Annotated in this window: 126 protein-coding genes, 3 pseudogenes and 1 riboswitch (2 of these 130 running past the window's edge); of the genes and pseudogenes, 61 read left to right on the forward strand and 68 right to left on the reverse strand. The window is 63.4% G+C overall.

Going from position 1 to position 106,665, the window contains the following annotated elements; translation table 11 throughout:
- Nucleotides 1-2,004 carry the 5' portion of a putative monovalent cation/H+ antiporter subunit A gene (locus tag G6N78_RS00350; protein WP_165214368.1) on the reverse strand. 348 nt of this gene lie to the left of the window's left edge, so 2,004 of the gene's 2,352 nt are visible here — the first part of the coding sequence; it begins with the start codon at nt 2,002-2,004; its stop codon lies off the left edge, out of view.
- Between the two features lie 203 nt (nt 2,005-2,207).
- On the opposite strand from G6N78_RS00350, the gene msrB reads away from it, so the two are divergent.
- On the forward strand, nt 2,208-2,615 hold the full coding sequence (gene msrB, locus G6N78_RS00355) for a peptide-methionine (R)-S-oxide reductase MsrB (RefSeq protein WP_165214370.1): 408 nt from the start codon (nt 2,208-2,210) through the stop codon (nt 2,613-2,615).
- A gap of 60 nt (nt 2,616-2,675) precedes the next feature.
- Here the strand turns inward: msrB and G6N78_RS00360 are convergent, their stop codons facing one another.
- From G6N78_RS00360 to G6N78_RS00385, 6 genes are all read right to left on the reverse strand, one after another.
- Nucleotides 2,676-3,752 carry an ISAs1 family transposase gene (locus G6N78_RS00360; RefSeq protein WP_165214372.1) on the reverse strand — a complete coding sequence of 359 codons (1,077 nt, stop codon included), beginning with the start codon at nt 3,750-3,752 and terminating at the stop codon, nt 2,676-2,678.
- A gap of 107 nt (nt 3,753-3,859) precedes the next feature.
- Entirely contained in the window at nt 3,860-5,566 is a 1,707-nt protein-coding gene (locus G6N78_RS00365; protein WP_165214374.1) for a vanadium-dependent haloperoxidase, read from the reverse strand.
- Nucleotides 5,567-5,783: 217 nt separating this feature from the next.
- Nucleotides 5,784-6,284 carry a GNAT family N-acetyltransferase gene (locus G6N78_RS00370; protein WP_165214376.1) on the reverse strand — a complete coding sequence of 167 codons (501 nt, stop codon included), beginning with the start codon at nt 6,282-6,284 and terminating at the stop codon, nt 5,784-5,786.
- Nucleotides 6,285-6,379: 95 nt separating this feature from the next.
- The gene (locus G6N78_RS25680; RefSeq protein WP_206531586.1) at nt 6,380-6,667 is read right to left on the reverse strand and encodes a helix-hairpin-helix domain-containing protein; all 288 of its coding nucleotides are present in this window, start codon (nt 6,665-6,667) and stop codon (nt 6,380-6,382) included.
- A gap of 146 nt (nt 6,668-6,813) precedes the next feature.
- Nucleotides 6,814-7,263 carry a nuclear transport factor 2 family protein gene (locus G6N78_RS00380; protein WP_165214378.1) on the reverse strand — a complete coding sequence of 150 codons (450 nt, stop codon included), beginning with the start codon at nt 7,261-7,263 and terminating at the stop codon, nt 6,814-6,816.
- A gap of 120 nt (nt 7,264-7,383) precedes the next feature.
- Nucleotides 7,384-10,332 carry a class I SAM-dependent methyltransferase gene (locus G6N78_RS00385; protein WP_165214380.1) on the reverse strand — a complete coding sequence of 983 codons (2,949 nt, stop codon included), beginning with the start codon at nt 10,330-10,332 and terminating at the stop codon, nt 7,384-7,386.
- Between the two features lie 114 nt (nt 10,333-10,446).
- Between G6N78_RS00385 and G6N78_RS00390 the strand changes: the two genes are divergently transcribed.
- Nucleotides 10,447-10,725, forward strand: coding sequence for a hypothetical protein (locus tag G6N78_RS00390; RefSeq protein WP_165214382.1), 279 nt, complete (start codon nt 10,447-10,449; stop codon nt 10,723-10,725).
- 18 nt (nt 10,726-10,743) lie between these two features.
- Here the strand turns inward: G6N78_RS00390 and trhA are convergent, their stop codons facing one another.
- The 3 genes from trhA to G6N78_RS00405 all read right to left on the reverse strand — a co-directional run bounded on the left by trhA (nt 10,744) and on the right by G6N78_RS00405 (nt 12,382).
- A complete protein-coding gene (trhA, locus tag G6N78_RS00395) occupies nt 10,744-11,409 on the reverse strand; it encodes a PAQR family membrane homeostasis protein TrhA (RefSeq protein ID WP_165214384.1) in 666 nt (221 codons plus the stop codon).
- 209 nt (nt 11,410-11,618) lie between these two features.
- On the reverse strand, nt 11,619-11,948 hold the full coding sequence (locus G6N78_RS00400) for a TraR/DksA family transcriptional regulator (protein ID WP_165214386.1): 330 nt from the start codon (nt 11,946-11,948) through the stop codon (nt 11,619-11,621).
- Nucleotides 11,949-11,971: 23 nt separating this feature from the next.
- Nucleotides 11,972-12,382: a universal stress protein gene (locus G6N78_RS00405; RefSeq protein WP_165214388.1), complete on the reverse strand. Its 411-nt coding sequence runs from the start codon at nt 12,380-12,382 to the stop codon at nt 11,972-11,974.
- 203 nt (nt 12,383-12,585) lie between these two features.
- On the opposite strand from G6N78_RS00405, the gene G6N78_RS00410 reads away from it, so the two are divergent.
- Together G6N78_RS00410 and G6N78_RS00415 are read left to right on the forward strand one after the other, a co-directional pair.
- The gene (locus tag G6N78_RS00410) at nt 12,586-13,452 is read left to right on the forward strand and encodes a VOC family protein (protein WP_165214390.1); all 867 of its coding nucleotides are present in this window, start codon (nt 12,586-12,588) and stop codon (nt 13,450-13,452) included.
- Nucleotides 13,453-13,523: 71 nt separating this feature from the next.
- On the forward strand, nt 13,524-14,675 hold the full coding sequence (locus tag G6N78_RS00415) for an AI-2E family transporter (protein WP_165214392.1): 1,152 nt from the start codon (nt 13,524-13,526) through the stop codon (nt 14,673-14,675).
- A gap of 33 nt (nt 14,676-14,708) precedes the next feature.
- On the opposite strand, the gene G6N78_RS00420 is transcribed toward G6N78_RS00415, so the two are convergent.
- The gene (locus G6N78_RS00420) at nt 14,709-15,104 is read right to left on the reverse strand and encodes a DUF930 domain-containing protein (RefSeq protein ID WP_165214394.1); all 396 of its coding nucleotides are present in this window, start codon (nt 15,102-15,104) and stop codon (nt 14,709-14,711) included.
- Between the two features lie 133 nt (nt 15,105-15,237).
- On the opposite strand from G6N78_RS00420, the gene G6N78_RS00425 reads away from it, so the two are divergent.
- The 3 genes from G6N78_RS00425 (at nt 15,238) to G6N78_RS00430 (ending at nt 17,823) form a co-directional block, all read left to right on the forward strand.
- The gene (locus G6N78_RS00425; RefSeq protein WP_165214403.1) at nt 15,238-15,510 is read left to right on the forward strand and encodes a hypothetical protein; all 273 of its coding nucleotides are present in this window, start codon (nt 15,238-15,240) and stop codon (nt 15,508-15,510) included.
- The gene (locus G6N78_RS25910; protein ID WP_272955619.1) at nt 15,507-15,629 is read left to right on the forward strand and encodes a hypothetical protein; all 123 of its coding nucleotides are present in this window, start codon (nt 15,507-15,509) and stop codon (nt 15,627-15,629) included. The genes G6N78_RS00425 and G6N78_RS25910 overlap by 4 nt, the downstream gene beginning before the upstream one ends.
- 88 nt (nt 15,630-15,717) lie before the next feature.
- Entirely contained in the window at nt 15,718-17,823 is a 2,106-nt protein-coding gene (locus tag G6N78_RS00430) for a S9 family peptidase (RefSeq protein ID WP_165214405.1), read from the forward strand.
- Between the two features lie 105 nt (nt 17,824-17,928).
- On the opposite strand, the gene G6N78_RS00435 is transcribed toward G6N78_RS00430, so the two are convergent.
- Nucleotides 17,929-18,375: a hypothetical protein gene (locus tag G6N78_RS00435; protein WP_165214231.1), complete on the reverse strand. Its 447-nt coding sequence runs from the start codon at nt 18,373-18,375 to the stop codon at nt 17,929-17,931.
- A gap of 134 nt (nt 18,376-18,509) precedes the next feature.
- Complete coding sequence (locus G6N78_RS25685) at nt 18,510-18,722, reverse strand: hypothetical protein (RefSeq protein WP_206531587.1); 213 nt, start codon at nt 18,720-18,722, stop codon at nt 18,510-18,512.
- Between the two features lie 20 nt (nt 18,723-18,742).
- Here G6N78_RS25685 and G6N78_RS00445 point away from each other — a divergent pair, with 20 nt between their 5' ends.
- A complete protein-coding gene (locus G6N78_RS00445) occupies nt 18,743-19,033 on the forward strand; it encodes a type II toxin-antitoxin system RelE/ParE family toxin (RefSeq protein ID WP_165221076.1) in 291 nt (96 codons plus the stop codon).
- Entirely contained in the window at nt 19,030-19,329 is a 300-nt protein-coding gene (locus G6N78_RS00450; RefSeq protein WP_165214407.1) for an addiction module antidote protein, read from the forward strand. Before G6N78_RS00445 ends, G6N78_RS00450 begins: the two co-directional genes overlap by 4 nt.
- Before the next feature lie 129 nt (nt 19,330-19,458).
- On the opposite strand, the gene G6N78_RS00455 is transcribed toward G6N78_RS00450, so the two are convergent.
- Together G6N78_RS00455 and G6N78_RS00460 are read right to left on the reverse strand one after the other, a co-directional pair.
- Entirely contained in the window at nt 19,459-20,883 is a 1,425-nt protein-coding gene (locus G6N78_RS00455) for a PepSY-associated TM helix domain-containing protein (RefSeq protein ID WP_206531588.1), read from the reverse strand.
- Between the two features lie 164 nt (nt 20,884-21,047).
- Nucleotides 21,048-21,461, reverse strand: a complete 414-nt coding sequence (locus tag G6N78_RS00460; protein ID WP_165214409.1) for a DUF2946 family protein — start codon at nt 21,459-21,461, stop codon at nt 21,048-21,050.
- Nucleotides 21,462-21,617: 156 nt separating this feature from the next.
- Here G6N78_RS00460 and G6N78_RS00465 point away from each other — a divergent pair, with 156 nt between their 5' ends.
- Together G6N78_RS00465 and G6N78_RS00470 are read left to right on the forward strand one after the other, a co-directional pair.
- Complete coding sequence (locus G6N78_RS00465; RefSeq protein ID WP_165214411.1) at nt 21,618-22,877, forward strand: DUF2254 domain-containing protein; 1,260 nt, start codon at nt 21,618-21,620, stop codon at nt 22,875-22,877.
- Between the two features lie 206 nt (nt 22,878-23,083).
- A complete protein-coding gene (locus tag G6N78_RS00470; RefSeq protein ID WP_165214413.1) occupies nt 23,084-23,338 on the forward strand; it encodes a hypothetical protein in 255 nt (84 codons plus the stop codon).
- Between the two features lie 41 nt (nt 23,339-23,379).
- Here the strand turns inward: G6N78_RS00470 and dmeF are convergent, their stop codons facing one another.
- From dmeF to G6N78_RS00485, 3 genes are all read right to left on the reverse strand, one after another.
- On the reverse strand, nt 23,380-24,414 hold the full coding sequence (gene dmeF / locus G6N78_RS00475) for a CDF family Co(II)/Ni(II) efflux transporter DmeF (RefSeq protein ID WP_206531589.1): 1,035 nt from the start codon (nt 24,412-24,414) through the stop codon (nt 23,380-23,382).
- Between the two features lie 37 nt (nt 24,415-24,451).
- The gene (gene dmeR / locus G6N78_RS00480) at nt 24,452-24,724 is read right to left on the reverse strand and encodes a Ni(II)/Co(II)-sensing transcriptional repressor DmeR (protein ID WP_165214428.1); all 273 of its coding nucleotides are present in this window, start codon (nt 24,722-24,724) and stop codon (nt 24,452-24,454) included.
- A gap of 166 nt (nt 24,725-24,890) precedes the next feature.
- Nucleotides 24,891-25,631: a cation efflux transmembrane domain-containing protein gene (locus G6N78_RS00485; protein WP_165214431.1), complete on the reverse strand. Its 741-nt coding sequence runs from the start codon at nt 25,629-25,631 to the stop codon at nt 24,891-24,893.
- Nucleotides 25,632-25,714: 83 nt separating this feature from the next.
- Here G6N78_RS00485 and G6N78_RS00490 point away from each other — a divergent pair, with 83 nt between their 5' ends.
- Complete coding sequence (locus G6N78_RS00490; protein WP_165214434.1) at nt 25,715-26,128, forward strand: MerR family transcriptional regulator; 414 nt, start codon at nt 25,715-25,717, stop codon at nt 26,126-26,128.
- Between the two features lie 54 nt (nt 26,129-26,182).
- Here the strand turns inward: G6N78_RS00490 and G6N78_RS00495 are convergent, their stop codons facing one another.
- Entirely contained in the window at nt 26,183-26,518 is a 336-nt protein-coding gene (locus G6N78_RS00495) for a type II toxin-antitoxin system RelE/ParE family toxin (protein WP_165214437.1), read from the reverse strand.
- The gene (locus G6N78_RS00500; RefSeq protein WP_165214440.1) at nt 26,515-26,784 is read right to left on the reverse strand and encodes a ribbon-helix-helix domain-containing protein; all 270 of its coding nucleotides are present in this window, start codon (nt 26,782-26,784) and stop codon (nt 26,515-26,517) included. Before G6N78_RS00500 ends, G6N78_RS00495 begins: the two co-directional genes overlap by 4 nt.
- 248 nt (nt 26,785-27,032) lie before the next feature.
- On the opposite strand from G6N78_RS00500, the gene G6N78_RS00505 reads away from it, so the two are divergent.
- From G6N78_RS00505 to G6N78_RS00520, 4 genes and pseudogenes are all read left to right on the forward strand, one after another.
- The gene (locus tag G6N78_RS00505) at nt 27,033-27,521 is read left to right on the forward strand and encodes a GNAT family N-acetyltransferase (protein WP_165214443.1); all 489 of its coding nucleotides are present in this window, start codon (nt 27,033-27,035) and stop codon (nt 27,519-27,521) included.
- A 31-nt stretch (nt 27,522-27,552) separates the two neighbouring features.
- Entirely contained in the window at nt 27,553-28,119 is a 567-nt protein-coding gene (locus G6N78_RS00510; RefSeq protein WP_165214446.1) for a DJ-1/PfpI family protein, read from the forward strand.
- Nucleotides 28,120-28,480: 361 nt separating this feature from the next.
- Nucleotides 28,481-28,822: an ArsR/SmtB family transcription factor gene (locus G6N78_RS00515; protein ID WP_165214449.1), complete on the forward strand. Its 342-nt coding sequence runs from the start codon at nt 28,481-28,483 to the stop codon at nt 28,820-28,822.
- Between the two features lie 20 nt (nt 28,823-28,842).
- Nucleotides 28,843-29,283 (forward strand): annotated as a pseudogene (locus tag G6N78_RS00520) (SRPBCC family protein); the annotation flags it as partial.
- Between the two features lie 152 nt (nt 29,284-29,435).
- On the opposite strand, the gene G6N78_RS00525 reads toward G6N78_RS00520, so the two are convergent.
- The 7 genes from G6N78_RS00525 to G6N78_RS00555 all read right to left on the reverse strand — a co-directional run bounded on the left by G6N78_RS00525 (nt 29,436) and on the right by G6N78_RS00555 (nt 34,258).
- Nucleotides 29,436-29,627 (reverse strand): type II toxin-antitoxin system HicB family antitoxin, encoded by a 192-nt coding sequence (locus tag G6N78_RS00525; protein WP_165214455.1) that lies wholly within the window; start codon nt 29,625-29,627, stop codon nt 29,436-29,438.
- Between the two features lie 283 nt (nt 29,628-29,910).
- Complete coding sequence (locus tag G6N78_RS00530) at nt 29,911-30,291, reverse strand: hypothetical protein (RefSeq protein WP_165214458.1); 381 nt, start codon at nt 30,289-30,291, stop codon at nt 29,911-29,913.
- 97 nt (nt 30,292-30,388) lie between these two features.
- Nucleotides 30,389-31,189 (reverse strand): CbtA family protein, encoded by an 801-nt coding sequence (locus G6N78_RS00535; RefSeq protein WP_234905837.1) that lies wholly within the window; start codon nt 31,187-31,189, stop codon nt 30,389-30,391.
- 16 nt (nt 31,190-31,205) lie between these two features.
- Nucleotides 31,206-31,382, reverse strand: a complete 177-nt coding sequence (locus G6N78_RS00540) for a CbtB domain-containing protein (RefSeq protein WP_165214460.1) — start codon at nt 31,380-31,382, stop codon at nt 31,206-31,208.
- Nucleotides 31,383-31,406: 24 nt separating this feature from the next.
- Nucleotides 31,407-31,616: riboswitch (cobalamin riboswitch) on the reverse strand.
- Nucleotides 31,617-31,779: 163 nt separating this feature from the next.
- Complete coding sequence (locus G6N78_RS00545) at nt 31,780-32,694, reverse strand: c-type cytochrome (protein WP_165214463.1); 915 nt, start codon at nt 32,692-32,694, stop codon at nt 31,780-31,782.
- Between the two features lie 89 nt (nt 32,695-32,783).
- Nucleotides 32,784-33,227 (reverse strand): c-type cytochrome, encoded by a 444-nt coding sequence (locus G6N78_RS00550; protein WP_165214465.1) that lies wholly within the window; start codon nt 33,225-33,227, stop codon nt 32,784-32,786.
- Between the two features lie 188 nt (nt 33,228-33,415).
- On the reverse strand, nt 33,416-34,258 hold the full coding sequence (locus G6N78_RS00555; protein WP_165214467.1) for a metallophosphoesterase: 843 nt from the start codon (nt 34,256-34,258) through the stop codon (nt 33,416-33,418).
- Nucleotides 34,259-34,387: 129 nt separating this feature from the next.
- Here G6N78_RS00555 and G6N78_RS00560 point away from each other — a divergent pair, with 129 nt between their 5' ends.
- Complete coding sequence (locus G6N78_RS00560) at nt 34,388-34,915, forward strand: GNAT family N-acetyltransferase (RefSeq protein ID WP_234905838.1); 528 nt, start codon at nt 34,388-34,390, stop codon at nt 34,913-34,915.
- Nucleotides 34,916-35,014: 99 nt separating this feature from the next.
- On the opposite strand, the gene G6N78_RS00565 is transcribed toward G6N78_RS00560, so the two are convergent.
- Entirely contained in the window at nt 35,015-35,617 is a 603-nt protein-coding gene (locus G6N78_RS00565; protein WP_165214470.1) for a superoxide dismutase, read from the reverse strand.
- Nucleotides 35,618-35,963: 346 nt separating this feature from the next.
- Between G6N78_RS00565 and G6N78_RS00570 the strand changes: the two genes are divergently transcribed.
- The 3 genes from G6N78_RS00570 to G6N78_RS00580 are packed head-to-tail and all read left to right on the forward strand — an operon-like array spanning nt 35,964 to nt 36,927.
- Nucleotides 35,964-36,113, forward strand: coding sequence for a hypothetical protein (locus tag G6N78_RS00570; protein WP_234905839.1), 150 nt, complete (start codon nt 35,964-35,966; stop codon nt 36,111-36,113).
- Between the two features lie 27 nt (nt 36,114-36,140).
- Nucleotides 36,141-36,569 (forward strand): type II toxin-antitoxin system HicB family antitoxin, encoded by a 429-nt coding sequence (locus tag G6N78_RS00575; RefSeq protein WP_165214475.1) that lies wholly within the window; start codon nt 36,141-36,143, stop codon nt 36,567-36,569.
- 37 nt (nt 36,570-36,606) lie between these two features.
- A complete protein-coding gene (locus G6N78_RS00580; RefSeq protein WP_165214477.1) occupies nt 36,607-36,927 on the forward strand; it encodes a hypothetical protein in 321 nt (106 codons plus the stop codon).
- Nucleotides 36,928-37,197: 270 nt separating this feature from the next.
- On the opposite strand, the gene G6N78_RS00585 is transcribed toward G6N78_RS00580, so the two are convergent.
- Nucleotides 37,198-38,085: a branched-chain amino acid aminotransferase gene (locus G6N78_RS00585; protein ID WP_165214480.1), complete on the reverse strand. Its 888-nt coding sequence runs from the start codon at nt 38,083-38,085 to the stop codon at nt 37,198-37,200.
- 207 nt (nt 38,086-38,292) lie between these two features.
- Nucleotides 38,293-38,457 (reverse strand): hypothetical protein, encoded by a 165-nt coding sequence (locus G6N78_RS00590; protein WP_165214482.1) that lies wholly within the window; start codon nt 38,455-38,457, stop codon nt 38,293-38,295.
- A 152-nt stretch (nt 38,458-38,609) separates the two neighbouring features.
- On the opposite strand from G6N78_RS00590, the gene G6N78_RS00595 reads away from it, so the two are divergent.
- The 3 genes from G6N78_RS00595 (at nt 38,610) to G6N78_RS00605 (ending at nt 41,715) form a co-directional block, all read left to right on the forward strand.
- The gene (locus G6N78_RS00595; RefSeq protein WP_165214485.1) at nt 38,610-40,088 is read left to right on the forward strand and encodes a phospholipase D-like domain-containing protein; all 1,479 of its coding nucleotides are present in this window, start codon (nt 38,610-38,612) and stop codon (nt 40,086-40,088) included.
- Between the two features lie 21 nt (nt 40,089-40,109).
- The gene (locus tag G6N78_RS00600; protein WP_234905840.1) at nt 40,110-40,763 is read left to right on the forward strand and encodes an exopolysaccharide biosynthesis protein; all 654 of its coding nucleotides are present in this window, start codon (nt 40,110-40,112) and stop codon (nt 40,761-40,763) included.
- Between the two features lie 124 nt (nt 40,764-40,887).
- Complete coding sequence (locus G6N78_RS00605) at nt 40,888-41,715, forward strand: aldo/keto reductase (RefSeq protein WP_165214487.1); 828 nt, start codon at nt 40,888-40,890, stop codon at nt 41,713-41,715.
- A gap of 164 nt (nt 41,716-41,879) precedes the next feature.
- On the opposite strand, the gene G6N78_RS00610 is transcribed toward G6N78_RS00605, so the two are convergent.
- The 4 genes from G6N78_RS00610 to G6N78_RS00625 all read right to left on the reverse strand — a co-directional run bounded on the left by G6N78_RS00610 (nt 41,880) and on the right by G6N78_RS00625 (nt 43,713).
- Nucleotides 41,880-42,059 carry a hypothetical protein gene (locus tag G6N78_RS00610; protein WP_165214490.1) on the reverse strand — a complete coding sequence of 60 codons (180 nt, stop codon included), beginning with the start codon at nt 42,057-42,059 and terminating at the stop codon, nt 41,880-41,882.
- A complete protein-coding gene (locus G6N78_RS00615) occupies nt 42,040-42,327 on the reverse strand; it encodes an NINE protein (protein WP_165214492.1) in 288 nt (95 codons plus the stop codon). The genes G6N78_RS00610 and G6N78_RS00615 overlap by 20 nt, the downstream gene beginning before the upstream one ends.
- 73 nt (nt 42,328-42,400) lie before the next feature.
- Nucleotides 42,401-42,988: a YqaA family protein gene (locus tag G6N78_RS00620; RefSeq protein WP_165214495.1), complete on the reverse strand. Its 588-nt coding sequence runs from the start codon at nt 42,986-42,988 to the stop codon at nt 42,401-42,403.
- Between the two features lie 236 nt (nt 42,989-43,224).
- The gene (locus tag G6N78_RS00625) at nt 43,225-43,713 is read right to left on the reverse strand and encodes a MarR family winged helix-turn-helix transcriptional regulator (RefSeq protein ID WP_165214497.1); all 489 of its coding nucleotides are present in this window, start codon (nt 43,711-43,713) and stop codon (nt 43,225-43,227) included.
- Nucleotides 43,714-43,884: 171 nt separating this feature from the next.
- Between G6N78_RS00625 and G6N78_RS00630 the strand changes: the two genes are divergently transcribed.
- From G6N78_RS00630 to G6N78_RS00640, 3 genes are all read left to right on the forward strand, one after another.
- Nucleotides 43,885-44,307, forward strand: a complete 423-nt coding sequence (locus tag G6N78_RS00630; RefSeq protein ID WP_165214500.1) for an organic hydroperoxide resistance protein — start codon at nt 43,885-43,887, stop codon at nt 44,305-44,307.
- A gap of 102 nt (nt 44,308-44,409) precedes the next feature.
- A complete protein-coding gene (locus tag G6N78_RS00635) occupies nt 44,410-44,787 on the forward strand; it encodes an antitoxin Xre/MbcA/ParS toxin-binding domain-containing protein (RefSeq protein ID WP_165214502.1) in 378 nt (125 codons plus the stop codon).
- The gene (locus tag G6N78_RS00640) at nt 44,747-45,535 is read left to right on the forward strand and encodes an RES family NAD+ phosphorylase (RefSeq protein ID WP_165214505.1); all 789 of its coding nucleotides are present in this window, start codon (nt 44,747-44,749) and stop codon (nt 45,533-45,535) included. Before G6N78_RS00635 ends, G6N78_RS00640 begins: the two co-directional genes overlap by 41 nt.
- On the opposite strand, the gene G6N78_RS00645 is transcribed toward G6N78_RS00640, so the two are convergent.
- Nucleotides 45,507-45,953 carry a MarR family winged helix-turn-helix transcriptional regulator gene (locus G6N78_RS00645; RefSeq protein ID WP_165214507.1) on the reverse strand — a complete coding sequence of 149 codons (447 nt, stop codon included), beginning with the start codon at nt 45,951-45,953 and terminating at the stop codon, nt 45,507-45,509. The genes G6N78_RS00640 and G6N78_RS00645 overlap by 29 nt on opposite strands.
- 62 nt (nt 45,954-46,015) lie before the next feature.
- On the opposite strand from G6N78_RS00645, the gene G6N78_RS00650 reads away from it, so the two are divergent.
- The 3 genes from G6N78_RS00650 (at nt 46,016) to G6N78_RS00660 (ending at nt 48,123) form a co-directional block, all read left to right on the forward strand.
- Nucleotides 46,016-46,759, forward strand: coding sequence for a DUF899 domain-containing protein (locus G6N78_RS00650; protein ID WP_165214510.1), 744 nt, complete (start codon nt 46,016-46,018; stop codon nt 46,757-46,759).
- Between the two features lie 27 nt (nt 46,760-46,786).
- Nucleotides 46,787-47,254 carry a DUF1579 domain-containing protein gene (locus tag G6N78_RS00655; protein ID WP_165221091.1) on the forward strand — a complete coding sequence of 156 codons (468 nt, stop codon included), beginning with the start codon at nt 46,787-46,789 and terminating at the stop codon, nt 47,252-47,254.
- A gap of 74 nt (nt 47,255-47,328) precedes the next feature.
- Nucleotides 47,329-48,123: a VOC family protein gene (locus tag G6N78_RS00660; protein ID WP_165214512.1), complete on the forward strand. Its 795-nt coding sequence runs from the start codon at nt 47,329-47,331 to the stop codon at nt 48,121-48,123.
- Between the two features lie 11 nt (nt 48,124-48,134).
- Here the strand turns inward: G6N78_RS00660 and G6N78_RS00665 are convergent, their stop codons facing one another.
- Nucleotides 48,135-49,430: an MFS transporter gene (locus tag G6N78_RS00665; protein ID WP_165214514.1), complete on the reverse strand. Its 1,296-nt coding sequence runs from the start codon at nt 49,428-49,430 to the stop codon at nt 48,135-48,137.
- A gap of 54 nt (nt 49,431-49,484) precedes the next feature.
- Between G6N78_RS00665 and soxR the strand changes: the two genes are divergently transcribed.
- Nucleotides 49,485-49,955, forward strand: a complete 471-nt coding sequence (gene soxR / locus G6N78_RS00670) for a redox-sensitive transcriptional activator SoxR (RefSeq protein WP_165214516.1) — start codon at nt 49,485-49,487, stop codon at nt 49,953-49,955.
- Nucleotides 49,956-50,028: 73 nt separating this feature from the next.
- On the opposite strand, the gene G6N78_RS00675 is transcribed toward soxR, so the two are convergent.
- Both G6N78_RS00675 and G6N78_RS00680 read right to left on the reverse strand, forming a co-directional pair.
- The gene (locus G6N78_RS00675) at nt 50,029-50,811 is read right to left on the reverse strand and encodes an alpha/beta fold hydrolase (RefSeq protein WP_165214518.1); all 783 of its coding nucleotides are present in this window, start codon (nt 50,809-50,811) and stop codon (nt 50,029-50,031) included.
- Nucleotides 50,812-50,860: 49 nt separating this feature from the next.
- Entirely contained in the window at nt 50,861-51,682 is an 822-nt protein-coding gene (locus tag G6N78_RS00680; protein WP_165214520.1) for an alpha/beta fold hydrolase, read from the reverse strand.
- 428 nt (nt 51,683-52,110) lie between these two features.
- Between G6N78_RS00680 and G6N78_RS00685 the strand changes: the two genes are divergently transcribed.
- Nucleotides 52,111-52,959: a hypothetical protein gene (locus G6N78_RS00685; protein WP_165214522.1), complete on the forward strand. Its 849-nt coding sequence runs from the start codon at nt 52,111-52,113 to the stop codon at nt 52,957-52,959.
- A gap of 38 nt (nt 52,960-52,997) precedes the next feature.
- On the opposite strand, the gene G6N78_RS00690 is transcribed toward G6N78_RS00685, so the two are convergent.
- The 4 genes from G6N78_RS00690 to G6N78_RS00705 form a co-directional block, all read right to left on the reverse strand.
- Nucleotides 52,998-53,606 (reverse strand): glycosyltransferase family protein, encoded by a 609-nt coding sequence (locus G6N78_RS00690; protein ID WP_206531590.1) that lies wholly within the window; start codon nt 53,604-53,606, stop codon nt 52,998-53,000.
- An 83-nt stretch (nt 53,607-53,689) separates the two neighbouring features.
- Nucleotides 53,690-55,183, reverse strand: a complete 1,494-nt coding sequence (locus G6N78_RS00695; RefSeq protein ID WP_165214526.1) for a glycosyltransferase family 2 protein — start codon at nt 55,181-55,183, stop codon at nt 53,690-53,692.
- A complete protein-coding gene (locus G6N78_RS00700) occupies nt 55,183-55,935 on the reverse strand; it encodes an HAD family hydrolase (protein ID WP_165214528.1) in 753 nt (250 codons plus the stop codon). Before G6N78_RS00700 ends, G6N78_RS00695 begins: the two co-directional genes overlap by 1 nt.
- Nucleotides 55,829-56,449, reverse strand: coding sequence for a PI-PLC domain-containing protein (locus G6N78_RS00705; protein WP_165214530.1), 621 nt, complete (start codon nt 56,447-56,449; stop codon nt 55,829-55,831). The genes G6N78_RS00700 and G6N78_RS00705 overlap by 107 nt, the downstream gene beginning before the upstream one ends.
- 328 nt (nt 56,450-56,777) lie before the next feature.
- On the opposite strand from G6N78_RS00705, the gene G6N78_RS00710 reads away from it, so the two are divergent.
- Nucleotides 56,778-57,134, forward strand: coding sequence for an HNH endonuclease family protein (locus G6N78_RS00710; protein WP_165214533.1), 357 nt, complete (start codon nt 56,778-56,780; stop codon nt 57,132-57,134).
- A 122-nt stretch (nt 57,135-57,256) separates the two neighbouring features.
- Nucleotides 57,257-57,559 (forward strand): alkylphosphonate utilization protein, encoded by a 303-nt coding sequence (locus G6N78_RS00715; protein ID WP_165214536.1) that lies wholly within the window; start codon nt 57,257-57,259, stop codon nt 57,557-57,559.
- A 425-nt stretch (nt 57,560-57,984) separates the two neighbouring features.
- On the opposite strand, the gene G6N78_RS00720 is transcribed toward G6N78_RS00715, so the two are convergent.
- Nucleotides 57,985-58,389 (reverse strand): endonuclease domain-containing protein, encoded by a 405-nt coding sequence (locus G6N78_RS00720; protein WP_165214539.1) that lies wholly within the window; start codon nt 58,387-58,389, stop codon nt 57,985-57,987.
- A gap of 57 nt (nt 58,390-58,446) precedes the next feature.
- Complete coding sequence (locus G6N78_RS00725; RefSeq protein WP_165214541.1) at nt 58,447-60,060, reverse strand: helicase HerA-like C-terminal domain-containing protein; 1,614 nt, start codon at nt 60,058-60,060, stop codon at nt 58,447-58,449.
- Nucleotides 60,061-60,184: 124 nt separating this feature from the next.
- Here G6N78_RS00725 and G6N78_RS00730 point away from each other — a divergent pair, with 124 nt between their 5' ends.
- The 7 genes from G6N78_RS00730 to G6N78_RS00760 all read left to right on the forward strand — a co-directional run bounded on the left by G6N78_RS00730 (nt 60,185) and on the right by G6N78_RS00760 (nt 64,863).
- Nucleotides 60,185-61,156: a YihY/virulence factor BrkB family protein gene (locus tag G6N78_RS00730; RefSeq protein WP_234905841.1), complete on the forward strand. Its 972-nt coding sequence runs from the start codon at nt 60,185-60,187 to the stop codon at nt 61,154-61,156.
- Nucleotides 61,157-61,372: 216 nt separating this feature from the next.
- The gene (locus G6N78_RS00735; protein ID WP_165214547.1) at nt 61,373-61,762 is read left to right on the forward strand and encodes a hypothetical protein; all 390 of its coding nucleotides are present in this window, start codon (nt 61,373-61,375) and stop codon (nt 61,760-61,762) included.
- Between the two features lie 177 nt (nt 61,763-61,939).
- On the forward strand, nt 61,940-62,215 hold the full coding sequence (locus G6N78_RS00740) for a type II toxin-antitoxin system ParD family antitoxin (protein ID WP_165214550.1): 276 nt from the start codon (nt 61,940-61,942) through the stop codon (nt 62,213-62,215).
- Entirely contained in the window at nt 62,208-62,498 is a 291-nt protein-coding gene (locus tag G6N78_RS00745) for a type II toxin-antitoxin system RelE/ParE family toxin (RefSeq protein WP_165214553.1), read from the forward strand. Before G6N78_RS00740 ends, G6N78_RS00745 begins: the two co-directional genes overlap by 8 nt.
- A gap of 329 nt (nt 62,499-62,827) precedes the next feature.
- Nucleotides 62,828-64,255, forward strand: coding sequence for a D-alanyl-D-alanine carboxypeptidase (locus G6N78_RS00750; protein ID WP_234905920.1), 1,428 nt, complete (start codon nt 62,828-62,830; stop codon nt 64,253-64,255).
- A gap of 54 nt (nt 64,256-64,309) precedes the next feature.
- Nucleotides 64,310-64,543 (forward strand): ribbon-helix-helix domain-containing protein, encoded by a 234-nt coding sequence (locus G6N78_RS00755; protein ID WP_206531591.1) that lies wholly within the window; start codon nt 64,310-64,312, stop codon nt 64,541-64,543.
- Complete coding sequence (locus tag G6N78_RS00760; protein ID WP_165214562.1) at nt 64,540-64,863, forward strand: type II toxin-antitoxin system RelE/ParE family toxin; 324 nt, start codon at nt 64,540-64,542, stop codon at nt 64,861-64,863. The genes G6N78_RS00755 and G6N78_RS00760 overlap by 4 nt, the downstream gene beginning before the upstream one ends.
- A gap of 34 nt (nt 64,864-64,897) precedes the next feature.
- Here the strand turns inward: G6N78_RS00760 and G6N78_RS00765 are convergent, their stop codons facing one another.
- A complete protein-coding gene (locus tag G6N78_RS00765; protein ID WP_165214565.1) occupies nt 64,898-65,608 on the reverse strand; it encodes a L,D-transpeptidase in 711 nt (236 codons plus the stop codon).
- Between the two features lie 159 nt (nt 65,609-65,767).
- Nucleotides 65,768-66,592 (reverse strand): L,D-transpeptidase, encoded by an 825-nt coding sequence (locus tag G6N78_RS00770; RefSeq protein WP_165214568.1) that lies wholly within the window; start codon nt 66,590-66,592, stop codon nt 65,768-65,770.
- 199 nt (nt 66,593-66,791) lie between these two features.
- Between G6N78_RS00770 and G6N78_RS00775 the strand changes: the two genes are divergently transcribed.
- Nucleotides 66,792-67,493, forward strand: a complete 702-nt coding sequence (locus tag G6N78_RS00775; protein WP_165214571.1) for an SDR family oxidoreductase — start codon at nt 66,792-66,794, stop codon at nt 67,491-67,493.
- A gap of 17 nt (nt 67,494-67,510) precedes the next feature.
- Here the strand turns inward: G6N78_RS00775 and G6N78_RS00780 are convergent, their stop codons facing one another.
- From G6N78_RS00780 to G6N78_RS00805, 7 genes and pseudogenes are all read right to left on the reverse strand, one after another.
- A complete protein-coding gene (locus G6N78_RS00780; protein ID WP_165214574.1) occupies nt 67,511-68,422 on the reverse strand; it encodes an alpha/beta hydrolase family protein in 912 nt (303 codons plus the stop codon).
- 155 nt (nt 68,423-68,577) lie between these two features.
- Complete coding sequence (locus tag G6N78_RS00785; protein ID WP_165214577.1) at nt 68,578-68,820, reverse strand: hypothetical protein; 243 nt, start codon at nt 68,818-68,820, stop codon at nt 68,578-68,580.
- 2 nt (nt 68,821-68,822) lie between these two features.
- Nucleotides 68,823-68,969 (reverse strand): hypothetical protein, encoded by a 147-nt coding sequence (locus tag G6N78_RS25755; RefSeq protein ID WP_234905842.1) that lies wholly within the window; start codon nt 68,967-68,969, stop codon nt 68,823-68,825.
- A gap of 3 nt (nt 68,970-68,972) precedes the next feature.
- Nucleotides 68,973-69,116 (reverse strand): annotated as a pseudogene (locus tag G6N78_RS26015) (PIN family protein); the annotation flags it as partial.
- A gap of 162 nt (nt 69,117-69,278) precedes the next feature.
- Nucleotides 69,279-70,922, reverse strand: coding sequence for a cisplatin damage response ATP-dependent DNA ligase (locus G6N78_RS00795; protein ID WP_165214582.1), 1,644 nt, complete (start codon nt 70,920-70,922; stop codon nt 69,279-69,281).
- 478 nt (nt 70,923-71,400) lie between these two features.
- Nucleotides 71,401-72,411 (reverse strand): ligase-associated DNA damage response exonuclease, encoded by a 1,011-nt coding sequence (locus G6N78_RS00800; protein WP_165214585.1) that lies wholly within the window; start codon nt 72,409-72,411, stop codon nt 71,401-71,403.
- Nucleotides 72,412-72,504: 93 nt separating this feature from the next.
- Nucleotides 72,505-74,028 carry an MDR family MFS transporter gene (locus G6N78_RS00805; protein ID WP_165214588.1) on the reverse strand — a complete coding sequence of 508 codons (1,524 nt, stop codon included), beginning with the start codon at nt 74,026-74,028 and terminating at the stop codon, nt 72,505-72,507.
- Nucleotides 74,029-74,142: 114 nt separating this feature from the next.
- Here G6N78_RS00805 and G6N78_RS00810 point away from each other — a divergent pair, with 114 nt between their 5' ends.
- The gene (locus G6N78_RS00810) at nt 74,143-74,658 is read left to right on the forward strand and encodes a MarR family winged helix-turn-helix transcriptional regulator (protein WP_165214591.1); all 516 of its coding nucleotides are present in this window, start codon (nt 74,143-74,145) and stop codon (nt 74,656-74,658) included.
- A 15-nt stretch (nt 74,659-74,673) separates the two neighbouring features.
- Here G6N78_RS00810 and G6N78_RS00815 read toward each other — a convergent pair whose 3' ends face one another.
- On the reverse strand, nt 74,674-76,200 hold the full coding sequence (locus G6N78_RS00815; protein ID WP_165214608.1) for a diguanylate cyclase domain-containing protein: 1,527 nt from the start codon (nt 76,198-76,200) through the stop codon (nt 74,674-74,676).
- A 249-nt stretch (nt 76,201-76,449) separates the two neighbouring features.
- Between G6N78_RS00815 and G6N78_RS00820 the strand changes: the two genes are divergently transcribed.
- On the forward strand, nt 76,450-77,832 hold the full coding sequence (locus G6N78_RS00820; protein WP_165214611.1) for a TIGR03808 family TAT-translocated repetitive protein: 1,383 nt from the start codon (nt 76,450-76,452) through the stop codon (nt 77,830-77,832).
- Nucleotides 77,833-77,961: 129 nt separating this feature from the next.
- Nucleotides 77,962-78,627: a glutathione S-transferase family protein gene (locus G6N78_RS00825; protein ID WP_165214614.1), complete on the forward strand. Its 666-nt coding sequence runs from the start codon at nt 77,962-77,964 to the stop codon at nt 78,625-78,627.
- Here G6N78_RS00825 and G6N78_RS00830 read toward each other — a convergent pair.
- A complete protein-coding gene (locus tag G6N78_RS00830; RefSeq protein WP_165214617.1) occupies nt 78,575-79,222 on the reverse strand; it encodes a DUF2087 domain-containing protein in 648 nt (215 codons plus the stop codon). The two genes, G6N78_RS00825 and G6N78_RS00830, sit on opposite strands and share 53 nt — an antisense overlap.
- Before the next feature lie 166 nt (nt 79,223-79,388).
- Nucleotides 79,389-80,324, reverse strand: coding sequence for a LysR substrate-binding domain-containing protein (locus tag G6N78_RS00835; protein WP_165214620.1), 936 nt, complete (start codon nt 80,322-80,324; stop codon nt 79,389-79,391).
- A 100-nt stretch (nt 80,325-80,424) separates the two neighbouring features.
- Here G6N78_RS00835 and G6N78_RS00840 point away from each other — a divergent pair, with 100 nt between their 5' ends.
- Entirely contained in the window at nt 80,425-80,637 is a 213-nt protein-coding gene (locus G6N78_RS00840; protein ID WP_165214623.1) for a hypothetical protein, read from the forward strand.
- 33 nt (nt 80,638-80,670) lie between these two features.
- On the opposite strand, the gene G6N78_RS00845 is transcribed toward G6N78_RS00840, so the two are convergent.
- A complete protein-coding gene (locus G6N78_RS00845) occupies nt 80,671-81,294 on the reverse strand; it encodes a glutathione S-transferase family protein (RefSeq protein WP_165214626.1) in 624 nt (207 codons plus the stop codon).
- Between the two features lie 163 nt (nt 81,295-81,457).
- Here G6N78_RS00845 and G6N78_RS00850 point away from each other — a divergent pair, with 163 nt between their 5' ends.
- Nucleotides 81,458-81,877 carry a hypothetical protein gene (locus tag G6N78_RS00850; RefSeq protein WP_234905843.1) on the forward strand — a complete coding sequence of 140 codons (420 nt, stop codon included), beginning with the start codon at nt 81,458-81,460 and terminating at the stop codon, nt 81,875-81,877.
- 98 nt (nt 81,878-81,975) lie between these two features.
- Here the strand turns inward: G6N78_RS00850 and G6N78_RS00855 are convergent, their stop codons facing one another.
- Nucleotides 81,976-82,983 (reverse strand): asparaginase, encoded by a 1,008-nt coding sequence (locus G6N78_RS00855; RefSeq protein ID WP_165214629.1) that lies wholly within the window; start codon nt 82,981-82,983, stop codon nt 81,976-81,978.
- 97 nt (nt 82,984-83,080) lie between these two features.
- Here G6N78_RS00855 and G6N78_RS00860 point away from each other — a divergent pair, with 97 nt between their 5' ends.
- Nucleotides 83,081-83,818, forward strand: coding sequence for a DUF3750 domain-containing protein (locus tag G6N78_RS00860; protein ID WP_165214632.1), 738 nt, complete (start codon nt 83,081-83,083; stop codon nt 83,816-83,818).
- A gap of 305 nt (nt 83,819-84,123) precedes the next feature.
- Here the strand turns inward: G6N78_RS00860 and G6N78_RS00865 are convergent, their stop codons facing one another.
- The 5 genes and pseudogenes from G6N78_RS00865 to G6N78_RS00885 form a co-directional block, all read right to left on the reverse strand.
- A complete protein-coding gene (locus tag G6N78_RS00865) occupies nt 84,124-84,405 on the reverse strand; it encodes a helix-turn-helix domain-containing protein (RefSeq protein ID WP_165214635.1) in 282 nt (93 codons plus the stop codon).
- A 13-nt stretch (nt 84,406-84,418) separates the two neighbouring features.
- Nucleotides 84,419-84,735, reverse strand: a pseudogene (locus G6N78_RS00870) (type II toxin-antitoxin system RelE/ParE family toxin).
- Between the two features lie 44 nt (nt 84,736-84,779).
- Nucleotides 84,780-85,796: an NAD(P)H-quinone oxidoreductase gene (locus tag G6N78_RS00875; RefSeq protein WP_165214638.1), complete on the reverse strand. Its 1,017-nt coding sequence runs from the start codon at nt 85,794-85,796 to the stop codon at nt 84,780-84,782.
- An 83-nt stretch (nt 85,797-85,879) separates the two neighbouring features.
- Nucleotides 85,880-87,685: a bifunctional diguanylate cyclase/phosphodiesterase gene (locus tag G6N78_RS00880; protein ID WP_165214641.1), complete on the reverse strand. Its 1,806-nt coding sequence runs from the start codon at nt 87,683-87,685 to the stop codon at nt 85,880-85,882.
- 108 nt (nt 87,686-87,793) lie between these two features.
- On the reverse strand, nt 87,794-88,348 hold the full coding sequence (locus tag G6N78_RS00885; RefSeq protein WP_165214644.1) for an HdeD family acid-resistance protein: 555 nt from the start codon (nt 88,346-88,348) through the stop codon (nt 87,794-87,796).
- Nucleotides 88,349-88,505: 157 nt separating this feature from the next.
- Here G6N78_RS00885 and betI point away from each other — a divergent pair, with 157 nt between their 5' ends.
- Together betI and betB are read left to right on the forward strand one after the other, a co-directional pair.
- The gene (betI, locus tag G6N78_RS00890) at nt 88,506-89,117 is read left to right on the forward strand and encodes a transcriptional regulator BetI (protein ID WP_165214647.1); all 612 of its coding nucleotides are present in this window, start codon (nt 88,506-88,508) and stop codon (nt 89,115-89,117) included.
- The gene (gene betB, locus G6N78_RS00895; protein WP_165214650.1) at nt 89,114-90,577 is read left to right on the forward strand and encodes a betaine-aldehyde dehydrogenase; all 1,464 of its coding nucleotides are present in this window, start codon (nt 89,114-89,116) and stop codon (nt 90,575-90,577) included. The genes betI and betB overlap by 4 nt, the downstream gene beginning before the upstream one ends.
- Nucleotides 90,578-90,835: 258 nt before the next feature.
- Here betB and G6N78_RS00900 read toward each other — a convergent pair whose 3' ends face one another.
- Both G6N78_RS00900 and G6N78_RS00905 read right to left on the reverse strand, forming a co-directional pair.
- Nucleotides 90,836-91,186, reverse strand: a complete 351-nt coding sequence (locus G6N78_RS00900) for a helix-turn-helix domain-containing protein (RefSeq protein WP_165214652.1) — start codon at nt 91,184-91,186, stop codon at nt 90,836-90,838.
- Between the two features lie 6 nt (nt 91,187-91,192).
- Nucleotides 91,193-91,438: a type II toxin-antitoxin system RelE family toxin gene (locus G6N78_RS00905; RefSeq protein ID WP_165214655.1), complete on the reverse strand. Its 246-nt coding sequence runs from the start codon at nt 91,436-91,438 to the stop codon at nt 91,193-91,195.
- A gap of 95 nt (nt 91,439-91,533) precedes the next feature.
- Here G6N78_RS00905 and betA point away from each other — a divergent pair, with 95 nt between their 5' ends.
- A complete protein-coding gene (gene betA / locus G6N78_RS00910) occupies nt 91,534-93,189 on the forward strand; it encodes a choline dehydrogenase (RefSeq protein WP_165214677.1) in 1,656 nt (551 codons plus the stop codon).
- A 54-nt stretch (nt 93,190-93,243) separates the two neighbouring features.
- Here betA and G6N78_RS00915 read toward each other — a convergent pair whose 3' ends face one another.
- On the reverse strand, nt 93,244-93,465 hold the full coding sequence (locus tag G6N78_RS00915) for a ribbon-helix-helix domain-containing protein (RefSeq protein WP_165214679.1): 222 nt from the start codon (nt 93,463-93,465) through the stop codon (nt 93,244-93,246).
- 112 nt (nt 93,466-93,577) lie between these two features.
- Between G6N78_RS00915 and G6N78_RS00920 the strand changes: the two genes are divergently transcribed.
- From G6N78_RS00920 to G6N78_RS00960, 9 genes are all read left to right on the forward strand, one after another.
- Nucleotides 93,578-94,171, forward strand: a complete 594-nt coding sequence (locus G6N78_RS00920) for an RNA polymerase sigma factor (RefSeq protein ID WP_165214681.1) — start codon at nt 93,578-93,580, stop codon at nt 94,169-94,171.
- A complete protein-coding gene (locus G6N78_RS00925) occupies nt 94,164-94,478 on the forward strand; it encodes a hypothetical protein (protein WP_165214683.1) in 315 nt (104 codons plus the stop codon). Before G6N78_RS00920 ends, G6N78_RS00925 begins: the two co-directional genes overlap by 8 nt.
- Nucleotides 94,475-94,924 (forward strand): periplasmic heavy metal sensor, encoded by a 450-nt coding sequence (locus G6N78_RS00930; protein ID WP_165214685.1) that lies wholly within the window; start codon nt 94,475-94,477, stop codon nt 94,922-94,924. Before G6N78_RS00925 ends, G6N78_RS00930 begins: the two co-directional genes overlap by 4 nt.
- A 79-nt stretch (nt 94,925-95,003) precedes the next feature.
- Nucleotides 95,004-96,473, forward strand: coding sequence for a DUF1800 domain-containing protein (locus G6N78_RS00935; RefSeq protein ID WP_165214687.1), 1,470 nt, complete (start codon nt 95,004-95,006; stop codon nt 96,471-96,473).
- Between the two features lie 17 nt (nt 96,474-96,490).
- Nucleotides 96,491-97,714 carry a DUF1501 domain-containing protein gene (locus G6N78_RS00940; protein ID WP_165221097.1) on the forward strand — a complete coding sequence of 408 codons (1,224 nt, stop codon included), beginning with the start codon at nt 96,491-96,493 and terminating at the stop codon, nt 97,712-97,714.
- 168 nt (nt 97,715-97,882) lie between these two features.
- On the forward strand, nt 97,883-99,226 hold the full coding sequence (locus tag G6N78_RS00945) for a chloride channel protein (protein ID WP_165214689.1): 1,344 nt from the start codon (nt 97,883-97,885) through the stop codon (nt 99,224-99,226).
- A gap of 273 nt (nt 99,227-99,499) precedes the next feature.
- Nucleotides 99,500-100,534 (forward strand): TRAP transporter substrate-binding protein, encoded by a 1,035-nt coding sequence (locus G6N78_RS00950; RefSeq protein ID WP_165214691.1) that lies wholly within the window; start codon nt 99,500-99,502, stop codon nt 100,532-100,534.
- Between the two features lie 78 nt (nt 100,535-100,612).
- Nucleotides 100,613-101,152: a TRAP transporter small permease gene (locus tag G6N78_RS00955; protein ID WP_165214693.1), complete on the forward strand. Its 540-nt coding sequence runs from the start codon at nt 100,613-100,615 to the stop codon at nt 101,150-101,152.
- Nucleotides 101,152-102,465, forward strand: a complete 1,314-nt coding sequence (locus G6N78_RS00960; protein WP_165214696.1) for a TRAP transporter large permease — start codon at nt 101,152-101,154, stop codon at nt 102,463-102,465. Before G6N78_RS00955 ends, G6N78_RS00960 begins: the two co-directional genes overlap by 1 nt.
- A 137-nt stretch (nt 102,466-102,602) precedes the next feature.
- Here G6N78_RS00960 and G6N78_RS00965 read toward each other — a convergent pair whose 3' ends face one another.
- Both G6N78_RS00965 and G6N78_RS00970 read right to left on the reverse strand, forming a co-directional pair.
- Entirely contained in the window at nt 102,603-103,973 is a 1,371-nt protein-coding gene (locus G6N78_RS00965; RefSeq protein ID WP_234905844.1) for a virulence factor family protein, read from the reverse strand.
- Nucleotides 103,970-105,253: a phosphatidylglycerol lysyltransferase domain-containing protein gene (locus G6N78_RS00970; RefSeq protein ID WP_234905845.1), complete on the reverse strand. Its 1,284-nt coding sequence runs from the start codon at nt 105,251-105,253 to the stop codon at nt 103,970-103,972. Before G6N78_RS00970 ends, G6N78_RS00965 begins: the two co-directional genes overlap by 4 nt.
- A 455-nt stretch (nt 105,254-105,708) precedes the next feature.
- On the opposite strand from G6N78_RS00970, the gene G6N78_RS00975 reads away from it, so the two are divergent.
- Entirely contained in the window at nt 105,709-106,455 is a 747-nt protein-coding gene (locus tag G6N78_RS00975) for a phosphoadenylyl-sulfate reductase (protein ID WP_165214702.1), read from the forward strand.
- A gap of 198 nt (nt 106,456-106,653) precedes the next feature.
- Nucleotides 106,654-106,665 carry the beginning of a sulfate adenylyltransferase subunit CysD gene (gene cysD, locus G6N78_RS00980; RefSeq protein ID WP_165214705.1) on the forward strand. 945 nt of this gene lie beyond the right edge of the window, so only the first 12 of its 957 coding nucleotides appear in the window; it begins with the start codon at nt 106,654-106,656; the stop codon falls past the right edge of the window.

Consider the following 106,665-nt stretch of genomic DNA (forward strand, 5'->3'; position numbering starts at 1 on the left):
CCGTGTCATGACGAGCGCCAGGATGACGACCGACAGCGTTTCCACCATGAACTGGGTGAACGACAGATCCGGTGCGCCGAACAGCAGGAAGATCACCGCCACCGCGAACCCCTGGATGCCGAGCGCTGCAATGGCCGTCAGACGGTTCTTTGCCGTCAGCACCGCCACGAGACCGATGAGGGCGAGGCCGAAAAACGCCCATTCGTGCACCATGACACCCGAGGGCAAGCGCGGCATGGCCGGCAGTTCGCCGTAGAGGATCGGCGGGACCAGCAGGGTGGCGGCGAGAATGAGGAAGGTGGCGGTGACATAGACCTCCATGCGGCCCGGCTGGGTGATCCGCGTGACCTTCACCGACAGGCGCACGAGGCCGGCGAGGAGCGCATCGAAGGCCTTGTCCGGACCGGGGCCGATCGCATCCAGCACCCGCACCATCAGCGCCCGGGCGCGATCGATCAGGAGATAGACCGCAACGCCGAAGGCAACCGTGACGACGGAGAGCGCGAGCGCAATGCCGACATGCGGGATGGTGGAGATGGTGACTTCCGTCGGCACGCCCTTCACGGCGGTTGCCATCGGCGTCGAAATGAAATGATGCGCGACACCGGAGAGGATGCCGCCCAGAAGTCCGAGAAGCGCCAGCACGGCCGGGCCGAGCCAGAGCAGCGGCGGGCCCTCATGGGCATGTTTCTGCGTCTTGACCGGCTTGCCGATGAAGGGTTTCAGGCCGACCGCAAAGGCGATCGCAAACATCAGCCCGTTGCCGATGATGGCAACGACGGTAAACAGCATCGAGCGCAGATCACCCGCCGCCAGCGCATAATAGATCTCCTCCTTGGCGAGGAAGCCGAAAAAGAGCGGCAGGCCACCCATCGAGAGTGCCGCAAACAGGCCGGCGGCAAAGGTGATCGGCATGGCCTTGGCGAGACCGCCGAGCTTCGTTGCATCGCGCGTGCCCGCCTCGTGATCGATGATGCCGGCGACCATGAAGAGCGCGCCCTTGAACAGCGAATGGGCCACGAGATAGAGCACGGCGGCGGCCACCGAATGTTCGCTGTCAAAGCCCGTCAGCATGACCAGAAGGCCGAGCGAGGCCATGGTGGTATAGGCCAGCATCAGCTTCAGATCCGTCTGGCGCAAGGACAAAAGCGTGCCGACGATCAGCGTGATGCCGCCGAAGAAGGGAAGCAGAATTTCCCAGGCCGCGGTTTCGCCGAGTGCCGGGTTGAGGCGCATCAAGAGGTAGACGCCGGCCTTCACCATGGTGGCGGAATGCAGGTAGGCGGAGACCGGGGTGGGCGCCTCCATGGCATTCGGCAGCCAGGCATGGAAGGGAAACTGCGCCGATTTGGTGAAGCAGCCGCCCAGCACCAGAAGCAGCGTGGCGAGATAGAAGGGGCTGGCGCGCAGTGCATCGCCCATATGGACGAGCAGCGACAGCTGTGTGACGCCGGTGATGTTCCAGAGGAAAATCAGGCCTGCGAGCAGGAAGAGACCGCCGCCACCGGTGATCACCAGCGCCTGCAGCGCCGAGCGGCGCGCGGCCTCCCGCTGATGGTCAAAGCCGATCAGCAGGAAGGAGGTGATCGAGGTGAGTTCCCAATAGACGAACAGCATCAGGAAGCTGTCGGAGAGAACGAGCCCCAGCATCGCGCCCATGAAGAGCAGGATGAAGGAGAAAAAGCGCCCCTGCTGCGCATGACCCTTCATGTAACCGCCGGCATAGAGCACGATCAGCGTGCCGATGCCGGTGATCAACAGCGCGAAGGTGAGCGACAGGCCGTCGATGAACCAGGAGAAGGAGAGATTGAGGCTCGGGACCCAGGCGTAACCGCCCGTCACCACCTCGCCGGCGGCGATTTCCGGCAGGTAGCCGGCGAAATAAACGAACGAAAAGGCCGGCGCCAGCGCCAGAACCCAGGCGGCATTGTGCTTCAAATGCCGGGTGGCAAGCGGGGCAAGGGCCGCGGCAATGAAGGGCAGGAAAAGACACAACAAGGTCATCTCGATGTCCCTCGCCTTTCGGCTGCGCGGTCTGCCATGCTGAACCTCTCCCCTTCGCCACATTCATCAACTGCCACAGGCGAGCCCTGTTTACGGCATGAAAACCATGGGCTCAACGTAGTGCGGGCGGAAATCGACACGCATTCGACCTTTTTCCGACCGTTCGCACTCCCTATCTAGGGACGAAACGAGAGGAGCAAGTGATGTCGGACACTGTCACGAAAAAGGTGAACAAAAGTGATCAGGAATGGCGTGAACAGTTGACGCCGGAGCAATACCGCATCCTGCGGCAGGCCGGCACCGAACGGGCGTTTACCGGTCCCTACTGGGACAACAAGCAGGCCGGGCTCTACCGCTGCGCCGGCTGCGATACGCCGCTGTTCGTTTCGGACACGAAGTTCGATTCCGGCTGCGGCTGGCCGAGCTATTTCGCGCCGCTCAATGAAGATGCGGTGGTGGAACTGCGCGACACCTCGCATGGCATGGTGCGCACGGAAATCCGCTGCGCCACCTGCGACGGGCATCTCGGCCACGTCTTCCCGGACGGCCCCAAGCCGACCGGCCTGCGCTATTGCATCAATGGCTACGCGATGGTGTTCGAGCCGGTGTGAGGGGCACGCCGGAGAGAGACAAAACCCCCACCGACCCGCCTCCTCCCCCAAGAGGCAGGGCTATCGCATATGAGCGATCATGGAGATGAGGAAGTCATCGTCCCATCCGGCCTTCTTGATCTTGCGCCTTATGGATGCCTTGTCGGGATGCTGGCGGATCAGGTTGAGGGCGAGTTTTCTGAGTGTCGAGAGGTTTTGCGGCCCATGGTCCTTGCGGTTTCGTGCCGCATCCTCGCAGAAGGCCACATCGAGAACCCAATGCAGTTGGTTCTCGATCGTCCAGTGCGCCCTGGCGATCTTCAGGAAGGCTGTGGCGGAGACCTGCCTGGAGAGCAGGAAGTGCCGGATATGACTGGTTTGCCGGCCATCCGGCTCGATCCTGATGCTTTCCAGCCGGGCCACCGCCTTGATGCCGGGGAAGTCCATGCCGTCCGCCTCGACGATGCTTGCACGGCGGGTTTCGGTCCGGTCATGCAGCCTGGGATCCGTGGTTTCGGCACGGTCGGGATCGTCAGCCGCCTCCATGAGATGTCCGGCCTGCTTGAGCAGTCCCGGCTGGTTGCTCTTCAGCGCCAGCGCATAATCGGCACCGGTCGCCAGGATCGCTTTGGCCGTGTCGGCGCGGCAATGCAGCGCGTCGGCGGTGACCATGCAGCCCTCAAGCGACAGGCAGGCGAGCGCGTCGAGCACGCCCTTGACCTCGTTGCGGTTTGGCGCAAGCTGCTGGCCGATGACCATGCGGTTGTCGGCGGCCCAGATATTGACCAGATGCAGCGGCGTCGCCTTGTCGCCGCGCTTGTGGGCGCCGCGCACCGCCTTGCCGTCGATGGCGATGACGCCGGAGATCGACTGGGCGAAGGCGGCTGCGAACCTGGCGAACACCTCCTCGAAGGCAACCGGATCCAGGTGCCTGAAAACATTCGAGAAAACATCATGGCTCGGAATCCCGTACGGCAGCGGCATGACGGTCTTGAGCAGCTTGTGCTTGGACAGGCCAAAGTCGGCCATATCCTGACAACTCTCGGCACCACACAGCACCGCCGCCAGACCGATGAACAAGACCGAGTTCAAAGGGTAACGCACATTGGCGGCCCGCGGGTCTGGAACCGAACCAAAAAGCGAAGCAAAGCCTTCCATCACAACCTCCATCAGCGATGGAGCCGAGAGGAATCGATTTGCCACATCCTTTCAAGAGCTTGTCTGCCATATGCGATTCCCCTGCCCCAAGAGGCGGGTCGCGACTTTCATCTTGCTGGGGTCGGTGTCATATTGAGCGCGATCGATTGGGACACGTCAACGGTGATGTTCTGGACGGCTGGTGGCTCCCTTAAGCCGCTGTCCCAAATATCATTGGCGATGCCAAGGCCGAGCGGGATGCCACCGACAGGGAGCCCCTCTGCCCTATTGGGCCAAACATTGGAATAGTTGAGGACCGCGGGTCGACCATAGCGCGGACCTTCTGCCGGCACATTGGCGGGGTCAAATGCATCGAAATTCCAGTGCACCCCGAGATAGACACGGCTGATTCCGTTCTCGAAAATTGCATCCCACAGAGAAGCAAATTTCCGCACGACCCGCGTACGCACGGTGCCCGGCTGATCGCTCAGAGGCGCTGAGGGATCATACGGGCCGTCCAAATCACGGCTGACACCGTTCATCTCATCGGACACGAAGTCGAATGCCAAATCGTCTATGCCCTGTCCGTCCTTCTTGTTGCCCGCTTTGCCGACAAACAGCCGCACCATCTGGAAACAAGCCGACCCGAATGTCGCATGGCCGGATGGATAGGCGGGAAATGGTGGCTTGAACGCCTGACGATTGGTGTTTGTATCCGGGGCGCCGAGTGCAGTCCAGAATGGATCCGCATCCGAATCAATCGTCACCATACCGCCGATCGCCCCCGGCCCGCTGCCGGTATCGTGCTCGCGGATGCCGGTTTGCGGCCGCCAGAGCTCCCACTTGTATTTTTCCTTCCAGGCAAATTTTCCGGCATCTGCCATGGCGACGTTGATAAGGGCAAAAAGGCGAATAAGTTGCTCGTGCGTCAGGTTACCCGCCACGCCGTCCTGGTAGAGCTTGCGGACAATCTGGTTGTAGAGCCTCGGCGGGCTGCCGATCAGGTTTGCCCCATCATAAGCCCAAAAAAAGGCGGCAACCGTCTGGTCCGGTTTTCTTGTCAGATGGGGGGTCCCAGGCGCACCACCCAAAGCAACGACTTCGCGCAATGCATCAATGTAAGCCTGCTCACCCCGCGGTGGCGGTGCGAGCACATGATCCTGCGGATGATGCACGGCAAAAGCCTGCACATCCCCATAATGGGGGCCATGATAGGCCCGAACGGGCTTGCTGCCACGCTCGGGATGTTCCGGATCAAGTGCTGCCCGACGGACAGGATGGACGGGATCCTCGCGGAACTTGTAGCGCCCCTTACTCGGACGATAATATCCGGCATCCGCGCCCGGCTCACCCGGCTTCACACCGAGTTTGCCGATGATCGTTACGCCGATCATTTCACCAAATACATACGCCGAATGCAGAGTATTAATCTCGCCCGGATAAGCGCCGATCAGGCCCCGCATCATCACGACGAGTGTTTCATGCGTTGCATCGGAGATCGCACTCGCCTTGCGCGCATACAATGCGTCGAGAACCTTGGTCGCGGCGCCAGCCAACGCGTGCTCTGCCTCTGCCGGCCCCCAGGCCGGATCGACCGTCGCGGGCAGCATTGTCAGATATGTCGGGTAGGGCGAGTTCTGCCCCAAAGCTCCGAAATAGGCATCATGCATGGCGAGATGCAGAAGACCCAGCGCTCTTGAACTCATCGTGGGACCGGTTAGCGGACCGTCTAGACTATGGACGACACGATTCATCTCCAGCCCCACATGGTTCCAGTACAGAACCGGAACACGGTTTAAACGGGCATCCTCATTCACAGCCGGAAGCATCAGCATGTCATCCCCCCCTGGACTCTGCTCATCAACCCAAAATGTCTGCTGAATGTGTTGTTTTGCAGATTACCACAATCTAGAGGTACATCAATACGTATGTTGCACAATTACAAAAACACAACCGACGTTTGCGCAAACACCACCCACGATGCGGCTAACCGCCGTGTCCCACGGTCACGGACGGACGGTCAGGGGGACTTCGGAGGAAGGAAAACCAAACTCACACCTTCAATTCCATGCAGGTCAGATCCAGCCAGCGGCCGAACTTGATGCCGACCTCTGAAAAGCGCCCCACCTCACGAAAGCCGAGGCTCTGGTGCAGGCGGATGGAACCGGTATTGCCGGATTCGATGCAGCCGACCATGACGTGGATGCCGCCTTTTCGGGCGCGTTCGACCAGCGCCTGCATCAGCGCCTTGCCGATGCCGCCGCCGCGATGGTCCTTCTCGATATAGACGGAATGTTCCACCGTGTGGCGAAAGCCTTCGAAGGCGCGCCAGTCGCCATAGGAGGCGTAACCGGCAATCCGCCCCTCCACCTCCGCCACCAGCACCGGGAAGCCGCGCTCCAGGCGCGCCTGATGCCAGGCCTTGCGGTTGTCGAGATCGACGAGCGTCTCGTTCCAGATCGCCGTGGTGTTGGCCACCGCATCATTATAGATGTCCAGGATGGCGGGAAGATCGCTCGACGCGGCATCGCGGATGGTCAGGGCGGCGGCCATGGGGAATTCCACTATAGTTGACTTTCGTCTCCCATAGCAGACGGGAAAGCCGTGGGTAAAGCGGCTTCTTGTGAGCACCGCTACCCGGCGACCCGTCAGGGTGCCACCGCGCCGGGGGCCGCTGCCTCGCCGCCGCTCGGCGACCGCCCGGCCGGGCTGCGGGCGATTTCGGCGCGGATCAGTGCCAGTGCGCGCTGGCCAATCCCCTCGAGCCGCAGCATGTCGCGGTCGGTGAGGTCTGCCAGCTGGCTGAGGCGACGGATGCGGTTGGCCTTCAGTGCCTTGACGATCCACGGTGGAAGGCGGCTGTGGCTCAGGAGATCGCCGGCAGTCTGGCTGCCGGCTTTCGATCGGGACTGCGGTTTTGGCGAAGCAAGGGGCATGGCGGGTTCTGCCAATGAGTGCGGGAAGGGGTTGACGGGTCCGGCTAAACGAACAACCGGAAAGGCCGGCAGTTCCCGCATCGGAGCGTGAAGTTTTCGGGCGGCCTTGCCGCCAAGCCCCCGCCCGTTACCTCCACGGCAAAGCCTCAGGAGTACCCGCCCTCTGCCCGCTGTTCGGCCAGTTCCTCCTGGGCGCGGTCGAGCTCGCTTCGGTCATCGGTCGTCCGGTCGACCGCGGGCAGCTGGCTCGGATCGAAATAGGTGCGGAAGGCGGTGATCTTGCCGTCCTTTTCCTCCAGCACCGAGACGCCGCCATACCGGAAGGGCTTGCCATCGATCTGACCCCGGCTTTCCCATTCGAGGAAGGCGGTGCCGGCCTCTTCGGCCACGGCACGGAACTCGGAGGTGATCTCATCGAAGCTTGCATGATAATCGCGCCAGAAGCGGGCGGGCTCATCACCGCCCTTCCCCTCGCCCGACAGGATCGGGTTGGACACGATCGCATCCTCGTGGAACAGCGCGAGAACGGCCTCGACCTCGCCCTTCCGTTCCAGCCGCTTCAACGCCTCGACAAATTCATCCGCAAGCTTCGCCATGGGTTTTCCTTTCTAATGGGTGCTGTGTGACCAACCGAAAGGGTAGACGAGTGTTCCCGGATTGTTTTTCGAGGGGCGGCCTCTCCCGGACGCTGATCGATGGACCGGCCGGAGCGCTGATCAAAGCGGCAGCAGGGCATCCACCAGGCGTTCGATGGTTTCCGCCACACCATCGGCCACCAGAGCCTCGCGGATCAAGCCGCGCTTGGTGGTGAAATAAGCCTCGTCCGGCAGCGTCACCCGCGCGGCGACGGCGTGCGCATGCAAAGCCGCCGCCGCGAGATCGACGTGCAGGGCTTCCGTCGGATCATATTCCGGGATGGGGAGGGTCCAGACGAGGTTGTCGAAATCACGCGGGTCTCTTTGACCGACCGGCTGCAGGTCCTTCACGCGATCGAGGACGACCTTCGTGTTCAGGATCGCTGTGATGTAGGCGGCTTCTTCGAGCGAGTGTGCGGCTGACCAATAGGCCTTATGATCGATAATGACGTCGTCTTCCTTTATCCAGCAGGCACTTAGTCGCGTTCCTGCTTTTGTATAGAGAACTCGTATGGACGTCCGACTCGATTGGGCACGAAGCATTCCCATCGCATCCAGACGCTCAGCAAGGGACATGCGAGCATGGCCCTTGCCGTCCTTATTGCTGTGTTCGTTCCATTTCCCTTCAGCATCGCGAAGCCAACCAGACAGACCGCGATATCCACGCCCGTCCGCGCTGGCGGCCGTCAGGATCGTGCCATCCTCCATCGGCACCACACCCGTCACGAGATCAAGGATCCGGTAGGGCGCAACGGATTCGCCAAGTGCGATGCGGCGCAGGAACTGGCGCTCGATCGGCCCCTCCGGCGGCGTCACATCCGTCCAGGGCTTTTTGTCGAGATTGCCGATGCGGCCCCGCACGCGCGGTGCGTCACGACGGCTGCCAAGGCGTCCTGTGTTGGCCGTCTCCACGATAAAGAACCGGCGCGGCGTCAGCGTCGCACCCTGTCGGAACCGCGCCCGGTAGGGCGAAGCGGCAATCAGTGTTCGGGGTCTTGGCCATGCTGCATTGATATGCTGGAGAGCCTCCGCCGCCTCCGGCTCGGTGGCGTCCCGTCGTTTGAGAATACCCACCCAACGATCAAACTCTGCCGGTAATGGCGCGTCGCTATCGCGCTCGCCAAACAGAACGCAGGTGCTGGTCGTGCTGCTGCCGGACTGTGCCCCGAAGATCGGCCAGACCCGTTCCAGCCCCCAGGCGCCCGTGACCGCCACCTTGACGCGCTGCAGACCGCCATTGCGCATGCCGGCGAAGACCGGCGCGTTGAGCGCCGCATAGGGCAGGACCAGCGCCAGGCGTCCGCCTTCGCTGAGATAACGTTCGGCGCCGCGCGCCCAGAACAGGGCGAACATATCCTGATGCGTGGCGAGAGGTCCGCCGACCCAGAGCCCATAGCTTTGCAGCGCTTCGCGCAGGCGGTCCTTCATCTCCGCACTCAGGTGGCGATAGACGATCCAGGGTGGATTGCCGATCAGCACATCGGCGCGATGGTCCGGATGCGACAGCCAGACCGGCCGCAGAAGGTTGCGCAGGACAAAGGTCCAGATGTGGTTGCGACCATCGAGAAAGAGCTGCTTCAGCTGAGCAAAGGTGCGGCCCAGCATGGCGGCATCTTCCGCCATGGCGCCGGCGCGGGCAATCGCATCGCGCACCGCTTCCGGCTCGGCCAGCGTATTGAGCCCGCGGTTCAGCTCGTCCAGCGCCTGCTCGAACAAGCCGAGATCGCTCGCAAGACCGGCGGGAATCCGCAAGGGCGGATCATTGGGCGGCACATCGACCAGCACTTCAGCGGAGGTTCCAAGCGGCCGGAGGTTCCACTGCATGGAATCGCCCATATAGACCGGCACGGTCAGCACCGGCGGTCGGTCCTGCACCAGATCGCCAAGCGCCAGGAGCCAGGTGACGCGCGCGAGTGCCACCGCGACGGGATGCACGTCGATGCCGAAGACACGGTCGGCGCAGGCGGCGACAATCTCGGCGGGCGGCAGGCCTTCCTCCCGGCCCGTCGCAATCAGCCGGCGCAGCGCGTGGAACAGAAAAGTGCCTGATCCGCAGGACGGGTCGAGCACCCGTTGCTCCAGCGGGCGCGAGATAGCCGCCGAAACGACGCGCGCCGCCAGCCAGTCCGGCGTGTAATATTCGCCGAGATCATGGCGTTCGTCGGGATCGATCAGGCTTTCGTAAAGGCTTTTCAGAACATCGACTTCGACATCGCGCAGGCGAAAACGCCGCGTCTCGGCCGCCAGCGTGCGCACCAGTTCATCGCCGCCTGCCGCAAGCAGCGGCCAGTCGAAGAAATCCGCCTCGACGGCGCCGACAATGCCTTCGTTGGCCAAAAGCCGGCCCGACAGCATCTCTGCCGGATCGTCGATTTCCAAATCAAGCACACGCGCGGCGATCGCCTTCACCAGGATCGTCAGATAGGTGTGCTGGAGAAACAGCGCATCACTGCCGACGTCATCGCCGTAGACCTGACGCAACAGGCCATCCCACAGGTCGCGCTTCAGCCGCACTTCAGGATTGGCGCCGACTTCCGCCCACAGGCGCTGAAGCTCTCCATGGGCGCGGCCGAAAGCCAGGCTGTAGCGACCGAACGCGAGCGCGACGGCAATCGGGGTGGGCATCGCCTCGGGAACAGGAGACAAAAGCGGCTCAAGCCAGCTCAGCAGCCGGTCCGGATGCTGGACATCGACTTCGTAGCGACCGATCTGCGACAGGGCGCCGCGATCGAGCCGGTAGGCGATCAGCGTTGCGCCATCGGTGGCAAGGCCAACCGTCGTGCGGCCAGGTCCGCTGCTGCGGGCCGCATCCGCCAGATAATCGGGCATGCGCGCGACGACATCGCGCTCTTCGCGCCGAAGGTCGCTTTTCAACTCGATCACCGTGGCGCCCCAGGCCACGTCGATGCGACCGCTGTTATCGACGAGATATCGTTCGTGCTCCAGTTCGCTGAACCGGGCGCCAAAACCATCGCGCAGCAGATCCGTAACAAGCCCGCGCAGGGCCTCGTGCCTTGGCCTTGACGCCATGGAGCGAACGATGTCCGGAAGTCTGTCTCTGCGCCAGTTGTTCGCCATTATCCCCCCTTTTTCCACTTCCGCGTCATTGCCGGGACGGAAGCGAAGGCGTAAATTGACGACATCATGCGCCCGATACAAGCAGACTTATTCGCCCAAGACACCGCTGAACGCAATACGCTGTCGGAACAACAGCGCCAGGAACTCCGTGATAAGCTGGAAGCGACAATCGCGACGCTTGAGGCAACGGCGACTTTTCCCTGGCGGGACCCGCTCGACGCGGTTCACGAGGAAAACCGCTTCCAGCGCGGCAGCGACATGCTGGGCGAGGAAGGCGTGGCGCTGTGGGCACGATTCGACCGCGAGATGGAGCGGCTGCACGCAACGCAGTTTGCGTCAGACTGATCCACGAAATCGGTTAACTCACACCCCGCCCGACAGGCTGAAACAGGTCATCACGGCCGAATAATGCACGGCGGCGGCGGCGATGACGAAGCCGTGCCAGATGGCGTTCTGGAAGCGCAGGCGTTCCCAGACGTGGAAGATGACGCCGAGCGAATAGATGATGCCGCCGATGACGATCAGCCAGAGGGTGATTGACGGCAAAAGTTCGGAGAGATGCGGCACCACCACGACGCCGCTCCAGCCCATGCCGAGATAAAGCAGGATGGCGAGACGATCGTAGCGGCCGGGAAACAGGCATTTCAGCGTAATCCCGATCACCGCCATGGCCCAGACGAAGACCAGCATCGACAGAATCATCGGGTCGGAGGCACCGCGCTGCAGGAAGGGCGTGTAGGTCGCCGCGATCAGAACGTAGATCGCCGAATGGTCGAAACGGCGCAAGATCCATTTCGTCTTCGAATGCGGCCAGATGTTGTAGGTGAACGAGGTGGCGAGACAAAGCACCAGCCCGATGCCATAGACCCAGGCGGCAGCCAATTCCCCATGGCTCGAAAAGATGGTGGCATAGACAATAAGCGCGGTCACGCCGATCAGCGCCAACACGATGCCAATGCCGTGGATGACGCCATCGGCGACGATCTCGTGGAAATCATAGGTCCTGCCGAAGCGGAACAGGTCGGTCATGCGAGATCACTCAATGCAAAAGGTCGGCGGAGACGGTTTCATTGGCTGCAAGAATGCCGTCTGGGGGAGCAAGACGCAACCTTTGAGCCGGCACTTCTCCCATCACATTGCATTGTGATCGTTTAAGGATCGTTCAACGGCCACCGGCAAGTCCTTGCCTGTCGCGGCCACCGGGCCAGGGCGACAGGCAAGGAGGGACCGGAGACGGTTCAAGACGAGGCGCAATCGGCACAGAGTGCGGCATGCGGCACGGCGTCCAGCCGTTCCTTTGCAATCGGTTCGCCGCATTTGGCGCAATCGCCATAGGTGCCGTGGGCAATGCGCTCCAGCGCCGCCTCGATCGCCACGAGTTCCTTCTGTCCGGCCCCGCCCAGGCTTTCCAGCACCTCGTCATTGTTGCGTTCGATGGCGCGGTCGTCGTCATCTGCATTGCGCGGCTGGTCGAGATCGGTCTCGATGCGTTCCAGGCGCGTGGTGAGTTCGGCGCGCCGGGCGTTAAGGATCCTGGCGTAATGGCCGACATCAATGGTTTGCTGCATGGCGCGTCTCCCTGGCCTTGCCCTCAACGATCCACCAGGACCGAGCACTTGGCATGGCGCACCACACGGTCGGCGGTGGCGCCGATGAAATAATTGGAGAAATCCGGCACATGCGAAGCGAGCATGATGAGATCGGCCTTGTTGGCTTCGGCGGCGGCGAGGATTTCGTGCGCCGGACCGCCCTGGCGGATCTCGATCGTCGCATCAACCGCGAGCTTGTCGCGCAGGGCGCCAAGCTTGGCGTTGGCATCGGCCCGCGCCTGGCCCATCAGATCCATCGGGATGTCGATGGTGAGATAGCCCGGCACCTCCTCGACGACATTGACGATGACGAGCCTGCCTTCCGTATCGAGAAGGCTCGCCGCCTTGGCAAGCAGGCGCTCTCCCTTATCCAACTGGGCAATATCGACGGCAACGGTGATGCACTTGTACATGATCTGGCTCCCAATGTGCTGATGGGGCCACTCTTCACCCGTTGCGGTGGCGGCGCCTTGAGGGAAGTCAAATTCCCGTTGCGATCCGGCCGCCGCGAGATTGTTTCAGAATTGCGAACATTGTTTCGCCGTTTCGACAGCTTTGTTGAACGCGCGCGCACGCCTATATGGACGTTAACCCCTGTTCACCGAAAGCTGAGATGATGGCAGACACCCCTTCCCCCGCCTTTGCGCTGACACGGCCCGCCCATGTCGCCTCGGCTCACCTCGTGGTGCAGGATCTCGACCGGGTGGTGCGGTTCTACCGCGAGATCATCGGATTGTCGGTGCTGGAAAGCGCTCTCAGCGGCGTGGTGCTTGGCGTCGCGGGCGTGCCGCTTCTGACGCTCACGACCGGCACCACCGTCTCGCGGGCACCGCGCCGTGCCGCGGGTCTGTTTCACAACGCCTTCCTGGTGCCGGACCGGCCGGCGCTGGCCGCCTGGCTGGCGCATGCCGTGCATGCCGGTGTCCAGCTCGACGGCGCGTCCGATCACCTCGTCAGCGAGGCGATCTACCTCTCCGATCCGGAAGGCAACGGCATCGAGATCTACCGCGACCGGCAGCCTTCCGAGTGGACCTATCACGACGACGGGACCGTGGAGATGGCGACCGAGCGGCTTAACCTGCAGGCGCTCTATGACAGCGCGCCCAAGCAGCGGTTCGAAGGCATGGCAGAGGGGACGGCACTCGGCCACATCCATCTGCAGGTGGGCGAGGTTGCGCAGGCGGATGCCTTCTTCCGCGATGTGCTGGGGCTGAAGGTGATGGCGCGGTATCCGGGCGCGAGCTTTTTTGCGACGGGCGGTTATCATCACCATGTCGCCGCCAATATCTGGAACAGCCGCGGGGCGCAGGCCCGCCAGACCGGCATGACCGGTCTTGCCGATTACCGGCTGAAATTCAACGCCGAAGGCGACCTTCAGGCAGCACTGGCCGCTCTCGACCGACAGGAGATCGCGACCACCCGCACAAGCGAGGGATGGTCGCTGCGCGACCCCTGGGGCATGGGCCTGACGCTCCTCGCTTAAGGCCTGCTGGCGGGCTTGGAACCCTCTGTCTTCTGGCACGTTGATGGCGTCGATCAGGAGAACAACCTTTCATGTCCACCACCAGCGCCCGCACCCTGCGCAGCAAACGCCGCACCATCGAACACGAGGCGGCGCGGCAGGACGAAGTGGCCGTGTATGGCGACGCGACCGAGTTTTTGCCGCTGGGCCGCGAGGCGCTGGAAGTCGCCAAGGCCTGGGCCGTCATTGGCCTGTTCCTGATCGCCAGCATGGCCATCGTCGAACAGCTCGGCCTGCTGTTGAAGCCGCTGACGCTGGCGCTCGTCGTCGGCATGATTCTGGGCATGGTGGCCGACCGGATGGGCGAGATCGGCATTCCGCGCTTCGGCATCGCGATCATCCTCTCCTCGCTCGTCATGCTGGCCGTCTTCCTGCTGATCAATGCGCTCGCCGAGCCCTTGGCGATGCTGGTCAATGACGGACCGCGCGTGCTGGAGCAGATCGTCGGAAAGGTGACGCCGTTTCTCGAACGCCATCACTGGCTGAACATCAGCCCCTCCACCTTCGAGGCGGCGCCGATGACGATGGAGAAGCTCGTTGAAAACAGCGGGAGCGTGCTCAGCGTTCTATCCGGCAGCCTGACGCCGGCGATCGTGCAGGGCCTCATCTTCTTTGCCGGCCTGCTGCTGTTCCTCTATGGCCGGCTGCGGCTGCGCCGCACCCTGATCATGGCCTTTCCGAGCCGCCGCCAGCGCCTGCTGTCGATCCGCATCATGAATGCGATCGAGGAAGTGCTCGGCTATTATTTCGCCACCGCCAGCCTGATGTATCTGGGGCTCGGCGTGATCATGGCGGTGATCGCCTATCTGGGCGGGCTGCCGATGCCGGTGCTCTGGGGCGTTTTCGCCTTTCTCTCCAGCTTCATTCCTTTCCTCGGGATCACGCTGATGACGTTTTCCGTCGCGGTGGCCGGTGTCCTGACCCACGATGCGCTCCTGATCGCGCTTTTGCCGGCAACCGTCTTCTTCCTCGTTCACCTGATCATGGAGAACCTTTTGTTTCCCGCGGTGATGGGGCGGCAGTGGGAGATCAACCCCTTCCTCGTCTTCATCGCCATCCTGTTCTGGACCTGGATGTGGGGGGCGGTCGGCGCGATGCTGGCGCTGCCTTTGTCGCTGATCGTCATGACGATTGCGCAGGAGCTTTTCCCCGAGCGCCGGACGATGCCGCAACTGCCGGGATGAAGGTCCCGGCTTCGAGAGCCGGGACGTTTGTCGTCATTCGTAGAGATAATATTCCGACCACTCGTCGCGCGGCACCTTGGTGCCAACCTTGTAGTCGAAGGACTGGATCGTCAGGCCGTCCTCGGCCGTCTTGCACTTGTATTTCAGCCGGTACCATTCGCCCTTGCTGCGAAAGACGGCGCCCGGTGCCTTGAAGAGATCGCCCGCTTCCACGGTATCGCCAAAGGTGTAGGCAATCACCTTGTCGGGGCGGAAATCCCCCTCCTGCTTGGCAATGCGGCGCATGGCCTCGATGTCGCAACGCTGCTCGCGCCGCTCCTCGGGCGTCAGGCGGTCGAGCTGCTGAACGATGCTGCTGTCGAGCGCATGGGCGGGAAAAGCCGCCATCAGCGCAAGGCAGGCGGCGGCGGTCGAAGGTCTCAGTGTCATGTCATGTCCATCCAATGTGACTCGGACGGGGCGGAAACTAGGGGAGGTGTATCAAATTGACCACCTACCATTGCGGGAATAGGATGAAATGTGATCACGGCTCGGGGGACGGCATGCGGATGAGGCACGCACCATGACGATCGGCGACGGCGAGGCAACCGCCGCACCTCGGCCTCTGTCGGACGCGCGCAAGGAGCAGGTGAAGCTGCGCGCAACCTTTTTGAACGGGATCGGCATCGGGGTGATGCTGATCGGGGTGTTCACGCCGGTCACGCGGATGATCTACGGCGATATGAGCGCGGAGATCAGCCCCATTTGGTTGGCTCTCACTCCGCTTGGTTGCTTTGTCCTGGGCATCGCATTACATTGGGTCGGCAGCGTGATCCTGAAAGGATTAAGCCAGTGATCGAGACCATCATCCTGATTTCCCTGCCCGTGATTGGAGTCGCGATGGCCATTGGCTTTGTCTACTGGCAGAGCTGGCGCGATGGCGTGCTGCCCGGCCAGCGGTCGAAAGAGAAGTAGGCACCGGCATCCCCCTCCGACCGGGCTTGTTCTCGCCCGCGCCCCGGCCTATCTCTGGCACTCCTTCCCCTGATGCCGGAGTTCACCCTTGGCCCGAACCAAAGCCGTTTTCCAGAACCTCCCTACCCCACCGAACGCCAAGAAGGTTGCCTTCAGCGATACCCGCCACGGGATAACCCGCACGGATGATTACGCCTGGCTGCGCGCCGACAACTGGCAGGCAATGTTCAAGGACCCGTCGATCCTCGATCCGGAGATCCGGGCGCATCTGGAGGCGGAAAACGCCTACATGGAAGCCGCCCTTGGTGACACGGCCGACCTGCAGAAGGCCCTGTTTGCCGAAATGAAGGGGCGCATCAAGGAGGATGACAGCTCCGTTCCGGTGAAGGACGGCGCGTTTGCCTATGGCACGCTGTTCGTCACCGGCGGCGAGCAGGCGCATTATTTCCGCACCCCGCGCGACGGCGGCGACAGACACCTCCTGCTCGACGGCGACCGGGAAGCCGAGGGCAAGGACTATTTCCGGCTTGCCGGAATCGACCATTGCAGCGACCACAGCCACGGCATCTGGGGTTATGACGACAAGGGCTCGGAATATTTCACCCTTCGCGTGCGCAATCTCGAAACCGGTGAGGATCTTTCCGACGTGATCGAGAACACCGCCGGCGGCGGCGTCTGGGCGCCGGACGGCAAGAGTTTCTTCTACACGCTGCAGGACGAAAACCACCGCCCGTCCAAAGTCTTCCACCACATTGTCGGTCAGCCGCAATCGGCCGACCGGCTGGTCTACGAGGAGAAGGACCCGGGCTTCTTCATGGGTGTCGGCGGCTCGCTGCTGGACGACGTGATCTATATCGACATCCACGACCACGAGACCTCAGAATACCGCATCCTCTCGACCAGGGACCTGACCGCCGAACCTAAACTGGTAGCGGAGCGCGAAGAGGGCGTGGAATATTCCATGACCGAGGGCGGCGATATCTTCTACATCCTGACCAATGATGGCGGCGCCAAGGATTTCAAGATCATGGCCGCTCCCTTCGATCGCCCGGGCAAGGCGAATTGGGTGGACGTGGTGCCGCACGAGCCGGGCCGTCTCATCCTCTCGCATGCCGCCTATGCGCGCCATCTGATCTGGCTGGAACGCCGCGAGGGCCTGCCGCGCATCGTGATCATGGACCGCGCAAGCGGCGAGCAACATGCGATCGCCTTTGCCGAAGAGGCCTATTCGCTGGGGCTTCAGGGGGCGGCGGAATATGACACCGACGTCATCCGCTTCTCCTATTCCTCGATGACGACGCCGAGCCAGCTCTTCGACTACAACATGGCGACGCGCGAACGGGTGCTGTTGAAGACGCAGGAAGTGCCCTCCGGCCATAACCCGGACGACTACGTGACGCGCCGGGTGATGGCGCCCGCGCAGGACGGCGAACTGGTGCCGGTCTCGCTGCTCTACCGCCGCGACACCAAGCTCGACGGCTCGGCGCCCTGCCTGCTCTACGGTTACGGCGCCTATGGCGTGACGATCCCCGCCTCGTTTTCCACCAATACGCTGTCGCTCGCCGATCGCGGTTTTGTGTACGCCATCGCCCATGTCCGCGGCGGCAAGGACAAGGGTTTTGCCTGGTACGAAGACGGCAAGATGGAAGGCAAGCAAAACACCTTCAAGGACTTCATCGCCGCCGCCGACCATCTGGTGAAGGAAGGGGTCACCTCCTACGACAACATCATTGCCGAGGGCGGGTCTGCCGGCGGGATGCTGATGGGGGCGATCGCCAACATGGCGCCGGAAAAGTTTGCCGGCATCATCGCCGCGGTGCCGTTTGTCGACGTCTTGAACACCATGCTGGACGATACCCTGCCGCTCACCCCGCCGGAATGGCCGGAATGGGGCAATCCGCTCGAGTCGGAAGAGGAATATCGCTGGATCGCCGCCTATTCGCCCTATGACAATGTCGGCGACAAACCCTATCCGCCGATTCTCGCCATCTCCGGCCTCACCGACCCGCGCGTCACCTACTGGGAGCCAACCAAGTGGATCGCCCGGTTGCGCGACACGGCACCTGAGGCAGGTCCCTATCTCCTGAAGACCAACATGGCCGCCGGCCACGGCGGCAAGTCCGGCCGCTTCCAGCGGCTGGAGGAAATCGCCTTCGAATATGCGTTCGCGATCAAGGTGGCGGGGAAGATGTGAGGCGGCGCGTTTGTTGACAAGTTCGGCGACCAGCATCATATTCTCTTTTGAGCGAGGGCGCCGGACCATTGGTTACCCGGGATCGCTCAACAACTGGAGCCCACCTCATGGTGGGCTTTGGTTTTTCGGCTGGAGAGTGTCGCCCTTGGGAATGACCGAAAATAGCTCAGCGCGCGGCTTTCTGGCCGTCATCTCGGAGACAGCCTGATCGTAGATCGTGTTCCCCCAACGATCCTGCCGACCACGCAGGTTACGCAGACACGACATCTTCGCCGTTATGATTGCTATCGCTTCTTCCGCGAGCGCGTGCCGGATCTGCTCGATCATATCATCGATGGAATAGCCGTCGCGATGGGGGCTCACATAAAGATGTCGCCCGATAAACACGATTTCATTCTGGCCGAGTGGATGAAGATCTGCATCAAGTCTTGCAAAATTGATGTCCTCAAACTGTCTCGCCGAAAAATATCCGACCGAGATCAGCGGCGCCCTGCCCCCGCGTGCGAGAAGTTCCAGATTCCCTCTGATTTGCCGCTCGGCACCTGGATACATTGGCAACCTTGCTGTTCCCCACCCCATCAACAGATAGCTGAGGGAGCACACGCATGACAAGAAGAATTGCGCAATTCTTCCCTCTATCCGATTACGAGATGCCAGCAACTAAGGGCGATGCCCCGCCCTTCCCCTCACCCGCTCGCCAGCTTTCGCGGCCGCCCGCCATTTGATCCGTTGGCGCGTGCCGCAGCCGCCTTGGCGGGTGACGTGGTCTTTCCGGCCAAACGGGCCAGTGCCCTCAAGGCGGCAAGTCCGGCCGGTTCCAGCGACTGGAAGAAATCGCCTTCGAATATGCGTTCGCGACCAAGGTGGCGGGGAAGATGTGAGGCATTGACAAGGATCATCTGTGAACTACAGTTCACAGATGATCGAGGTCCGCCAACATCCGGATTTTGTGCGATGGCTCAGGAGCCTGAGAGATCGGGCAGCGCAGGTGCGCATTGCCATGCGGCTGGTGCGTCTTGAGGCCGGTCTGATGGGAGATGCCAAGTTCTTTGACGGCATCGGCGAGCTGCGCATCGATTATGGCCCGGGCTATCGGGTCTATTTCGTCAAGCGCGGCACGCGCTTGATCATTCTGCTGTGCGGCGGAGACAAGTCGAGCCAGGCCAGAGACATCGCGCAGGCGAAAAGGCTGGCGGAGGATGTACCATGACAGTCGAACCCATTCCCTTCGAAGCGAGCGAGTTCTTCGAGACGGTCGACAGCCAGGCGCTGCTGTTGAGCGATGCTCTGGAGACCGGCGATTGCGCCTATATCGCCCATGCCTTCGGCGTCATTGCCAAGGCGCGGGGCATGACGGGGATCGCCCGGGAAGCGGGCGTGACCCGCGAGGCGCTCTACAAGGCGCTGAGCGAAAAAGGTGATCCGAAACTGTCCACCCTTTTGGGCGTTGCCAAGGCGTTGGGCCTGAAGTTTACGGTCGTTCCAGCATCGGATGCGGCAGAATAGAGCGACGGCCGCCGGCGCCTGAAGCTCCACCCCGCCTCACGCTGTGGCACAACCCACCGCGGGGTGCGACGGCGACCCAGTTGCCCGAATCTCCGTCGCAAGAGCTTTGCGTGTAGAAACCTCCGCCGCTCACTCCGCCGGGGCGGTGCGCGGACGGCGGGTGGCGTGACGGACCTTGTCCAGCCGCCAGCGTATGCCGTCGATCAGCACGAAGGCGATCAGGCTCAAGCCCATGACCGGGAGCGCGAGACCGAGGGCGAGCGCCACCGCAAGGACGCAAAGCTTGCTGAGGGTCCCGAGATAGAGCCAGGACTGGATGAGCGTGCGGGCCGGTGCCCCCGGTGCCGGGCGGCGCTTCCACCAGAGCACATAGCCGTAGACGATCGAGACACAGAGCGCGCTGCCGATCACCGCCATGACGATCTGGTTGATGAGGCCGAACTTGATGCCCATGTGGATATCGATGCCCCAGCGGATCAGCTTCGGAATGATCGTGAAGGTGTCGAAATCGGCCCGGCTCGTCACCGTCATGCTGGCCGGGTCAATCGCGATCGTATCCACCTCCGTCGGGGTGGACCGGTCGTATTCGCGCACCATCCAGGCCTTGTCGGCGGATTTCGAGGGGCGGATCTCCACCATCGGCGAATTAATGCCGGCCGCCTTTGCGGTCGCAAGAACCGGATCCATCAGGGTCGCCGGATCAGGCAGGCCGGGGGTCGGCGCCGGCATCGTCGCCTTCATGTGATCGGCATGGGCGGCATGATCGGCGTGGCCGGCATGCGGGTCGGCAGTCAGCACGGCGGCGTCCAGCTTCAGCGACACCGAGGGCGTGATCCAGTTCAGCGACTGGCGCAGTGCATCGATGTTATCGCCGGCATATTTCGACCAGGTGAGCCCGGTCGCCGAGAGGAAGAGAAGTCCCGCCGCCAGCCACAGGCCGAGGGTCGTGTGCATTCGGCGGGCGCCGGCCTCTGGCGTCCTCTTCGTGCGTGCCGCATCGAAGCGGCGCCGCAAGGCCCAGAGCGTGACGCCGCCGAGTGTGGCGATCCACAGCCAGGAGGCGGCGAGTTCACTGTAGTTGCGGCCGATGGCGCCGAGCAGCAGATGACGGTGGAAGAGGTCGATGGTGAGGCGCAGAGGCAGGATACCGCTCGTGCCATAGACCACCAGATCCCCCTTCACGGCGAGCGTCACCGGATCGACGAAGACGGCGCGCGTTTCGGATTCGCCGAGCGTCGGGTCGGCAAACATCACCCGCGTGGTATCGCCGGGTCTCGGTGCCGGGCGGACGGCAAACAGGGAGGCATCCGGCCCGAGATACGTGCGCGCCGCATTCACCTGCCGCTCCAGGCTCTGGGCCTCGCCGGTGGCGCCGGTCAGATAGTCCCGGAAGACGTAGTTTTCGAGTTGAGGGGTCAGCACATAGAGCGTGCCGGACAGGGCCGCCACGAAGATGAACGGCCCGACGAAGAGGCCGATGTAGAAATGCAGCCGGGTGAGGAAGGCCCGCATTTCAGGACTGAGGAACGGCTTGGACGGGGCGGACCGGCTCATGAGCGGCCTCCGCGCGACGAGAGGGTGCGGCACGGAAGGGTGCGGAAAAGACGGGCGCAGTCAGGCGCGGGCGGGCAGCAGACGCCGCCACGATAAAAAGACAACATGGAAAAGATCTCCGAAGATCACGGATGTGGTGCCGCTGGTGTCTCACCAGCCGGCGGTTACAGCGTGCGGGAGATCAAGGGAGGACCGCGGGCCTGCGGCGTGTCGTAGAGCGTCGAGACCGCCGCACGCGCGCTAGCCGTGGCAAAGGGAACGGACTGGCTGGCCGGCTGATGGGACGGCAGGTCGCGCAGGACAGCGGCCAGCGCCGGGCCGGAACCGCAGGCGAGCTGGCAGAGGGCCAGACAATGCGCCTTGCCCTGATCACCGGCAGGGTCATCGGCGGGATGGGCGCCGATAGCGAGGCCGGACATGCTGGAACAGATGACGGCCTCGCTATCGAGTGCCGCGACCACCATCTTCTGCTGGAAATAGGCGCCGACGAACAGCTGAATCGCCAGCGCATAGCCCAGAAGGACTATGGTCAGGCCCTTCTGCAGCAGGCCGGGCGGGCAGGTGTCGCGTGTCGTCATCCCACAGCCTTGCCACAGCCGTGTTCCAGCGTCATCCCGCGAGAAGAATGATCCCCTGCGACATTTTATCGGGCCGCATCACGCCGGCCCGTCGCAACGGCTTGCCGTTCTGACGAACCCGGCAATATTAAACGGGAGTTCGGGCCGGGAGTCTTTATGTTTTCCAACCAGATCTGGTTTCTGAAGCAGATGATGCGGCGGTTGTGGTTTACCGCCACGCTGTATTGCCTGTTCGGCATTGCAACGGCGCTCGCCGCCATCTGGCTTGCGCCCTACCTGCCGGAGGATCTGCCGCGCACCTTTGGTGCGAAATCGGTGGATTCGATCCTCACCATCATTGCCTCCAGCATGCTGGCGGTGACGACCTTTTCGCTGACCACGCTGGTGTCGGCCACCAGTGCTGCGGCCAACAGCGCCACGCCGCGCGCCACAAGCCTGCTTCTGGAAGACCGCACGGCGCAACGGGCGCTCTCCACCTTTCTCGGCTCCTTCCTGTTTTCGCTGATCGGCCTGATTGCGCTCAATACCGAGCTTTACGGCGAGCGCGGGCGTTTTCTCCTGTTTCTCTCCACCCTTTTGATGGTGGCGCTGATCGTTGTGACGCTGCTGCGCTGGATCGACCATCTGGCGGGGCTTGGCCGCGTCGGCGAGACCATTTCACGGGTGGAGGATGCCGCAAGCGGGGCGCTTTCCGCCCACCGCAGGGACCCGAGCCTCGGAGCCCGGGCCTGGCAGGCACCGCCGGCCGGGGCCATCGACATCCTGCATGACACGGTGGGCTATGTGCAGTATCTCGACATGGCATCGATCGGCCGGCTGGCGGAACAACTCGATGCGACGATCCACGTCACCCGCCGGCCTGGCAGCCAGTGCGACCCGTCCGAGCCCATCGCGCATCTGGTGCTGAAGGATCACGGGCAGACGCTGTCGCCCGAGTCTGTCGCAAGCCTGCGGGCCGCCTTTTCGATCGGCGATCGCCGCTCCTTCGACCAGGATCCGCGGTTTGGCCTGATCACGCTGTCGGAAATCGCCTCCAAGGCGCTGTCGCCCGGCATCAACGATCCCGGCACGGCGATCGACGTTCTGGCGACCATCACGAGGCTTCTGGCGCAGGCGCCTCACAGCGAACCGGCGCCGGTGCGGCACGACAGGGTCTATGTGGCGCCACTTTCCGACGAGGAACTGCTCGATGCCGCCTTCATGCCGATCTCGCGGGACGGCGCCGGCCAGGTGGAGGTGGCGATCCGCCTGCAGAAATCACTGGCGGCGATTGCCGCTGCCGGGATCGACGACCGGGCGGCCTGCCGCCGGATAGCACGCTCTGCGCTCGGACGGGCGACGGCCGCATTGTCCTTTGAGGAGGACCGCGAGCGGCTTGAGGCCGTGCATTCCCGCCTCTTTTCGCAAGCCGACTGAAAGAGAGTGTTAACCCTTTGCCGGTCAACTGGTCGGCAGGTTTTCACGTGGCTTTACGACACGCGCCGCGGCGCAAAGCAGCGACAACCGCGATAACGGCGCGCGTGTCAACGCCCAAAAACCCGGACTACGGCAAAGCCGCAAGCCTCGCGCAAGCTTCAATGGTTAATGAAGGTTTAATACCTTCAGAATCATGAGCCAGCGCCATGCAGATTGAAAGCCGACTGAGTGGCTACGGTTACCCCGCAAAGCCATATACACTGGACCGCAAGGCAGAAGAAAACGTGCCCTCGACCAGTGAAGGCCGCCGTTACAGCGACGGCGCCATCACCGGCAGCAGCACGCTTCTGTCGTCCTCGCTCGCCAATGCGCTCTGGGCCGTCGAAGGCGACCGTCACGACGCCAGCGAATCCCGCGCCTCCTCCATCGCGCAGGTGGAAGACATCTACTCCGAATTCTGACCCCTCGACCCTGATCCATCGAGGCCTGACCCATCGCCGCGTCAGGCTGGCGTGACCTCCATCGTCACATGCGAGAGACCTTTCAGGTCGGCAATCTTTTGCTTGTAAGCCTCCGGCGGCTGCGGCCTCTCTGTCACCAACGAGACGATGGCCGCGTGATGGCCGGGCCCCACCTGCCAGACGTGCAGATCGGTGATCCTTTCCCCCTCCCCTTCCAGACGCGCGCGGATCGACCGGGTCAATTGCCCTTCGCCGGGTACCGCATCCAGCAGCACGCGCGAGGTGTCGCGGATCAGGCTGAACGACCAGCGCGCAATGACCAGACCGCCGACAATGCCCATGACCGGATCGAGCCAGACGAGACCATAGGCCCGCCCCAGCAGTAGGGCGACGATGGCAAGCACCGAGGTCAAGGCATCGGCCAGCACATGCAGATAGGCAGCCCGCAGATTGTTGTCTGCCCCGGCGTGGTGGCCATGGTGACCATGATGGCCGTGGTGCCCGTGGTGCCCGTGATGACCATCGTGATGATGGGCGCCCTTGTGCCGGTGATCGTCATGGTGATGCCCGTGATGGTGCGTATCCTTCAGCAGCCAGGCGCTGGCCAGATTGACGACAAGCCCGAGCACCGCCACCAGGATGGCCTGATCAAAGGCGATGGCACCCGGCGCATACAGGCGCAGCAGGCTTTCCACGGCAATCAGGAGGGCGATCAGCGCCAGCGCCACGGCGCTCGCAAAACCGGCGAGATCCCCCAGCTTGCCGGTGCCGAAGGTGAAGCGGCTATTGTGCGCCTCGCGCCGCGCATACCAATAGGCGCCGGCGGCAATCAGCATGGCGCCGGCATGGGTGGACATGTGCCAGCCATCCGCCAGAAGCGCCATGGAGCCATAAACCGTGCCGGCAACGATTTCCGCCACCATGGTGACGGCCGTCAGGGCGATGACGAGCCAGACCTTGCGTTCATTCCGGCTGTGGTTTTCGCCGAGAAAGACATGGGCGTGGGTATGGGCGTGGTGATGGTGTTCATCAAGGTGATCGTGATGGCCGTGGCCGGTCCCGCTGGCGGTTTCCATGGGGTTTCCTCCGTGTTGCTGCATCGTCTTCGTTCTGTCAGCGGATATAGGTGCGCAAAACCTCGGCCAGTTCCGCAGCGGCCGCCTCGCGCTCGGCCTCGCTTGCCGCATGCACGACATGTTCGTGCAGGTGATCGTGCATCACCTCACCGGTGAGGCCCGAGAGCGCTCCGCGGATGGACGCCAGCAGTTGCAGCACCTCGCCGCAGGGTTTTTCCGCCAGAAGCGCACGCTCCACCGCCTCCATCTGCCCTTTGAGGCGGCGGACCCGCGTCAAAAGCTTGTCCCTGTCCCGAACCGTGTGCGTCATGCGAAAGCCTCAATACCATAGGGGGGTACCCTATCTTGTACAGGGACAAACCGGGTTTGGCAAATCCATGCGGCAAGGCGGTCCCGGTACGAACCGGGACCGCCTTGATGATGACACAACAGGACAGGAGGAGCCCAGCCGGACGGCCGGTTCCTCGCAGCCCGCCTCAGTGGGCGTGGCCATGATGATGGTCGGCGTGTTGGCCGTCGTGCGCGCAGCACGCACCGCCGCCTTTGGCCTTAGCCTGCCCCGCCTGCCCGTGATCATGCGGATCGAGATCCGGGTCGATCGCGCCGCCCGCCCGCCATTCGGCAAAGGACTGGGTCAGGATCTGGAAGGACGACGTCAGGAACAGGCCGGCCATGACGGCGGCGACCGCCAGATCCGGCCAGGCGGTGGCCGTGCCCCAGACGCCGAGTGCGGCGATCATGACGACCACATTGCCGATCGCATCATTGCGCGAGCAGAGCCAGACCGAGCGGACATTGGCATCGCCATCCTTGTAGTTGACCAGCAACAGCACGCTTGCCAGGTTGGCGGCAAGCGCCAGGAAACCGATGACGCCCATGATCGGCGCTTCCGGCACGCCGGTGACAAAGACGCGGTAGACGGTGGACCCGAAGACGAAGAGGCCCATCAGGAACAGGCTGAGGCCCTTTGCCGCCGCCGCCAGCGTGCGCACCTTCAGGGACGCGCCGATCACCGCAAGCGAAATGCCGTAGGTGACGGAATCGGCGAAGAAATCCAGCGCATCCGCCTGCAGCGCCTGGGAACCGGCCATGCGCCCCGCCGTCATTTCCACGAAAAACATCACCGCATTGATGGCGATGACCGCCCAGAGGCGCCGTTTGTAATCGGCCGAAAGGCCCTCGAATGTGCCGTGATGATGGCCGCAGCCCGCGCTCATGATGTCACCTTCTCGCTTGCAATTTTCTGGTGACACCACAGATAATCCCTCTAGTGACTAGAGGTTCAAGAGGGTTTTCGAAAATGTTCTCGATCGGCGACGTGTCGAAGCGGACGGGCGTGAAGGTGCCGACCATCCGCTACTATGAGCAGATGGGGCTGATGGCACCCTCGGAACGCTCCGAGGGCAACCAGCGGCGCTACAGCCGCACGGATGTGGAGCGGCTGACTTTTATCCGCCACGCCCGCGACCTCGGCTTCGAGATCGACCGCATCCGCGAGCTGATTGCGCTCAGCCACCACAAGGACGCGCCGTGCGACGGCGCAGACCGCATCGCGACTGCCCATCTCACCGAAGTGCGCCAGAAGATCGACCAGCTGAAGCGGCTGGAGACGGAGCTGGAACGCATCGTCTCCCACTGCGGCGGCCATACGGTGGAGGATTGCTATGTGATCCGCGCGCTCTCGGACCATGGGCTGTGCGAGCACGAGCATTGAGGGAGTTGGGCCCGGATTTGCTTCCCCCGTGCGGTACCCAAGTCGGGCGAGAGCTCATGTCCCCTGTTGCGGATCATCCTTTGCCCGCGCGGCAAGGCGTTCCGGTCGTAGATCTTTTCCGGCATACAGAAAGCCCAGCACCATCAACGTGTGCGCCCGGACCACAAACGCGATGCTCATCCTGCGCCGGTATCCGATGATACGCATGTCTTTGAAGGCGCCCCCTCTTACCGTTCCCCGCTCCGGAAAATCAGCGAGCCGCTCCAGAAACTGCTGAAGACCGGAAACATAGCTCCATGCCCGTTCGGCCCCCGCACGATCGGCGATATAATCGTAAACCTCGCGCAACTCCTGCGCCGCCTCCGCGTGAATGACGACGCGGTATCTCATGAGCCAGCCGAAACGCCCTTCCGGTGCCGCTCGGCCAGATCCGCAAAGACATCCGACGCAGCCAGAAAGCGTTCAGGCCGGTTCTCGATGTCGGTGAGACGCGGCCGGACATCGTTGTCCAACCAGTCCTCACGTTCGCGATCCTGATCCTCGATGAGGGCCAGGCCGTGGCGCACGAGATCGGCTGCATCCTCGAAGCGACCGGTCGAAAGATGCCGCGCAATCCTCTGCTCGTCCTCCGGCGTCAACGACAATTTCACCACCATGACGCACCTCCTGTCGTAACCACTCTACCACCGTCGCCGCGCCGCGTCACACGCCTCTTGACTCTGCCGCCGATCGGGCGCATGCATGCCGCCATGATGATCGTACACGCACCCATCGCTGCCATGTATTTTTGGGCCTACCGGTAACGGGCGGCTCGACAGATCACAATGTCAACAAGCCGCCGTCAGGCGGCTTTGTTGTAAGAAGACGGCACCTGACGGCACGAAACCTGAAAAAGGATGCCGCAATGCCTGAAGATACCGAAATCTCCCTTCTGCGCCCGGCCGTGGTGAATATTCGGGTGGCGAAACCCCGCGACCTGCCGGACCTCAACGACATGATTGCGGCACTGGCCGCCCATCACGGCGATGCATCGGCAATGACGCCCGAGGCGCTGGAGCGCGACCTGTTCGGCCCGATGCCGTGGATCCAGGCGCTGGTGGCCGATGGCGGCGACGGACTGATGGGATATGCCATTCTCGTGCCGCTCTACCGCGCCCAGGAGGGCAAACGCGGCATGGACCTGCACCATCTTTTCGTGCGCGACGGCCATCGTGGCCATGGCATCGGCCAGCATCTCGTCAACCGTGCGCGGGACTGCGCCCGCGCGCAAGGCTGCGACTTCCTCTCGGTCTCGGCCGCCACCGGCAATTTCGCCGCGCACCGGTTCTACGAACAGATGGATTTCATCCCGCGCCCGGTGACCGGCATGCGCTTTCTGCAGCCGCTGGCCTGACTACCCCTTGGTCGACCGAAGGAACCCCGTCATGGCCCGCCTCGCGATTGCACTCACCCCCGCCTATGCCGATTGGGAGATCGGCATGCTGACGGCCGTCGCCCGCAGCTTTCTCGGCGCCGAAATCGTCACCGCCTCGCCGGACGGCGCGCCCGTCACCTCGATGGGCGGGCTGAAAGTGACCCCCGACAGCGCCTACGGCGATCTTGTGCCGACGGAATTCGATGCGCTCGTCATTCCGGGCGGCATGATCTGGGGCACGGCCAAGGCGCCGGACCTTGTGCCGCTCGCCACCGCCTTCCGGAGCGAAAGCAAGACGGTCGCCGCCATCTGCGCCGCCGCCAGCGCGCTGGCCGGCACCGGCCTCCTCAACAGCGTCGCCCATACCGGCAATGCGCTTGCCGCCCACCAGGCTTATCCCGCCTATCGCGGCGAAGCGCTTTACCGCGACCAGCCGAAGGCCGTCTCCGACCACGGCGTGATCACCGCCCCGGGCACCGCACCGTTTACGTTCACGGTGGAGATTTTGAAGGCGCTCGATTTGTGGACGGAGGAGGCCGCGGCGGAGATGGCAGGGTTTGGGGCGGAGTTTCGGTAGGGGGTGGGAGTGGGCCGGGAGGGGATAATCCGAAGTTGGGCTCCCAAAAGGTGAAAGCGATATCCAAACCTTCGTCGATATCGTCCGATTTAGTCTTGATCCGGACATTGATGACCGGAGGCGAAGGCGCAACTGCGCGCCGCGTGTCGGCCGTTCAAGCCAACCCGCCACCGCCCTGAAATCTTGTCCATCTACTCATGTTCCGGCATCGTCAGTCGGTTGCGTCGGGTAGGAATTTCGCCATGTGCAAAAAGTCATGACATCAGGCATGAGCCGCTAGTTTGAAAGACGGCACGCTTAACACTTAGCCATATGGCAAAGTTTATCTTGCATGTCTCGCCAAGCCGATTAAGTTAGCAATATGGCTAAGCATGATCCCGCTCTTTCCTTATTATTCCAGGCGCTGGCAGATCCGACGCGTCGGTCAATGTTGACAACGCTCGCCGCCCACCCGGTCAGCGTGACCGACCTTGCCGGGCCAACAGGACTGCGGCTGCCAACTGTGATGCGGCACCTATCAGTGCTGGAAGGGGCCGGGCTGATCACGACGGCGAAGGATGGGCGGGTTCGCACCTGTGCCATTGTACCCGAGGCTCTGGGGCTCGCACAAGCATGGCTCAACCAGCAACAAGCGCTTTGGGAATCAAGGCTCGATCGGTTGGACGGACTTGTGATGGAGAAAATGAAAGGACGTGAGGAATGACCCTGGATATTGAGAACGCAGCGGATCGGACGATGGTGCTGCAGCGGATCATCAAGGCGCCGCGATCCGTCGTTTGGGCCGTATGGATGGACCCGGAAACATTGCCTCTGTGGTGGGGTCCGGAAGGTTTTTCCTGCCGAACAAGGAAAATTGACCTGCGCAGTGGCGGTGAATGGATCTTCGACATGATCGGGCCGGATGGAACGGTTTTCCCGAACCACCACCTTTACCGCGAGGTGTGGCCCGAAGCGCGGATCAGCTACGCGCTTCTTTGGGGCGAGAACGGACCCAAGCATGCCGATGCCGTCGTTTCCTTGGATGAACAGGATGGCGCAACCAAGGTGACACTCACGATGGTCTTCAGCACCGCTGCAGAATATCAAACAGCCAAGGGCTTTGGAGCTGAAGACCTGGGGCAACAAACATTAGCCAAGCTGGAACGTTTCACTGTCTCACGCTGAAGCATGAGGTTCTGTCGCGGAATCGCCGCACTTCGTTCACGAAGTCGATGGGCCCGGTTCGCTACGGGGCGATGACGAAATATTCGACACCGGCGCGGGGTGAATACCGGATTGATGCGGAACATAAGCTTGCCGAATTAGGGTTTGCGGGGTCAGCATCCAAGCGTTTCGCGGGCAGCCAGATAATCCTCCACCGCTTCGTGAAAGGCCTTCTTCAGGCCCTTCACCGTATCGGCATGGAAACCGATGACATCGGGAATTCCCGCGATGCGACCGACGAAGATTTCATCCTCGCCATCGAATTCGATCCGGGCTGTATATCCGTGATAGGTCAGCGTGGTCATGGCGGGATGATAACCGCGCCACCGCTGATTGCAAGCGCGTCACCTATCAGCCCAACGACGGAGTTTGGCTACTTCTTCTTCGCCTGGTCATGGTGCCATTTGATCGCAAAGAACATGCCGGTGCCGAGCACGATGAGCTTGAGGGGAAAGAAGACGATCGGGAACCAATCCCACATGTTTCAACACTCCTGTTCCGGGGTGACGTGCTGTTTGCGGGGAGGACTACCGCAAGGAGGCGGGCGACGACACCTGCCATGTTGACGCAGATGTGGGGCGCGCGCCCTCAGCCGCCCAGCACGCGGCAGGCTTTGGCCTTTGTGGCGGCCTGCTCGCCCTCCATTGCGCGGCGGATGTCGCGGCTGTTGAGGTGGAGGTTTTGTCCCCTCGGGATCGACTGGCGGTGGATTTTGGCGTGGGCGGCGGCGTGGAAGGCTTCGTTTTTTCGGGCAAACAGGGTGAGGCAGGCGTCCCGGTCCGGCGCCGGAGGCTGCGCGGGTTTGCCGGATCGGTTGTCGGCGGGCAGGCTCTGAGCCGTGCTGCCTGCGGGATGTGCGACCAGCGCGCGGAAGGCCAGGCGGTGGACGAGTGCATGGGCGCCGTGGCCGGGCACGGCAAATCGCAGGGCGTCGAGATCGTCCCGCCAGTCTGCCGCCGGTCCGGTCATCTCTGTCTCACCGCCTCTCCTCCCTGCACTCTGCGGCCCGTTGGGCAACCCGTCAGGCCGCCCGTTACCGGTTGGTCATCCGTCCGGTCCCGGGCTTTCAGCGAGCCGGTGCGGCGCCCCTTTCGAAGCGCTGCAACAGCGCGCCGCTCAAGCTTCCGACGAGCGCCCAGAACAGGAAACTCGTGACGGTAGCGGCGACGATGAACTGCCGTTCGAGGGAGAGCGGTGCGAGCGGATGTTCGCCCTCCGGCGGCAGCGGCGCGCCGACCACATGCGGGGCGGCGATCAAGAGGACGGCGAAGACGGCGGCGATCGGTTCGCGACGGAAGGCGAGAAGCGCGATGCCGGCGGCGGTGGCAAGCGCGGTTGCGATCCACCAGGTCTGGCGGGCGCCAAGTTCTGCGGCGGGCGAGCCCGGCAGTTCCGGCGGAAGCCCCAGCATCGGCGCCAGCATGACGGAGGCAAAGCCAGCGAGACCGAAGGCGAGACCGGTGCGCCAGCCGCTCTTATCCGTCGCGCCCGTCTGGCGGGCGATCGAGAGCGCTGCGGAGAGCACCAGCGCATAGCCGATGGCCGTCAGGATGTTGGCGGCCATGGTATAGGCGGTGCGCTCGATGCCGTCGGCAGGCGCCCAGCCGTCGCCGTGGTCGTGGCCCGCATCGTGGGAATGGGCACTGGTGGCGACAGGGGCGGCATGGTCATGGGCATGCTCATGCGCGGCGGTTCCCGGCGCATGGGTGTGGGGCGCGGCAGCCGGTTCGGCAGCGGCGGGCTCTGCGGTCTCATAGGCCTCGGCGGCGATGATGAGCGGCGTCGTGCCGGCCATCTGCAGCAAGGATACGGCCATGCCGCTGGCGATCCCCGCGATGACCGCGGAGAAGACAATCGATCTGAACATGGTTGACGTCCCTGGCTTAGTGGCAGGGGAAGGCGTTGGCGTGGCGCGTATCATGCGCGGCATTGTGCACGGCTTCCGCATGGGAAAAGCCGACAAAACCGACGATGAACAGGCCGAGGCAGGCGGCAAACACGGCCTGCAGCAGAGCGGACGACGTGGCCGTGGTCTTGACGGCCTGGGACTGGATCGACATGCAAATACCCCTCGTTGCATCGATGTTGCGACAGGTGCGCCGGCAGGTCTCCTGGCTCGCGGGTCTTAACATGCCGATCAGCCTTCCCGGTTTCCCAGTGGCCAGAATGATCGAAACGCTCGCCGCTCACAGTTGCGGGGGCAGCCACGAATGAGGCGGATCGAGCCGCCCTATCGTGTTCCCTTTTCATCCCGGCAGCCTTCACCGCCGGAAACCGGTGCACGTCATTCTTGTGCGCAGGGTTGGAACGGGCTGTCAAGGCGGGCTTCTGGCGTGCCAACGTTTTCGCGAGGGGTGCCGGCTGCGCCATCATCCTCGGCCTGACCCGAGAATGACGGAGCATCGCTTGGGCTTTCCATCCCTTGGCGACCGTGCGCAAAGTTTGCGCGGCGCCTCCTCACCGGGCCGGAATGGCCTTCAGGTAGGCGGCAATCGCAGCGAGATCCTGCTTCGGCAGGTGCGACAGGTTTTTCTGCACCTCCACCATGGAGCCGCCGACACTGTCGAAGTCCGGCGTGAAGCCGGTTTCGAGGTAGGCGGCGATTTCGTCCTCGCTCCAGTTGCCGATCGATTCGGAGCCGGGGGTGATGTCCGGAATACGCCCCTCGCCTTCCGGGTTCGGGCCGCCCGCCAGCCACTGGCCGGTCTGGAAACCGCCCAGCACGTTGCGCGGCGTGTGGCATTCGCCGCAATGGCCGGGGCCTTCCACCAGATACTGGCCGCGCTTGACGGCGTCGGAGGCATTGGCGATCTCGACGCGCGGCTGGTCGGAGAAATAGAGAAGCTTCCAGCCGCCAAGCGTCATGCGGATATTGAAGGGGAAGGAGAGTTCGTGCGCCGGCGCGACGTTTTCGCTCGCCGGCAGGCTTTTCAGGTAACCGAAGAGGTCGTTGATATCCGCCTTCGTCATGCGGGCATAGGAGCCATAGGGGAAGGACGGGTAAAGGTGTTCGCCGGACGGCCCGACGCCCCGGGTCATGGCATTGCCGAACTGGGCAATCGTCCAGGCGCCGATGCCGGCCTTTTCATCGGGCGAGATATTGGGCACATGGAAGGTGCCAAAGGCGGTCGGCAGTTCGCGTCCGCCGGACATGATTTTAAGCGCGTCGCCTTCCGCACCCTTTGCCGCATGGCAGCTGGCACAGCCGCCGGCCCAGAACAGGGTTTCGCCATGCGCGAGATCCGGCGCACCAAGCCCTGCCCAATAGGCATCGGGATGCGGATCGGGCTTCGTCAGCGCGTAGGCGACTCCGGCCCCGACAACCGCCGCGACAACACCGGCAAGCGCAAATTTGGTGACGATCGAGGCCATGGCCTTCCCCTTCGATCACGACAGGTCAGAACGGAGAAAAGCCGCCGCCCGGCAACACGGCCAGACGGCGGCGCATCAGGGCGCGAGCCTCAGCGCTTCAGGCGGTAGGTCTGGTGGCACACGCCGCATTCGGCGCCGAGCGTCTGCATGGCCTGGCCAACGCCTGCCTGATCGGCCGGCATGGAAGCGAGAATGGTCTTGGCATCGGCGGACAGCTTCATGGCCTTGGCCTTGAAATCATCCATGTTCTGCCAGATGGCCGGAGCGGCTTCTGTTTCCATGCCGGTTTCGGAACCGGCCGGGAAGTGGTTGGGGAAATCCGCAGCGGACTCGGCAATCGTCGACAGCGCAGTCTTCACCGTTGCCGCCTCATAGGGCTTCTGGCCCTTGGCGATGGCACCGAGCGCGCCCATGGAGCCGCCGATCTTCTTCATCAGCTCCTGACGGACCACCTGCGGCTCGCCGGCTGCAAAGACGGCGCTTGCGCCCAGACAGAGTGCCACCACGCCTGCCGTCAGCATCTTGAATTTCATGAAGCAACTCCCCTGATTGTCCGTGCTTGAGTGTGGGTACTTGAATATCGGTGCCTGATTGTCGGTGCCGGATCCGTCCCGGCACACCGTACGACGCTCGAATGATTACATGCTAGGCAGCGGAAAAACATGACGATTTCCGGGCGGACACACAGATGTGATTGTGCCGGAACGGGACTGCTATCCCCTCATGCGAAGGGAAGGCTGCGGCTTTGCTCGCGGCCGAAACCGCGGATCTCCAGGCGGTCGGCATAAAGATCGACCCATGCGAAGGCATTGTCTGACGGCGTATCGACCATGCCCTTGAAGGTGACGAACCAGCAGGTACCGGCGCGCCCCAGACCGCCGCGGTGATCATGGCCGCACAGATAGGCGATGACCTGCGGCGAGGCAGCCAGCAGATCGGCCAGTTGTTCGGCATCCCACAGGCAGTGGTCGGTGGCCGGGTGGAGCGGGTAATGCCCCATAACGATCACCTTCTGGCCAAGAGCGCGGGCCGCCTCCAGCTGGCCGGCGATCCAGGCGAACTGCCTGTCCGAAATCCCGGCATTCCAGTCCATGGCATTCTCCGCACCTTTGGCCTTGAGGGCCGCAAGACGCGCGCTTGCAAGCGCATGGCGGCCTGGATCGGCGGCGGTCGAAAACAGGCTCTCCTCGCAACCATCGATGACGAGAAAACGGATGCCGCTGCGGGCAAAGCTGTAATAGGGCGCCGGCATGCCGAGTGCGGCATGCACGAAGGCGATCCGGTCCGGTTCGACCAGGAAATCGTGGTTGCCGGGCAGGAACAGGCATTCGTGGCGCGACCGTTGGTAGATGGACAGCGGTGCCTCAAAACTCTCCCAGCCGCGGTCGATCAGGTCGCCCAGCGTCATGACGAAGGAGAGATCCTCGCCCTCGAAGGTGGCGACGGCTTCCGACAGCTTGGCGAGGCTGCCGCGAAAATGCCGGTTCAGCACCGGGTTGGGGTCACGATCGGCATATTGGGGATCGGCGATGATGCCGAAGCGGAGAAGTGGTTCCTGGGTCATGGCGCGCACTTAAGGCGCCTGCGTGACACGGCTGTGACAGGCTGTGGGCGCATGCGCACCGGCAGCCACCCCGGCCATTGACCGCGCCAGCATGCGGTTTTACGGCGACGGCGGTAAAGGAGAATGCCCATGATGACCCTTCCCCAGAGAGCCGAACCCGCCCGCATCGACCTCAGGCCCGTGCGGCGCCGCGATGCGGCCGATCTGATCGCCGCCAATGTCGAAAGCCTGCAGCATCATCACCCCTATGCCGATCCGCCGAAGGATGAAGCCGCGTTCGAGGCCTGGTACGGGCAGATGGTCACCGGCGCCAATGTGAGCCTGCTGGCAAGGCTTGCGGAAACGGGCGAGATCGTCGGCGTCTTTAATTTCAGCCAGATCGCGCTCGGCAATTTCCGCAGCTGTTACCTCGGCTATTACGGTATGGCAGCGCTTGCCGGCCGCGGACTGATGACCGCGGCACTGAACCTGGCGCTCGACCACGCCTTTCACGAGATCGGCCTCAACCGGGTCGAGGCGAACATCCAGCCCGGCAACACCCGGTCGCTGGCGCTCGTTGCCCGGTGCGGTTTCCGCAAGGAGGGTTTTTCGCCGCGTTACCTGAAGATCAACGGAGACTGGTGCGACCACGAACGCTGGGCGCGACTTTCAGAGTGACAGGGCACAGCACGGAAAAAGGCCGCGACAGATGCCGCAGCCTTTCAAACAGTGCCTGACCGGCGGCCCATGACCGCCGGTGGCAAAAGGGAGTACCGCTTACTTCGTGGCGGCTTCGTACATTTCCAGCACGTAATCCCAGTTGATCAGGCTGTCGACGAAGGCTTCGAGGTACTTCGGACGAGCATTGCGGTAGTCGATGTAGTAGGAATGTTCCCAGACATCGACGCCGAGGATCGGGGACGCGCCGTGGACCAGCGGGTTTTCGCCGTTCGGGGTTTTCGAGATGACGAGTTTGCCGTCCTTCACCGATACCCAGGCCCAGCCGGAGCCGAACTGCGTGGTGCCGGCGGCGACGAAATCGGCCTTGAACTTGTCATAACCGCCGAGATCGCTGTCGATCGCTGCCTGCAGCTTGCCCGGCAGCTTGTTGCCGCCGCCATCCTTCTTCATCCACTTCCAGAAATGGATGTGGTTGTAGTGCTGGGCCGCATTGTTGAAGAGACCGGCATTGGTGCCGAAGGACTTCTTCACGACGTCTTCCAGCGACAGATCGGCCATGCCGGCTTCGGCGGCCAGCTTGTTGCCGTTGTCGACATAGGCCTTGTGGTGCTTGTCGTGGTGGTATTCCAGCGTTTCCTTCGACATGAAGGGCTGCAGGGCTTCGTAATCGTAAGGGAGTGCGGGAAGTTCGAAGGCCATGGTCTTACTCCTTTTCGGCAGAACACCTGAAGTGATGTTGAGCCGGAACATAGGTTTGAACGACCGAAGAGGCAACGGGCGACGGGGGAAAATTCGAAGCGTTCGGATGCCGGCGGCCACGCTTTCCGATGGCGCGCAGGCCGCGTGTCGCGACACTCCCTGGAAGCGTTTAAATTCGCCAAATACAGCTAAGGGTTGATTTGTGCAGCGGCAGATGCGACGTGTTGCTATCAGAGACTTCCCCGTACCCAACCTTTACTTTCGGACAAAAATGCCCGAAATTGTGTGAGAGTGATTTATGGACAAGCGGGACCGCTTTCTCCGTGACCTGAGACAGGAGGCGACATTGCGAGGGCTTTCCTTTCGGGTCAACAAGGCGAAAGGAAAAGGAAGCCATGCGACCGTGTTTGTCGGAGATCGCTTCACGACGCTGCCGAACCGCGACATCGATCCGAAGACAGCGGCGAAGATCAGGAAAACGCTGGGGCTCGACTGATATCGATCCGGCGCACAAGGTGACCGAATGAAGACCTACACCTATGCGGCTCTGTTCGAGCCGAAGCAGCAGTCGGACGGTTATGTGGTGAGCTTTGCCGACGTTCCGGAGGCGATCACCGAAGGCGACACACTTGGCGAAGCACGCTCCATGGCGGCCGATGCGCTTGGCATTGCCCTTTTGACCTATCTGCAGCTCGACCGGGCTTTGCCCACCGCTCAGGCGACGGGAATCCCGATCACGCCGGATGCGGAGGTCGCCGCCAAGATCGCCGTGATCGAGACGTTCCGCGCGTCCGGCATCAGCCAGTCCGAACTTGCCCGGCGCCTCGGCAAGAACGAAAAGGAAGTCCGGCGCCTGCTGGATGCCGATCACCGCAGCAAGATTTCCAGCCTGAACGAGGCCCTATCGGTGATGGGGCAAAGGCTTGTCATCGGGCTTGCCGCCGCCGAATAACACGGGTCCGTCTCCCCCTGCTGCCGAAGGAGTTTTCATGCGATCTTATCTTGTTGCCATTTCCCTTCTCGCCCTGACCGCCCCCGCCGTGCAGGCCTCCTCCGACGGCGCCTGGGCTGAATTCGGCAAGGCGGTCTCGACCGCCTGCGTCAAGGCGGCCGCCGGGCAGATCGAGAAACCACGGGCAGTGGTCGATCCCTATGGCAGTGACCATTTCGGTCTGGCGCTGGTCACCGGCAAGGCGAAGGGCGCCAAGCAGACGATCTCGTTGATCTGCGTCTACGACAAGCAGATGAAGACGGTCGAGCTCAGCTCGGAATTTTCTGCCGATCAGGTGAAGGTCATGCCGGGGCGATAAGGCGGCGCTTCGGGAGGATGGTGAATCGCCGTTGAGATATTGCGCGGCGCGGCTTCTACCCCCCTCTCTCCGCCTGCGGGGAGAGGGTTGGGGTGAGGGGCTACGACGGCAGAGATAGCGCCTTGCCCCTCATCCGGCCTGCCGGCCACCTTCTCCCCGTTCTGACGGGGAGAAGGAGAAACGCGGCGAACGCCTGCCGCATCGGAACCATTGCGGTTTATAGAAGACCAGAGCTTGCCTCAAAGGAGCAATCCACCCCTCGCCGCCCCTTTACGCCGCAGCCTTCACCGTAGCGCGTGCCCAGTCCATGTAGAGTTGCAGCGCCTTGCGGGCGAGCGGGCCTTCCTGGAATTCCTGGTCGTCCAGCCGGTTGATCGGCACGATCTTGGAATAGTTGCCGGAGGTGAAGATCTCGTCGGCTTTCTTGAAATCCTCGACCGTCAGCGTCACCTCCCGCACCTCGACGCCGGCGCTGCGCAACAGGTTGATGACGCGCGAACGGGTGATGCCGGCAAGGAAGGTGCCGTTGGCGACCGGCGTCATCACCACACCGTCCTTGGCGAGGAAGATGTTGGAGGAGGCGGTTTCCGCCACGTTGCCGTTCAGGTCGCGCATCAGCGCATTGTCGAAACCGCGGGCGCGGGCCTCGATGATGGCGCGGCCGCTGTTCGGATAGAGGCTGCCGGTCTTGGCATTGGTCATGGCCACTTCCGGGTTCGGCCGGCGGAAGGGCGAGACGGTGATGGAGGACGGCTGGGCGGTGTGCATCGGCGCTTCGAACAGGCAGAGCGCAAACCGCGTCGAGTCCGGATCGGCAGCCACGACGGAGCCCGCCATGCCGTGTTCGGCCCAGTACATCGGCTTGATGTAGATCGCCGTCTTGCCGTCGAATTTCTTCACGCCCTCCAGCGCCAGCGCCTCGATCTCTTCGGCTGTCATCACCGGTTTCATGCCCATGGCGGTGGCGGAGCGGTTGACGCGCTGGCAATGCAGGTCGAGATCCGGCGAAATGCCCTCGAACCAGCGGGCGCCGTCGAAAACGGTGGAGCCCAGCCACATGGCGTGCGAGGTCGGGCCGATGAGCGGCGGATTACCGGTGACCCAATCCCCATCGACGAATGTCCAGGTGGTGCTGCGGGGCGTGGTATCGACAGGCATTTTCTTCTCCTCGGAAAACGAATTTTCCGGAAGTGAAGGCGCCTGACCCGGCAAGGTCAAGAATTTTTTGCCCCTGCCGACAGGTTCGACAGAAAATTGCGCAGGAACCACCCCTCCCTGAAATGGCCGTTCCGCATGCACCACAGCCTTACATCATCCCATCAGGAAAAGTGATCCATGACGCCGCCCGGCGCGGATCGGACCGCGTCAAGGGCGACTGTGACCCGACTGCGCGGGCACCGGCAGAAACGGGCTTTCCTGCCCCTGGTTCGTCTGCGGGCCGTGGGATGAGGTGTTTGACCGGTCGATCAGCGGGATGGCCAAGACAACGGCCAGGAGGATCGCCAGCCACAACAGGCACCAGGTACGCATAACAGTATCTCCTCATTCACGCGCAGACGATAGCCGATCTATGCGGCGCAAATTCGGTCCGGCCGCCTTTTGTCCCGCGCCAGGGAACAAACAGCCGGGACCTTGCGTCTTGGCAGGGTATCCTGACAAACGGCTGAACGAAGCGGAGCGACATGACCACCTCCATTCTGGCAGAAGGCGAAAGCTGCTGGCGGATCGCCGAAGCGGATCGCTTTTCCGTCATCGTCGATGCGGGCGGCTTTTTCCGCCTGGCCCGCGCGGCAATGCTGAAGGCGCAGCATTCGATCATGCTGATCGGCTGGGACTTCGACACGCGCATCCGGCTGACGCCGGACCAGCCGCCCGGCGACCGGCCCGACAAGCTCGGCCGGTTTCTGGAAGATCTCGCCAAGCAGAACGAGGCGCTGCAGATCCGCATCCTGAAATGGGATTACGGGTTGCTTTCCTCCCTCACCCGAGGCGAAACGCCCTTCCACATGCTGCGCTGGATGATCTCGCGCCAGATCCACCTGAAGCTCGACCGGGCGCACCCGCCGATGGCGGCGCATCACATGAAACTGCTCGTCATCGATGATGCGGTGGCCTTCTGCGGCGGGATCGACATGACCGTTGGCCGCTGGGACAGCCGCGACCACCGGGAAGATGACCCGAACCGGCTTTCGCCCTTCGGGCGGCCGGAGCCACCGTGGCACGATGCCACGACCTGCGCCTCCGGACCCGCCGCCCGCGCGCTTGGCGACCTTGCGCGCGACCGTTGGGAAATGGCGACCGGCGAGCGCCTCGATCCTGTCGAGAGGTCCAGCGCTTCGGTTGATCCGTGGCCGGAGGATCTCGAACCGGAGTTCCTCAACGTCCGCATCGGCATTGCCCGCACCTCGCCGAAATACCAGGAGCGGCGCGAGGTGGTGGAGATCGAGACCGCGACGCTGGCGATGATCGCGAGCGCCAGGCAGAGCCTCTACATCGAAAGCCAGTACTTCGCCTCCCGCCGTCTTGCCGAGGCCATGGCCAAGCGGCTTTCCGAACCGGACGGGCCGGACATCATCATCGTCAATCCGAAATCGGCCAGCGGCTGGCTGGAGGAGAAGACGATGGACACGGCGCGGGCCCGGATGATCAAGCTGATGCAGGAGGCCGACCGGCATGACCGGTTCCGCATCCTCTATCCGGTGAACGAAGCGGGCACCGCCATCTACGTGCACGCCAAGATCATGATCGTCGACGACCGCATCCTGAAGCTCGGATCGGCCAATCTCAACAATCGCTCGATGGGGTACGACACCGAAAGCGACGTCATCCTGGAGGTTTCCGAGGAGGATGTCGATCTTCGCGCGGCGATCCGGGCACGGCGTGACGATCTGATGGGCGAACATCTGGGCACGTCTGCGCAGGCGGTGGCAGATGCGATTGCCGCCGCCGGCGGCTCCCTCGCCCAGACGATCGACGCACTCAGCCGCCGCGATGGCCGCAGCCTGAAGCCGGTGGGCGAGCGCGAGATGGGACTGGACGACGAGCTGGTGGCCGAAAGCGACCTGGTCGATCCGGAGCGCCCGGCCGGGGTGCGTTACAAGACCTCGCAATTCCTGCGCAACCGTTTCGGGCGGCGCCTGTTTTTGGCTCAGCAGAGCTGACGGGTGAAGGAGCCGGGCCGGATGGTGCAACAGGGAGAGAACACGGGCAGGCACGCTGCGGGCGCGGATACTGCCGGCGCGCAAGGCAGCCCATCGGCGGAAGGCCTCTGCGATCTTCTGACGATGATCGACGAGCTTGGCGACCGGCAGCGCAATGTCAGCGTCCATGACATCCGCGAGGAGATCGGCGAACGGTCGTTCGGGCCTTTCCTGCTGGTGCCGGCGGTGATCGAGATGAGCCCGATCGGCGGCATTCCCGGCCTGCCGACGGCGCTTGCCGTGATCATCAGCCTGTTTGCCGTGCAGATCCTGTTTGGCGCCCAAAATCTGTGGCTGCCGCAGTTCGTCGAAAAGCGGACCATCGACGGCAAGCGGCTGAAAAGCGCCATGGACACGATGATGCCGGTGGCGCGTTTCATCGACCGTTTCCTGAAACCGCGGCTCAAATGGCTGACGAAACCGCCCTGGGTGCAGGTGGCGGCGGCGCTCTCCATCCTCATCTGCTGCACCGTGCCGCCGCTCGAACTCATTCCGTTTGCCAGCACCGCGCCGATGGGAGCGATTGCCCTCTTCGGCCTGTCGCTGATGGCGCGCGACGGGCTGCTGACGGTGATTGCCGGCCTGGTGTCACTGAGCGCGATCTACCTCGTCTATACCGTGCTCTTGGGCGGATAGGCCGTCCGCGCCCGCCGGGCACGCGCTTGAACTGAACCGGGCAAAGCCCATGTAGGTGGGACACCCTTTTCGGGCGGCACCCCGCCGCCTGCTTTTTATCGACACGACCCCACAAGGAGACATCATGCACAACGTCAGCGCCAATGGCGCCCATATTCCGGCCCTCGGTTTCGGCACCTTCCGCATGCCGGGTGCGGATGTGCTGCGCGTCCTGCCGAAGGCGATCGAGCTCGGCTTCCGCCACATCGACACCGCGCAGATCTATGGCAACGAGGCGGAGGTGGGCGAAGCGATTGCCGGCTCCGGCGTTGCCCGCGGCGACATCTTCCTCACCACGAAAGTCTGGGTCGACAAGTTTGCCCACGATGCCTTTCTCGCCTCGGTGGACGAGAGCCTGAAGAAGCTGAAGACCGATTATGTCGACCTGCTTCTGCTGCACTGGCCGCAGAGCGACGTGCCACTTGCCGAGCGGATGGGCAGCCTGAATGCGGTCAAGGCCGCCGGCAAAGTGCGCCATATCGGCATTTCCAACTTCAACATCGCCATGATGCGCGAGGCGGCAGAGCTGTCCGAGGCGAAGATCGCCACCAACCAGGTGGAATACCATCCCTATCTCGACCAGTCGAAGCTGCTGGATGCCGCCCGCCAACTGGGCATTTCGCTGACCGCCTATTACCTGATGGCGGATGGCAAGGTGCCGAACGATCCGGTTCTGAAGGAGATCGGCGCCAAGCACGGAAAGACGGCGGCACAGGTGGTGCTGCGCTGGGCCGTGCAACAGGACGGCGTGATCGCGCTCTCGAAGACCGCGACCGAAAGCCGGCTGACGGAGAATTTCGACATCTTCGATTTCGAACTCTCGGCTGAAGAGATGCAGGCGATCCAGGCGCTGTCGAAACCGGATGGCCGCATCGTCAACCCGGCGCACCTGCGCCCGCCGCACTGGGATTGAGCGAAGGTTGGGGATTTGGGCGCGCTCCTGCGAGAGCCCCTCATCCGGCTGCCGCCACCTTCTCCCCGTTCTGACGGGGAGAAGGAAAAACCCGGCGCCGCCGTGCTCAAATGGCACACGAGTTTTGCGAGGAATGCCTGAACGCCCGGAGCTCCGGCCGCACGTCAGAAGGCTAAGTGGCGGTTCTCATACTGTTCGATGAGCAGTACAAGCGCATCGAAGTCGGCCGCCTCGGGCGTTCCGGCATCCGGCTCGCTCTCGAAATACGGGCGGACGGCGGTCAGCGCAGACTGATATTCTGCCTCTGTCTGAATACGATGTCTGTCACGTGGCGGCGTTGCCATCCTTGTCGATCCGTATGTTGATGACAGGAGCGACCACATTGCTCACAGAAGCGCTTGCACGTGCCCCGGCGAGACCGTTGATCAGATTCGCCTGTCGGACCATCGAGCCCAACAGGAAAAGATCAATGAGCTGTCCGATCCCCAGAAGACCAAACGTCAACAGCCACAAAAGCCCGCTTCCAGTGCGCCCCGTATAGAAACGATGGATGCCGCACACGCCAATCAGGCATAAAAGCCAGCACAAGAACGCCACAAACCCGGATTTCATCTACGCCCCCTATCGCTATGATGGTGCATCATAGCTCAATACAGCCTTAAATAAAGTCCGTTTCACGCCACACTCAATGCTTCAGCATGTACACCGCATAGACCCCGATCAGCGCGGCGGCGGCGACTGCCGAGATCAGCTTCAGGCGTTTTTCGATGAAGTGGCGCATGTCTTCGCCATAGCGATTGATGAGCCAGGCGAGTGCGAAGAAGCGGGCGCCGCGGGCGGCAATCGCCGAGAGGATGAAGAGGCCGAGGCTGAAATTGGCGACGCCGGAGAGGATCGTCACCACCTTGATCGGCGGCAGATGCGCAAGGCCGGAGGTGACGAGCAAGAGCAGCATGGTCTTCCAATCGACGGCGGAGGCGAGGCTCTCGAAGGTCTCGAGCTTGCCGTAGAAGGTGAGCACCGGTTTCGCAACCGCCTCGAAGGCATAATGGCCGATCGTCCAGCCCAGAATGCCGCCGAGCACCGAGGCGATGGTGGCGATCGTTGCGTAGAGATAGGCGCGCTTCGGCCGGGCGAGCACCATGGGGATGAACAGCACATCCGCCGGCACCAGGAAGAAGGAGCTTTCGACGAAGGCGATGACCGCCAGCCACCAGGCGGCGGCCTTGCGGGCGGCGAGCGCCAGGGTCCAGGTGTAGAGTTTGCGCAGCATGGGAAGGCTCCGGACGTTCGGGCGCGGCTTGATCCGGAGAGAGAGCCGGATCGGCGGGTGCGGGCCGGTTAGCGCGAAAGTGCGGCGCTGGCAAGGTCAGGGAGCGTCCCCGCACGATGCGGACAAGGCTGCCGGCCATGCCGCTAAAGGGCACCGGGAGCGGCACGGAGACACTACGCGGGGACAGTACACTGGGACACTCTGCAGAGAGGAACTCTCTCCGGCTCACCCGGCCATCAGCGTCTCTCGGCCATCATACGGTCGCCCGCCTCCGTCAAATTTTGCTGGAGCGTTTTCAACCGCTCGCGCAGCATAACGACTTCGTCCAAGCCGCAGCCGGTCGCTTCGGCGACGGCGGGCATGATGGCGGCAGCCTGCGCCTGCAGCGCCCTGCCCTTCTCCGTCAGCGTGATATTGACCTGCCGCTCATCCTGCTTGTCGCGGGTGCGCAACACAAGGCCTGCCTGTTCGAGGCGCTTCAGAAGCGGCGAGAGCGTGCCGGAATCGAGCCCCAGCGCCTCACCGAGCCCCTTCACCGGCTGGCCATCTTTCTCCCACAAGCTAATCATCACCAGATATTGCGGATAGGTCAGGCCCAGCGGCTCCAGAAGCGGCTTGTAGGCACGCGAAAAGGCGTGCGCCGCGCCATAGAGCGCAAAGCACAGCATCTCGTTTAGGCGGATGGTTTCGTCTTCGGTTTTCGGCACTTTCATCGTCTTTGTCATCACGGGTCCTGACTTTGGCGGAGACCGCCCTAACTTTTTCCATTGTCGCAGGCTTGACGCCGGACTGCAATGCGCATAGATATATTGCACGCAATCAAATTGCGCAATAATTATTAGCCGCGGCCGCAGGGCTGCGACCATCCGCAAGGCTCGAACTCAAGGAGACGCCCCATGTCCATTCTCTACACCACCAAGGCCTCTGCCACCGGCGGCCGCGCAGGCCGCGCCCATTCCGAAAACGGCGTGCTGGACGTCGTTTTGACGGTGCCGAAGGAACTCGGCGGCGACGGCGCCACCGGCACCAATCCCGAGCAGCTGTTTGCCGCCGGTTACTCCGCCTGCTTCCTCGGCGCGCTGAAGAACGTCGCCGGCAAGGCGAAGGTGAAGATCCCGGAAGACGCGAAGGTGACGGCCACCGTCGGCATCGGCCCGCGCGATGACGGCACCGGCTTCGGCATCGAGGTTTCGCTCGTCGTCGACATTCCGGGCCTCGACCGCGCCACCGCGGAAGACCTGGTCGCCAAGGCGCACATCGTCTGCCCCTACAGCCACGCCATGCGCACCTCCACCGAAGTGCCGGTTTCGGTCGCCTGAGGCTTTTCAGACTACGAACGACGGGAAGGGTCGCGCAGGCGGCCCTTTCTTGCATTTTGCAAGTTGACGTGCTATTTCTTTCTCAGGAAAGGAATTTTCGCGATGAACGTTCATCTTCAGCAACACCATGCAGCCGACGGCGCCCTCGTCAGCAAAGCGGTGGTTCGCGCCGCCGAACGGCTGGGCTTGAGCGGCAAGGGGCTCGGCAGCATCCTCGGCCTTTCAGAAGCCTCTGTCTCGCGTCTGAAGCGCTCAGAACTGCAGCTTTCGCCAATGGAGAAGAGCTTCGAGCTCGCCCTGCTGTTCATTCGCCTTTTCCGCGCGCTGGATGCCATCACCGGCGGGGACGAAGCGGTGGCGAAGGCCTGGTTGCGCAACGAGAACACGGCACTCGGCGGCATTCCGCTGGACAAGATCATGACAATTTCAGGCCTTATCGATGTCCTCACCTATCTGGACGCCAGACGCGCTCTCGTCTGAAGCGCAGCCGCTCACCGGCGCATTCTGGCGACTGGTGGAAGCGCAGCACCAGGTTTCGACAATGAAGCTGACCGACACCAGCAGCGAGCAGGCGCGGCTGGAAACGCTCCTGGAGGACACAAAGCCCACTCTCCCCGCGGACGCACAGGTCCTGGACTATCTGCTGGCGACACCCTTCCGCTACGGCGCCCTCTACCCGCAGGGCTCACGCTTTCGGCGCGCAGGAAGAACGCTTGGTGTCTTTTATGCCGCCGTGCGCGAGACGACGGCGGTGGCCGAGATGGCCTTTTATCGCCTTCTGTTCTTCAGGGAATCACCGGCCACCCCGCTTTCGGCAAATCCTTCCGACTACACAGCCTTTGCAGCGAAGATCTCAACGCCCCGCGCCATCAACCTCACCCGTCCGCCCCTGTCGCGGGACCGGGCGGCCTGGGAACACCCGACCGAATACGGCGCCTGCCAGGCTCTGGCCGATGCAGCGCGCTCGGCTTCCATAGAGGCAATCCTGTACCGGTCGGTCCGCGATCCCGAAGGCGGCACCAATCTGGCCTTACTCAGCCCTGCAGGTTTTGCGCAGAACAAACCGGTCGCTCGCCGAAGCTGGCGTATTCACTTCTCGGCTGAACACGTTCAAGCTCTGTCGGATTTTCCTCGTCGCAGGCTCGGCTTTGCCCTTACCGATTTTACTTCCGATCCCAGGATTGCCGAGCGGATTGCCCCTATCGGATCGCCGCAAGATCCGCCCTGAGGCGGCCGGGGCCGCCTTCACCTAAAAATTCGTCCACTGCGGCATGGGTCTTGGTCCAGACCGGCAGGGCGCGGGTCAGCAGCGCACGCCCCTCCTCCGTCAGCTTGAGCAGGCGGCTTCTGGCATCCTTCGGATCGTGTACCACCTCCAGGAGGCCGCGCCGCTGCAGCGGCTTCAGCGCCGCCGTCAGCGTCGTGCGGTCCATGTCGAGCACGGCAGCAACAGAGCCCATCGGCGCCGGTTGCGGGCGGTTCAAGGACATCAGCAGGGAAAACTGGCCGTTGGTGAGCCCCAGCGGCTTCAAGGCCTGATCGAACCTTCGGGCAAGCGCCCGGGCGGCGCGCTGCACGTGGAGGCAGAGACAGGTGTCGCGCACATGAACGGTGGTTGAAAAGGGAATCACATTTTCGTTTGACATGACCTATATACGTTGATATCAACTTAAATGTCAAGATCAACGAGGACATCTGGGAGGATGTGATGACGCGTGATGCGACGAACCATGCGGTTGTTTCCCGCGAGGAATGGCTTGCCGCTCGCCAGGCGCTTCTGGCGCGCGAGAAGGAAATGACGCGGCTGCGTGACGCGATCAACCGCGAACGGCTCGCCCTTCCCTGGGTGAAAGTGGAGGAAGACTATCGCTTCCAGACGCCCGAGGGCGAAAAGACGCTGTCCGACCTCTTTGACGGGCGCAGCCAGCTGATCGTCTATCACTTCATGTTCGGGCCCGACTGGGAGGCCGGTTGTCCGGGTTGTTCCTTCCTTGCCGACCATCTGGACGGCACGCTGCCGCACCTCAACCATCACGATGTGACGCTCGTCTGCGTCTCGCGCGCGCCGCTCGACAAGATCACCGCCTACAAGCGCCGCATGGGCTGGCAGTTTCCCTGGGTCTCGTCCTTCAGCAGCCGCTTCAATTTCGATTTCGGCGTTTCCTTCACGAAAGACGAACTCGCCTCCGGCTCGGTCTTCTACAATTTCCGTGACACGCCGGCCGCCCAGGCGAATGACGAGCTGCCGGGGCAATCGGCCTTCTTCAAGGACGAGACGGGCCAGATTTTCCACACCTATTCCTCCTTTGCCCGCGGCGGCGAGGACATGCTGGGCACCATGATGATCCTCGACATCGCGCCGAAGGGCCGCAACGAGGATTCAACGATGAACTTCGTCAAACGTCATGACGAGTATGAAGACCAGCCGAAGGTGGCCGCCTGCTGTCACTGAGCCCTTCAGGGAGGAAGACCGATGGACATGACCATGCCTCAGCCGCGCGCCGAACACGCCTTTCTGCAAAAACTCGTCGGCCGCTGGCAGGTCTCGGCTGAGGACATGACCGACGGCGAGGACTGGATCGAGGAGGTGCGGGCGCTGAACGGCATCTGGTTCCTCGCCGAGGGCCGCGGCAGGATGCCGGGCGGGGCTCCGGCGACCACACTCCTGACCCTTGGCCACGACAGCCGCACCGGCCGGTATGTCGGCAGCTGGATCGGCACGATGATGGAGCATATGTGGGTCTATGACGGCGAGGTGTCGGACGACGGCTCGACGCTCAGCCTCTTCACCACCGGCCCGAGCTTTGCCGATGCCAGCGTCACACAGGCGTATCGCGAACAGATTATCTTCACCGGCGCCGACACCCGCATCTTCACCTCCAGCAGCAGACAGCCGGATGGCGGCTGGCAGACATTCATGCGCGCCGACTATACGCGTCTGGCCTGAGCGCCACACGCTGCCAGCCCGATGCGCATCCGGTGTCGAGACGCGCCAAACCATTTCGTCACGAAAGGACGCTCATGCCCTCCCCCACCCACGGCACCTTCATCTGGTGCGAGCTGATGACCACCGACATGGACAAGGCCGCCGAATTTTATGGGTCCGTCGTCGGCTGGAAGGCGAAGACCATGCCGATGCCCGGCATGGAGGACGAGCCGTATGGCATTTTCGACACCCGCAGCGGTGACGAGGATTGCGGGGTGGCCGGCTTCATGATCCTGCCGCCGGAGATGGCAGGCGAGATCCCGCCGAACTGGACCGGTTATGTCGGCGTCGACGACGTGGACGCGATGGTAAAACAGGTCGTCGCGGAGGGCGGCTCGCTCCGCAAGGAGCCGTTCGATGTACCGTGTGTCGGGCGTATGGCGGTGGTGGCCGATCCGCACGGCGCGGTCCTCTGCATCATGACGCCGGTTCCGATGGACAATCCGCCGCCGATGGCGCCGATCGGCACGCCCGGCACCTTCGGCTGGCAGGAACTCTACGCCAATGACGGCCGCGAGGCGCTTGCCTTTTACGGCAAACTGTTTGGCTGGACGCTCGACCACGCCATGCCGATGGGCGAGATGGGTGACTACCTGATCTTTGCCCATCACGGCCGCGCGATCGGCGGCATGATGACCCGCCCGCCGGCGGTGCCCGTCGCCTGCTGGAGCTATTACGTGAATGTAGCCTCGATTGCGACTGCGGTGGACAGGATCAAGGCCGGCGGCGGCACGGTGGTCTTCGGCCCGCAGGACGTGCCGGGCGGCAGCCAGATCGTCCAGGCGCTCGACCCGCAGGGCGCCTATTTCGCACTGGTGGGAGGGGCTTGAGGGGAACGCTCCTACGCCTCCCTGAGCTTCAGCACCACGCCGCGGGCGGCGGCAAAGGAGAGGAGCGACAGAATGGCGGCCGTGCCCCAGAGCGCGAAGACCGCATGGCCGGGCTGACCTTCCGCCACCGCACTCTGCACGGCAAACAGCGAGCCGAGACCGCCGACGATGATCGCGCCGGCAACATAACCGCTGGTTTCCAGCGCCGGCAAAAGCGCGCTCGTTGCCAGGCGATGTTCGGGGTCTGCGTCCTCGATCACCGCCTGGTTGGCGCTGGCAAAGACCATGGCAAAGGCAATGCCGTTCAGCATCTGGCCGAAGAGAACGAGCGGCAGCAGGCTGAGAAACAGGCCGGTTGCGACGAAGAGCGCGCCGGTTGCCTGCAACAAGGGCCCTGCCCGCAGGATCGCCTGGCGTTTGGCGAGGCTGTCGACATTGCCGATCGGGATCGCCGCCGCACTCCAGGAGAGCGACAGCGTGATCAGCACCAGACCGACACGCACCGGCGGCAGGCCGAGGCGCACATGCAGCGTGTAGGCAAGAAACACGGTGGAGACGCTCTGCGCCGCCGTCATCAGGAACAAAAGCCAGCTGCCGCGCCCGACCGTTCCGGTGAGCGAAAACAGTCTTGGCGGCAGGAGGCTTGGCCGCGGCGCACCCGGTGATGCGGGGGCCCGAGTCTCGTCGCGTGGCAGCGCAAAGGGCATCACGGCAAAGAACAGCGCGATCACCGGCAGGCTGACGGTCAGTGCCCAGCGCCAGCCGAGCATTTCCACCGAGAGCCCACCGGCAAAGGGCCCGAGAACGGCGGCGAGCGCCCAGACCATGGCTTCCGCGGTAAAGATGCGCGGCACGAGGCGCGGCGGAAACAGATCGGCGATCAGCGTGTAGCACAGAGCAACGATCCAGCCGTCCGACAGGCCCTGCAGCGCACGACCCGCCATCAGCATCAGCGGACCCACGGCAAAGGCCTGCACCGCCACGCCGCAGGCATACAGCAGCCCGGCACACAACAGCGCCCGGCGGGCGCCGAGCCGCAGGCGCAACGGCGACGCGGTCAAGCCGCCCATGATCACGCTGACGAAGAAGGCCGCATACACGAAGGGAAGAAGCGCCACGCCTTGCAGCGCCGTCACCGCGATCGGCAGCACCGGGCCGATCGCCACCTCGTTGAAGGCATGCAGGCCGATGCCGGCGGAGACCGCCGCGAGCCGCAGCCCATGCGGCGCCCGCAACAGGGCGGCCCAGCCCCGGATATCCTCCTCTGCCGGTGCCTCAGTCCGGCTGCCGCCTGTCACCTGATCCATCGCTATCGTCCGATCCTCTTTGCACCATCGGACAGAGTCTGTAAAACCTCAACCATGGTTGAGATCAAGACGACAGAGACGGAAAAATCTCGCCGGAGCGAACTTTCCATCGGCGAGGTGGCGCGACGGGCGGGCGTTGCCGTCTCCGCCCTGCATTTCTACGAGGCGGAAGGGCTGATCCTCAGCCAGCGCACCCAAAGCGGCCACCGGCGCTACGGCCGCGACGTGCTGCGCCGGATTGCCGTGATCCGGGTAGCGCAGGCGGCGGGTCTCAGCCTGAAGGAGATCGCAGCCGCCTTCGCAAGCCTGCCGGACGGGCGCACGCCGACGGCCAAGGACTGGGCCGCGCTTTCGGCCTCCTGGCGCGATCTGCTGGACAGCCGCATCCGCCAGATGACGCGGCTGCGCGACGCGCTTTCCGGCTGCATCGGCTGCGGCTGCCTGTCGCTAGACGAGTGCCCCTTGCGCAATGACGGCGACCGCCTGGCCAAAGAGGGTGCCGGTGCGCGGCTTTTGGTGGAGTGAGAGGGACGCGGGGCAATTACAGAATTTCGCCGCCCCGGGGTGGGGCGGCGCGTGCTTTGCATCCGGAAAACCCTTAGCGGGCGGCCTCTTCGATGAGGGCGGCGACGGCCTTGGGCTGCGAGACCATCACGACATGCGAGGCGCCGTCGATGACCACCGTATGCTTCGAACCGGCGCGTTCGGCCATGAAACCCAAGGCCTTGGCGGGCACGTTGCGGTCCCCCGTGCCGTAGACGAAGTAGGAGGGTACCGTCTTCCAGGCCGGCTTGCCGGACTTCTCCGTCAGCGCGCCTTCGGTGACCGGGCGCTGGCCGGCGGCCATCAGGGCGGCGTCTGCGGCGTCCACATCCTCAGCGAACTGCTGGTGGAATTTTGCCTGGTCGATGGAGAGATCCACGCCGCCATCCTTCAGCTTGACGGGAGCGGCGAGTGCCTCACCCAGTGTGCCGCCCGGAAACTTTGCGGCGAGTTCGGCCACCGACTCGCCTTCCTCCGGCGCAAAGGCTGCGACGTAGACCAGCGACTTGACGGTCTTGTGGCCGTTGGCAGCCGTGCTGATCACCTGGCCGCCATAGGAATGGCCGACGAGGACGACCGGGCCTTCGATTGCGCCGACGATATCGGCGACATAGGCCGCATCGGCGGTAACGCTGCGCAGCGGATTGGCGGCGGCCACGACCTTGTAGCCGTCCTTCTGCAGGATTTTCGTGACGCCGTTCCAGCTGGAGCTGTCGGCAAAGGCGCCGTGGACGAGGACGATGGTGGGCTTTGCCGGCTCGGCGGCGACCGGTGCGGCGCTCAGCAGAGCCCCCGCCAGAGCAGCAGCCAGGGCGGCGGCGGTTGCGAACTTCGACATGATGATATCCTTTCTTCCATAAGACAGAGTTGCGGCAAGACCTGCGGGATCAGCCGCGGATGAAGGCGAGAACGTCGGCGTTGAAGCGGTCGGCTTCGATTTCGGCGAGCCCGTGCGAGCCGCCCGGATAGATCGTCAGCGTGGCATCCGCGACGAGTTCGGCGGCGCGGTGGGCAGAGGCTTCGATCGGCACGATCTGGTCGTCGTCACCGTGGATGATCAGCGTCGGGCGGTCGATGCGCTTCAGGTCTTGCGTGTAATCCACCTCGGAAAACTCGTGGATGCAGTCATACTGCCCCTTGATGCCGCCCTGCATGCCGATGCGGCGGAAGTTTTCGCGCAGGCCGTCGTTCACCGTCACGCCGTCGCGGTTGAAGCCGTAGAAGGGCACGGTGAGATCGAAGAAGAACTGCGAGCGGTTCTTGGCCGTGTTGTCGCGGATGCTGTCGAAGACCGAGAGCGGCGTGCCGTGCGGGTTTGCCTCCGTCTTCAGCATCAGCGGCGGAACGGCACCGACCAGCACGACCTTGGCAACCCGGGCGGTGCCATGGCGGCCGATGTAGTGCGCCACCTCCCCGCCTCCGGTCGAATGGCCGACCAGGATCGCATCCTTCAGGTCGAGCGCCTCGATCAGTTCGGCGAGATCATCGGCATACTGGTCCATGTGGTTGCCGTCCCAGGTCTGGTCCGAGCGGCCATGACTGCGGCGATCATGGGCGATGACGCGAAAGCCGTTCTCTCCGAAAAACAGCATCTGCTGGTCCCAGGCATCCGACGACAGCGGCCATCCATGGGCAAAGACGATCGGCTGGCCGGTGCCCCAGTCCTTGTAGAAGAGGCGCGTTCCGTCGGTGGTGGTGAAGAAGCTCATGTCCATCTCTCCTTTGTGAATTTGGTTTTGCGCATTTCGATTGCACGCAACCTATATCGCTGAACCTGCGACCCATGTCAACAGCGAACAATTAGATTGTGCGCAATTTTTATTGGCAAGCGCGCCCTGCCTCTGGCCAGTGGGCGCCATTGGGCTGAAAAATCGCATGCGCCCTCTTGGCAGGACCCCGGCCCACCAGGTCCGCATGACGGCAGACTGTCAGGGGCGCGATGCCGAAAGATACGGCGGCTTGCTACATGGTTTTGCGCCAGGTTTTACGGACGGCATCTGTGCGCCGACGATGGAATCACCTAGGGTTCTGCCCATGAGAATCATGGTCGATGATGGTTTTCACTGTCGCGATACCCATATCCTCGGACCGCCTTCCATCGACGTTCGCGATTGCCCATTTTCAACGGAAACGATGGATGTCCAAACTTCTCTTTTCACTTCCCGTTCACGAAAAGCCTGAGATCGTCAGAGACCAGATCGAGAACATCAATTATTTCGCGCCCGGCTCGCATATCTGCATCCATATTTCGCAGCTGGCGGAGAATCTCCGAGACGAATTCCAGACGGCCTGCGACTTCGACAACGTGACGATCAACCCGGTCTCCTACGAATCGGTCTGGTCGGGCGGCATTCTCCACACCCACATCGCCAATTTCGAACATGCACTGGAGGTCGGCGTCGATTTCGACAAGATCATCCTGATTTCTTCGAACGAGCTGTTGGTCAAGCCGGGGCTCGTGGAGTATGTGGCCGCGAACATGATCGGCGCCCAGACGGAGGTCTACGAGGATTCCGCGGACTGGGGCGTATTCTGCGACAAGCATCTGCAGATGCCGGGCATGCAGGCGTTCCTTGCTCGGCTCCATCTGCCGCTGTTTTTCGGCGGTCAGGCCGAGGGACAGTTTTTCCCGAAGAACATCTTCCAGATCCTGTCCAACAACTACCGCCAATGCTTTCCGATGGCGCCGGTCGGCTTTCCGATCGAAGAAGCGATTCCCGCCACGGTCGCCGCCCGTTTTGCCTTTACCGGCGTGGATGTGGTGCCACCGATCACCTTCTGCGATTACTGCACGAATATCGAGATCAACCAGGAGGTGATCGACCAGATCCGCCGCGGCACGGGCACGATCTTTGCCCGCACGGTGCCGCGCACGCTGCAATCGCCGCACATCAACAAGTCGGTGCTGAAGGGTGTGTTTGCGGTCAAGCGCGTTCCTCGCGAGGATTGCGACCTGCGACGCTATGTGCGCAGCCTGATGGTGTAGTGAGACGCCATCACCTGCGGTCAGGACTGCCTGCCTTTTCAGGGCAAATGAAAGATCTTGCCCGCGGGGCGGCAGTCTTTGATCGGACATGCGATCACGGTGTTGCCGCCAGCAATGACGCCATTGACCATCGGACACACAAATAGACTGCCTTTGACTGAAAGCTCTGCACGGTGGCGGATGCTGTGCGCCGCAGCCGTCAGACAGATGTCGCTATTGCGAAATACGTAGACGCCAGCGGAGGCATGCTGGGAGATGACCTGCTTTTCGCGGGCTTCCGTGACCACTCCGTCGACAATGCGGAGATAGCTGTAGCAGGGTTCGTCCGACACGAAGGTGGGAACGATCGCACCCCAGTCCTGGCCGCCGGTGATCGGCTCGAACCCCGCCGGTCCCTCGGAGAACAGGATGTCGGCGAGATCGACGACGATCGGCTCGTCCACGGCGACCAACGCCAGCCCGGCGAGGACCGAGAACAGGGCGCCACCGCTCAGGTCCGACAATGTGACGATGCGGCAGCCCGGCCAGGCGTTTCGCAAGAAGACCACCAGCTCTGCCGTCGCTTCGGTTTCACGCACCACGAACACGTAATCCGACGGTGCCAGGCGCGAGACCCAGGCGCGCTCGCGCAAGGCATGTTCGATCATCGGCGTTCCATCGACCTTCACCAGGGGACGCAGACCGTAACGCTGCGTCCACAGATCTGGCCCCGCCAGGGGAACGACGCACTTCATGCGCTTTTCAGGAGTTCGAGATAGCTATCGAGATCGTTCGGCGTCCCGATCCCATGCATCGCCACGGCGGGGATTTCATAGACACCCACGCGGCCGCCCCGCTTCAGCAGATAGTTGTAGACCGGGCAGACATAGAACTCGTTGTTGGAACGGTCATTGGCCGTGATCATGTCAACCGCAGCATCAATGAAGTCTGAGGCCCTGCGGAAATAGTAGATACCGACCGTTGCGAGATCGGATATCGCCACCTTTTCCTTCACTTCCTCGACCAAGCCGCTGTCGTTGGTGCGTGCGAACGACCATTTCGGATCCATGTCGCGGTCGCGGAAGCAGAGGATGGAACCGTCCAGTTCCCGCGTGTCTGCATCGCGAAGGAAATCCTTGCAGTCGAAATCGATGATCTGGTCGCAGTTTGCGATCATCAAGGGCGCATCCGGATCAAGATGCGACCGGGCGGTGAGAACCGTGCACGCAGCGCCTTCCGTCAGATAGTCGATCGGGGAGAAGATCAGTTCGCGCCTGTCGAGAAGCGACTGTGCCACGATGGGTTCCGCCTCGAGATGCTCGCGGCGGGCAATCAGGATGAAGCGGGCGCCATCGACCGTCAGATTGTCCATCACCCGCTCGATCATGGTCTGGCCATCCACATCGATGAAGGGTTTGGGCTTGGCGTATCCCGCCTTCGTGAAGCGGCTTCCCAGTCCCGCCATGGGAATGACCACCTGCACGCTTGGCAAAGGCTGCGACAAGGCGGCAAACCGGCCCCGCGCTTCCGACTGGTAATGCTCGACACGCTTCGGCGAATAGAAGGAGACGTAATCATCCGCTGCAATCGAGAACTGCGCGATGCGCCCACCGGCAAGAACGACCTCGTTCAAGACGGCTGACAGATAATACTTGCCGCCGGACGGATCGGACTTCAGGATGTAGCTCTGCGCCAGCGAGACGAACTGCCGCCCGCGGCGAAAATAGTATAATCCGGCGATGGCCTTGCGGCTGAGAACACGCTTTTCCGCCGTCTCGACGATCCGTCCTTCCACATCTTCCCGAACATAGGACCATCGGGGATGGACCGACGGGAAGGTCACGACACCGGCATCTGCTTCCGAGTGGAAAAAGGCACTGGTGACCGCGCCGAGATTGGCATCGACGATCTGGTCGCCGTTGCAGATGACCAAAGGCTCATCGTCGTCAATGAGATCGACCGCCATCAGCGCCGAACAGACAGCGCCCATGGTCGGCTCGTGCAACTCGACGACGCTCGTTTCCGGGCCGGCCACAAGCCGCAGGATTGAATCGAGGCTGTACTCCAGAACATCCTGCCGCAGGACGATGAAAATGAACCGGGCTGTTGGATCCCTGCGTCGAATGGATCCGACAACGAGGGAAATCATCGGCACACCGTCGATTTCGATGAGCGGCTTTGGAAAATGGAATTCTTCCTTCGGAAAAAGATCATCCTTGGAAGCGATGGGGATCAGGTATCTCATCAGTGCGCAGCCTCAATCGCCGAAATTTCATGCATGATCCGGTCGTAGGTCACATCGTTCACGGAGCCGACGACCATCACATGCGCGCCTGAGGCGCGAGCAGCCTGAATGCCGTGTTCATTGTCCTCAACGACGAGGCATTCCTCCGGACGCAGTTGCAACCGATCCATCGCCGTCAGGTAGATCTCGGGGTCTGGCTTGGCCTTGGTGACATCCTGGTTGGACAGAAAGAAATCCAGATAGCGCAGCAGATTGGACTGCTGCATCATCGCTTCGACCGTGGAGCGGACGGAGTTGGAGCAAACCACAATGTGCTTGCCGTCCCGCTGCAGACGCCCCAGCGCATATTCGTGATGAAAGACAGGTCGGCATTTCTCGATAATGACCCGGTAGGTCATCTTCTGCTTCAACGCGTTGAGAAAGTCGTGAAGCTTGGGAGAAAGGCCGCGGGTGCGGCTCAGCAGTTCCAGCTTCTTGCGCGTCGGAAGACCGTCATAGACGGCGAGATGCTCCGTCCGACTGATGTTCAGACCGAACACGGCCAGCGCATCATTCAGCGTCTCGTAATGCCAGTCCTTGGCGTCAATGAGGACGCCATCCATATCGAAAAGAACCGCTTTTATCACAGCGCCCCACCAACCCTGCTCAATTGAAAAAATTCGCAGCCTGATCCGGCAGATCCGTACAGATCTCCAGACGGTCGCTGCGCAGACCACGCCACGAGTCCCATGCGGCCCGGTGATCGCGCCCATGAAGCTCGGGCGACACCAGAGCCACGCGCCTGCCCGCCGCAAGATGCTGCTCGACAACCTCGGGGACAATCCAGTCCCCGTAGAACGCATCCAACCAAACGCCCTGCGCCTGATCCAGAAAAGCAGGAACCGTCTCAACCTCGGACTGGCGCGTATAGGTGCAGAAACCACCCCGCACATACCCGAGCGCGTCCGGCACAGCCATGTCGAAACAGAAGAGATCGTCGACCGGGTTTTCCGCTAGATCCGACCGGAGAAGCTTTTGAAGGCCGTCCGCCTTGATGTTGAGGGCAATTCTGCCCGCACCCGGATAGGATCGATGCAAACGGAGAAAATCCGCAAAGGACATGAGCCCATCACCGACCGGCACATCATGAGCGATTCTGAGGATACCCTCCTGATCCCGCACATCCGTCTCCACGCCAAATCCGCCCTCAAACGCCCGGCGGAATGCCACTTCGCTATTCTTCTCGGCAGGCGAGAGCCACCAGCCCCGATGCGCAAGTATCTTCACAAACCCTCTCCAGAGACCGATCCATTAAGACTGCAAAATCAATTTCTTCCGGGACAAAAGCCTGCGGAGCGAACTACTTCAGTGCCGACCATCCGAAAGCCAAACGACTCCTTGAAACTGAACGTTACAGTAGAATTTTCATCTTGCTCGTGGCTGGATTTGTACCTTCTGGCAAACACGAGACAGGCCTTGCGCGACAGGGGAGTGGCAAACACATCCCATCCGCCCGACACGTCATGTGGGCGCGTGCCGACCCGTGCCCGTGCCACCCATTGTGCGGCGGAGCGAGGCGACCCATATTGCCGTTTCGTCAAAGAACCGGATCCGCATGGCCCGCAAACACCGCGAAAAGATCGCCGCCTGGTACAGACCGCCGGAAGAGGTGGTCTGCCCGCTGTGCAGCCGTCCCATTCCGGAAGACCAGCGGGACGAGCACCACCTCGTGCCGAAGAGCCGCGGCGGGCGGGAAACACAAACGCTGCACCGCATCTGCCACCGGCAGATCCACGCGCTGTTTTCCGAAGCCGAGTTGGAAACCAACTATTCCAGCGTGGAGGCGCTGCTGGCCCATCCGGACATGGCCAAGTTCATCCGCTGGGTCTCGACCAAGCCGCCCGGCTTTTTCGACGGCACGCGGCGCAGCAACCGACGGCGCGAGACGGGGAAACCGGCGGCGCGCTGGTGAGGCCTACCCGAGGCGAAGGGGCGTCATCAGACCGCGACAGGAACCGGCTAAGCGCCAGGTTTTGACTTCCGGCCGCAGAGCGCCTATGGCGCCTGCAGATGAGACAAGAAGGACAAGCCAGCATGGCCGCCGATGACGACGATTACATCTATGACGAAGCAACCGGCGAATGGCGCCCGGCCTCCGAGCTGAAGGCCGAAGCCGCCAAGGGTGCAGACGTGCGCGATGCCTCCGGCACGCTGCTGGCCGACGGCGATTCCGTCGTTCTGATCAAGGACCTGAAGGTGAAGGGCGCCGGCCAGACGCTGAAGCAGGGCACGGTGATCAAATCCATCCGGCTTACCGACAACCCGGAAGAAATCGACTGCCGCCACGACGCCATCAAGGGCCTCGTGCTGCGCACGGAATTCGTGCGGAAGCGGTAAGGGTTCCCTTCCGGGCTTTGCCCCTCACCCTAGCCCTCTCCCCGCAAGCGGGGAGAGGGAACTGCGGCGTGCCTCGTCCCACCAATCGAAGCCCAATGAGACGCTCCCTCTTGCGAGACAAGGCATTGGGCAGAGCTCTTTATTTCGGTTTCTGCAGCGCCAATTCCCCAAGGCACATCCGGTGACGTGTTCGATATCTGCAAACACGGGGAAGAGGCGTTGGAACAGGCGTGCGCAGAGCGCCTATAACCCGGCACCCGCGAAGCCGGTGCTTCACTCCATCCGTTGAAAAGAGAACCATTCCTGCAAATACGGTGATCCCCGAGCCGCGGACTCGACCGGACGCGCCAGGCACGTCGCAGTCCCCTCTCCCCGCCTGCGGGGAGAGGGTTAGGGTGAGGGGCAGCCCAACCCGCTGCGCGACATCATCCGCACGGCAAGGCGGGATAGAAGCGCAGATCATAGGCCTCCACCCGTTCGGCCAGCCGACCGTCCAGAACGGCGAGAATAGTCTCGAGCACGCTGTCGGTCTCGCGCAGCACATCGACGTTCCAGACGCGCAAAACCGACCAGCCCGCGCACTGCATGACGGCGTTGCGCCGTTGATCAGTCACAGACCCAGCGTGCTGACTGCCATCGACTTCCACCACCAGCATCCGCTCCCGGCAGGCGAAATCGGCGAAATAGGGGCCGAGAGGCAGTTGTCGGACGAATTTGAAACCGCCGAGCTGGCGGTTCCGCAGATGAGACCACAGGCGTTGCTCGGCATCATTGTCCGATTGCCGCAAGGCCCGTGCCCGATGCGTCACAGCTTTCCTTGCACCCCGCATGCCTCCTCCCGCGCTCTCCGTGCGAAGGCGGGCCGGCCCGAAGATCCCTCAAGCCCCCTACCGCTTCAAGCTCCCCAAGATCCCGCGCACGAGCGCCCGGCCGAGCTGGTTGGCGACCGAGGTGGCGACGGAGCGGGCCGCACTTTTCATCGCCGCTTCGATCACCGTTTCGCGCTGATAACCGGAGCTTTTGCCGGCGGAACTGCGTTTTTTCGGCGGCTCTTCGCGGAGCGCTTCGTCTGCCGCATCGCCAAAGCCGGGGAGCGACCAGCGGCCGGCGGCGCTATCGGTTTTCCGGGTGGGCTCCGCCTCCTCGTGTGCTTCCGGCGCCACTTCGGCGCGTTTCGGCACCGCGCCCTTGGCCGCCTTTTCGGCACGCGCCATCAGGATCTCGAAGGCGGATTCGCGGTCGATGTCCTTGTCATACTGGCCGGCGACGGGGCTTGCGGCGATCAGCTTGCGGCGCTCGTCATCCGTGAGCGGCCCGATGCGGGCGGACGGCGGGCGGATCAGCGTGCGTTCCACCATGGAGGGCGCGCCCTTGCCTTCGAGCGTCGAGACCAGCGCCTCGCCGGTGCCGAGAAGCGTGATCGCCTCGTCGGTCTTGAAATCCGGGTTTGGGCGGAAGGTATCGGCCGCCGTCTTCACCGCCTTCTGCTCGCGCGGCGTATAGGCGCGCAGCGCGTGCTGCACCCGGTTGCCGAGCTGGGCAAGCACGGTTTCCGGCACGTCGAGCGGGTTCTGGGTGATAAAATAGACGCCGACGCCCTTGGAGCGGATGAGGCGCACCACCTGTTCCACCCGTTCGAGCAGCACCTTCGGCGCCTCGGAGAAGAGAAGATGCGCCTCGTCGAAGAAGAAGACGAGCCGCGGCTTCTCCGGATCGCCGACTTCCGGCAGTTCCTCGAAGAGTTCCGACAGCAGCCAGAGCAGGAAGGTCGCGTAAAGCCTCGGGTTCATCATCAGCCGGTCGGCGGCAAGCACGGAGATCACGCCGCGGCCATCGGTGCTGGTGCGCATGATATCGGTGATCTTCAGCGCCGGTTCGCCAAAGAAATGTTCGGCACCCTGCTGCTCCAGCACCAGCAGGCCGCGCTGCAGCGAGCCGACGGAGGCCTTCGAGACAAAACCGTAACGCTGGGAGATTTCGCCCGCATGCTCGCCCATATAGGCGAGCAGCGCCTGCAGGTCCTTGAGGTCGAGCAGTGGCAGGCCGCCCTCGTCGGCGATCTTGAAGGCGATGTTGAGGACGCCCTCCTGCGCCTCCGTCGCATCCATCAGGCGGGCGAGCAGAAGCGGCCCCATTTCGGCAATGGTGGAGCGCACGCGGTGGCCCTTTTCGCCGTAGAGATCCCAGAAGATCGTCGGGTAGGCCGCATTGTCATACTCGGCAAACTGGATCTGTTCGGCGCGCTTCAGCAAAAAGTCCTTCGGCTCGCCCATGGCGGCAATGCCGGAGAGATCGCCCTTGATGTCGGAGCAGAAGACCGGCACGCCGGCTTCCGAAAACCCTTCCGCCAGCACCTGCAACGTCACCGTCTTGCCGGTGCCGGTCGCGCCGGTGACGAGGCCGTGCCGGTTGCCGAACTTCAGGCTCAAGAATTCCGGCTTCTTCAACGTATCGTCCGGATTTCGACTTCCGCCGATAAAGAGTTTTCCTGCCTCAGTCATGCAACCGCCCTTCCCTCAACTCGTTTGCATTTATGCGCATGTATGCGGCCCCCTGTATAGGGTGGGCTCACGGGATCGGCAATGCTGGCTCAAACCCGCAACGAGACGGACAGGAGGAACACCGGTGGCACAGGCGGCAGGGACAGGCGAAGAGCATCGCGGACGGGAGGCGGAGCGCCCGCGTGACATTCCAGCCAAGGGGCTGAAGGATGTCTTCTGGCGCGTGTTTGCCGCCGTGCAGGAAGACCGGGTGCTGCTGGTGGCCGGCGGCGTCACCTTCTACCTGCTGCTTGCCATTTTTCCGGCCATGACGGCACTCGTCTCGCTCTACGGATTTTTTGCCGATCCGGCCACCATCACCGAACGGCTTTCCTTTCTGAACCAGGTCATGCCTTCGGAAGGTCTCAACATCTTCTTCGGCCAGTTGCAGACGCTGGCAAACGAAAAGCGCAGCGCCCTGAGTTATGGCCTGATCTTTGGTCTGGCGGTTGCCTTGTGGAGCGCCAACAACGGCGTCAAAGCCCTGTTCGAGGCCATGAACATTGCCTATGCGGAGGATGAAAAGCGCAGTTTCCTGCGGCTCAATCTCGTCTCCTTCGCCTTCACGATTGGCGGCCTGATCGGGCTCATCGTGCTGGTCATCGGGCTTGGCGTCATCCCGGCCGTGATTGCCTTCGTCAATCTCGGCGGCGTGGCGGAAACGGTGCTGAGCGTGGTGCGCTGGCCGGTGCTCCTGGTGCTGATCGCCTTCGGCATCACGCTGCTCTACCGCTATGGCCCGAGCCGCGAACGGGCAAGGCTGCGCTGGGTCACCTGGGGTGCGGCGATGGCCGCCCTCCTCTGGGTCATCGGCTCGCTCGGCGTTTCCTATTATCTCTCCAACATTGCCGATTATAACGCCACCTACGGCACGCTCGGCGCGCTGATCGGCTTTCTGTTCTGGACGTGGATTTCCGCGGTCATCGTCATCCTCGGGGCCGAGGTGAATGCGGAACTGGAACACCAGACGGCGCGCGACAGCACCACCGGCCCCGAACAGCCGATGGGACGGCGCGGTGCCTATATGGCCGATACACTCGGCGAAACCTCCGGCTGACCGCTCTCCCGTCAGCCCTCCTCCCGCACGATGCGTTACCATGCGCGGCGGGCGGCTTGCGCCACGCTGCAGCTTGCGCCGGGCGCGGCATCAACGCCATGTACTTTTCCCGGCAAAATGTTAGGCATCGCGGATGTACGACACGCGCTTGCGGCTTGCATCCGGGCGGCGATTTATTTACTTTGACGTTAACGTCAAAAACCTGAGGAGAGTTTGATGAACGATCTCGTGAACCGCGTGGCGGAGAATGTTGGCATCGCCCCGGACGTCGCGGAAAAGGCTGTCGGCATGATGCTGGGCTTCCTGCAGCGCGAAGCCGATGACGGCGCGGTGGCCCGCATGATCGAGGCGATCCCCGGCGCGCCGGAACTGGTCGCCAAGTTCAACGGCGCAGGTGCCGGCGGCGGCGGCCTTCTGGGCGGCCTGATGGCGAGCTTCGGCGGCGGCGTGATGGCGCTCGGCCAGCAGCTGATGTCGCAGGGCTTGGGCATGGGTGAGATCACCGCGCTTGCCCGCGAAACCATCGCCGTCGCCCGCGAACATGCCGGCGCGGAGACAGTGGACGAGGTGGTGAATTCCGTGCCGGGCTTGAGCCAGTTCGTGTGAACCTGATCGCGGGCTCGCCAGCGTGGCCCGCGTTCGACACGGTGAGCCGGACCCGTCGAGGGTCCGGCCATCAACTGCAGGTATTCTCTTTTACAACAGCTTTGTTGTCAGTTGCAGAAGCGGGCGCTTATCTTGCAGTATTTGTTGATATTATGAGATCTGGCATAAGAGGGAAGGATGAAAGCGACCACCATGCGCACGCTGACCATATCCCTGACACCGCAACAGGCGGCAATGATGCAGACTGCCGTGGACAACGGCGGTTATGCCTCCCACAGTGAAATTGTTCGCGACGCTCTCCGGCTTTGGGAAGAGCGCGAGGAAGTGCGCCAAATGGACCTCGCGCGTCTCAAAAAGGCTTACGATGAAGGTATGGCCAGTGGTGACGGCCGTGAGGTTAAGGCAGACGCCTTGCTCGCAGAGTTGAAGGCGGAAGCCCGTTTGCGTGGCTAAGTACCTTTTCAGCCCGCGTGCAGAGGAAGACCTTGGCGACATCTGGCGCGCAATTGCTCCCGACAATGAGCGGGCCGCAGATGGTTTACTGCGCCGTATTCTCGACAAGGCCGAGTTGGCAGCAGGGCAGCCCATGATGGGAACCTCCCGCCCGGAATTGAGTCCCACGGCGCGCATTCTTATCGAGGGGCGCTACATCATCATTTACGAGCCGATGCCTTACGGTATCTTCGTCGTGGCCATCGTCTACGGCACACGCGACATGGATAGCTGGTTGCGTTGAGCTTTTGCGAAGGGCACCCAAACGATTGACCGTTTGTAGCCCGGGCGCCGCTTGAGACTGACACCGAACAGCAAGCTACTGCAGACGCCTGCGCCGCGACCAGGGTCGGCACCGGCATGGCCCTGGTTCCGGCGCCGTCTCAGGAGGCCGGGCCAACGTCTTGGCAACACATCATTAACGACAATTTTAAAAATTAAACTTGTGACTAATTTTCCGCCCCAGTCGCGCGTTATCTTGAAACGGTAACACGGATTTCGGGGATTTCGGGGATTTTGGGGATGACTGAGACGACGGGCGGGTTTGGCCGCCACGCCGCCGCAATTGCGCTGATGATGGGCGTCTGGCTTTTTGCGCTCGAGGCGAAGGCCGGTTACGCGGATTTCATTCTGGACGTCAATTCGGGCAAGGTTTTGCAGGCGACGAATGCCGACGAGCTGAACCATCCGGCCTCGCTCACCAAGATGATGACGCTCTACATGGTGTTCGAGGCGCTGCGCGATGGTCGGCTCAAATGGGACCAGCAGATCGTGATGTCGGCCAACGGTGCGCGCACCATCCCGATGAAGCTCGGCATTCGCCAGGGCCAGACCTATACGGTGCGCGAAGCCGTCTACGGCATGATCGTGCGCTCGGCCAATGACGTGGCAGAGGGCATCGGCGATCATCTCTATGGGTCCGAGGAGCGGTTTGGCGCCGCAATGACGGCGAAGGCCCGGCAGCTCGGCATGAGCCGCACCGTGTTCCGCAACGGCTCCGGCCTGCCCGACAGCCGGCAGGTGACGACGGCGCGCGACATGGCGCGGCTGGGTCTCGCGCTGATGCGCGACTTTCCCCGCGAGTACCAACTGTTTTCCACCGCAAGCTTCAGCTTCCGCGGCAAGACGCTGCGCGGCCACAACAATCTCATGTATCGCTACAAGGGCATGGACGGCATCAAGACCGGCTTTACCAATGCCAGCGGCTTCAACCTCGTCAGCGCCGTCAACGACAATGGCCGCCGGGTGATCGGCGTCGTTCTGGGCGGCAAAAGCGCCCGCAGCCGCGATGCGCGCATGGCCGAACTGCTGGACGAGACGATGCCGAAGGCAACGACCCGCGGCGGCACGCTGATGGCAGCGCTGCGGCCCGCAGCGCAACCAGGGCCGCAGCCGATGTTTTCCGACACGCCCGCACCGCCGCGCAGCGGCGTGCCGGCACCGGTGATGCGCAGCGTAGAGGATGAGCGTGTGGAACAGGCCCCGACACGAACCGTGAAGCGGCAGGAGGCGAGTTTCCCGGTCGCACCGCGCCCTCCCGCCTCTTCTGCGCCCGCAATCGCCACCCCTGCCCTGCCGCAACCGGTGATCGCCGATCGCTATACGCCCTCTGCCGCCGTGCCGCAGCCGCCGGCCGCCATCGCCCGGGCGCAACGGGCAGAGATCGCACCGGCCGCGCCGCGCTCCGACCTCGCGTATACGCAGACGCCGAGCGCCGAGGCCGCCCTGCCCTTCAAGATCGTCACGAGCGCCGGCTGGCGGGTGCAGGTCGGCTCCGCCGGCAATGAAACCGACGCAATTTCGCTTCTGTCGCGGGCGATGCCGAAACTCGACGGTCGTTTCCAGGGCCTGACGCCCTATACCGATTCCGTGCACGGCAAAGCCGGCGCCACCTACCGCGCCCGCTTCTCCGGCTTTTCCGATCAAGCCTCGGCGCTCTCGGCCTGCAAGGTGCTGAAGGCGGAGAGTTTCGCCTGCCAGGTGGTGCCGGCGGGGGGATGACGAGGCCGCTTGAAGGGGTGGCGACGTCGCGCTATTCTCAGTCTCATGAAACAGATGCGCCTCTCTCTGCCGGAAGATCTGGACAGCTTTGTTGAAACCGAGGCGGCAGCCCGGGGGTTTTCGACGCGCGATGCCTATGTCCTTGATCTCATCGGGCGTGAACAGCAGCGGCAAGCGCTTCGCGCCAAACTGCAGGAAGGCCTTGCATCGCCAACCATTGCCGTTGCCGATGCGAACTATTTTGCCAAGCTGATGGCTCGGGCGTCGGATGGCTTGGAGGATAGGTGACGCTGCGGGCCGTTCGCCTCAATGCGGTTGCGGCTCTCGATATCGATCGGGCGATCGATGGCTACAGGAGCGATGCGGGAGCGGCTGTAGCACGACGTTTTGTCGCTAGCCTCCAGCAATCCCTCCTGCTCCTTGCGGAGTACCCAGAGACCGGCTCTCTGCGCTACGCGCAATCCGTCAACATCAAGGACTTGAGAACGCTGCAGATCAAGGGATTTCCCTGGATGCTGTTCTACATTGTCCAGACAGAGGTGACGGTCATACGAATGCTGCATAGTCACAGCGATATCCCGTCCTGGCTGTCGGACGAGAACAGGTGAGCCCAGCGCTTCAGAGCGCCGGGCTTCTCCTATTTTACTGCCACACCACGATCCGTGCCTTGTTCGGCACGCGTTCGTAGAGGTCGATGATGTCCTGGTTCATCAGGCGCACGCAGCCCGAGGAGACGGCCTTGCCGATGGAGTTCCATTCGGGATTGCCGTGCAGGCGGTAGAGCGTGTCCTTGCCATTCTGGAAGATGTAGAGCGCGCGGGCGCCGAGCGGGTTCATCAGGCCGGGTGCCATGCTGCCATTGGCGGCGGAATATTTGGCGAGCTCGGGCTGGCGGGCGATCATTTCCTCCGGCGGGGTCCATTTCGGCCATTTCTGCCGCCACTGGATGACGCCCTCGCCCTGCCAGGCAAAGCCTTCGCGGCCGATGCCGACGCCGTAGCGCATGGCGGTCTCGCCGCCCGATTCGACCAGATAGAGGAAACGCGATTTCGTATCGACGATGACGGTGCCCGCCGGTTCGCCGGTGATGTTGGCCACCCGCTGGCGGTAGAAGCGCGGCGGGATCTTCCAATAGGGCACGGCGGGGATGACAAAACCGCCATCCACCATCTGGCCGTAGGTGGCATCGAGTTCGGGAGAGCGGCCCGTCGGCGGCGCCGGCAGTTGCGGGGCGGCGATGGCGATGGGGCGGAGACCGGGCGGGCCGGAGGAGGCGCAGCCGGCAAGCGTGGAGGCGGTACCGACGGCGAGCAAGCTCAGGAGACGGCGGCGGTTCATAGTGTCTGAAATCATGGGGCCGGGTTTACTTCTTGACTGGAGACGGCGGACGATGGAACGCGAACCAACGGATGGTCCCGACTTTGGTTCCGCAATTGTGGCCAGAAGAAGTATAGGGAGGCTTAATGCGGCGGCCAGAGGCGGTCGCCGCACCTTATCGTGACCCTCGTGTGATCAGATCACCACAATCGGCGTGTTGGAGGGCACTCGATCGAAGAGATCAATCACGTCCTGGTTCAGCAGGCGCACGCAACCCGACGAGGTCGCCTTGCCGATCGACTGCCAGTCCGGCGTGCCGTGCACGCGGTAAAGCGTGTCCTTGCCGTCCTTGAAGATGTAGAGCGCACGCGCACCGAGCGGATTATTGAGACCGGGCATGGCGCCGCCCTGCGCTGCGGAAAACTTCGCCAGTTCCGGCTGGCGCTGAACCATGTCGTTCGGCGGCGTCCAGCGCGGCCATTTCGCCTTCCACTGGATTACGCCGCGGCCCGACCAGGCAAACCCGTCGCGACCGATGCCGACGCCGTAGCGGATCGCCTTGCCGTTCGGCTGGACGAAGTAGAGGAAACGCGCCTTGGTATCGACGACGATGGTGCCCGGCGCCTCATTGGTGCGGTAATCCACCTCCTGGCGCAGATAGCGGGCATCGATGCGCGAATAGGGAATGGCCGGCAGGGTAAACCCATCGTCGCGCAGGCTGGCATAATAGGCGCGGTGCACCGGGTTCGACACCGGGATGCCATAGGTCTGGTGGAACTGCGTCTGGTAGAGGTCGCGCTTCTGCGGGATCGGCTGGCGTTCCGGCACCGGCTGCGGCTGCACGGGCACCTGCGCCGCATAGGCGGGATTGAGGAAGACGGGCGCCGTTTCCTGCACGAAGACATCCGGGTTCATGCGGCTGGTATCCGTGACGAGAATACAGCCGGACAGGCCGCCTGCCATCAGGGGCAGCGAAATCAGCGCAGCAATGCGGGACAGATGTCGGGCAGCAAGGGTCATGGAGGAACTTCCGGCAGATGACGTCCTGCCGACCATGGCAGTTGCGGCTGGCGCGAGGCTTTCGCCAAAGGGCAATCATCATGCTGTCAGCGGAATTCACTTGAGCCGGACGGCAGGCCATACTTCAACGGAAGCCACACAGGACAGGCCGGCAGGCGAGTAGACAAGCACGCACAAGCACACACAAGGGAGACAACCGATGACGGACAAGGTGGCACTCATCACGGCAGGCGGCAGTGGCATGGGGGCGGGTGCGGCACGCCGGCTTGCGGCGGAGGGTTTTAAGGTGGCGATCCTTTCGTCTTCGGGAAAAGGCGAAGCGCTGGCCAAGGAACTGGGCGGCATCGGCGTGACCGGCTCGAACCAGTCGAACGAGGATCTCGCCCGGCTGGTCGATCTTGCCATGACGACCTTCGGGCGCATCGATGCGCTCGTCAACAGCGCCGGCCATGGCCCAAGAGCTCCCGTGCTCGATCTCACCGACGAGGACTGGCATCGCGGCATGGAGGTCTATTTCCTCAATGTCGTGCGCCCCACCCGGTTGGTGACCCCCATCATGCAGGCGCAGAAGAGCGGCTCGATCGTCAACATCTCGACCTTTGCCGCCTTCGAACCGGACCCCGCTTTCCCCACCTCCGGCGTCTTCCGGGCGGGGCTTGCCGCCTTCACCAAGCTCTTTGCCGACCGTTATGCGGCCGACAATATCCGCATGAACAACGTGCTGCCGGGTTTCATCGACAGCCTGCCGGAAAAGCCGGAATTCAAGGGGCGCATCCCGATGGGCCGCTACGGCACGGTGGACGAGATTTCGGAACTCGTGGCGCTGCTCGCCTCCGAACGGGGCGGCTACATCACCGGCCAGAACATCCGCATCGACGGCGGCATCACCCGCTCCGTGTAAGGTGTGAGGCCCGCCAGTCACGCCCCGTGATGGCGGAAGAAGCGGATGCTTTCCTCCACCGCGCCCGGCACCACGCCATTATGCGTGCCGGGCAGCAGGCGGTGATCGATCGACACGCCGGCCGATCGGGCGCGATCGATCAGCAACTGATCATTGGCATCAAAAGGCCGTTCCTCCGAGCCACGCAGAAGCAGCGTCGGGCATTTCAGGCTGGTGCCGAAGCAGACCGAGGAGCGCATGATCAGTTCGCGCTCATTCGTCGGATCGAACGGCATCTCCTTGCGAAAACGGCCAAAATAGCGCCAGGCGCTGACGCCGGCCGAAATCGGCGTCGCCGCCCTGAATTTGCGCGTCATGGCCGAGAGCAGCGACAGGGTTCCACCATTGCTGTGGCCGGCCAGATAGATGCGGTTCTTGTCGATGCCGGGCAGGTTTTCGAGAAACTCCGCCGCCGCCAGCGCATCGGAGGTTTCGTCGTAAAAACCGGAATAATTGCCCGCCTGGCCGTTTTCCCCGCGAAACGACGGCAGCATGGCGACGAAACCGGCCTTGGCATAGGGCATCACCAGTTCCCAGTGCCCATCCCCCGTCGCATTGCCGCCGTGCAGGAAAAGGACGGCCGGTTTCAGCTCCGTCGACGGCTCGTAGTGCGAGACCCAGGCGATCAGCTTCAGGGCGCCGTCGCGACCGCTCGGATAGAGCACCTTGCGGGCGCCGGGCGGCTCGCCGAGCGGGGCCGCCTGTTCCGGAGAGGGCCCGAAGCGCAGGAGTTTCGTCTCGAAATGCTTGCGGGCGACGGCATAGTCGTCCGTCTCCAGCGGCGGCACGGCGGGGATCGGAAACGGCGGCGGCTCCTCGGCCCGCACGGCCTGCGGCAGGAGCGTTGCGGCAGCGAGAGACGAAAGCATCTGGCGGCGGGAGATCTGCATCGGGAACTCATGCGACTGTGGCGGGAGGGTCAATTTAGCACTGCAAGCGCCCCCGGCAAGCCGATGGCGCATCACGCTTTCTCGACTGGCGCCGCCGGCTGTCAGTCAGCAGGACCGCAGAGCCGAGGAGCGCGACGACAGCGCGTGGAATCGGGTCAGAATGGCCTTTCATCGCCGGCGTCCGGATCATCTCCCGCAATCTGATCGAGAATTGCCAAGGCGGCCTCCGGGCTTCCCCGCTCGGCCCGCTCACGCAGCGACAGAACAGCGCGTCGATGGCCGAGCCCTTCGGCGATCAAAGTGCCGAGAAACTGGTTGATGGACACATTTTCCTCCTCGGCAGCTCTGCGCGCCTGCTCAAGAATATAATCCGGAACCCGAAGCGGATATTGTCCCATGATCAAGCCTCCTTCTGATAGATGGTCTGCAGAAATTCCTGCGGCGTTATGGCCGATAACCGGTATGGCCGAAGTGCATCCGGCAGGAAGTGACTGTCTCTCGTCAGAATGATGGACGCATTGGTGGCCAGCGCGCATTCAATCAGCAAGTCGTCCTTCGGATCGCGCAACACGGGACGAAACCGAAAATACGATTGCCCTCGCCGCGCCGGGACACACAGAGCATCCAGAATCACATCCACCTGAGCGGTCGAAATCTTGGGTGGGGTTCCCAGAACGCCAGGACGCTTAAGCACATCTTCGTACTCGGAGAAGAAGCGCCGGAGAGAGTCCAAATGACAGCTGGCCCGCCAGCATTTTCTTCAACACAAATCCCGACGCGCCCTGCGGAGAGCGGATTGCACTCACCAGAACATTGGTGTCAGCAACGATCCGCACTGCCGAACTCCAGACCAATATCACATGTAATAATACTCTTTCGCCTCGACCATGGCAATCAGCGTCGAGAGGCGGTCGGCATCGCGCGGCAGCTTGTCGGCGCGCAAGCGGGCGATGCGGGGGAAGCGCATGGAGACGCCCGATTTGTGGCGGGAGGAGCGGTTGATGCCCTCGAAGGCGACCTCCAGCACGAAGCCGAAACCGGGTTCGGCGCGCACGGCCCGGACCGGGCCGAACCGCTCCACGGTGTTGTCGCGGACGAACTTGTCGAGGACTTCCAGTTCCGCATCGGTGAAGCCGAAATAGGCCTTGCCGACCGGCACCAGCATTTCGCCGTCCGGCCCCTCCGTCCACACGCCGAAGGTGAAATCGGAATAATAGCTGGAGCGCTTGCCGTGGCCGCGCTGGGCATACATCATCACCGCATCGACATTGAAGGGATCGCGCTTCCACTTGAACCACGGGCCCTTCAGGCGGCCGGCCTGATAGGGACTGTCGGTCTTCTTCAGCATCACGCCCTCGATCACCGGATCGGGCGGTGACAGGCGCAGTTGATCAAGCTCTGTCCATCTTTCGAAGGCGACCAGCGGCGAGAGATCGAACCGGTCGTGCGGCGCCGTTTCGATCAGATCGGCCAGGCGCGCGCGGCGGTCGAGATAGGTTCTTGCGCGAATATCCTCGTCGCGCTGGAAGAGCAGGTCGTAGGCGCGCACGAAGGCCGGGTATTCGTCCACCAGCTTTGTGTTGACCGTCTTGCGGTTCAGCCGCTGCTGCAGGTCGGAGAAGGTGCGGGTGGCGCTGTTGGAGCGGGCCGTGCCGCCGACCAGAAGTTCGCCATCGATCACGCCTTCGAAGCTAATCGCCTCGATCACATCCGGAAAGGCGGCGGAAATGTCATCGCCGGAGCGGGAATAGAGTTTTCGCGTCTCGCCGAAGGAAGAAATCTGCACGCGGATGCCGTCCCATTTCCATTCGGCGGCGTAGTCGCGCGGATCGAGTTTTTCGAGATCGCCGTCCTCGACCGGGTTGGCGAGCATGACCGAATGGAAGATGGCGGGCGTGGCGAGAACCGGCTTCTCCCCCCTGCCCTCCAGCCAGGCAAACAGCGCAGTGTAGGGTGGCGTGAGGCCGTGCCACAGGGTTTCGATCTCGGTGACCTCCTTGCCGTTTTCGCCGCTCATCTCGGCCAGCGCCTGCTTGGCGAGCCTCGCCGAGACGCCGATGCGAAGCCCGCCGGTCGCAAGTTTCAGGAAGGCGAAGCGGCTGGAATGATCCAGATGATCGAGCAGATCGCGCACCGCAGAGCGCACCTCAGTGCGGCCAAGCGCGTTCATGCGCGTGACGACCTCGGAGAGCCGCGGTTGGGTTTCGGACGGCACGCGTTCCTTGGCGCCGCCATCCCAGATCAGCGCGATGGTTTCGGCGAGATCGCCCACATAGTCGTAGGAATATTGAAAGAGCACCGGATCGAGCCTTTCCAGCGCCAGTTCCTTCAGAAGTGCTGGCTTCACGCCCTTCAGGTCCAGTGTGCCCGCCAGCGCCGCCAGTCCATAGCCGCGATCGGGATCGGGCGTCGTGCGGAAATAATCGGCAAGCAGCGTCAGCTTGGCATTGCGGGACGGGGTGAGCACCAGCCGGTCGAGGAGTGTGGCGAAGGCTTTCATGGATGCCTCCCCATCGAGTGGTTCATGGCTGAGAGCGGTGGGATGACTTGAGCGTCCTGCCCCGCAATACCCCCCTCTGCCCTGCCGGGCATCTCCCCCACATGGGGGGAGATCGGCTGGGCGCGCTGGCGCGCCGTCCCTTGCTCCACCGCGTGGAACCCAGCGATCGCAGGTCCGGCTTGGGGCAGAACGGTGCCGCGAGTCGATCTCCCCCCGTGTGGGGGAGATGTCCGGCAGGACAGAGGGGGGTGAGCGGCACGGCGCGCGCGAAGGTCGGGGCCGGAAAAGCCCCTCACCCTGACACTCTCCCCGCCGGCGGGGAGAGGGAAGGAGAATGCGGCCCCCCCTTCCCTCGATCTTGTCCATGCAAGGAGGGATGGATGGGGCAGAGCGCGGGCGGCATCTCTCCTTCTCCCCGCCTGCGGGGAGAAGGTGGCCGGCAGGCCGGATGAGGGGTTGTGACGAACCAAAAGCATCCTCAATCCCCCTCGTCCTCGTAGCCCACCAGATGCAGCGGGCGGGCGGCGATGCCGGCAAGCTCGCACCAGCGCACCAGCGCCTCCTCGCGGCCATGGGTGACCCAGACCTGCGATGGCGAAATCTCCCGGATCGTCTCCAGGAGTTCCGGCCAGTCGCAGTGATCGGAAATCACGAGCGGCAGTTCCACGCCCCCCTGTTTGGCGCGCTGGCGCACCATCATCCAGCCGGAGGCGAAGGAGATCAGCGGTTCGTTGAACCGCCGGGCCCAGCGGTCCTGAAAGGCGGACGGCGGGCCGACGACGATTGCGCCGTGGAAGGCGCCGGGGTCCTTCTTCTCGAGCGTCGCGGGCCTCAGTTCGCCGAGATCGATGCCTTCAGAGACATAATAGTCACAGAGTTTCGTCAGCGCCCCGTGGATGAAGATCGGCTTGTCGTAGCCGCAATCGCGGATCAGCCGGATCACCCGCTGCGCCTTGCCGAGCGCATAGGCGCCGACCAGATGAGTGCGTTCGGGAAACTGGGCGATGGAGGCAAGCAGCTTGCGGGTCTCGGCCTTCGGGTCCGGGTGGTGGAAGGCCGGCAGGCCGAAGGTCGCCTCGGTGATGAAGACATCGCAGGCGACCGGTTCGAAGGGGGCGCAGGTGGGATCGATGCCGCGCTTGTAGTCACCCGAGACGACGATGCGGGTGCCGGATTTTTCGAGCGCGATCTGCGCCGAACCCAGCACGTGGCCCGCCGGATGGAAGGAGACGGAGGCGCCGCCGACATTGATGACGTCACCCCAGGCGGCACTCTGGGTGGATTGCGAAAAATCCGCGCCGTAACGCAGCGCCATGATCTCGAGTGTCTGGCGGGTGGCGAGCACCTGGCCGTGGCCGGCGCGGGCATGGTCGGAATGGCCATGGGTGATAAGCGCGCGGGCGACCGGGCGCACGGGGTCGACATAAAAATCGCCGACCGGGCAGTAGAGCCCGGCGGGCGTCGGATAAAGCAGCGCCTCAGGTTTCATGTCCCTGAAGATAGGCGGAAATTTCCGCTTTGAAAGAGCCGGTGCCTTGCCGTTCGGGCGGAGACACAACCTCCCCTGCCGGCTGTCGCTTGATCAGGCCTCCGGGGCGGCAGGCTTCGGGGTGCTGGCCATCGGCAGGCGGATCGGCTTCAGCATCAGCGCGGCGATGAGGCCGATCGAGGCAAGGCCTGCTGCCGTCAGGAACATCGGCTCGAAGGCGTTGGCATAGGCATCGGCCACCGCAAGCCGCGCGGCATCCGGCAGCTTGGCCAGCTGGTCCGGCGTCAGGGTCGCGACATTCTCGATGCCGGAGACCGTGACGCCGTGCATGAAGGCGGTGATGACGGCACCGTAGATGGAGATGGCAATCGCCGCACCGCCCATGCGGGTCAATGTCACGGCACCGGTTGCCGAACCGACATCGGTGCGCGGCACGGCGTTCTGCACGCCGATGATCGGTCCCTGCTGGCCAAGGCCGACGGAGAGGCCCTGCAGCAGCATGACGAGTGCCACGACGACGAGCGAGCTTCCGGCATGCAGTTGCGAGAAGATCAGCAGCGTCACGACGTTCATCACCAGGCCCGCCACGACGAAGGGTTTATAGCGCCCGGTGATCGAGATCAGCCGCCCGGCCGACAGCGAACCGATGACGATGCCGCCGGTGACCGCGATGAAGAACAGGCCAGCTTCGGTCGGCGACAGGCCGGTCGTCGTCTGCAGGAAGAGCGCGAAATAATTGACCATGCCGATCGCCACGCCGCCGGTCATCAAGGACACGATGAGGAAGAGCGAGAAGGTCGAATCCTTGAACAGCCTGAGCGGAATGATCGGTTCGGGCGCCCGGCGCTCGACCGCGATCCAGCTCAGGACGGCGGCGATGCCGATCGCCAGCACCACGACGCTCTGCCAGGAGAAGAGCGATCCAAACAAGGAGGTGCCATCGGTCAGCAGCACCACCATGGTGCTGGCGAGCGCCAGAAGCACGGCGCCCATGTAATCGATCTTCGGCTGGCGCGCCGGGCGCCGGTTCGGCAGCAGGACGACGAGGCCCGCCAGCACGAGGAGGCCGATGGGCAGGTTGACGAGGAAGATCGAACGCCAGCCGAACAGATCGCTCAGCGTTCCGCCGATCGTCGGGCCGACAGTGCCCGACGCCATGATGACGAGCGAGGAATAGCTCTGGTAACGCGCCCGCTCGCGCGGTTCGAACAGATCCGCATTGACGGAGAAGATCGACACCATGATGCCGCCGCCGCCCAATCCCTGGAACACACGCGCCGCAATCAGGCTGTCCATCGACCAGGCGAGGCCGCAGAGCAGCGAGCCGATGGTGAAGATGGTGACGGCGGCAATCATCACGTATTTGCGGCCGAACAGATCACCAAGCTTGCCATAGACGGGCATCACGGCGCTGGTGGCGAGCAGATAGGCGGACCCCACCCAGCCGAAGCGCTCGAAGGCCCCGAACTCGCCGACGATCGTCGGCAGTGCTGTGGAGACGATCTGGTTGTCCAGCGTCGCCATGAACATGGCGGTCAGGAGGAACAGAAAGACGGTCAGCCGCAAACGGGGATCGGTGACGAGCGGCTGGAATTGCGGGTGGGGAGACATATCCATGGAAGGCATCCTGCGTTTCCCGGTTTATGTGCTTTTAGCATATAATTGTCAATCGCACTTTAATGCGCTATGCAAACACTTGCATGACGTGCCGGAGTCGCGTTAGGAGGGCCCATGAGAGCCGAAACAAGCCTGCCGCAGCACGATGCGGCGCCAGACGAGATCGTTCGCATCGGCGACAGCATGACGCGCATGCGCGTGATGATGGGCCGGCGCGTGATCGGCAAGATGGCGATTGCCCGGGCGGCGCCCGGCCTCGACCTGTCGCAGCTCGATATCCTGCATGTGGTGCGGCGCATCGAAACGGAAGGCGGCGAGGCAACGGTCGGCGCCATCGCAGAGGCGATCCGGCTCGACCCCTCACGCGGCAGCCGTATTGTTGCGGATCTCGTCTCGCTCAATCTGCTGCGCCGTCAGGCCTGCCAGAACGACGGCCGACGCTCGATCCTCCGGCTGACGAACAAGGGCGAGGAACTGCTGGAGGAAATCCGCGCGGTCAAGCACAGCATCGTCGAGCAGGCAACCGGCGACTGGCCGGAGGCCGAAAGGCTGGCCTTTGCACGGTCCTTCTCCCGGTTCATGGACGGGATCGAACGGCTGCATCTTTTTGCGGAAAAGGATGACGGGTAACGAGGGCGCCCGCCGTCAAACCGTCAGCGCCACACCCTTCCGCGCCACTTCGAGCGTATCGCGGCCATGCGCCTTGGCCTCATACATGGCCCGGTCGGCACAGGCGAGCAGGTCTTCCGGCGTCGCGCCATCGCGCGGGAAAAAGGCGACGCCCATGCTGCAGGTGGCTTGCACGCGTGTCCCCTCCACCTCCATCACCTCGCACAGCCCTGCCCGCAAGTCTCTCAGCCGGCGCAGAATGCCCGCCTCGTCATGATTGGCATTGCTGAAGACGATGGCGAATTCGTCACCGCCGAGCCGCACGATGAGATCGGTCGCGCGGATGGAACCGGTCATCCGGGCAGACAGCGTCTTCAGCACCTCGTCGCCCGCCGCATGACCGAGCATGTCGTTGACCTGCTTGAAATTGTCGAGATCGATATAGGCGACGGTCACGCAGCGGTTCTCGCGCCGCGCCTCGTGCAGCGCCCGGCTGAACTGCGGCCAGAACAACGCCCGGTTCGGCAGGCCGGTCAGCGGGTCGTGATGCGCCATGTGGCGGATGCGCTCTTCGCTGCGGGCCCGTTCGATGGCGATGCCGGCGAGATCGGTCGCCATGGCCGTGATTTCGAGTTCACGCTGCGTCGGCTCGCGCGTTTTCCCGGAATAGAGCGCAAAGGTGCCGAGCACCTCCCGGTCGGTGCTGAGGATGGGCGTCGACCAGCAGGAGCGCAGCCCGAAGACGAGGGCGATATCGCGGAAATTCGACCAGAGCGGATCGGTTTCGATATCGCGGACGATGACGGCGCTGCGCCGCCAGGCAGCGGTGCCGCAGGAGCCGACACGCGGGCCGATCTCGATGCCATCGACGATGCGGGTATAGGCGGAAGGCAGGTCGGGGGCTGCGCCGTGGCGCAGGTGATGCCCGTCCTCATCCATCAGCAGGAAGGAGGCGGCGATATCATCCAGCTGCCACTGCACCAGCCGACAAATCGCATCGAGGATCACCGTCAGCGGCTTGCCGCGGGCGACCATTTCCAGCACGGAGGCCTGTTCGCGGCGCAATCCCTCCTGGCGCTTGCGCTCGGTAATATCCCGCGACATCACGATGAGGCCGACCACCTGGCCATCCGCATTGCGCAGCGGGGTGCGGGTCGTCAACAGCCAGATTTCACGACCATCGGCGAAACGCGCCAATTCCTCCTGCTCCTGGGCCTGCCCCAGCGACATCAACTGCTGTTCCAGCAGGAATCGCTCCTCCGCCACCTCGTCGCTCATCACGTCGAAGACAGTCCGGCCGAAAATATCGGAAATCTGGTCGGCGCCGGCAATCGACAGCACCGCGGCATTGGCGAAGATGAAGCGGCCACGCCGGTCCTTGATCGCCAGCCATTCCGGAAACTGGTCCATCAGCGACTTGGCGTCGAGCGACTGGATGACGAGCGCGCTGTCGCCATCATCGATATCGGAGGCCGTGGCGATCTTCAGGAGACGCCGGCGCAGCAGCTCCAGAGGATCGGAATCCTGCTGAGCGACCCATCGACCGGTGGTGGCATCATTCATTGAGCCTCTCCTCATCGCAAGACCGGCATCTTGAAAGCCGGGTCGGCACCAAACGTTCTGTCTGGTCCCTTGCCTCTGGAGAGTAGTCCCCAGCCCCCGCTACTCAAGTAAGACCTCCGTACAATTGCCCGACTCCCCTTAAAAAAGCTTATCGATTCCTGATCAGTTGCCGTTATTTTCGCAGATACAACCTCACCGCCGTTCCAAAAGGACACACAAAACTGGCACGTTTCGTGCAGGTTGTGGCGGATGACAAACAATCGCGCCATTTCCAGACGCCACCTCTTGATGCTGTCCGGCCTTGCGATGGCCGGAGCGATTCGCCCTGTCGCCGCCGCACCCCGTGCACCGCTGGCGGAGGGCGAGCTGCGCGGCTCGCTGCAGGCCGCCCAATATGGCGTGACGCCGGACGCCCGCGATGTGAGCAGCCGCAAGTTCCGCGAGATCCTGGTGCGGGCGGCCGCCGACAACAAACCGGTCTTCCTGCCGCCCGGCACCTATCCGATCTCCAGCCTCGACCTGCCGGACAATGTGCGCCTGACCGGCGTGCCGGGAGCCTCCCGCCTGCTCTACACAGGCGACGGTTCCATGCTCAGGGCCGAAGGCCTGCGGCGGGCCGAGATCAGCAATCTCGTCATCGATGGCGGCAATGCCTGGCTTTCCGACCAGACCGCCGGTCTGTTTTCCGCCCGCGCCGTCTCCGAACTCATCATCGAAAACTGCGACATCATCGGCGCCTCCAAGACGGCGCTGCATCTGGAACGCTCAAGCGCCCGCATCGAAAACAACCGGATCTCCGGGGCCGCGGATTATGCGCTCTATGCCGTGGACGGCCGGGCGTCCTCGGTCAGCAACAACCGGGTGAGCGCCTGCGGCAATGGCGGCATCCTCATCCACCGCTTCACGAAGGGCGCCGACGGCACGCAGGTGATCGGCAACCGGCTGAGCGATATCGGCGCCCGCAATGGCGGCACCGGCCCTTTCGGCAATGCCATCAACATTTTCCGGGCCGACGATGTGATGGTGACCAACAACCACATCCGCGGCGCGGCCTTTTCTGCGATCCGCGCCAATGCCGCTTCCAATGTGATGATCGCCAGCAACCAGTGCCTTAACTCCGGCGAGACGGCCATCTATTCGGAATTCGGTTTCGAAGGTGCGCTGGTGACCGGCAACCTGGTGGATGGCGCGGCAAACGGCATTTCGGTCGTCAATTTCGACACTGGCGGGCGGCTCGCGACGATCGCCAACAACATCGTGCGCAACATTTCCGACAAGGGCCCTTACGTGCACGACACTGTCGGCTTCGGTTTCGGCATCAGCGCGGAGGCCGATGCGGCCGTGACCGGCAACGTGATCGAAAACGTCGCGCGGTTCGGCCTGCTGGCCGGCTGGGGGCCGTATCTGCGCAATCTTTCGATCAACGGCAATATCGTGCGGCGCGCGGCAACCGGCATGGCGGTCTCCGTGGTGGAGGATGCCGGCCAGGCGCTGATTGCCAACAACCTGTTCGACGAGACGCCGAAGGGCGCAATCATCGGCTACCGCTGGCACGATGCGGCAACCTCCGATCTGGTCGAGGGCTCCAGCCGCTACCTGCACCTGACGATTTCCGGCAACCGGCGCTCCTGATTCCAGGCCTTAAGCCCGGGCACGAGATCACATCAGAAAATTTCATGGTGGGCCGCGGTGCCACCACCTTTTCCCGCTCTCGGGGGATGACTAGGGTCTCTCCAGCTGTTTTCTGGGAGACGACCTGACATGCTGACGATCTACGGCGCCTATCGCTCGCGCGCGACCCGCAACCTCTGGCTTGCCGGGGAACTGGACCTGCCCTTCACCCATGTGCCCGTGCTGCAGGCGAAGCGGCTTGACGACCCGCTGGCGCCCGATGCGCCGATCAACACGCTGTCACCCGCCTTTCTCGCCATCAATCCGATGGGTGCCATTCCCTCGATGGATGACGACGGTGTGATCCTGCACGAATCGCTCGCCATCAACCTCTACCTCGCCAGGAAATATGGTGGCACTCTCGGTCCGCAGGATCTCATTGAGGACGCGGCGATGATGCAGTGGGCGCTGTTTGCCGTGACGGAAATCGAGGCCAATGCGCTCAAGATCTCCTATGCGTCGGCGGGCGAGCCGACGGAGGAGGCGAAGGAGACGATCGAGGCTGCCGCCCGCAGCCTGAAGCGTCCCTTCGACGTGCTGGAACATTACCTTGCCGGCCAGGACTTCATGATCGGCAATCGTTTTACGGTGGCCGACATCAACACCGCCGAGATCGTCCGCTATGCCCAACCGCATGCACCGCTCATTGACGAGCGCCCGGCGCTGAAGGCGTGGCTGGAGCGGGTGCAGGCCCGCCCCGCCTTCAAGGCGATGTGGGAGAAGCGGCTGGCGGAGCCAGCGAGCGGGCCGGTCTGAGCACCGGTTCAAGCCCTGGCCGGTTCGATGGTCTCGGCGGCACGCCCGCCCGGACGCGCTCTGAGAGATGGCGGATGAGGTGTGCCGCTTCCGCCGGCGGGCGCGTTTCGATGCGCCGGTAGATCCGGCAATCGGCCGAGCGGGAGACCATCCCCCAATCGATGAGTTCGCGGCGGATCAGCACGTGATCCCCAAAGCCGTTCCAGCGCTTGAGGATCTCGTTGACCTCCCGTTCGGGCAGGTCCTGGCGCGCCGGGATCTGCGCCCAGCACCACCAGAGCGCCAGTTTCTGCTGCGAGGTCTTTTTCGGCCAGCGGGCCATGACGCCGTTCGCATCGAAACAGCGCAACACCTGCTCGATCTTCTTGTGATCGACAGGTTCCGGCGTAGCCGGGGCGGGAGGCGTCTCCAGCCGGGCGGCGGCACTCTGCGAGGCCTTCAGATGCTGGTAGTTGCGGAAGCCGGCGCCGCGCGCGATGATGTTCAGAAGCTCCACATGGCTCGGTCGCGTGTCGCGCGCGTCGAGTTCGCGACGCAGGTTTTTCGCCAGCGCGGAAATATCGGCAATGGTCAGTGTATGCACGTCTTTCGACATCGGTTCGTCCTCGATATCGTGCCGAAAATGCTGTCGGTGGTCACCGTCTTCCGACCCGGCACGAAGGAAAACCAGTCGTGTGTGCGGGATAAGATGGCAGGTTTAGCTCCCGATGCCAGGATCGGGCGGTGACGCCTGGGTGAACTGCGGACCCTGAGATCGATGGTTACCGCCGCAGCACCGGTTCGTCAAGCGATGTCCGAAGCGCCGCCCATTCGGCCATGGCCGCGTCCATTTCCTGCCGGAGCCAGTCCACAAACATCAAAACCTTCGCCGGGCGCCGCGCACCGGCGCGCGTCACGCAATAATGCCCCATGCCCGTGGATGCCTCGATGGCAAAGGGCATGAAGAGGCAATGCTGGCTGAGCGCCGACAATGCCAGAAGCCGCCAGGCGAGCATCACCCCCTGCCCGGCAATGGCCGCTTCCAGGGCCAGCGAGGCCTCGCTGAAGACGTGGCGCGGGCGGATATCGTGGCCCGCAAGACCGGCCTCCGCCAGCCAGACGTCCCACGAGAACAGGGCCTGACCATCGAGCAGGATCGGCAGCGACAGAAGGTCCGCGGGCTCCCGCAGATCCCGCACCAGCGCCGGCGCGCAGACCGGAAACACGGTCTGCGGCAACAGGAGATCGGCCTCCACGCCCGGCCAGACCCCGCGGCCGATCCGAATGCCGACATCCACATCGTCGCGGGCAAAATCGACAAGCCGCGAGGTGGCATCCAGCCTGAGGCGAAGCTCCGGATGGCGGGCGGTGAAACGGTCGATCCGCGGCAGGAGAAAGCGAGAGGCGAAGACCGGCGCGACGGAAACGGTCAGCACCGTATCATCCGGCGGGCGCGCCATCGCGACCGCCTCCGACAGGGTCTGAAACCCCTGCCCGAGGCGTGCAAGCAGTGCCGCCGTACCCTCCACCGGCACCAGCCCCTTCGAGGTGCGGGCAAAGACGGGCCGCCCGAGTTGCGCCTCCGCCTTGATGACCTGCTGGCTGACAGCGCCGATCGTGACGCCAAGCTCCTGCGCCGCCGCCTGCAACGAGCCGAGGCGGGCAACACTGTCCAGTGCCCGAAGGCCATTGAGGTGAACGCGGTTCAGGTTCTGCATATAGATTTTCTACATCATGTCCCTGATCTTCTCAATTGAAGATGACCGGAAAACCCGCGATGAAGAAGCCGCAAATACCCTTTATTTGCGAGGTGCCTGAATGGCCATCATCAGCCTGTTCCGACGATTTTTCGACTGGGCGAGATCCCAGGAGCCGTCAATCTCACCCGATCCACTGCTTCATCCAGATGTTCGGCAGATGAGCGCCCGGGCGCTCGCCGACCTGCCGATCGGCGCGTCCGGGGCACCTGCCCTGCCGGAAGAGCCGCGTGCTGCGGCAACAGCAACGCCGCAGCTTTTCCTCTGCGCCTGAAGAAAATCTCCAGTGGCTGGATAGCGCCTCGCCTTAGGACGCGGCCTCGTCGGCCAGCGCCTTCTGCACCGACGGGCGCGCCTTCATGCGCTCGTAATGCGCCTTGACCCGCGGGAATTCGGCGATATCCACGCCATCGTCCTTCAGCCAGCTTGAGATGACGAAGAGATAGGGATCGGCGATCGTATAGTCCTCGCCCATGACATAGGGGCCGATCAGCATCTCGTCCTCGATCAGCCTGTAGGAACTGCGCATCGTCTGCGGCACCTTGCGCTTCATGTCCTCGACCGCCGTCGGCTCGTCGGCCCAGCGCGTGGCACGCCGGCCATGGGCGTGGTTCACGTGCACGGTGGAGGAGAGATAGCTGTTGAAGCCCTGCAGCCTGGCGAGCGCGAAGGGATCATCGAGCGGCGCCAGCTTCTCCTCCGGCGCCATCTGGGCGATGAACAGCAGGATTGCCATGCTTTCGGTCAGCGTGCCGCGGTCCGTCACCAGTGCCGGCACGCGACCCTTCGGATTGACCTTCAGGAAATCGGCCGACTGCTGTTCGTTCTCGGCAAACTTCAACCGGCGCAATTCATACGGCAGGCCGGAATCGATCAGCGCGATGTGGGAGGCGAGCGAGCAGGCGCCGGGCGAAAAAAAGAGCGTGTACATGGGGTTCCTCCGTGGGTGTCGCCTATTGATAGAGCACGGCAGACGGCTGGCAAGCCCATCCGCTGCCGATCGCGACCACTGGCCCAAGGCAAACCGGAGGGTGGCTGATCCGTTCCGACGCAGCAGACGTAAAGATTGCCGCAACCATCACTGGAGCAGATGTATGCGGACGAGACGTTTTCGTACCCTGGCGGCAGCGACGATCGGGCTTGCCGTGGCGGCAGGATCTGGCGCGAGCCCGGCCTCGGCAAACCAGGAGCGCATTTCCGCCTCCGACATCCGCAGCGATATCATCGGCAAACGCATCTATCTGGCAGCGCCGCTGGGTGGCGAGTTTCCGCTGAACTACCGCACCTCCGGCGTGGTGGACGGCAATGGCGAGGCGCTGGGGCTTGGCCGTTTCGTCAAGCCGAACGATACGGGCAAATGGTGGATCCGCGGCGACCGGCTGTGCCAGCAGTTCACCACCTGGTACAAGGGCGCGCCCATGTGTTTCGAGCTCTACCGCACCGGCGACAAGACGCTGAAATGGATCCGCGACAACGGCCAGACCGGCACGGCGCGGATCGGCGGGGGGATTTGAGGAGACCGGACTTATCGGGGTCGGATGCGTTGCGGGTAAGCCGCACGGCACACCCCAAGTGGCCACGGCACGCCCCAACTGACGGAGTGCGATGCCCCTCACCCGAACAGCGCGTCCGTCACCCGGATATCGCCGACATGGATGCCGTTCCAGTTGTACATGGGGCGGTTGGCCATGCCCATCAGGGTCTCGCGGGTCTGACTGCCCGGCTCGAAGAAGCGGGCGATGAGCGCAAAGATCATCGCTTCGGCGGCGCGGGTGGTGCCGTCCTCGCATTTGACCGCGATCGCGACACCCTGGCGCGGCAGGGCCGCGATGAAGACGCCTTCGGCACCGGTCTTGGCAAAGATCTCGCCGGGCGCGACCTGCATCAGCCGCGTGCAGGCGCGCTTGGTGCCGGCGACATAAAAGGGTTCGGCCATGCAGGCCGTCATCAGCCGCTGAGCCGCCTTTCCACGCGCGGCAGAAATCCCCTCGCCGGTCAGCATCTTGGCAAAGCCGTGCGCCAGCCCCTTCAAGGGCACGGCATAGGTGGGGATCGAGCAGCCATCGGTGCCGCAGATATCGTGATCGAGCACCGCGCCGGTCAGGTCCTGCATCACGGCGCGGATTTCCGCCTGCAGCGGGTGATCGTAACCGACATAGCCCTTCGGATCGAAACCCGAACTCACGCAGGTGCAGATGAAGCCGGAATGTTTGCCGGAACAGTTGTTGTGCAGCGCGGTCGGTTTGTCGAGCGTGCGGGCCTGATGGATCAGCGTCTGCTGGTCGGACGACCAGTGCGCGCCGCATTCGAGCACCGAAAGATCGTATCCGGCCTTCGTCAGCATGCCGGCTGCGGTTTTCACATGCACGTCCTCGCCCGAATGCGAGGCGCAGGCGAGTGCCAGTTCCTTGTTCGTCAGGCCGAAGGCATCGGCGGCCCCGCTTTCGATCAACGGCAGCGCCTGCATGGCCTTGCAGGCCGAGCGGGGGAAAACCCCGGCTTCGACATCGCCCGCGGAGACAAGCACGGCGCCTGAACCATCCACCACGACGGCTGCGCCGCGATGGCGGCTTTCGACACGCGTGCCGCGGGTGACTTCGACGGTAACGGGATTTTGCATTGGGATGCCCTGATGATGCTGCTTTCCTGCGTTGATAGCCTGAAGTGCTGCAAAGCCAAACCGATTTTGCCAACGACCGAGGTGGACCCCACAGCCGATGCGATTCCTCAAGAAGCTGCTGATGGCGATTTTCGTCATCTACCTCGTGCCCACCTTCGCCTCGGCCGGCTGGTGGGCGCTCAAAGACCGCCCGCAGCGCTGGAGCGAGGCGAACTGGGGCTCGGCCGGCCTCCTGCCGAAACCGGAGGAGAGCGACGAGGCGGCGATCTATATCTTCTCCGCCAAGACCGGCGGGCTGAAGGGTGCGGTCGCCAGTCATGCCTGGATCGTGACGAAGGCCAAGGGGGCGAAAACCTATCTACGCTACGACAAGGTGGGCTGGGGCTCTCCCATCCGCCGCAACCATCGCCCGGCGGATGCCTACTGGTATTCCAATGCGCCGGAACTGGTCACGTCGGTGACGGGAGCGGAGGCGGAGCGGCTGATCCCCGAGGTGGAGGCGGCGATTGCCGCCTATCCTTACGCCGAGCCCGGCGGCTATACGATCTGGCCGGGGCCGAATTCGAACACCTTCGTCGCCTTCGTGCTGCGCGAGGTGCCATCGCTCGGCGCCGTTCTGCCGCCGCATGCGGTGGGCCGCGACTACCTGCCGGACGGCGAATTCGTGAATGTGGACGAGGACTGGCGTGACGTCCACCTGACCATCCGCGGGCTGATCGGCCTCTCCGCCGGCTGGCGCAGCGGGTTTGAGGTGCATTTTCTCGGCCTCGTCGCCGGCCTCGACATCGCCCGACCGGGCATCAAGATCCCGGCGGTCGGCCGCATCGGGGTTTGAAGGCAAGTGGAAGGGATGCAGAAAAGCCTTGAATCAGAAAAAGGGCCGCTTGCGCGACCCTTTCCATGAGTTTCGGTTCGGAATGCGAACCGGGACCTTCAACAGGCCCCTTCGGGAGGTGTGGTCAGGCCGAGGGCTGCCCCGTCAAAACCAAAACCTTTCCCATGTCCGCGTTGCAAACCGCAATCTCACTCGACATCGGATCACCTCCTTTCGTTTCGTTGAACATGCACTCAAGTTAGGAGCGGAAACGGCAAAGTGCAAGGAACGTTATATGACGAAGTTCGAAGTGACGTTACCGGATCTCACGCAGCATCGGCGATATCGAGGCGCACGACGAGACCCGCCTGCCCGGCAAGCGTGATCAGAGCATCAAGGCTGAAATTGCCGATGCGACCACGCAGCAGATCGTTGAGGCGTGGCTGCGTGACGCCAAGCCGTGCTGCCGCCTCGGCCTGTGTGCCACCCCAGGAGCGGACCTTCTGCTCGATGGCGATCATCAGGCTGGATTTCATCGACATCTGCGCCGCTTCGGCCGGCGTATCTTCCAGGGCGTCCCAGACATTCGAAAAGGACTGGCGTTCCATGCACTCTCTCCTGTCAAATCTTCTGCAGTCGGGCACGCGCCAACTCAAGATCATGTGACGCGGTGTGCTGACCTTTCTTCTGAAAGGCATGCAGGACAAAAACACCGTCCGCCATGTTGGCGACATAAGAACCCGAAACGCGCCTGTGTTGTCCCGGATGCGAATTTCACGGACACCAGGCCCGACCAACGTCATCGGTTTCCAGTCACTGGGTTCGAGGCCGAGCTGGATTTTGTGCAGTTGAACGCCGCACTCCTTGCGCACCGCCTCGGGAAAGGCCCGCAGGCGCTCAAGCGCATCACCAAGGAACTCGATCCGCTTCCTGCCCATGCAAACTTATACCGGAATTGATATAAGCTCGCAAGATCGTCCCCTCACCCCAGCGTCATGACGATCTTGCCGATGTGGCTGCTACTTTCCATCAGCCGGTGGGCTTCCACCACCTGGTCGAAGGGCAGGACGGTGTGGATGACCGGCGCGAGCTTGCCGCTTTCGAGAAGCGGCCAGACCTGATCCTGCAGTTCGTCGCGGATGGCGCGTTTTTCTTCCGCCGTGCGCGGACGCATGGTGGAGCCGGTGACCGTCAGGCGCTTGACCATGATGGGGCGCAGATCGACGTTCTCCGCAATATTGCCGCCGAGGAAGGCGATGATCGACAGGCAGCCATCCTTGGCGAGTACCGAGAGGTTCTTTTCGAAATAGGCGGCACCGATCATGTCGAGCACCACATCGACGCCCTTGCCGCCGGTCGCTTCCTTGACGACCGCGGCAAAGTCCTCGGTCTTGTAGTTGATGGCGCGGGCGGCGCCGAGCGTTTCGCAGGCGGCGCATTTGTCTGCCGAACCCGCCGTCGTAAAGACCGTCGCGCCAAATGCCTTGGCGAGCTGGATCGCGGTCGTGCCGATGCCGGACGTGCCGCCGTGGATCAGGACGCTTTCGCCTTCGGTCAGTCCGGCCATCTGGAAGAGATTGGCCCAGACCGTGAAGAAGGTCTCCGGCAACGCGGCTGCCTTCACCACGTCATACCCCTTCGGGACGCTGAGCGTCTGCCCGGCCGGCAGCACGCAGTATTCTGCATAGCCGCCGCCATTGGCGAGGCCGCAGACGAGGTCGCCGAGGGCAAATTCGCTGACACCTTCGCCGAGCGCCACGACTTCTCCGGCCACTTCCAGGCCAAGGATCGGGCTGGCATCCTTCGGCGGCGGGTAGATTCCCTGTCGCTGAGCGACATCCGGGCGGTTGACGCCGGCGGCCTGAACGCGCACGAGGATCTCACCGGCCTTCGGCTGCGGCACGGGACCGCTGGCGAAGGTCATCACGTCTGGGGCACCGAAACTCGGCAAATCGACATGGCGCATCGTGGTTGGGCGCATGGTGGCGGGAAGGGTCATCGGCAAAACGTCCTCCTGTTTGGAGACCCGATGTAGGACACACAGCACCAATTGAAAAGGCGGCGCGCTGCCGCGCCCCTCGCCTACCGGCCTTCGCCAAAGATGCTGAACACCAGCCCGCCCTCGCTGTCCTTGGCCTCCGCCTTGACCGCGGCAATTGCGGCGCTGATGCCGCCGACATCATCGAGCAGCAGGCCCTCCGGCAGTTCCAGCACGCCGATCGAGCAGCGCAGCAGCGGGAAATCCCGCTCCGTGCCGCTGCGGTCATGGCCGCGGATGCGACCGGCGGCCCGGTCTTCGGCGGAATACAGCTCCACCGCATCATCGTGGAAATCCGACAGCAGCCGCTCCAGGATTTCCGACAATTCATCGCGCGACCAGTCGGTCAGGCCGATGAAGAAATCATCGCCGCCGACATGGCCAAGGAAATCGCCTTCCGAGAAGAAATACCGGCGCATCAGGGCGGAGAACAGGGTGATCGCGTGATCGCCCATCTGGAAGCCATAATGATCATTGAACGGCTTGAAATGGTCGAAATCGCAATAGCAGAAGAAGCGCGTCTGGTCGTCGTCGCGACCCGCCTCCTGCATGAAATCGCGGATGGCGCGGTTGCCCGGCAGGCCGGTCAGCGGGTTCTGGTCCTGCGCCACCTTCAACTGCTTCTCGTTGATGACCTTGATCAGCGAGGCGGCTGACACGACGCCGGCATAGCGCATGTTTTCCGTCAGGATCACGCAGTCGCTGCCATCCATATTGGCAAAGATGTTCATCAGCCGCTCGGCATTGGCATCGAGGCCAACGATCGGCGCCCCTTCGACGAAATGCGAGATGGAGCGCTCGTAGATCTTGTTCTTTAAAAGGTCGCGTCCGAAGGGACGGTAGATATATTCCTTCAGGTGGTATTCGCTGATGATGCCGCGCGGTTCGCCATTGGCGTTCAGCACCGGGAAGAAGGACTGGCGCGGATTGCTGCGGAAGAGCTCGAAGACGTGATCGACGCTTTCGTGCTCGAAGACGGTCGGCAGCATTTCGATCTGCTTGCGGATGAGGATTTCATCGAGCGACTGGCTGGAGCGGCGGCTGCGGCCAAGATCGGCAAGATGCGGAAACCCGGCCTGCAATTCGCTGACGAAGGTGGTGGGCCTTGCGATGAACCAGCCCTGCACCATATCGACGCCGAACTCGCGGCAGGTCAAAAATTCCGGTTCGGTCTCGACGCCCTCGGCAATCACCCGGATGCCCAGCACATGGGCGATGTTGACGATGTTGCGCACCAGGTGGCGCTTGCGCGGGCTTTCCTCCAGCCCGGCGATGAAGTGACGATCGATCTTCAGGTAATCGACCGGGAAATCGCAGAGCAGTTTCATCTCGCCATGGCCGACACCGAAATCGTCGATCGCCAGCTTGAAGCCCGCCTTGCGCATCTTGGCGATCAGCTCGGCAAAGGCCGGATCGCGGGTATTGTCGAAGCGCTCCGACAGTTCGAAGCAGACCGAAGACGGCGGGATCTTCGCCTTCTGCAGGTGCTGCACCAGCTTTTCCAGCACATAGTCGCCATGCTGGATGAGGCGGTTATCGAGATTGATGAACAGCGTGTTGTGGGCGAAATCCGGCAGGGTCGCGAACTTGGCGAGCGCGCGGGCCGCCGTCATCTGCTCGAGACCAAGAAGCTGGCCGGCTTCGGCGGCGGTGTCCAGCAGGTCGAGCGGCGTCTCGAAGCCCAGCCGTTCATAGCCGCGCATCAGCGTCTCGTAGCCGAAGACCTTGCCGGTGGCGACTTCCACAATGGGCTGGAAGGCAGCTTCCAGCACCAGTTTTGACAGCGGTAACAGCTGATCATTGGCGTAACGCCTCAGCACTCCGGTTTCGAGCGGCAATGCGCCTGACATGCGGGTCCCCACCTTGATACGCAATACAATTGCGAGTGAAGCTCACATGCCAATCCTCAAGGAATCGTTGCCCGAATGTGAAGGTTTGATGAAACCGACACCGCTCAATTAGCCGGCGCGTTTTGCCGCGAGCGCCACGGCGATCAGCGCCCAGCCTTGGAAGATCAGATCGATGGCCAGGAAGAGGCCCAGCACCCAGACGCTGTTCACCGGCCAGCCGAGAAGGATCACCAGACCGGCAAGCGCGGTGATGGCACCGCCCGCCATGATCCAGCCGGCGCCCTTCAGCGGCCGCATCCGGTTGCCAGCCCACATGCGCACGAGGCCGGCAGCGATCAGCACCACGCCCAGGAACAGCGTGAACACCGCCGCCGTCAACGCCGGATTGGTGAAGGCCAGGAAACCGGCCAGCGTGTAGAGCGCGCCGCTCAGCCCCCAAGAGAGCCAGTCCCGCCATTCCTTGACCTGGAAGGCGTGCACGAGATGCAGGATACCGGCCACCAGCATCAGTGCGCCGAGATAAAAGACCGAGGCCACGGTGGCAAGCAACAGGTTGGCGAGCGCCAAGGTGCCGCCGATGAGCGACAGGATGCCGAGGGCCAGGAACCAGCCCCACTTGCCGTGCAACTGATGCGGATCGGGTTTCGCGAACAGGTCCGTCATGACCACCTCCTTCGGACGACAGGAACAAGCCTAAGGGAAAGAGATGGAACAGGATTGATGCGGATCAACCGGCCGCACGGGTATCGGCTTCCTCGTTGATTTTTTATTGATTGATCAGTCAATCAAAAATATACTGGCTGTCAATCCGGAGTGCGACATGCCCAAGCTTGGAATGGAGCCGCTGCGCCGCAAGGCACTGGTGGACGCGACCTTGAAGACGATCGGAACCCATGGATCGCTCGATGTGACCATGTCCGACATCGCGCGCGAAGCGGGGGTCTCGCCGGCGCTCGCGCACCACTATTTCGGCAGCAAACAACAGCTTCTGCTGGCCACGATCCGGAGTCTTTTGAATCGGTTGCGCGGCGATGCTGTCACGGCTCTTCAAGGTGCTCACACAGCACGTGAACGGATTTCCGCCCTCATCCGCGTGTCCTTCCAGGCCGACCAGTTTGCGCCGGAAACGGTCGCGGCCTGGCTTGCCTTCTATGTCGAGGCGCAACGGTCGGAAGAGACCCGCAGGCTGCTCATCATCTATGCCCGCCGCCTGCACTCCAACCTCGTGCATGCCCTGAAAGCCCTCGCCCCTCCCCTCTCCGCAACGGAGATCGCGCAAGGGACCGCGGCGATGATCGACGGGCTCTACATCCGCCAATCCCTGGGTGCGGCGCCGCTTTCCGTCGATGCCTCTGTCACACTGGTCGAGGATTATGTGACGGGGCGGCTTGCTGCCGCTCAAACCCCTTTTCCGTCGGGAGACAGAACATGAAAGCCCAGCCCCCAGCCTCGCATTTCATCGACGGCGCCTATATCGAGGACACCACCGGCACCGTCATCGAGAGCATCTATCCGGCCACCGGCGAAGTGATCGCCACGCTGCATGCGGCCACGCCGGCGATCATCGAAAAGGCAATTGCCGCGGCCAAGCGCGCGCAGGCCGAATGGGCCTCGTGGAGCCCGACGCAGCGCGGGCGCGTGCTGAAAAAGGCCGCCGAGATCATGCGCGAGCGCAACCGCGAACTCTCGGAACTGGAGACGCTCGATACCGGCAAGCCGATCCAGGAGACGATCGTTGCCGACCCCACCTCCGGCGCCGACAGCCTGGAATTCTTCGGCGGCATCATCGCGTCTGCACTGAACGGCAGCCATATCCCGCTGGGCGCCGATTTCGCCTATACCAAGCGCGTGCCCTTGGGTGTCGTGGTCGGCATCGGCGCCTGGAACTATCCTCAGCAGATTGCCTGCTGGAAGGCGGCGCCGGCGCTTGCCGCCGGCAATGCCATGGTGTTCAAGCCGTCGGAAGTGACACCGCTCGGTGCGCTGAAGATTGCCGAAATCCTGATCGAGGCCGGCCTGCCGAAGGGCGTGTTCAACGTGATCCAGGGCGACCGGGACAGCGGGCCGCTGCTCGTCTCGCATCCCGACGTGGCCAAGGTCTCGCTGACCGGTTCGGTCCCGACCGGCCGCAAGGTGGCGGGGGCCGCTGCCGGACAGCTTAAACATGTGACGATGGAGCTTGGCGGCAAGTCGCCGATCCTCGTGTTCGACGATGCGGATCTCGACAGCGCGATTTCCGGCGCCATGCTCGGCAATTTCTATTCGACCGGCCAGGTCTGCTCGAACGGCACCCGCGTCTTCGTGCACCGGGCGCTGAAGGAGCGTTTCCTCGACCGCCTGAAGGCGCGCACGGAGGCGATCGTGCTCGGCGATCCGCAGGAGGAGGCGACCCAGATGGGCCCGCTCGTCTCGCACGCCCAGCGCGACAAGGTGCTCGCCTATATCGAAAAGGGCAAGGCGGAAGGCGCGCGGCTGATCACCGGCGGCGGCATTCCGAACAGCGTGTCCGGCGAGGGCTTTTACGTGCAGCCGACCGTGTTTGCCGATGTGACCGACGACATGGTGATCGCCCGCGAGGAAATCTTCGGACCGGTGATGTGCGTGCTGGATTTCGACGATGAGGACGAGGTCGTTGCCCGCGCCAATGCCACCGAATTCGGCCTCGCCGCCGGTGTCTTCACCGCCGACATCTCCCGCGCCCACCGCGTGGTGGACCGGCTGGAGGCTGGCACGTTGTGGATTAACACCTACAATCTCTGCCCGGTCGAAATTCCCTTCGGCGGCTCGAAACAATCCGGTTTCGGGCGGGAAAATTCAGCCGCGGCGCTGGAGCATTATTCCGAGCTGAAGACGGTCTATGTCGGCATGGGCCGATGCGAGGCGCCGTATTGAAGTGGGCTTGGTGAAATGACCTTGGCCGTCGCGCAAGCTCGCCCCCCTCTGGCCTGCCGGCTGCAATCGGAGTGGCATGGCGGGTTTGCCTGTACCCCCCTCATCCGCCCTTCGGGCACCTTCTCCCCGCTGGGGAGAAGAGGGCGAACGCGGCCACGCCTGCGACTGCTCCTCTCCCCTCGGGGAGAGGGTGGCCGAGCGGAGCGGAGGCCGGGTGAGGGAGCGGCGGGGCAAAATCGTTCCGTCGCCCCCGACCCCTCACCGCACGATGTCGTCGAGATCCACCTTCAATGCCGCCGCGATGCGCTTCAGCACATCGACGGAGCCGGTCTTCTTGCCGCTTTCGATTTCGGAGAGGTAGGGCTGGGAGATGGCGGCCGCCGCCGCAAGCTCGGAGACGGACATCTTGCGGTAGGTGCGGAATACACGAACAGGGTTTTCGCCATTGGCACGGGCTTCGACGATCTCCAGGGGCCAGACTTCCTGGCCGTCAGCGACCTTGGCCAGCACGGCGCTTGCTTCGAGACCGTCCACAAGGTCTTCATAGTCTTCTTCGCTCAGCAAGACATAAGATTTACCTTCGATTTCGATCTTCTGCACGCGTCCCATGATCCTTCACTCCTTGTAGATGCTGCCGCGCGGTCCAGCGGGCACGACAAGCACAATCCCGCCCTGATCATCGATGATGACGCGGTCGTTGCCAACCCGGATGCGCCAGAGCTCCAGCCCTTTCAACTTCTTGATGTCGACCCGTTCGCCTCGCGCATAGGCTTTCACCTTCGCCAGGATCGCCAAACGACGTTTGGGCTGCATGTTCTGAAGCGCCTTGTCGGCGCGCTGCGACACCACGACTTCCTTCATCGCCCCACCGTCGCCCCCAGCGATATCGACGCGCTCCGTTATAGCGCATCGCGATACTTCTGTCACTCCATCCCCTACATCACTGGATTTCCTCCATGACGCAGAACGCAGATTTCGTCATCATCGGTTCCGGTTCCGCGGGCGCTGCCATGGCCTATCGCCTGTCGGAAGACGGCAAAAGCTCGGTCATCGTGCTGGAATTAGGCGGCTCGGATATAGGGCCCTTCGTGCAGATGCCGGCAGCGCTTGCCTTTCCGATGAACATGGAGCGATACAACTGGGGTTATCTCTCCGAGCCCGAGCCGCATCTGAACAACCGGCGGATGATCGCGCCGCGCGGCAAGGTGATCGGCGGCTCGTCGTCGATCAACGGCATGGTCTATGTGCGCGGCCATGCGGAGGATTTCAACCGCTGGGAAGAGATGGGAGCCACCGGCTGGGCCTATGCGGACGTGCTGCCCTACTTCAAGCGCATGGAGCATGCCCATGGCGGCGAAGAGGGCTGGCGCGGCACGGATGGCCCGATGCATGTGCGGCGCGGCACGGTGAAGAACCCGCTCTACCGCGCCTTCATTGAGGCGGGGCGGCAGGCCGGATTTCCGGTGACGGACGATTATAACGGCAGCCAGCAAGAGGGTTTCGGCCTGATGGAGCAGACGAGCTGGGCGGGCCGTCGCTGGTCCACCGCCAACGCCTATCTCAAGCCGGCGCTGAAGCGCGAGAACTGCCGGCTGATCCGCTGTTTTGCCCGCAGGATCGTCATGGAGGGCACCCGCGCCGTGGGCGTCGAGGTGGAGAGAAACGGTGAGATCGAAGTGATCCGGGCGAACCGCGAGGTGATCGTGGCGGCGTCTGCCTTCAACTCGCCAAAACTTCTGATGCTGTCCGGCATCGGGCCGTCGGCCCATCTGCAGGCGATGGGCATCGACGTGGTGGCCGACCGGCCGGGCGTCGGACAAAACCTGCAGGATCATCTCGAATATTACCATCAGTTCAAGTCGAAGCTGCCGATCACCCTGCATGCCAAGAACAACTGGTTCTGGAAGGGCGTGGTGGGCGCACAGTGGCTGTTGACGAAAACAGGGCTTGGCACCTCCAACCAGTTCGAGGCGGCCGCCTTCATCCGCTCGAGCGCCGGCGTCAGATGGCCGGACATCCAGTATCACTTCCTGCCGATCGCGGTGTCGTATGACGGAAAGTCGTCCGCCGAAGGTCACGGTTTCCAGGCCCACGTGGGCTACAACATGTCGAAGTCGCGCGGATCGGTGACCCTGCGCTCGCCGGACGTGAAGGAGGCGCCGGTCTTGCGCTTCAACTATATGAGCGATCCGGAAGACTGGGTGAAATTCCGCCACGCGGTGCGCGTCACCCGCGAGATCTTTGCCCAGAAGGCGTTTGATCCCTACCGCGAAAGCGAGATCGCGCCGGGCGAAACCGTGCAGAGCGACGACGAGATCGACGCTTACCTTCGCGAACACCTGGAAGGCGCCTACCATCCCTGCGGCACCTGCAAGATGGGGCGTGCCGATGATCCCCTGGCCGTTGTGGACCCGACCTGCAAGGTCATCGGCGTCGAGGGGCTGCGGGTGGCGGACTCCTCCATCTTCCCGCATGTGACCTATGGCAACCTGAACGGCCCCTCGATCATGACCGGCGAAAAGGCCGCCGACCATATTCTCAGCCGCGATCCCCTGCCCCGCAGCAATCAGGAACCGTGGATCAATCCGCGCTGGGAGATGAGCGACCGGTAGAGGCTCAGAGGCGATAGGGAGTGCGGATGCCGGGATCGGACGGCGGCAGATCCTTCACCATTCCTCCCGGAGAGACCGCTGATAGGATGTACCCTCCGCTTGCTGATCGGCATCAGCCCAAAGGCCGAATGCGACTGCGACGCAGGGTTTTTCCCGCCGCTGCAAAAGATCGGCCACCGCTTCACGAATGAGTGCGCTGCGGGAGACACGCTCCTCCCTCGCCAGCCGGTCGAGGGCTGCCACCGCCGTGTCCTCAAGATCGATCAGGGTTCGCATAGGGTCTCCTTGCGATATACGGCATAAATATATCCCATATCGTTATTGTGTCACAGAAACCGACGGATTTGCATCTCATCGCCGTTCAAGGTTGAAGTCATCACTGAACGTCATGATCCGCCGGGAGAAGATCGAGCTGCATCCTCTTGAAAACGAGTCTCATTCCGATCCGGATGCCGATCTCCTGCGGCGCGTGGCGGCAGGCGACGAGGCGGCCATGCGGGCGCTGGTAGCGGCAAAGCTGCCGCGACTTCTGGCGCTTTCGCAGCGCATGCTGGGCGACCGGGCGGAGGCCGAGGACGTGGCGCAGGAGACATTCTTTAGGATCTGGAAACAGGCGGGCCGCTGGCAGGCCGGGCGGGCGAAATTCGATACCTGGGCGCACCGGGTGGCGCTCAACCTCTGTTACGACCGTTTGCGCAAGCGGCGGGATGTGATGACCGACGACCTGCCCGAACAGGTGGACCCTGGTCCGCTGCCCGATGCCGGGCTGACCGAGGACGGCGACAGCCGGCGCGTGGAGCTTGCCTTGCAAAACCTTGCGCCGCGGCAGCGGGAGGCGATCATTCTGGTCTATTATCAGGAGCTGTCGAACCGCGAGGCCGCCTCGGTGATGGCGGTCAGCGTCGATGCGCTGGAAAGCCTTTTGTCGCGCGGGCGGCGCATGTTGCAGAGCCTCTTGCTGGGAGATGGCAAAGATGAATGAGAACGGACATCGCGAGGCGCAGCTGGATAGGCTGCTGTCGCGCCACACGGTTCCGGCGCCGGACAGCGCGCTCACCGGCCGCATTCTGGCCGATGGCGTGCGGCTGACGCAACGGCGGGCGCGGATCTGGCGATGGCTGACGGGTGCCGGCCTGATCGGCGTGGGCCTGGCGGGGGCGCTTTCCGGCGCGGCGGCGGTGATGGTGCTGTCGCCCAGCAGCGGTTTCCAGCTGTCCGAGCCGCTCGAAACCGCCTTCGGTACCGTTGCGACCGAGGCCCAGCTGACCGAGATCGGGGAGATCCAATGACCGACCAGTCGTTTCGCAGGCTCGTGCTGGGGCTGCTCGTCGTCAACACCTTTCTTCTGGCAGCCGTGATCGGCGGCGGGGTTTTCTATCTGTCCGGCGAGACGCGCCAGACGGCGCAGCGCCTGCCGCTGGCCGGTGAGCAGCTGCCGGCAGCCCAGCGAAAAGCGCTGCAGCAGGCGCTGACGGAGGCGCGGCGGGCCGTCCGCTCCACCCAGCTTGAGGCGCGCCAGGCACGGGTCGAGGCTGCCGCCCTGATGGGCAAGCCGGATTTCGATGCAGCGGCGCTGTCCGATGCTCTGGCCCGCGCCCGCACGGCGGAGATGGCGGTGCGGGCGGCCGTCGAAGAACGCGCAGTGGCGTTTGCCGCCACCCTCTCCACCGACGAGCGCCGGCGGCTGGCCGATGGGTTGATCGGCCGCGAGGCGCCGCGTCCTGCCACGAAATGATCACATTCGCCAAGCGACGGATTGGCCCAGCCCCTTCCGTTGAAGGACCGATCACGATGAAACGGAGGTCGTATCGGTCATGGCAAACCCCAAGGATCTGGATGCAGCGCTGGCGCTCTGGCGCTTCGGGCTCGGCGCGCAACAGGGCAGTCTCGCGGCGATCAAGGAGGCTCCGCGCGATCTCCTGATGCAGGAAATCACCGAAAAGGCCGTGCCAACCCCAAGCGGCGGCACGCTTCGCTCCTCCGGCGACCTTCTTCTTGCCCTTTATGAGTATCAGGATCAGGTGAAAGCGGAGCGTGCGCGCCCGCTGCCGGCCGCCGTGGAGCCCACCTCCGCTCCAGCGGCGGCCGGTCCTTCGGCTGGACCGATGGCGGGTCCGGACAAGGCTCCAGACGGCAAGGGCATGAGTGCCCGCCCGGCGGACAAGCGCCCCTATCTGCCGCAGCAGATCCTGCTCGACGAGGTGGATGCCCGGTTCAACGGCACGATCCACGAGCCGCTGATCGGGTTTGGCGAGCGGCTGGCGATGTTCTTTGCGAACCACTTTGCCATTGCCACCGGCAAGGGCGGCGAGGTGCACATCCTGGCCGGCTGTTTCGAGCGCGAGGCGATCCGCCCGCATCTCTTCGGGCGCTTCGAGGACATGCTGGTGGCGGTGGAAACCCATCCGGCCATGCTGGTCTTCCTCGACAACCGCCAGTCGATCGGGCCGAATTCCGCCGCCAACAAGAACGGCAAGCGGGGGCTGAACGAAAACCTCGCCCGCGAAATTCTGGAACTGCACACGCTCGGCGTCGATGGCGGCTACACCCAGGCGGACGTGACCGCGTTCGCGCGGATCATCACCGGCTGGACGGTGTTCCGCAAGGAGAACAAGCCGGGGCCGCAGGGCGAGTTCTTCTTCAATGCCAATGCGCACGAGCCGGGCGACCAGACGGTGATGGGTGTGACCTATGCCGATGGCGGGTTCGAGCAGGGCCGCGCCGTGCTGCGCGATCTCGCCCGCCACCCCGCCACCGCCCGGCATCTCGCCTTCAAGCTCGCCCGGCATTTCATCTCGGATCAGCCGCCGCCGGCCCTGGTGGCGGCCATGGCCGCCGCCTACACGAAAACCGATGGCGATCTCTCCGCCGTCTATCTGGCGATGCTGTCGGCGGAGGAAGCCTGGAACCCGGCGCTGACGAAACTGCGCCCGCCGCTGCAATACGTGACCGCCATGCTGCGCGCGTCCGGTGTCCGCCCGAAACCACAGCAGATCCTCTCCACCCTGAAGGCGCTCGGCCAACCGATGTGGGACCCCGCCGGACCGAACGGCTTTTCCGACGTGGCGGACGGCTGGGCCTCCTCGGAGGGCCTCGCCACCCGCATCGAGGCGGCCAATCTCTTTGCTCATCAGGTGGCGGGCAATATCGATCCGCGCGCTTTTGCCGGAGACCGGTTCGGCCCGCTTCTGTCGGACGACACCCTGCAGGCGATCTCGCGCGCCGAGACACGGCCGCAGGGCCTGTCGCTCGCCTTTCTTGCCCCCGAATTCGTGAGGAGCTGACGCCCATGTCCCGTGAAATGTCCTGCGAACTTTTAACCCCTACCCGCCGCGCCGTGCTGGGCGCTTCCGGAGCCCTGTTTGCCTGGGCCTTCATGCCGAAGTTCGCGACGGCCGCGCAAGGACGCGATCCGCGCTTCGTGACGATCATCCTGCGCGGCGCGTTGGATGGGCTGACCGCCGTGCCGCCGGTCGGCGATCCGGGTTATGAGGGCCTGCGGCAGTCGATTGCGCTCGCCACGGACGGCAACCAGCCGGCCCTGCCGCTCGACGGGTTTTTCGCGCTGCATCCGTCGATGCCGAATTTCCACCGGCTCTACCAGGCCAAGCAGGCGGCCGTCATCCATGCCAGCGCCACGCCCTATCGCGAGCGGTCGCATTTCGACGGACAGGACGTGCTGGAAAGCGGCTATTCGACCCCCGGCCACGTGGAAAACGGCTGGCTGAACCGCCTGCTGCAAGGCCTGCCGGCAGGCGACAAGATCGCGCCCGGCGCCACCGAGCGGGTGCGTGGATTGTCCGTCGGCGCCACCGCTCCGCTCGTCATCCGAGGGCCGGCGCCGCTTCTCGGCTGGGCGCCTTCGGTGCTGAGGCAGGCGGATGGCGACCTGCCGCCACGGCTGATGGATCTCTATGGCCGCACCGACCCGCTGCTCGCCGAACTCCTGAAAGAGGGCATCGAGACCGGGCGGATCGCGTCGGGCATCGACATGAAGGCGAAGGGCGGCCCGGGGGACCCGAACGGCATGGAGCAGATGGCCCGCGGCGCGGCCAGATTGCTTGCGAACGAGGAAGGACCGCGCATCGCAGCGCTTGCCTTCGAAGGCTGGGACACGCATGCGCAGGAGACCGAGCGGCTTTCCAAGCTTCTCTCCGGCCTCGACCGCGCCTTTGCCGCCTTCGAGCAGGAGATGGGGCCGGCCTGGAAGGATACGGTGGTGCTGGTCGCGACCGAATTCGGCCGCACGGCCCGCATCAACGGCACGGAGGGCACCGACCACGGCACCGCAACCACGGCTTTCCTCGCCGGCGGCGCCGTGCGCGGCGGGCGGGTGATCGCCGACTGGCCGGGGCTGAAGGACAACCAGCTTTACGAAGGCCGCGACCTTGCCGCCACCACGGACCTGCGCGCCGTGATCAAGGGCATTGCCACCGATCTTCTCGGTGCCGATGCCAAACATCTGGCCGAAGCGGTGTTTCCGGGTTCGGGCGCCGTCCAGCCGATGAAGGGGCTGCTGGTCTAGCGATCGGGGAAACGACGGCTTTCCGGCCCGTCCGCAAGACCTCCGCGGCGGGCCGGCTTTTTCTTGCGCTTTGCAAGGAAATTCCGGCCTGCGGGTTGATGGCGCGGCGCAAAAGGCGTTTACAGGGGGGAAGCCCGCCGCCTGTCGATTTCTGCCCGGATGTTTCTGATGCCTGCTCGTTCCCGCCGCTCCAAGGTCTTTCGCCGTTCCCGCGTGATGCGCGGATCCTGGACGGTGTGGAAACCGCGGATCGTCTTCTGGATCGGGGCGATTGCGATTGGCGTCGTCAGCGTTGGATTTGCGGCGGCGGCCGACCATGCGCAGCACCTTTTTCGCGGCCTCTTGGGCACTTCCGAGGTCAGTTTCCTGCTGCCGCTGCTGTTGACGCCGGCAGGGTTTGCGCTCTGTGCCTATCTGTCGATCCGCTTCTTTCCCAATTCGCAAGGCAGCGGCATTCCGCAGGCGATTGCGGCGCGCCATCTGCATGACGAGACCTCGCGCGGGCTGCTGCTCTCCTTGAAGATTGCCGCCGGAAAGGTGCTTCTCACCATCGTCGGGCTGTTCTGTGGCGCCTCGATCGGCCGCGAGGGACCGACGGTGCAGGTGGGGGCTGCGATCATGCTGGCGAGCGGGCGCATCGGTGGCATGGCGCAGGCGCGCGGCCTCATCCTGGCGGGCTCTGCCGCCGGCATTGCCGCCGCCTTCAACACGCCGCTGGCCGGCATCGTGTTTGCGATCGAAGAGATGAGCCGCACCTTCGAATCACGCGCCAACGGGCTGGTGCTGACGGCGGTGATCCTCTCCGGTCTGGCCGCCCTTGGCCTTGTCGGCAGCTACACCTATTTCGGCGAAACGAACGTCGCCGCCGTCGCGACGTCCGACTGGCTGCTGGTTCCGGTCTGCGGGCTTGCCGGGGGGGCGCTCGGCGCGCTCTTCAGCGCCGGCGCGCTGGAGGCGGCCAAGCGGCTTCGCCGGTTCGCGCAGCCGGCGCCGCTGAAGCGCATGGTCGCGGCTGCCGCCGTCGCCGGCCTTGCGGTCGCGGTGATCGGCATTCTGTCGGGCGGCGACACCTTCGGCACCGGCTACGAGCAGTCGCGGGCGATCCTCGAAGGGCAGACCCCCTCGCCGCTTCTGTTTGTCGAGAAATTTCTCTCCACCTTCCTGTCGATGGCATCGGGCATTCCGGGCGGAATCTTCGCGCCGTCGCTGACGGTCGGTGTCAGCCTGGGCGGCACGCTGGCAGACCTGATCGGCGGCAGTATCGCGCTTGGCGCGGTGCTTGGCATGGCCGGCTATTTTGCCGGCGTGGTGCAGGCGCCGATGACGGCCTTCGTCATCATCATCGAGATGACCGGCAACCAGGGCTCCGTCATCCCGATCATGGCCGCCTCGATGATCGGTTATGTGACCTCGCGCCTTCTCTCGCCGGAACCGCTCTATCACGGCCTGTCGCGAACCTTCCTCGCCCAGGCGCTGCGGGCCAAACGCCATGAGGACACCGCCCGGGCCTGAGCGGAGGTCCGAGATCCACCGCGAAAGCCCACAGATGCGGGCGTTCGGCGTCGGAGAACGCTATCTGTCATAATCATATGGTTATGCATGCCATGCCAATTTTTATTTGCGGGCTTTATCCGCTTCTGTAAGCATAACCGTCATGGAAGACTGCGAGTAGAGGAGCGTGGCATTCCGGGGGACGCGGGAACAGCGCGCGCTGTGTCACGATGTTTGCGGGGATTGCCGGTCTTCGGTCTTTACATATCAATGCTGGCGCGATGGGAGGAGAACATGTTGCGCAATCTTATGCTGGCCGGAATTTCCGGTGTCGCCTTGATGATGTCCGGCGTCTCGGCTTTTGCCGCAGATGTCACCTTGAAACTGCACCAGATGCTGCCGCCGCAGGCAACCATTCCGGCCAAGGTTCTCGAACCCTGGGCGAAGAAGGTGGAAGCCGAATCCAAGGGCCGCATCGTCGTCGAGCTTTACCCGTCCATGCAGCTTGGCGGTCGCCCGTCCGATCTGGTGGACCAGGTGAAGGACGGCGTGGTGGATCTGACCTGGACACTGTTCGGTTATACGCCGGGCCGTTTCCCGAAGTCGGAAGCCTTCGAACTGCCCTTCATGGTGACGACGGCGGAAGCCACCTCGGTCGCCTTCCAGGATTATTATGAAAAGCACCTGAAGGATGAGCTGAAGGACTACCACGTGCTCGCCGTCCACACGCACGGTCCCGGCATTCTGCACACCATCGCCTCCAAGCCGATCAAGTCGCTCGCCGACATGAAGGGCCTGAAGCTGCGCGGCACCTCCAAGGTCGTCAACCAGATGCTGGAAGCGATGGGCGCCGCTCCGATCGGCATGCCGGTCACCGCCGTGCCGGAATCGCTGTCGAAGAGCGTCATCGACGGCACCGTCGTTCCGTGGGAAGTGACACCCTCGATCAAGATCGCGGAACTGGCGCCCAACCACACACAGTTCACCGGCAAGAACGGCCTTTACACCGGCACCTTCTTCTTTGCGATGAACAAGGACAGCTACGATGCCATGCCGGATGATCTGAAGAAGATCATCGACGCCAATTCCGGCAAGGATCTGGCCCGTCTGTTCGGCCAGGCCATGGATGCTGGCGACAAGCGCGGCCAGGAATTGGCCGACAAGGCCGGCAACACCACGATCACGCTCGACGAGGCCGAAACCGCCAAGTGGAAGGCGCAGGGCGAAGCCGTGACCAAGAAGTGGATCGCCGACATGGACGCCAAGGGCCTCGACGGCACCGGCCTCTACAAGGATGCGGTGGCTCTCATCGCGCAATACTCGAAGTAACTTCTTCCCGAGACATCCAGGCGACGTGCGGAGACGCAGGTCGCCTGGATTTTTCTATCGATGCGAGGATGTGCCGCAATGGCAACCGATCACCCGACTGCCCTTGATCGTTTCGGACGCTTTACCAACGGCCTGGCCACTGCGCTCGTCGCGCTCGGCGGGCTCTGCCTCGTCAGCGCCAGCGTCCTGACCGGTCTTTCCATCATGGGATCGCTCACCGTGGAGCCCATTCCGGGTGAAATCGAAGTGGTCGAGGCGCTGTGCGGGCTCGCCGTCTTCGCCTTCCTGCCGTTCTGCCAGTTGCGTCGCGGCCATGTCGGCGTCGATTTGCTGATCAGCGCCTTCGGGACGAAGGCAATGAACTGGACACAGCTTGTCGGCGACATCGTCATCACCGCGCTGATCGCGCTGCTCACCTGGCGTCATGCCATCGGCTTCATGGACAAGCTCGGCAATGGCGAAACGACGCCGCTGCTGCTCATTCCCCTCTGGTGGGGTTATGCGATCGCGCTTGTCCTGCTCGTCGCCAACCTCGTCACCTGTCTTTTTGTCATTCTGGCTGACCTGCGCGACATTCGCCATGGCAACGCCATCGTCGCGTCTGTCGGAGTTCACTGATGAGCAGCATTGAAATCGGACTCTGGTCCTTTCCCGTCCTGATCCTTCTCATCTTCCTGCGCGTGCCGATCGGCGCTGCCATGCTGGGCGTCGGCACGATCGGCGTCTATCTGGTGCTCGGCCGCTGGACGCCGATCCTCGCGCAGATGAAATCGCTCACCTGGGCGACCTATGCCAATTATTCGCTCTCCATCGTGCCCTTGTTCCTGCTGATGGGACAATTCGCGGCGCGCGGCGGCATGAGCCAGGCGCTGTTCAACGCCGCCGCCGCCTTCGTCGGCCACCGCAAGGGTGGCGTCGCGATGGCGGCGATCGGTGCCTCTGCCGGTTTCGGCTCGATCTGCGGCTCCTCGCTCGCAACCGCTGCGACCATGGCGCAGGTGGCGCTGCCGGAACTGCGCCGCCACGGTTATGCGGGCGGGCTTTCCACCGCAGCCCTTGCCGCCGGCGGCACGCTCGGCATCCTGATCCCGCCTTCAGTCGTGCTGGTCATCTACGCGATCCTCACCGAACAGAACATCGCCAAGCTCTTCCTCGCCGCCTTCGTGCCCGGCATCATCGCGGCACTCTCCTACCTCATCGTGATTGCCATCTATGTGCGGCTGAAGCCGGAATCGGCGGGGCAGGCCCCGCGCCTACCCTGGAAGGACCGCATTCCGGCGCTGATCGCCGTCTGGCCGGTGGCGTTGATCTTCTTCCTCGTTGTCGGCGGCATCTATCTCGGCTGGTTCACGCCAACCCAGGCCGCGGCCGTCGGTGCTGCGGGCACCGGCCTCGTCGCCTGGGTGAATGGCGGGCTCGACCGCAAGTCGCTGCTCGACTGCTTCAAGGAAACGGCGGTCTCCACCGGCATGATCTTCTTCATCGTGCTCGGTGCCTCGGTGTTCAACTCCTTCATCGCCTTTTCGCGCCTGCCGCAGGTCGGAGCCGAATGGGTGACGGCGCAGGGCTTTTCGCCGATGACGGTGCTGATCATCATCCTGGTGCTCTACATCATTTTCGGCTGCATCATGGATTCGCTGTCGATGATCGTGCTCACCGTGCCGATCTTCTTCCCGATTGTGACCGCTATGGATTATGGCCTGACCCCGGAACAGTTCGCCATCTGGTTCGGCATCCTGGTGCTGATGGTGGCCGAAATCGGCATGATCACGCCACCGGTGGGGCTCAATCTCTTCATCATATCGGCGATGGCGCGCGAGGTGCCGGTGCGCGACACCTACAAGGGGGTCGTTCCCTTCGTCACCGCGGATCTGGTGCGGATCGTGATCCTGACCAGCTTTCCGATCATCTCGATCTTCCTGATCAGCTGACGGCTCACATCATCGCCGATGACTTTGCGGAAGCGCGCCCCTGCCGGGCGCGCTTTTTGCGTTCTCTGGGGCGCCACGAGCGCCAGCGAAGGCTGAATGACCTGATACCGTTTCGTCGATCGTGACGAGCCTTCGCCTCAATCCATCGCCGCGGTGCGGCGGATGCGGGCGAGGATGGCGTCGGCGATGACCTTGTAATTGCCGTCGAAATGATGGCCGCCCGGCCGTTCGATCACCTCGGCGCCGGGAAGGGACCTGACGGCCGGACAGGCGGTGTCCACTTCTTTCTGGCCGTAGACGCACTGGACGAGATCCGTCTTGAGGCTCTTCAGATCCTCGACCGGATCTCCGTGCTTGCCGGCACCGGCAACACCCAGCCAGCCCATCACCGAGATCTGGAAATCCGCCTGGTGGCCAAGCGCCAGCAGGGAGACCAGCGACACGCGGTCGGCCTCAGCCTTCGGCAGGCGTTTGAGCGTTGCCGGCAGAATGTTGGCGCCGAAGGAATAACCGATCAGCGCCACGTGCTTGACCCGCCAGCGTTTGCGATAGGTATCGATGATCCTGGCGAGATCAGCGGCGGTCTCGTCCGGGCTTCGTTCGCGCCAGAAATACCGCAGCGCATCGACGCCGACCACCGGCACGCCGTCCTGCTGCAGAGAGGTGGCGAGTTTCTTGTCGATATCGCGCCAGCCGCCATCACCGGAATAGATGATCGCCATCGTCTCGAAGAGCGGCCGGGTCTCCATCGGCACGATCGGCAGGTCGAGCGGCGTGTGGGCGCCCTGCAGGCGGTCCAGGGTGCGGTCAAGCCGCGCCGCCAGCCGCTGGAAGGCGGGGGCTGCGCCGCCCTCCGCCACCTCGACGTCCGGATGGCTGGCCTTCAACGCGGCCGCCAGCGCGCCACCTTCCGGCGGGGCGCTGTCGCCGAGATCGATCGTCACCGGGTTCGGCAGCGCACCGGGCGTCAGGCCGTAGATGGTGCCGCCGGGTGCCGGTGTCTTTGGCGCCGGCGTGCAGAGCACCGGGGTCAGCGGAATGACGGCTGTCGGGTCGACCGCGAGCGTCTCATCGATGGTGGCGGCCGGTGTCTGGGCGGCAATCGCCAGTGCCAGCGCTGCCCCGTCACCGATGCCGGCAACGACCGGCGCCCGATAGGTTTCGATCCCCGCCCGGCGGTGGATCTGCTGGCTGAGGGATTCGATATCGGATACGAGATAGTGGCAATCGACGGTCGGCGCGGCGCTCAGACGGGCATACCATTCATGCAGATCCACGCCGATCACGGCGGCCTTGCGGGCGAGCAGGTGCTCCGTCTCGGCAACCTCATCCGCCGTCCAGCCATCGCCGTCTGAAATCAGCAGGATCACGGCTTCCGGTGTCTCCGCGGGCAGCGCGAGATGTGTGGTCGGCAGCGTCTTCGTCGCATACTCATCGCTGGCGAGACCGGGGGTAGCCCCCAGGAGACCGGCCAGCAGGCTCGATGCGAGAAGAAGCCGGCCCATCATCGGCGCAGGATGCCTTTGATCCCGCCGCCGATCAGCATCGTGACGTCCAGCAGGGACGCCAGCGGCAGGCCGGAGCCGCCGACGACGAGATAGCGGGATTCCCATTTCGGGTCGAACTTGGACTTGAAGGCCAGCACGCCCCGGAAATTGTAGAAGCGCTCGCCGTGTTCGAAGACCTGTCGGCCGATCTGGTTCCAGAGCGGCGCGTAGTCGCCGTTCGGCAGGCCGGCGAGCGGCGCCATGCCCATGTTGAGCGTCAGGAAACCGTCCGCCTTCAGCCGCTCCATGATCTTGACGAAGAGAAGGTCCATCATGCCGCGGTGGGTGCCGGGAACGTGACGCATCAGATCGATGAAGGCGTCACCGCCCGCAGGCGCGGTCATGATCGAGGCAAAGGCGACGATGCGGCCTTCCATGCGGATGACGGCCACCGATTGTGCCACCACATAGGCATCGCGGAAGGTGCCGAGCGAAAAGCCCTTTTCCGCGGCATTGTGTGCGGCAAGCCAGGCATCGGAGACGCCACGCAGTTCGCCGAGGATCCTCGGCACCTCACAGGGTGAAACCAGGGAAAATTCGAGCCCATCACGTTCGGCACGATTGATCGAACGGCGCAGCTTCAGCCATTCCCCACCCTGCAGCGAAAACTTCCGGAGATCAACGATCGCCTGTTCGCCGAGCTTGTAGGGTTTCAGGCCTGCCTCGACGGCAATCGGCAGGAAATCCGGCGAGACCTGGTAGAAGACCGCCCGCCGGCCGTGCCGCTTGGCATCCGCCACGAATTTCAGCACCAGGTCATGCCAGGCCTCCTTCGGCCCGACAGGATCAAACAGCGCGATCTGCGACTGGCCACGGGTGCCGAACATGATGAAGGCATCACCGGCCTCGGAAAACAGGAGTTGCTTGTCGCCCAGCCGCACGAGGCCGGCGCTGGCATTGCCCTGCGCCCGCAGGATCTCGATGGCCTTTTCCAGATCCATCGCACTGACGCCAGACCGGCGGCGGCGCAGGGGGCGCACGAAACGGCGGCCGGCCCAGGCACCCGCGATCAGCGTGAACGATATGGTCGCACCCGCCGTCTCGCCGATGGCCGGAGCTCTCCACAGACGCAGCGCCAGAAGTGCCTCCTCCATGAAGAGGTACACGAAGAGCACGCTTGCCACGGCCAGCAGGCTGGTGAAACCGAAGATGCTGCTGCCCGGTCTCACGCGGTGGGCGAGATCGGCAAGGTGCGCGGCAAGGCGCGATGGCGGCGCGGCAAAGGTCGTGGGCGCGATCATATCACGGTCAGCAGAAAGGATGTCCATAACACGTCCGGTTGAAGCTCGATCCTGGGCTATAAGGCATGTGCATGGGCTGAAGCTTATCTCACAGGTCTGTGAAGGAAGCGGTAAGCTGCAAGGTTTCCAATCCGTGAAGCCGGCACGGGGCGTGATTGGGCGTGATGCCGTTTCCGGCAAGGCACCCGGCACGGCGGGTCGCCGCAACCATTGCGCACGGTTTCCATAGACTCCAGCCATGACAGCCTGACGACATGCGCACGCCCCGAGCCCCCTCCGGCGTGCATCCCCTCTTTCGCTGCGCATCAGTGACACAATTGAGCGTTTTTTCAAGTCCCGCCGGTTTTCGAGAGATATTTGCTCCGCCCTTCGCTCTGTTCAAACCGCTGTTTCTGTCTCCACGGGGCAGAGCGTGGGATAACGGGAGAACTCCTGGACTGACGGAACCCCTGCCCATGACACAGCATCAGACGCCCCATGAGATTGCGTCGCTCGACGCGGAACTGGCCGGCCTTGCGCTTGCCGGCCGTCTTTCACTGGCCGCAAGCCTTGGCCGCGCCGTGTTCACCACCTCGCTCGGCATCGAAGATCAGGTGATCACTGCCGCCATCGGCACGCATCGCCTGCCGATCGAGGTCGCGACGCTGGAGACCGGGCGGCTGTTCATGGAAACGGTGTCCCTCATCGGTGCCACGGAAGAGCGCTATACCCTTTCGATCCGCCGGTTTCGCCCGCAGCAGCGCGATATCGATGCCTATGCCGCCGAATATGGCCTCAACGGGTTCTACGACAGCGTCGAAGCGCGCCACGCCTGCTGTCATGTGCGCAAGCTGAAGCCTCTCGCCGAGGCTCTGGCGGGCGCCGAGATCTGGATCACCGGGCTTCGCCGCGGACAGTCGGGCAATCGCGCCGCAACGCCGTTTGCCGAATGGGACGCGGAACGCAATCTCCTGAAGATCAACCCGCTGGCCGACTGGGACATCGAGACGATCCGCGCGCATGTGGCGGCGGAGGAAATCCCGATCAACCCGCTGCACGCCCGGGGCTATCCCTCGATCGGCTGCGAGCCGTGCACGCGGGCCATCAAGCCCGGCGAGAGCGAACGCGCCGGCCGCTGGTGGTGGGAAAACGACGAGAAGCGCGAATGCGGCCTGCATGTGCCCGAACCCGCCGCTTCCTCGATTATCGCGCCGGCGCGTTGACCGGTTGCCCCTCACCCTGGCCCTCTCCCCGCCAGCGGGGAGAGGGAACGGAAAGGTCGCGGCTGGATCCCTTCTCCCCGCCTGCGGGGAGAAGGTGGCGGCAGCCGGATGAGGGGCACACGACAGGCACGCCGCCCGAGGCGCGGCACAGGACCATAAAGAAGCTGCCGGACGCGGCGAGAAGGACAATGGACGATCATGCATACGCAT

The organism is Allorhizobium pseudoryzae (assembly GCF_011046245.1).
GTDB lineage: Bacteria > Pseudomonadota > Alphaproteobacteria > Rhizobiales > Rhizobiaceae > Neorhizobium > Neorhizobium pseudoryzae.

Bases quoted from the DNA above. Each gene is read 5' to 3' on its own strand.
- G6N78_RS00920 (WP_165214681.1), top strand. From the start codon at position 93,578: ATGATCCGCCGGGAGAAGATCGAGCTGCATCCTCTTGAAAACGAGTCT.
- G6N78_RS00415 (WP_165214392.1), top strand. From the start codon at position 13,524: ATGTCCACCACCAGCGCCCGCACCCTGCGCAGCAAACGCCGCACCATC.
- G6N78_RS00850 (WP_234905843.1), top strand. From the start codon at position 81,458: ATGCGGACGAGACGTTTTCGTACCCTGGCGGCAGCGACGATCGGGCTT.
- G6N78_RS00445 (WP_165221076.1), top strand. From the start codon at position 18,743: ATGATCGAGGTCCGCCAACATCCGGATTTTGTGCGATGGCTCAGGAGC.
- G6N78_RS00685 (WP_165214522.1), top strand. From the start codon at position 52,111: ATGTCCAAACTTCTCTTTTCACTTCCCGTTCACGAAAAGCCTGAGATC.
- G6N78_RS00450 (WP_165214407.1), top strand. From the start codon at position 19,030: ATGACAGTCGAACCCATTCCCTTCGAAGCGAGCGAGTTCTTCGAGACG.
- G6N78_RS00695 (WP_165214526.1), bottom strand. From the start codon at position 55,183: ATGAGATACCTGATCCCCATCGCTTCCAAGGATGATCTTTTTCCGAAG.
- G6N78_RS00580 (WP_165214477.1), top strand. From the start codon at position 36,607: ATGCGATCTTATCTTGTTGCCATTTCCCTTCTCGCCCTGACCGCCCCC.
- G6N78_RS00630 (WP_165214500.1), top strand. From the start codon at position 43,885: ATGTCCATTCTCTACACCACCAAGGCCTCTGCCACCGGCGGCCGCGCA.
- G6N78_RS00755 (WP_206531591.1), top strand. From the start codon at position 64,310: ATGCGCCTCTCTCTGCCGGAAGATCTGGACAGCTTTGTTGAAACCGAG.
- dmeR (WP_165214428.1), bottom strand. From the start codon at position 24,724: ATGACGCACACGGTTCGGGACAGGGACAAGCTTTTGACGCGGGTCCGC.
- G6N78_RS00830 (WP_165214617.1), bottom strand. From the start codon at position 79,222: ATGTCGAAAGACGTGCATACACTGACCATTGCCGATATTTCCGCGCTG.
- G6N78_RS00775 (WP_165214571.1), top strand. From the start codon at position 66,792: ATGACGGACAAGGTGGCACTCATCACGGCAGGCGGCAGTGGCATGGGG.
- G6N78_RS00820 (WP_165214611.1), top strand. From the start codon at position 76,450: ATGACAAACAATCGCGCCATTTCCAGACGCCACCTCTTGATGCTGTCC.
- soxR (WP_165214516.1), top strand. From the start codon at position 49,485: ATGGTTGAGATCAAGACGACAGAGACGGAAAAATCTCGCCGGAGCGAA.
- G6N78_RS00560 (WP_234905838.1), top strand. From the start codon at position 34,388: ATGATGACCCTTCCCCAGAGAGCCGAACCCGCCCGCATCGACCTCAGG.
- G6N78_RS00530 (WP_165214458.1), bottom strand. From the start codon at position 30,291: ATGACCGGACCGGCGGCAGACTGGCGGGACGATCTCGACGCCCTGCGA.
- G6N78_RS00540 (WP_165214460.1), bottom strand. From the start codon at position 31,382: ATGTCGATCCAGTCCCAGGCCGTCAAGACCACGGCCACGTCGTCCGCT.
- G6N78_RS00615 (WP_165214492.1), bottom strand. From the start codon at position 42,327: ATGAAATCCGGGTTTGTGGCGTTCTTGTGCTGGCTTTTATGCCTGATT.
- G6N78_RS00465 (WP_165214411.1), top strand. From the start codon at position 21,618: ATGTTTTCCAACCAGATCTGGTTTCTGAAGCAGATGATGCGGCGGTTG.
- G6N78_RS00915 (WP_165214679.1), bottom strand. From the start codon at position 93,465: ATGCGAACCCTGATCGATCTTGAGGACACGGCGGTGGCAGCCCTCGAC.
- G6N78_RS00815 (WP_165214608.1), bottom strand. From the start codon at position 76,200: ATGAATGATGCCACCACCGGTCGATGGGTCGCTCAGCAGGATTCCGAT.
- G6N78_RS00600 (WP_234905840.1), top strand. From the start codon at position 40,110: ATGGTGCAACAGGGAGAGAACACGGGCAGGCACGCTGCGGGCGCGGAT.
- G6N78_RS00940 (WP_165221097.1), top strand. From the start codon at position 96,491: ATGTCCTGCGAACTTTTAACCCCTACCCGCCGCGCCGTGCTGGGCGCT.
- G6N78_RS00800 (WP_165214585.1), bottom strand. From the start codon at position 72,411: ATGAAACCTGAGGCGCTGCTTTATCCGACGCCCGCCGGGCTCTACTGC.
- G6N78_RS00795 (WP_165214582.1), bottom strand. From the start codon at position 70,922: ATGAAAGCCTTCGCCACACTCCTCGACCGGCTGGTGCTCACCCCGTCC.
- G6N78_RS00785 (WP_165214577.1), bottom strand. From the start codon at position 68,820: ATGGGACAATATCCGCTTCGGGTTCCGGATTATATTCTTGAGCAGGCG.
- G6N78_RS00370 (WP_165214376.1), bottom strand. From the start codon at position 6,284: ATGGCCGCCGCCCTGACCATCCGCGATGCCGCGTCGAGCGATCTTCCC.
- betA (WP_165214677.1), top strand. From the start codon at position 91,534: ATGACGCAGAACGCAGATTTCGTCATCATCGGTTCCGGTTCCGCGGGC.
- G6N78_RS00485 (WP_165214431.1), bottom strand. From the start codon at position 25,631: ATGAGCGCGGGCTGCGGCCATCATCACGGCACATTCGAGGGCCTTTCG.
- G6N78_RS00550 (WP_165214465.1), bottom strand. From the start codon at position 33,227: ATGAAATTCAAGATGCTGACGGCAGGCGTGGTGGCACTCTGTCTGGGC.
- G6N78_RS00735 (WP_165214547.1), top strand. From the start codon at position 61,373: ATGAACGATCTCGTGAACCGCGTGGCGGAGAATGTTGGCATCGCCCCG.
- G6N78_RS00410 (WP_165214390.1), top strand. From the start codon at position 12,586: ATGGCAGACACCCCTTCCCCCGCCTTTGCGCTGACACGGCCCGCCCAT.
- G6N78_RS00725 (WP_165214541.1), bottom strand. From the start codon at position 60,060: ATGACTGAGGCAGGAAAACTCTTTATCGGCGGAAGTCGAAATCCGGAC.
- G6N78_RS00585 (WP_165214480.1), bottom strand. From the start codon at position 38,085: ATGCCTGTCGATACCACGCCCCGCAGCACCACCTGGACATTCGTCGAT.
- G6N78_RS00930 (WP_165214685.1), top strand. From the start codon at position 94,475: ATGACCGACCAGTCGTTTCGCAGGCTCGTGCTGGGGCTGCTCGTCGTC.
- G6N78_RS00710 (WP_165214533.1), top strand. From the start codon at position 56,778: ATGGCCCGCAAACACCGCGAAAAGATCGCCGCCTGGTACAGACCGCCG.
- G6N78_RS00840 (WP_165214623.1), top strand. From the start codon at position 80,425: ATGGCCATCATCAGCCTGTTCCGACGATTTTTCGACTGGGCGAGATCC.
- G6N78_RS00740 (WP_165214550.1), top strand. From the start codon at position 61,940: ATGAAAGCGACCACCATGCGCACGCTGACCATATCCCTGACACCGCAA.
- G6N78_RS00555 (WP_165214467.1), bottom strand. From the start codon at position 34,258: ATGACCCAGGAACCACTTCTCCGCTTCGGCATCATCGCCGATCCCCAA.
- G6N78_RS00525 (WP_165214455.1), bottom strand. From the start codon at position 29,627: ATGACCACGCTGACCTATCACGGATATACAGCCCGGATCGAATTCGAT.
- G6N78_RS00635 (WP_165214502.1), top strand. From the start codon at position 44,410: ATGAACGTTCATCTTCAGCAACACCATGCAGCCGACGGCGCCCTCGTC.
- G6N78_RS00865 (WP_165214635.1), bottom strand. From the start codon at position 84,405: ATGGAACGCCAGTCCTTTTCGAATGTCTGGGACGCCCTGGAAGATACG.
- G6N78_RS00805 (WP_165214588.1), bottom strand. From the start codon at position 74,028: ATGGATATGTCTCCCCACCCGCAATTCCAGCCGCTCGTCACCGATCCC.
- G6N78_RS00970 (WP_234905845.1), bottom strand. From the start codon at position 105,253: ATGATCGCGCCCACGACCTTTGCCGCGCCGCCATCGCGCCTTGCCGCG.
- G6N78_RS00955 (WP_165214693.1), top strand. From the start codon at position 100,613: ATGGCAACCGATCACCCGACTGCCCTTGATCGTTTCGGACGCTTTACC.
- G6N78_RS00900 (WP_165214652.1), bottom strand. From the start codon at position 91,186: ATGGGACGCGTGCAGAAGATCGAAATCGAAGGTAAATCTTATGTCTTG.
- G6N78_RS00860 (WP_165214632.1), top strand. From the start codon at position 83,081: ATGCGATTCCTCAAGAAGCTGCTGATGGCGATTTTCGTCATCTACCTC.
- G6N78_RS00515 (WP_165214449.1), top strand. From the start codon at position 28,481: ATGGCTAAGCATGATCCCGCTCTTTCCTTATTATTCCAGGCGCTGGCA.
- dmeF (WP_206531589.1), bottom strand. From the start codon at position 24,414: ATGGAAACCGCCAGCGGGACCGGCCACGGCCATCACGATCACCTTGAT.
- G6N78_RS00880 (WP_165214641.1), bottom strand. From the start codon at position 87,685: ATGTCAGGCGCATTGCCGCTCGAAACCGGAGTGCTGAGGCGTTACGCC.
- G6N78_RS00490 (WP_165214434.1), top strand. From the start codon at position 25,715: ATGTTCTCGATCGGCGACGTGTCGAAGCGGACGGGCGTGAAGGTGCCG.
- G6N78_RS00390 (WP_165214382.1), top strand. From the start codon at position 10,447: ATGCGCCCGATACAAGCAGACTTATTCGCCCAAGACACCGCTGAACGC.
- G6N78_RS00935 (WP_165214687.1), top strand. From the start codon at position 95,004: ATGGCAAACCCCAAGGATCTGGATGCAGCGCTGGCGCTCTGGCGCTTC.
- G6N78_RS00460 (WP_165214409.1), bottom strand. From the start codon at position 21,461: ATGACGACACGCGACACCTGCCCGCCCGGCCTGCTGCAGAAGGGCCTG.
- G6N78_RS00405 (WP_165214388.1), bottom strand. From the start codon at position 12,382: ATGTACAAGTGCATCACCGTTGCCGTCGATATTGCCCAGTTGGATAAG.
- G6N78_RS00645 (WP_165214507.1), bottom strand. From the start codon at position 45,953: ATGTCAAACGAAAATGTGATTCCCTTTTCAACCACCGTTCATGTGCGC.
- G6N78_RS00605 (WP_165214487.1), top strand. From the start codon at position 40,888: ATGCACAACGTCAGCGCCAATGGCGCCCATATTCCGGCCCTCGGTTTC.
- G6N78_RS00455 (WP_206531588.1), bottom strand. From the start codon at position 20,883: ATGAGCCGGTCCGCCCCGTCCAAGCCGTTCCTCAGTCCTGAAATGCGG.
- trhA (WP_165214384.1), bottom strand. From the start codon at position 11,409: ATGACCGACCTGTTCCGCTTCGGCAGGACCTATGATTTCCACGAGATC.
- G6N78_RS00620 (WP_165214495.1), bottom strand. From the start codon at position 42,988: ATGCTGCGCAAACTCTACACCTGGACCCTGGCGCTCGCCGCCCGCAAG.
- G6N78_RS00435 (WP_165214231.1), bottom strand. From the start codon at position 18,375: ATGTATCCAGGTGCCGAGCGGCAAATCAGAGGGAATCTGGAACTTCTC.
- G6N78_RS00770 (WP_165214568.1), bottom strand. From the start codon at position 66,592: ATGACCCTTGCTGCCCGACATCTGTCCCGCATTGCTGCGCTGATTTCG.
- G6N78_RS00625 (WP_165214497.1), bottom strand. From the start codon at position 43,713: ATGACAAAGACGATGAAAGTGCCGAAAACCGAAGACGAAACCATCCGC.
- G6N78_RS00380 (WP_165214378.1), bottom strand. From the start codon at position 7,263: ATGGCGAAGCTTGCGGATGAATTTGTCGAGGCGTTGAAGCGGCTGGAA.
- G6N78_RS00545 (WP_165214463.1), bottom strand. From the start codon at position 32,694: ATGGCCTCGATCGTCACCAAATTTGCGCTTGCCGGTGTTGTCGCGGCG.
- betI (WP_165214647.1), top strand. From the start codon at position 88,506: ATGCCCAAGCTTGGAATGGAGCCGCTGCGCCGCAAGGCACTGGTGGAC.
- G6N78_RS00595 (WP_165214485.1), top strand. From the start codon at position 38,610: ATGACCACCTCCATTCTGGCAGAAGGCGAAAGCTGCTGGCGGATCGCC.
- G6N78_RS00715 (WP_165214536.1), top strand. From the start codon at position 57,257: ATGGCCGCCGATGACGACGATTACATCTATGACGAAGCAACCGGCGAA.
- G6N78_RS00385 (WP_165214380.1), bottom strand. From the start codon at position 10,332: ATGGCGTCAAGGCCAAGGCACGAGGCCCTGCGCGGGCTTGTTACGGAT.
- G6N78_RS00780 (WP_165214574.1), bottom strand. From the start codon at position 68,422: ATGCAGATCTCCCGCCGCCAGATGCTTTCGTCTCTCGCTGCCGCAACG.
- G6N78_RS00575 (WP_165214475.1), top strand. From the start codon at position 36,141: ATGAAGACCTACACCTATGCGGCTCTGTTCGAGCCGAAGCAGCAGTCG.
- G6N78_RS00885 (WP_165214644.1), bottom strand. From the start codon at position 88,348: ATGACGGACCTGTTCGCGAAACCCGATCCGCATCAGTTGCACGGCAAG.
- betB (WP_165214650.1), top strand. From the start codon at position 89,114: ATGAAAGCCCAGCCCCCAGCCTCGCATTTCATCGACGGCGCCTATATC.
- G6N78_RS00960 (WP_165214696.1), top strand. From the start codon at position 101,152: ATGAGCAGCATTGAAATCGGACTCTGGTCCTTTCCCGTCCTGATCCTT.
- G6N78_RS00650 (WP_165214510.1), top strand. From the start codon at position 46,016: ATGACGCGTGATGCGACGAACCATGCGGTTGTTTCCCGCGAGGAATGG.
- G6N78_RS00690 (WP_206531590.1), bottom strand. From the start codon at position 53,606: ATGATCGAACATGCCTTGCGCGAGCGCGCCTGGGTCTCGCGCCTGGCA.
- G6N78_RS00500 (WP_165214440.1), bottom strand. From the start codon at position 26,784: ATGGTGGTGAAATTGTCGTTGACGCCGGAGGACGAGCAGAGGATTGCG.
- G6N78_RS00700 (WP_165214528.1), bottom strand. From the start codon at position 55,935: ATGGGCGCGATCACCGGGCCGCATGGGACTCGTGGCGTGGTCTGCGCA.
- G6N78_RS00660 (WP_165214512.1), top strand. From the start codon at position 47,329: ATGCCCTCCCCCACCCACGGCACCTTCATCTGGTGCGAGCTGATGACC.
- G6N78_RS25685 (WP_206531587.1), bottom strand. From the start codon at position 18,722: ATGATCCTTGTCAATGCCTCACATCTTCCCCGCCACCTTGGTCGCGAA.
- G6N78_RS00720 (WP_165214539.1), bottom strand. From the start codon at position 58,389: ATGCGGGGTGCAAGGAAAGCTGTGACGCATCGGGCACGGGCCTTGCGG.
- G6N78_RS00765 (WP_165214565.1), bottom strand. From the start codon at position 65,608: ATGATTTCAGACACTATGAACCGCCGCCGTCTCCTGAGCTTGCTCGCC.
- G6N78_RS00420 (WP_165214394.1), bottom strand. From the start codon at position 15,104: ATGACACTGAGACCTTCGACCGCCGCCGCCTGCCTTGCGCTGATGGCG.
- G6N78_RS00925 (WP_165214683.1), top strand. From the start codon at position 94,164: ATGAATGAGAACGGACATCGCGAGGCGCAGCTGGATAGGCTGCTGTCG.
- G6N78_RS00835 (WP_165214620.1), bottom strand. From the start codon at position 80,324: ATGCAGAACCTGAACCGCGTTCACCTCAATGGCCTTCGGGCACTGGAC.
- G6N78_RS00680 (WP_165214520.1), bottom strand. From the start codon at position 51,682: ATGAGCTTCTTCACCACCACCGACGGAACGCGCCTCTTCTACAAGGAC.
- G6N78_RS00470 (WP_165214413.1), top strand. From the start codon at position 23,084: ATGCAGATTGAAAGCCGACTGAGTGGCTACGGTTACCCCGCAAAGCCA.
- G6N78_RS00360 (WP_165214372.1), bottom strand. From the start codon at position 3,752: ATGGAAGGCTTTGCTTCGCTTTTTGGTTCGGTTCCAGACCCGCGGGCC.
- G6N78_RS00950 (WP_165214691.1), top strand. From the start codon at position 99,500: ATGTTGCGCAATCTTATGCTGGCCGGAATTTCCGGTGTCGCCTTGATG.
- G6N78_RS00400 (WP_165214386.1), bottom strand. From the start codon at position 11,948: ATGCAGCAAACCATTGATGTCGGCCATTACGCCAGGATCCTTAACGCC.
- G6N78_RS00565 (WP_165214470.1), bottom strand. From the start codon at position 35,617: ATGGCCTTCGAACTTCCCGCACTCCCTTACGATTACGAAGCCCTGCAG.
- G6N78_RS00975 (WP_165214702.1), top strand. From the start codon at position 105,709: ATGACACAGCATCAGACGCCCCATGAGATTGCGTCGCTCGACGCGGAA.
- G6N78_RS00810 (WP_165214591.1), top strand. From the start codon at position 74,143: ATGAGAGCCGAAACAAGCCTGCCGCAGCACGATGCGGCGCCAGACGAG.
- G6N78_RS00365 (WP_165214374.1), bottom strand. From the start codon at position 5,566: ATGCTGATGCTTCCGGCTGTGAATGAGGATGCCCGTTTAAACCGTGTT.
- G6N78_RS00750 (WP_234905920.1), top strand. From the start codon at position 62,828: ATGATGGGCGTCTGGCTTTTTGCGCTCGAGGCGAAGGCCGGTTACGCG.
- G6N78_RS00590 (WP_165214482.1), bottom strand. From the start codon at position 38,457: ATGCGTACCTGGTGCCTGTTGTGGCTGGCGATCCTCCTGGCCGTTGTC.
- G6N78_RS00845 (WP_165214626.1), bottom strand. From the start codon at position 81,294: ATGTACACGCTCTTTTTTTCGCCCGGCGCCTGCTCGCTCGCCTCCCAC.
- G6N78_RS00965 (WP_234905844.1), bottom strand. From the start codon at position 103,973: ATGATGGGCCGGCTTCTTCTCGCATCGAGCCTGCTGGCCGGTCTCCTG.
- G6N78_RS00825 (WP_165214614.1), top strand. From the start codon at position 77,962: ATGCTGACGATCTACGGCGCCTATCGCTCGCGCGCGACCCGCAACCTC.
- G6N78_RS00510 (WP_165214446.1), top strand. From the start codon at position 27,553: ATGGCCCGCCTCGCGATTGCACTCACCCCCGCCTATGCCGATTGGGAG.
- G6N78_RS00875 (WP_165214638.1), bottom strand. From the start codon at position 85,796: ATGACCCTTCCCGCCACCATGCGCCCAACCACGATGCGCCATGTCGAT.
- G6N78_RS25680 (WP_206531586.1), bottom strand. From the start codon at position 6,667: ATGCCCCTTGCTTCGCCAAAACCGCAGTCCCGATCGAAAGCCGGCAGC.
- G6N78_RS00535 (WP_234905837.1), bottom strand. From the start codon at position 31,189: ATGTTCAGATCGATTGTCTTCTCCGCGGTCATCGCGGGGATCGCCAGC.
- G6N78_RS00665 (WP_165214514.1), bottom strand. From the start codon at position 49,430: ATGGATCAGGTGACAGGCGGCAGCCGGACTGAGGCACCGGCAGAGGAG.
- G6N78_RS00675 (WP_165214518.1), bottom strand. From the start codon at position 50,811: ATGTCGAAGTTCGCAACCGCCGCCGCCCTGGCTGCTGCTCTGGCGGGG.
- G6N78_RS00425 (WP_165214403.1), top strand. From the start codon at position 15,238: ATGACGATCGGCGACGGCGAGGCAACCGCCGCACCTCGGCCTCTGTCG.
- G6N78_RS00610 (WP_165214490.1), bottom strand. From the start codon at position 42,059: ATGGCAACGCCGCCACGTGACAGACATCGTATTCAGACAGAGGCAGAA.
- G6N78_RS00905 (WP_165214655.1), bottom strand. From the start codon at position 91,438: ATGAAGGAAGTCGTGGTGTCGCAGCGCGCCGACAAGGCGCTTCAGAAC.
- G6N78_RS00505 (WP_165214443.1), top strand. From the start codon at position 27,033: ATGCCTGAAGATACCGAAATCTCCCTTCTGCGCCCGGCCGTGGTGAAT.
- G6N78_RS00640 (WP_165214505.1), top strand. From the start codon at position 44,747: ATGTCCTCACCTATCTGGACGCCAGACGCGCTCTCGTCTGAAGCGCAG.
- G6N78_RS00495 (WP_165214437.1), bottom strand. From the start codon at position 26,518: ATGAGATACCGCGTCGTCATTCACGCGGAGGCGGCGCAGGAGTTGCGC.
- G6N78_RS00855 (WP_165214629.1), bottom strand. From the start codon at position 82,983: ATGCAAAATCCCGTTACCGTCGAAGTCACCCGCGGCACGCGTGTCGAA.
- msrB (WP_165214370.1), top strand. From the start codon at position 2,208: ATGTCGGACACTGTCACGAAAAAGGTGAACAAAAGTGATCAGGAATGG.
- G6N78_RS00945 (WP_165214689.1), top strand. From the start codon at position 97,883: ATGCCTGCTCGTTCCCGCCGCTCCAAGGTCTTTCGCCGTTCCCGCGTG.
- G6N78_RS00655 (WP_165221091.1), top strand. From the start codon at position 46,787: ATGACCATGCCTCAGCCGCGCGCCGAACACGCCTTTCTGCAAAAACTC.